Below are 96537 nucleotides of genomic sequence, written 5' to 3' on the forward strand. Positions count from 1 at the left end.
CCCCGCCCCGCGCGGCGGGGGCCGCCCCCCCGGCGGCGGGCCCCCGCCCCCCCCGCGCCCGGGGGGGGGCCTCGGCGCCCGCCCGCCCGGACTCCGGGCTGCTCGCGCACGACGCCCGGACCGCGAACCGCTCCGGCTGGGCCCGCAGCGCGGGCAGGTGAGCCCGCGCCGCCCATCCGCGGGCCGCGCTCAGCCCGACGATCCCTACTCCGATCACGTTCTCTCCCAGCATGAACGGGCCGCGCACCGCCCGACGCGGTGCGCGGCCCCGGGTCCTGCCTCAGGCCAGGCCGAACCAGGGCACCGGCCGAGCCGTCATCTCCTCGGCGTCGGCGGGGCGGAAGACGACCTCACCGTCGAGGGTGTACTGGCCCCAGTCGCCCTCGGCGTCCGGCCAGAGGCGGGCCAGGAACTGGACGTCGCCCTCCAGCTTGACGATCCCGACGGCGTAGGGGAGCTGGTCCTCGAACCCGGTCGGCGAGCCGACGCGGTGCACGGCGAAGCTGTGCAGGACCCCGGTGGTCGGGCCGGGCACGAAGTCCAGCTGGTCCTCGTAGCAGAACGGGCACAGGTGCCGCGGGTACATGATGTTCCGGTTGCACGCCTTGCAGTGCTGCACCACGAGCTCGCCGCGGCGCAGGGCCTCGCGGTAGGGCTCGGTCAGCGCGTCCATGCCGGCCTCGTTCGAGCTCGTCACGCCGAAACCCCTTCCAGCAGGAGGACCTGCGAGTCCATGTAGGTGCCGCCCGATCCGCCCAGGACCGCGCGGGTGGCGCCCTCGACCTGGCGCTCGGAGCCTGCGCGACCGAGCAGCTGTCGGACGCCCTCGGTGAGCAGCGCCGTGCCCCCGCCGACGCCGGTGTGCCCGGCGGACAGCAGCCCGCCGTTGGTGTTGACGGGCAGCCGCCCGCCCGGGGAGAACTCGCCGCGCGCGAACATCCGTGCGGCCTCGCCCTTCGGCGCCAGCCCGAGACCCTCCAGACCGCTGGTCAGGACCGCGGCGTAGGAGTCGTAGATCTCGGCGATGTCCGCGTCCTCCGGACCCCAGCCCGCCATCTCGTAGGCCGCGGGCCCCGCGAGCTCCCAGCCGAGCTTCCCGACCTCGCGCTCCTGGCCGATGCTGTAGTGCGACACCACGCCGCCCTCGCCCGCGATCCGCACAACCCTGTCCTTGCCGAGCGCGCGGGCGTTGCTCCGGCTGGTGAGCACGAGGGCGCACGCCCCGTCCGCCAGCATCGGGCACTCGAAGGCCCGGATCGGGTCGGTGATCATCTTGGAGCCGAGGACCTGCTCGACGGTGAGCTTCTTGTCCTTGTACATGGCGTTGGGGTTGAGGTTCGCCCAGTCCCGCAGCGCCACACAGACCGACGCCATGTCGGCCGGCGTGGACCCGCTCTCGAACATGTACCGCTGCTGGATGAGCGCGCCGACGGCGTTGAAGCTGACCCCGGACTGCTTCTCCCACTCGCGGGGGATCCCGTTCGCGGTGAGCATGTCGATCATCTCGGTGACCGGGGCGGAGCCCCATTTCTCGGCCTGCAGCACCAGGACGTTCTTCGCGTGCCCGCTGTCGATCAGGCCGGCCGCGGTCCGGATCGTGTTGTCACTGGTCGATCCACCGGAGTGGACCATGTACTGGCACTTGACCTTCTTGTTCAGCCCCAGCTCCTCGACGATCCGCGAGAAGACCAGATCGGCCTGGTCGGCGGGGGAGTGCAGGCAGGGGATGAGCAGGATGGTGTCGATGTCGGTCATCGTCAGCCCGGCGTCCTTGACCGCCGCGACGCCGACCCGGACGAGGTCGCCCATGAACGGGCGGTTCGGGTAACGGCCCGACGGCTGCTCGCCGATGCCGATGAACACCGGCTCGGTGTCACTCACCGTTGTCCTCCTGGATATCGCGTCGAGCGAGGAGGACCATGCGAAATCGCATGACCTGCTCGTCCTTCTGGTTGAGCACGAGATAGTCGATGTGCAACTTCCCGTATGGTTTTTTCGGGTCCTGGCTCGGCACAGCGAGCGCAACCGCCGCTCGGACGCGGATGGTGTCCCCGGGCCGAACCGGTGCGAGGGCCGTGAGGCCTTGACACTCCAGGAACGCGACGATCGCGTCGCCGAGGAACCCGGACCGAGCCACCAGGCCGACGGCGAACCCGTAGGTGAGCGGGCCGTGGGCGATCCTTCCGCCGAAAGGCGTCGATCGACAGAACTCCTCGTCGGTGTGCAAGGGATAGTGATCGCCGGTCAGTCCGGCGAACGTGGTGATGTCGCCGATGTCGACGGTCCGGCCCGCGGTCTCCACGCTGTCGTTCAACGCGAAGTCGTCGAAGGTGTGCCGCAGCCGGTTGAAGGTCTGCTCGCTCAACGTGCCGTCCTGAGTCAGAGGGGGTCAGAGGGAGAGCGCGGCCAGGGCTTCGTGGGTCAGACCCATGCCCTGCTGCTCGTGGATGAGCCGTTTGATCTCACGGGTGAGCATCACGCGGGTGTAGCGGGCGCCCAGCGGCGGCTTGGCAGCGATCCGCGCCGCGATCTCGCGGGCGCGGGGGAGGACCTGCTCGGGCGCGACGACCTCGTTGACCACGCCGAACGCCAGCGCCTGCTCGGCGTCGAGGGTCTGCTCGGTGAGCAGGAAGTAGCGGCCGCGCTGCGGGCCGAGCACGTGGGTCCAGCAGATGTGCGCGCCGTCCCCGGGGACGATTCCGTTCGCGAAGTGTGGGGAGTCGGCGAACGTCGTGGTGTTCGACGCGATGGTGATGTCCGACAGCACCGGGATCTCGGGGTGCACGGTCGCTGGGCCGTTGATGGCCGCGATGACCGGGACCTCGATGTTCATCAGGTTCTGCAGGAGCCGCTGGCCCTCGAAGATGATCTGCGACCAGTCCTTGGCGGTGCCGAGGCTGAACTTGGTGAAGTCGATCTCGGAGCAGAACGAGTCACCGACGCCGGTCAGCACCACGACCCGGTTCTCGGCGTCGCAGGCGATGTCGGTGAAGCAGTAGGCGAGCTCGTCGTGCACCTGCGGCGTCCACACCAGGCTCTTGCCGTCCGAGTGCAGGGTCACCTGCAGAACGCCGGCCTCGTCCCGCTCCAGTCGGATGGTCTCGTACTTCGTCGCGTAGTCGTCGAACGACGGAGCGATCAGCGCCATCGGAGTCGCCCTTCTGCTTGAACAATCGTTTGTTGGGAACGTATCAGCCGTCGGTCATGGCTCACAAGGACCGCACTCGCAGCCGCGTTCAGGAGCGGGCGCGCAGCCCGCCGAGCAGGGCGTCGGCCAGCTTGGCTGCGAGCTCGTCCGGGGTCGCAGGACCGTCCGGCGAGTACCACTCCGGGGTCCAGTTCAGGGCGCCGAGCAAGCCCAGAACGGCCACCTTCACGTCGACGTCGGCGGAGAACTCGCCGCTCGCCACGCCCGCCGCGACCGCGCGGGTGAAGAACTTCTCGTAGCTGCGGCGCTTCTCCCGCAGTCGGGTCCGATGTGGCTCGGTCAGGAAGCGCCACTGGTGGAAGACGATCAGCGTGCGGCCCGGGTTGTCCGCCACGATGCGCAGGTGCGCGCGGACGGCGAGCCGCAGGGCCTCGGTGGCCGGGGGGCGCTGTGCCTCGATCTCGTCCGCGGCGGCGACGAACCGGTCGACGCCGCCCTCGATGATCTCGAGCAGCACCGCGTCCTTGCTCTGGATGTGGGCGTAGAGGCTGCCCGGCAATACGCCGACGGCGGTCGCGATGTCCCGCATCGAGGTGCCGGTGTACCCGTTTTCGCCGAAGAGCTCCGTGGCGGCGCTCAGGATCGCCTCGCGCGGCGTGGCGCCCGTGGGCGCGCGCGAGCTTGTGCGTGAGGGTGGCATCGGCGCTCTTCTCGTAGGGAGGTGCTGGTCCGACTATAAACAACTGTTCGTTCGTAGGTGAAGGCATCACTCGGATCGGATGTGTGCGTACTCCAACGCCCACCACACCTCGACGAGGACGTCGGTGTCGGCGAGGTTCGCGCCCACGGTCTCGGCGAAGCGGCTCAACCGGTAACGCACGGTGTTCTCGTGCACCGAGAGTGCGCGGGCCGTTGCCTGCACCGAGCGCTGCTCCCGCAGCCACCGCGCGACCGTCTCGACCAGCGCGACGGACCCGAGCCCCCCGCTCAGGAGGTCCGCCAGGTAGCGCCGGTGCAGCTGCTCGCCGAGCTCACGCTCCTGCTCCACGGCGACGCGCACGGACAGCGACGAGCTGTCCACCACCCCGGTCCGCCCGTACCGCAGCGCCACCGTGAGCACCCGGGTGGCGTCCGCGAAGGCTCCGCCGACCTCGGCGAGCGTGACCGGTCCGGCCACCGCGATCACGCTGTCGGCCAACGGCTCGGGGAGTGTCGTGAGCAGGCCCACCACGTCCCCGTCGAGCGGGGCGATCAGCGCCCGCGCGTCCCGGTGCTCGAGGTGGCGGGCCATCCGGTGGGGGTCGAGCGGGTCGCGGGCGCGCACGACGCGGTACCGCTCCCCGGTGCGCAGCCCGTGTGCCGCCCCGACCGTGCCGAGCTCGGCGGCATCGATCCCGCCGCCCAGCAGGCGCTGCACGAATGTGATTCGCCGCCGCTCGTCCCGCCGGGCACTGTCGATCTCCACCTGCTGGCGGGCGGAGACGAGCACCCCGGAGTAGCGGTCGGTCAGGTCCCAGAGGCGCGTGGCGACCGCGAGGACGGCCCGGGGGTCGGCCCCGCTCTCGGAGGCGGCGTCGACGAACGCGTCCCGGAGCACGGCCATCACCGCGCGGTACGCCTCGACCACGGCGTCGGCGGGCACCCCCTGGCGCGCCCGTCGCTGCCCCGACTCGCGCTCGTCCTCCTCGATCCCGGACAGGGCGGGCCGGTCGGTCAGGGTCGCGACGACCCGCTGCACGTTGCGCCGGCAGGAGCGGCGCAGGTCGTCCTGGGGGACCGGGTCGTATGCGGGATGGCGGCGCAGCGCCGCGAGCTGGCGGGCGACGAGCTCGTCGGTGTCCGCGGTCAGGCGGCCCGCGACCTCGGTGAGCAACGCCTCGGTCGCGACCGGCATGGAGATCCTCCAAGAACAAGCACTCGTTTTTTCGGTTTCTCCCTATCATCCCCCGGTGGGGCGCGCCTAGCGTCCGCAGGCATGACGGACACCGCCGCCCCGACCCGCACCGCCGCGACCGCGGCCCAGATCCTGCGCGCCACCGCTCTGCGGTCCCCGCGGCTGCCGTGCCTGCACGACCTGGACACCGACGAGAGGCTGGACTACGGCGCGCTCTGGGACCGGGCTGCGGCGATCGGCGGCGGCTTCCGCGCGAGCGGGCTGGAGGCCGGTGACCGCGTCGCGCTGCTGCTGAACAACTCGCTGGCCTACGTCGAGGCCTACCTGGGCGCGATCGCGGCGGGGCTCGTCGTCGTCCCGCTGAACGTGCGGCTGGTGCGTGAGGACTACCTGCATATGCTCACCGACTCCGGCAGCCGCGTGCTGGTCACCGCGGGCGAGTTCCGGGACCGGGTCCCGGACGTCGAGGGGCTCACGGTGCTCGAGGCGGACGCCGGCGCGCTCGACGACCTCGCCGGCCTCGGCGCCCCGCTCGGCGAGCCGGTGCCGAGCGACCCGGAGGCCCCCGCCAGCCTCATGTACACGAGCGGGACGACCGGGGCGCCGAAGGCCGTCGTGCTGACCCACCGGTCGTGGGAGCGGGTGGCGGACCGGACCGAGGAGGTCCTGTCCTACGGCGACGACGAGATCACCCTGCACGTCGCGCCGCTGACCCACGGCGCCGGGTTCCTGCTGCTGCCGACGCTGCGCCGGGGCGGGCTGAACCTGTTGTGCCGCAGCTACGACGCCGCCCGCACCGTCACCCTGGTCGACGAGCACGGCGTCACCGGGATGTTCGTGGTGCCCTCGATGATCCGGATGCTTCTCGACGCGCTGCCCGCGGGCTGGGCCCCGCCGGACACCCTGCGCCGGCTGTACTACGCGGGCTCCCCAATCGACCCCGGGACCCTGCGGGAGGCCGCCGAGCGGTTCGCCGGTCGGCTGGTGCAGTCGTTCGCCCAGATGGAGTCCCCGATGTTCTTCACGGTGCTCGACGAGGCGGACCACCGGCGGGCGCTGGCCGACCCGGAGTCCTCCCTCGTCCGGTCCGCGGGCCGGGTGCTGCCCGGCGTCGAGCTCCGGGTGGTGGACGAGTTCGACCACGACCTGCCCGCGGGCGAGGCGGGGGAGATCCTGGCGCGCGCACCGCAGACCATGAGCGGCTACTGGAATCGGCCGGACGCGACCGCGGCGACGCTCGCGGGAGGTTGGCTGCACACCGGGGACGTCGGCTACCTCACCGAGGACTCCTACCTGTACATCGTGGACCGGGTGAAGGACATGATCGTCACCGGCGGGTCCAACGTGTATGCCCGCGAGGTCGAGGACGTGCTGGTCCGCCTGCCGCAGGTCCGGGAGGTCGCGGTCGTCGGTCTGCCCGACCGGATCTGGGGCGAGGCCGTGACCGCAGTGGTCGTCCCCGATGGACCGGAGCGGGACGACGCCGCGATCATCACCGGTGCCCGCACGGCCCTCGCCGGCTACCGGGTGCCGAAGCGGGTCGTCTGGGTGGACGCCCTGCCGCGCAACGCCTACGGCAAGGTGCTCAAGCGGGAGCTGCGCGAGCGGTTCGGCTGAGCGCCCGCTCGACGAGGACGAACTTCTGCACCCGGGCGGTCGCCGTCCGGGGCAGGTCCTCGGCGCTGGAGAACTGGACCGTGCGCGGGACCTTGAACCGGGCCAGGCGATCACGGCAGAAGTCGACGATCTCGGCTGCGGTGGGTGGGGCGGTGGGGTCGCGCGGCACGATCCACGCACAGCCGACCTCACCCATCCGGTCGTCCGGCAGCCCGACCACGTGGGCCTCCGCGACCCCTGGGTGCGCAGCGAGGGTCCGCTCGACCTCGCCGGGCAGCACCAGCTCGCCGCCGCACCGGTAGGACTCCTTCCGGCGGCCGGTCAGCACGAGGTAGCCCTGCTCGTCGAGCAGGCCGAGGTCGCCGGTGCGGAACCAGCCGTCGGCGGTGAAGGCCGCGGCCGTCTCGGCGGGCTTTTGGTAGTAGCCGCGGGTCACGATCGGGCCGCGGACCACGAGCTCGCCGCGGACCCCGCGGCCGAGGTGGGCGCCGGTGTCCGGGTCGATCACGGAGTACTCGGCGAGCGTGCCGCCCAGCCCCGGCTCGCCCGCCACACCGGCGGGCTTGCCGGTGCCGTTGGTGCCGGACAGCCGCTCCTCCTCGTCACCGGGGCGGGTGCAGACGGTCGACGCCGTGGTCTCGGTCTGCCCGTAGGCCGTGTAGCACTCCTCGGCGCCGAAGGCGGCGCGCAGTGCCGACCAGATGCCGGGCGGGTGGGCGCCACCGGAGCTGAACACGGTGCGCAGCGAGGTCGCGTCGTAGGCGACGTGCCGGGCGCGCTCGAGCACGACGGTGGTCATCGCGGGCACGCACATCAGCTCGTCGATCCGGTGTTCGCCGAGGTCGGCGAGCATGCGGTCGGCGTCGAACACGTCCTGCATCCGGACCGCCCCGGCCACGGCCATGACGGCCAGCAGGCCCTCGACGTAGCCGAAGACGTGGAAGAGCGGTAGCGCGAACAGCATCCGCCACCCGTCCGCGAACGCGCGGGTGTGGGCGCTGGCGTGGGCCGTGCGGAGGACGGCGTCGTGGGTGAGAAGCACGCCCTTGGCGTCGCCCGTTGTGCCGGAGGTGTAGATCAGGTCCGACGGGGCGAACGGGTCGGCGGCGGCGGTGCGCCGCCGCACCTCGGTCGCGGGGACGCCCCAGCTCTCCAACGCACCCAACGGGACGCCGCGATCAGCCGGGCCGACAACGACGACGTCCCTGAGGAGCGGGAGCGCGTCGCCCCCGGCGCGTCCGGGGCGCGTGGCCCAGCCCGGCGCGATCCGGTCCAGCTCGGACAGGTGGTCGACGTCCCGGAACCGGGCGACCGTGACGAGCAGGACCGAGTCCGACTGGTGCAGTGAGTACCGCAGCTCGGCATGGCGCAGCGCGGTGTTGAGCGGCACCGCGACCGCCCCGAGCCGGGCGACTGCGAAGCGCAGCGCGACCGCCTCAGGGCCGTTGGGCAGGTCGAGCGCGACGTGGTCGCCCGGGCAGACGCCCCGGGCGACCAGGCCGGCGGCGAGGCGGGCCGACCATCCCGCCATCGCCTCGTAGGTGACCGGGGCCCCGTCGGTGAGCAGGAGGGGCCGGTCCGGGTGCTCGGCGGCGGCCGCGTCCAGCAGCTGCGCCGTGGTCCGCGGCGTCCACCTCGGTCGCCGCCGCGCGAGGGCGGCGCGCCGCTCGGCGACGGTGGTACGGGTCAGCATGCGGTTCATCGTCGTCGACTCCCCGAGGGTGATCCTGGCGGCCGGCCCGCCCCGGGTCAGTTGTACTTGGCGAGATACCCTGCGTCCACGGGCAGCGTGACGCCCGTGACGTACTTGGACTCGTCCGACGCCAGCCAGGCCACCGCGTCGGAGATGTCGCCCGGCTCCATCCACGGGATCGGCAGCAGGTTCATCGCCGTGAACGTGTCCCCGAAGTCGTCCACCGTGGGGTTCTCGACGCCCGGGGCGAAGGCGCTCCAGATGGCCTCGTTCTGGATCATCTTCGTGTTGGTGGAGCTCGGGTGGATCGTGTTGCAGCGGATGAACTTCGGCGCCAGCTCGTTCGCCAGCGTGCGCATGAGACCCACCACCGCGTGCTTGCCCATGTTGTAGTGCACCTGGTTGGGGAACCCGCGCATCCCGGCGGTCGAGCTGATGATCACGATCGAGCCGCCCTGGTCCTGCTCGAGCAGGATCGGCACGGCGGCCTTGCAGGTGTTGTAGGGCCCGTGCATCTGCACGTCGATCATGTCGCGGTACATCTCGTCGGTCATGTCGACGAACGGGGCGGCGGACCAGATGCCCGCGTTGGCCACCACGATGTCCAGGCGGCCGAGCTCGCTCGCGCCCGCCTGGACGGCCTCGGCGACCTGGACGCGGTCCCGCACGTCCGCGGCGCGGGCGACGATCCGGCGGTCGAGCTGCTCGACCAGCTTGGCGGTCTCGTCGAGGTCGGCCTGGCTCGCGAGCTCGTAGGGCACGCTCGCGATCGGTGCGCAGATGTCCAGGGCGATGATGTCCGCACCCTCGGACGCCAGCTTCACCGCGTGTGCCCGGCCTTGGCCGCGGCCGGCGCCGGTGATCAGTGCGACCTTGCCGTCCAGCTTGCCCATGTGGCTCCTCGTGTCGACGTCGTCACGGACCCAAACAACTGTTTGTTGAACCGACCCTATGACTGGTCCGGGAGGGTGTCAACGGCCGTCATCCCTCGCCGCGGACCGTCAGGCCGCCGTCGATGGCGAGGGTCTGGCCGGTGACGTAGGAGGACTCGGGGGAGGCCAGGAACGCGATCGCGGAAGCCACCTCCTCCGGCGCGCAGAGTCGACGGAGGGGCACCCGCTCGGCGTAGACCCGGCCCCGCTCGACGCCGATCCGCTCGTCGAACCCGGCGGTCCGCACATAGCCCGGCGCGACGGCGTTGACCCGGATGCCGTACTCCGCCCACTCGACGGCGAGGACCCGGGTCAGCCCCGTGACGCCCGCCTTGGCCGCGCCGTAGCCCGCCCGGCCGGCCATGCCGATCAGTGCGGCAGCCGAGGCCATCATGACCACCGCCGGTGACTCCGACCTGCGAAGGAGGGGGAGTGCGGCGCGCGCGCAGCGCAAGGCGCTGCCCAGGTTCACGTCGAGCGCCGCCGCCCAGTCGGCGTCGGTGAGCTCGGCGACGGGGGTCGCGACGGGCCGCCCGGCGTTGTTCACGAGGGCGTCGATCCGGCCGAACCGCTCGCCGGTCGCCGACATCAGGTGCTCGACGGCCGCGGTGTCGGTGACGTCCGCGGCCACCGCGAGCGTGGACGCCCCCGCCGGGTCGAGGGCGGCGCGCCGCTCTTCGGCGCCGGCGCCGTCGAGGTCGGCGATCACCACGGCCCATCCGCGGTGGTGGAGCAGGGTCGCGGTTGCCAGGCCGATCCCGTTCGCCGCCCCGGTCACGACGGCCACCCTGGGTTGCTCGTTCATGGGGAGGGTCTAGCAAGGAATCGCCGACCCTTGCAAACAAATGTTTGCTTCCTGATCGGGGCGGTCGTAGCGTCGAGAGGGTGAGCAGCGCCGACACCTTCCGCGGGATCCGGGTCCTCGAGCTGACGACGACCATCGCGGGCCCCTACAGCGCCATGATTCTCGCCGACCTCGGGGCGGACGTGGTCAAGGTCGAGCGACCCGGGGGCGGTGACGACGCGCGGAGCATGCCCCCGCACCGCGGTGCCGAGAGCGCGGTGTTCCACGCCGTGAACCGGAACAAGCGCAGTGTCGTCCTGGACCTCAAGGACCCGGCAGGGCGGGAGGCGTTCCTGCGGCTCGCCGAGTCCGCCGACGTCGTCGTGCAGAGCTACCGGCCCGGCGCGGCGGACAAGCTCGGCCTCGGGTTCGCAGATGTCCGCGCCCGCAACCCCCGGGTGGTCTACTGCTCGGTGTCCGCCTTCGGCGCCTCCGGCGCCGCCGCCGGGCTGCCTGGCTACGACCCCCTGGTCCAGGCCTTCACCGGCATGATGAGCATGACTGGCGAGCCGGGCGGTGCCCCGGTGCGCGTCGCACCCTCGCTTACGGATCTCACCACGGGGATGTGGGCGGCGATGGCGATCATGGCCGCGCTGCGCAGGCGGGACGTCACCGGGGTGGGCGAGCACGTGGAGGCCACCCTCGTCGACAGCGGGTACGCCCTGCTCTGCCACCAGATCATCGGCATGTACGCCACCGGGGTCACTCCCGGGCCGCTGGGATCGGCCTCGCCGATCACCGCGCCCTACGAGTGCTTCGAGACCAGCGACGGCTGGGTCATGATCGCCGCGGGGAACGACGGTCTGTTCGCGCGGCTGTGCCCCGCGCTCGGGGTGCCCGAGCTGGCGTCCGACGAGCGCTTCGTCGGGTCCGCCGCGCGGGTGCGCAACCGGGACGCGCTGCACGCGGCAGTCCAGGAGCGGGTCGGCAGGCACACCACCGACCGGTGCGTCGCGATCCTGCGGGAGGCCGGGATCCCGGTGGGGCCGGTGAACGACCTGCGGGCCGCCGTCGAGCACCCGGTCGCCGTGGACCGCGGGACCGTCGTGGCGGCCGACCCGGAACCGGGGGAGGAGCCCGTACTGCCCATGGTCCGCCTCCCCCTCGACGACGCGGGGACGGCACACGCCCGCCCACCCCGCCTCGGTGAGCACTCGGTCGACGTGCTGCGCGAGGCCGGGTTCGCCGAGGAAGAGATCGCCCGACTCCTCACCCTGACCGCGGGCTGACGCCCGCCGAGAACGAAGGAGGCCGCGATGAGGCGGCAGTCGCACGTCGTCGGGTTGCTGGCGGCGACCATCCTGCTCGCGGCGTGCGGGGGCACCTCCGCCCCGCCCGCCGAGACCGTGCCGATCCCACCGGCCCTGCAGGGCGTCTACGACCAGGCTAAGTCCGAACCCGTCCTGACCTGGTACAGCTCGCAGGAGCCCGCGCTCAACGACGCCGTGGTCGCGGCGTTCACCCGGCAGTACCCGGGGGTGAAGGTGGAGTCGCTGCGGCTCGCGACCGGCCCGCTGGGCGTGCGCTACGCCCAGGAGCGGGCCGCAGGCGCCGTCACCGCGGGGCTGGTGACCCTCGCCGACCCGAACTTCGTCGACCAGGGCCTGTCCGCGGGGTGGTTCGAGCGGTTCGACAAGACGGCCCTGCCCGACCTCGCCCGGCTGCCCGACCGCTTCTTCGCCGACGGCGTCGCGACGACCGGGGTCAACGTGCTCGGCATCGGCTACAACACCTCCGAGGTGCAGGACCCGCCGCGGACCTGGGAGGACGCCCTCGCCCCCGAGTACGAGGGCAAGATCCTGCTCGGGGACCCGCGCAACGTCCCCTCCTACGTCGCGCTCGCCCGCGTGCTGAACGAGAAGGTGGCGCCGGACTTCCTCGAGCGGCTCGTGGCCCAGCAGCCCACCGTCGTGGACAGCATGGTGCCCGGAACCCAGCAGCTGGCAGCGGGCGAGGCGGCGCTGGCCTTTCCGGATGTGCTGTCGGTGACGAAGCCGTTGGCCGACAAGGGTGCCCCGATCGACTTCGTCGTGCCCGAGCCCACGACCGGGGTCGAGTTCGCCTCGATGATCTCCGCGGGGTCTGCGAGCCCGAACGCGGCCCGGCTGCTCTACGACTTCCTCTTCACCGACGCGGGCCAGCAGGCGTTCAACGCCTCGACCGGCGCCTCCCCGATCGGTGCCGTCGGGGAGACCGCCGCGCTGCCCGCCGGGTATGTCGACCCGGCGATCCGCGAGCTCCCCGCTGTCCGGGCGGACCTGCTCGCCCGGCTGGGTCTCGGATGACGGCCGTCGCGGCCCCCGCGCGCGTCGGCCACCCCCGGATCGGGATCGAGGGGGTTCGCAAGACCTTCACCCGGCGGGACGGCGTCGAGGTCCGGGCGATCGACGACATCACCCTCGACGTGGCGCCGGGGGAGTTCGTGGTGTTGCTGGGGCCGAGCGGCTGCGGCAAGACCACGCTGCTGCGGGCGATCGCGGGGCTCGAGCCGGTTCAGGCGGGCCGCATCGTGCTGGACGGGCGGACCGTCGAGGACCCGGGCGGCGGTGTCCGGGTGCCGCCGGAGCGGCGCGGCCTGTCGATGATGTTCCAGTCGTACGCCCTGTGGCCGCACCTGAGTGTCGCGGACAATGTGGCCTACCCGCTCACCACGCGCCGGGTCCCGCGCCGCGAGCGGGCGGACCGGGTCGGCCGCGCCCTGGCGGCGGTGGGGATCGGCGACCTCGGCGAGCAGTTCCCCGGCCGGCTGTCAGGCGGTCAGCAGCAGCGGGTCGCGCTGGCCAGGGCTCTGGTCGCAGGTGATGGGATCGTACTGTTCGACGAGCCTCTCTCCAATGTGGATGCCAAAGTGCGCGACCAGCTGCGCGGCGAGATCCGCAGGCTGCACGCCGAGCTCGGGTTCACGGCCGTCTACGTCACGCACGACCAGGAGGAGGCCCTCACCCTCGCCACCCGCCTCGTCGTGCTGCGGGAGGGCCGGATCGCGCAGTCCGCGCCGCCCGCGGAGGTCTACCTGCGCCCGGCGGACACGGGCGTCGCCCGGTTCATGGGCGCGGGCAACGAGCTCGCCGGGACCGTGGCCGCGGACGGCGTGCGCACGGCGGTGGGCCCGGTCGTCGCGCGCGAGCACGCGCTGCCCGCGGACACCCGGGTGCTGGCCTTCAGCCGTCCCGAGGACTGGCGGTTCGCGCCCGGCGCGGAGGTCGCGAACCGCTGGCGGGGGCGGGTGGAGACGGCGGTGTTCCTCGGACCCCTCTCGGAGTACACGGTCGCGCTCGAGGGCGGCGTCGTCGTGCGGGTGCGCACGCTCGGGACGTCGGGCCCCGAGGTCGGGGACGCGGTGGGGGTCGGGGTGCCCGCCGAGGCGGTGCGGCTGCTCGAGGACCCGTCGTGATTCGCGCCCGCTCGCCGTTCGGCCTGGTCGTCGGCCTGCTCGGGATCGTGGTTGTGGTCCTTGTCGGCTACCCCCTGCTGCGGACGGTGCTGGACATCGCCCTCGCGGGCGGCGAGTTCGCTGTAGCGACCCGTTCGGTCCTGGCCGCGCCCGGGCTGTGGTCGATGCTGGGCAACACCGCGCTGGTGCTCGCTGCGAGCACGGTGATCGCGACGGTCGTCGCCGTGCTGTTCGCCTGGCTCTCCGAGCGCACGACCGCGCGGATGGGGTGGGTGGCCGGGGTCCTGCCGGTCGTCTCGCTGCTCGTCCCCTCGATCGCCGGGGCGATCGGGTGGGTGCTGCTGGCCTCGCCGAAGGCGGGGTTCCTCAACGTCGCCGCCCGGGACCTCGGGCTGCCCGCCGTTCTGGACCTGTTCGGCTACCCCGGTCTGGTCTTCGTCTACGTGCTCTACCTCGTGCCGCAGGTCTACCTGCCCGTCGCGGCGGCCATGTCCGAGCTGGACCCGGCGCTTGAGGAGGCGGCGCGGGTGAGCGGGCGCGGGCCGTGGCGCACCTTCCTGACCGTCACCCTGCCGGTCGTGCGGCCCGCCGTGCTCTCCGGTGCCCTGCTGGCGCTGGTCTACGGGATCGCGCTGTTCAGCGTGCCCCTGATCATCGGCACGCAGGCCGGGATCGACGTCCTCAGCGTCTCGATCGTCCGGCTGCTGACGGTCGAGTTCCCGCCGCGGCTGCCCGAGGCGATCGTGCTCTCGGTCGTCGTCCTGGTCGTGCTCGGGGTGGCGTGGTGGGTCAACGGGCGGGTGCTGCGCGGGGGCCGCTACGCGACGATCGGGGGCAAGTCGGCCGGCGAGCGGCCGGTGGAGCTGGGGCGTGCGTGGACGGTGCTCGCCCGCCTCGGCATGCTCCTCTACCTGCTGGTCGCCGCCGTGCTGCCCTTCGCCGCGCTGCTCGTCGTGTCGTTCCAGGGGTTCTGGTCCGGGCGCGTGGCCGGGGTGTTCACGACCGAGAACTACGCCGACGTGCTCAGCGGCGGGACCTTCGCCGGGCTGAGCAACAGCGTGCTGCTCGGGATCGGCTGTGCGCTCGTCGGCATGGCGGTCGCGGTCCTGCTGGCCTGGCGCATCGCGGGCGGAGGCTGGTGGGCCCGGGTCCTCGACGCGACGACCAAGCTGCCGGGCGCATTGTCCCACGTCGTGATCGCCGTGGCCCTGGTCGCGGCCTTCGCCGGCCCGCCGTTCGGGCTGGCGGGGTCGCTGGTGCTGCTGGTGGTCGCCTACCTCGTGCTCTACCTGCCCCAGGCCACGCTCAGCGCGCAGTCCGCCTTCGCGGTGGTGGGGCCCGATCTCGTCGAGGCCTCCCGGATCTCCGGCGAGGGGCCCGCAGGCACCCTGCGGCGGATCTCGGTGCCGCTGATGACCCGCGGCCTGGTGGCCGGGTGGGTGTTCCTGTTCGTCCTCGTCGTCGGCGACATCACGGCATCGGCGATTCTCGCCAGCACCCGCACCCCGGTCGTCGGGTTCGTGATCCTGGGGCTGTTCCAGAACGGCACCTATCCGGCACTCGCGGCCCTGGGCACCCTGATCACGGTGGTGTCCGCAGCCGTGGTCCTCCTCGCCCTGGCGGTGCGTAGGCGGACCTGAGCTCACCGCCGCCGCAGGTCGAACTCGCGCACCTGCGGGCGGTCCAGGCCGTCCGCGGCGAGTTTGTACTTCTCCACCCGCTGGCTCGGGGTGCGGGGGAGGTCGGGGCGAGCCTCGAGGTAGCGGGGGACCATGTAGCGGGGGAGCTGTTGGCGCAGCCATGCGTGCAGGGCGTCGAGGTCGGGTTCACCGCGCAGCACCACGTCCAGCTTGACCTCGTGCTCGCCCAGCTCGGCGGGGACGGCGTAGGCCGCCGCGTCGACCACGGCCGGGTGGGTGCGGGTGACGTTCTCCAGCTCCACGGCGGAGATGTTCTCGCCGCGGCGCCGGATGGAGTCCTGGTTGCGCATGACGAAGTGGACGTGGCCCTGCTCGTCGTAGTAGCCGAGGTCCCCGGTGTGGAACATGAAGTTGCGGAAGGCGCGCGCGGTGGTCTCGGCGTCGCCGAAGTAGCCGCGGGCCATCGCGTCCGGCAGCAGCGGGCGGTACACGAGCTCGCCGAGCTCGCCCGGGCCGAGCATGCGATCGTCCGCGTCGACCACGCCGTGGTCGACCCACGCGGGCGCGGGCCCGATGGTGTCCGCGGAGACGCCCTCCAGCCGCTCGCGGAGGGGGAGGTGCGGGAAGATCTCCGTCATCCCCCAGCCCTGCCAGACGACCGTGGTGCCGTACCGGCGCTCGAACTCGACCCGGTCCGCGGGCTGCGGCAGCACGTAGACGGTGTGCAGCCGGTGCTCGGGAGCCTCCGGCACCGTGTGGAGGATCATCGCGGTCATCTGACCCATCAGCATCGCGAACGTGGCGCCGTCCTCGGCGACCTCGGTCCACCAGTTCCGCGCCGAGAACGCGCTCTTGAGGTGCGCCGTGCAGCCGACGTGCAGCGCGGAGTTCGCGAAGACCTGCAGCCCGGCGATGTGGCACATCTGCAGGGGCGTGGACAGCACGTCGTCGGGGGTGTGGCCGAGGGCGTCGGAGGCCATCGCGGAGGCGAGGTAGAGGTAGTGGTGTGGCCACATCGCGGCCTTCGACCCGCCGCCGGTGCCTGAGGTGAACATGAGCACCGCGAGATCGGACGGGCGGGGGCGCACGGGCGGTGGCTCCGCGGGCACCCCGTCGACCAGCGCGTCCAGCCCGAGGACCGGCACGCCGTGCATCGTGTCCGGCGGATCGCCTGCGCCACAGGCGATCACGAGCCGGACACCGCCCAGGTCGCGCAGCTCGGCGAGCCGGGGCAGCAGGTCCGCGCGTACGGCGAGGACCTGGGGGTCACACCGGCCGAGCAGGATCCCCAGCAGCTGTCCGCGCAGCTCCGGGTTCATCGGCGCCGCGACCCCGCACGAGGCGAGCGCGCCGAGGAACACCGGCATGAACTCGACCTGGTTGCGCAGCAGGAGCGCGACCCGGCTCCCGGCGAGTCCCCGGGCGGCCAGGGCGGCGGCCACCCGCAGACCGGCGTCCCGGGCCCCGGCGAACGTCAGCCGGTCCCGCCCGTCGAACACCAGCCAGTCCGCGTCGGGGCGCTCCGCGGCCTGCGCCTCGAGGACGTGCAGGACGGTCCGCTCCTCGCCGTGGAACCGCGTTGCCAACGGGCCGAGGTCGGGTCCGGTCCCGCGCAGCAGCCGACGTTCCATCACGGTCACCTCCGAACAAGTATTTGTTCAAAGGTTACTCCCGCGAGCGGGCCGGCGGCTGCAGACCGTCCAGGACGGTGTCGGCGAGGTCAGAGGCGATCTCCTCGGCGGAGAGGCTGCCCGCGGGTGAGTACCACCCGGTGCGCCGCAGCCGCTGCGTTGAACAAGGTCCTTGTTCGCAGACGGACGCGCGCCGGCGCAACGGTCGACTACCTGGCTTGGATCCCGCCGAGGACGTTGTCGGCGAGCTCGTTCGCGACCTCCTCGGCGCTGAGGGCGCCGGTGGGGGAGAACCACTCCGAAGCGTTGTTGAGCATCCCGATGAACGCCAGCACGGTCACCCGTGGGCTGCGAAGCTTCCGGAACTCGCCGGTGCGGACGCCGTCGCGGACGATCCTCACGAAGAGGTCCTCGTACTGCTGGCGCAAGGCGATGATGCGACCCTGCTTCGCCGGGGAGAGGTACGTCCACTGGAAGAACGCGACACGCGTCTGTTCCTTCGTGCGGCCGAGCACCTCGAAGTGGGCCAGGAACGCCGCGCGGAGACGCTGCGGCGCAGGGTCGTCGCTGTCGGCGGCGGCGCCGATCGCCTCGACGTAGTTCTGGATGCCCTTCTCCACGATGCGCAGCAGCAGGTCCTCCTTGCCGCTGATGTGCACGTAGAGGCTCCCCGGCAGAAGGCCGACGGCGTCGCCGATATCGCGCATCCCGATGACCGGGTAGGTCTTCTCGGCGAAGAGGCGGACAGCCTCCTGCTCGATCTGCTCTGCCGACACCGGCCCCGAGCCGCGAGCGCGCCGCTCGCCACGTGTCGTCGCCACTCGGCGCCCCCTTCTCGTCGTACGTACTCCATCGTCCCACGGACGTCGCGTCAGCCGCTCCAACCGGTCTGAACAATCAGTTGTTTGTTCGTGTTGAAGGGCCTAGCGTGAGGGGGACGAGCCGTCCGATGGAGGTGTGGGGTTCGTGGACTTCCGGTTCACCGACGAACAGCAGATGTGGTTCGACACGCTGACCGCGTTCATGGAGAAGGAGGTCGGTCGCGAGTACATCCGAGAGCACGACGAGTCGCGCGTCTTCCCGGAGGAGGCATACAAGAAGTTCGCCGAGCGCGGCTGGTTGGGGCTGCTGATCCCGGAGGCGGAGGGCGGCCTGGAGGCCGACGCGGTGATGTACGCGATCTTCTGCGAGGTGATCGCGAAGTACAGCCTGGACTTCGCCGCGGCGATCATGACGTCGATGTTCACCGCGACGAACATCGCGCACAACGGCACCCGGGAGCAGAAGGACACCTACCTGCCGGGCTTCCTTGCGGGCGACGTGAAATTCGCGATCTCGATCTCCGAGCCGGGTGCGGGCTCGGACGCCGCCGGCCTGGCCACCAAGGCCGTCCTCGACGGCGACGAGTGGGTGCTCAACGGCAACAAGGTGTTCTGTTCGGGCGCGCACCTGCCCGGGACCGTGATCAATCTGATGGCGCGGACGGGAGCGGACAAGCACCGCGGGATCAGCATGATCCTCGTACCGAACGACACCCCCGGGGTGGACATCCGCAAGCTCAACACGATCGTCCGGCGCAGTCTCGGGACCACGGAGATCTTCCTGACCGACGCCCGGGTGCCGCGCACCAACATCATCGGCGAGGCGGGAGAAGGCTGGACCTACGTCGGGCAGCACCTGGAGTGGGAGCGGTTGAGCCTGGCGGCGACCTACGTCGGCAACGCCCGCACCGCCCTCGACGACACGGTCGAGTACACGAAGAACCGCACCCAGTTCGGCCGCCCGCTGTCGAAGTTCCAGGTGCTCAAGCACCGGATGGCCGAGCGGGAGACCGAGGTCAACGCGGCCCGGCTGCTCGTCTACAGCGCGGCGACGAAGCTCGCCCGCGGGGAGCGCGCTCTCAAGGACGTGTCGATGGCGAAGGTGTACGCCGCCGACGTCGCCTACCGCTGCGCCTTCGACGGCATGCAGGCGCTGGGCGGATACGCGCAGCTGCCCGAGTACGACATGGAGCGCTACTTCCGCGAGGCCAAGCACGCGATGGTCGGCGGGGGCACCTCGGAGATCCAGCACAGCATCATCGCCAAGGAGATGGGTCTGTAGGACCCGGGAAGGACTGGCTCAGTGACGAGCACGGTCGAGAACGAACTCCTGGAGACCGGCGCGGAGGTCGAGTGGCTCGGCTCCGGCTACGGGGCCTTCACCGATGCGGGCGCCATGCTCGGCGTCGCGGAGGGTCCCGTCTGGTTGGCCGCCGAGCAGGCGTTGAGCTTCAACGACAGTGGCAACGACACCCGGTACTCGTGGACGGAAGCCGGGGGGATCACCGTCGCGCGGACGGGAACGAACGACGCCAACGGTTCGACCCGCGACCGACAGGGTCGGCTCGTGTCCTGCGAGCACGCGACGCGGCGGGTGACGCGGGAGGAGCCGGACGGCTCGGTCACGGTGATCGCCGACCACTACCGCGGCTTGCGGCTGAACCGCCCCAACGACGTCGTCGTACGCTCCGACGGCTCGATCTGGTTCACCGACCCACTCACCTTCCAGGTCGACACCGACCTGGACTTCGCCGGCGTCTACCGCGTCTCGCCCGACCTGAGCCGCATCAACCTCGTGGCCCGGGACTTCAACATGCCCAACGGCCTGGCGTTCTCCCCCGACGAGCAGACCCTCTACATCAACGACACCAACCGGATGCACATCCGCGCCTTCACCGTCGACTCCTGGAGCGTGGCGGGCGCGCGTCTCGACCAGGACTCCGACCGGGTGTTGATCTCCATGTCCCCGAACCGACCGGGCCACCCGGACGGGATGAAGCTCGACGCCGTGGGCAACGTCTGGTGCACGGGACCGGGCGGCATCTGGGTCGTCGCTCCGGACGGCAGGCATCTGGCGACTCTGGAACTTCCGCGGGTGCCCGTCACCAACTTCTGCTTCGGCGGGCCCGACCTGCGCACGATCTTCTTCACGACGTTCACCGAGCTCGGGCGGATCCGGGTCGGCGTCCCCGGCCTCGACCCGGACCGGAAGATCGAGCAGGTTACCGGGCCGGGGTGGACGGCCGAGGGGCGGACGGACTGACCCGCAATCGCCGGTCCCCTTGCCCTGGAGATGCGCGACGTGCCGTCAACTCGCTTCGGCCGGCGCTTGCGTTGTGACCCCGCGTCCAGGGGAGGGGCAGACTAGATCTTTGCCGGGACCGGATCATCGATCCAGTCGATTCCGGTTACGACGATCTAGTCGTTCGCTCAAATGCCGTGATCGCCGCCGCCGGCAGGCACTGCATGGGCGGGCGGCCTGCGCGAGGTCGCTTCATGACACCACTTATGACGCGGAATCTGGTTGACTGGTGCTGCCGGAGGGGCTGGAGAGGCCTCACACGCCAGCATTGTCGCTGGTAGGAGGCCTGAGAGCGAGGTACTGCACGCTTTACGCCCGAGCGGTCGCAGGTTCGATCCCTGCCGCGCCCACCCAGCTCAGCACGGCATTGCTGTTCAGTTCTGTCACGACACGCCCGTCTCATGACACCAGTTGTGACACCAACTCCTTCGGTCGCGCTCCAGTTTGAGGCGGTGGCCGGAGGACCTTGTTGCACGACACGCCGGCCCGGGGGGGACAAGGTTCAGCTCGTCTCGGCGAGTCGTGTCAGCCCGCGCTGACGAATGGGGTCGGAGCGGCGCGTATATGGATGCTGCACTGAGTACGGGGCTGCCCAGGCAGGCTGCAGGCGGACCCGCGGCAGCGTCGACCGCCTCCCCAGTGCTGATGTATCCGCGGTACATGGCATCGAGGGTGTGGTGGCCAAGCGGGTCGACCAGACCTACCGCGGGCACCCGGGGGATGGCGGAAGATCAAGACCCGGCTGACGCCGAAGCGGTCGTCGGGGGCGTGCCGGCACACTCGCCGAACCCGAGGCGCTGGCGGCATGCCAGTACGGCGCGCACGGGCGGCTGCGGGTCGCCGGCCGGACCACCCGGCTGTCCGGGCCGCCCGCGCGCACCTACGGGATGTCCTGACCCCGGTGGAAGGGGGGCACCCGTGGCCGGCGGTGATCCCCTCGGCGCGCTTCGGGCAGCGCCCGAGCGAACCGGTCGCCTACGTGCAGGTGGCGCCCAGTGTGGTGGTCGAGCTGGAGTTCGACGCCGGGTTCGAGCAGGGCCGCTGGCGTCATCCCGTGCGGGTTCGTGCGCTCCCGGCTGGACTTGCACTCCGAGCAGGCCACGCAGGCTTCGAGCCGATGAGCGGTCTATCAGCAGCTGAACACCCGCCCCGCCCTGCAGGGCTGCTTCGGGTGTCAGGTGTTCTTTGCCCACCGACATGCGTTCTCGCGTCTCCAGGTCGGCCGGCCGTCGTCGTTCTTGCCCGAGGCCGGGGTTTCAGGTGGCGATGACGACTTCCACGTCGGCGGCGGCGAGGGCGGTTCGGAGGGGCTCGGGTGGCGCTTCGTCGGTGACGAGCACGTCGATGAGGTCGAGCGGGCCCAGGACCATGGCCTTCTTGCGGTCGAACTTGGTGTGGTCGGCGGCGACGACGACGCGGTCGGCCAGGCTGGCGAGGAGGCGGCGGACCTCGACCTCGGTGGGGTCGAAGTAGGTGATGCCGCGGTCGACGGAGAGGCCGCCGCAGCCGAGGATCAGCAGATCGAGGTGGACCTGTGGCGGCTCCTGCACGATGCCGGGGTTGACCAGGCTCAGTTCGGGGGTCAGGAGGCCGCCGAGCACGATCACCCGACTTCCGCCCTCGCGCGCGGTGATCGCAGCGTGGAGTGCGTTCGTGACGACGGTGAGGTCGCTGCGATGGGCTAGTTCGGCGGCGACGGCGTGGCAGGTCGTTCCGCTGTCGATTCCCACGGCGGCACCCGGTCCGACGAGTTGGGCGGCGACGCGGGCGATGGCGGCCTTCTCGCCCGCCTGGGTCGAGGCCCGGGAGCCGTAGGCGGGGGCGCGGCGGATGATCGCCCCACCATGGACCCGGTGTAGCTGTCCGGCCTCGTCGAGCTCGGCGAGGTCGCGGCGGATGGTCATGCCGGACACGCCGAAGCGCCGCGCCAGCTCGGTGACGTCGACCTGTCGGTTTTGCTGCAGCGTCTTGAGGATGTCGCGCTGACGCGCACTTCGTGCGTCCTCCGCGGCGTTGTCCTGCGACACCCGGGTAACGCTACCGGGCCCTGCGATCGCCCTCAGGCTCATGGCCGGCACCCAGCCCGATGCCGCGGCGATCGTTTGTCCGGCTCGCCGGCCTTGACGCCCGCGCGTGCTCGGGCTCCACGGACTGGCCTCATCCCCGGCCTCCTGCCTCTGCACCTCCGGTCGGAGGTAATGTGCGATTGAACATAGCAGCGACCACGCGAGATGCGAACAGGTCGGCGGAGCAGGACAGCCGTCTCACCTGCGATGATCGAACGAAGCTGGTAGATGCCACCCCTTGACTCTCGCCGACGGTGCCCCTACTCTCCTCGCATTCAATGTTCATTCGAACATCGCTGTTCGGAGGTTGAAGTGGCGATACGCATCAAGGCGGGCATGGAGAAGGTGCCCGGCGGGTTGATGTTGATTCCCCTGCTCGTCGGGGCGGTGATCCACACGGCGGCACCGGACGCGGGGAAGTTCTTCGGCTCGTTCACCGGGGCGATGTTCACCGGCTTGGCGCCGATCCTGGGCGTGTTCTACGTGTGCCTGGGCGCGACGTTGGACCTGAAGGCCACGCCCTACATCGCCAAGAAGGGCGGGGCACTGCTCGGCAGCAAGATCCTGTTCGCGGTGGTCGTGGGCATCGTCGCGGGCCGGTTCCTGGGTGAGGCACCGATCTCCGGCGGGCTGCTCGCGGGCTTGTCGGTGCTGGCGGTGGTGGCGGCGCTGAACGACACCAACGGCGGGCTGTACATGTCGCTGATGGGGCAGTTCGGCCGCAATCGCGACGTCGGTGCCTACAGCGTGATGAGCCTGGAGTCCGGCCCGTTCCTGACGATGGTCACCCTCGGCATCGCCGGGCTGTCGGCGTTCCCGTGGCAGGCGCTGGTCGGGGCGATTCTGCCGCTGGCGCTGGGGATGGCGCTGGGCAACCTCGACCCGGCGATGCGCCGGTTCCTGGCGCCCGCGGTCCCGGCGCTCGTGCCGTTCCTCGGGCTCACCCTCGGGTTGACCATCAACCTGACCGCGGTGTGGCAGGCGGGCCTGCTCGGCATCGGGCTCGGACTGTTCGTCGTGCTCATCGGTGGCGCGGTGTTGCTGCTGGCCGACAAGCTGACCGGGGGTGACGGCATCGCCGGACTCGCCGCGGCCACCACGGCCGGCAATGCCGCGGTTGTCCCGGCGATCGTCGCGCAGGCCAATCCGGCCTACGCCCCGGCCGCGCAGAGCGCCACCGTGCTCGTCGCCGCGTCGGTCGTCGTCACCGCAATCCTCTGCCCGATCATCACGGTGCTGTGGGCCCGAGTGGTCCTCAAGCAGCCCGCCGGTGGAACCCGCGAAGCCGAAGCCGCCCTGGCGGCCGATCTGCACCCGCACCTGGACCACGTGCCCGCGGACACCGGCGAGTCCGCACCCGAGGCTGCGCACGTCTCGGTGGTCGACGACACCGTCGCGGACCGAGCGCACGACGACCGGACCAGGACGACCGACCGCAGCGACGGCACCGCGTCGACCAGTGATCCCACGAGCCGGCAGCCGGACCGCACCGTCTGCCGCGACCGGGAGGAGCGAGAAGCGGATGCGTGACCAGCGAGTGGTGCGCTGCACCTACTACCTCGAGTCGGAGATCGAGCCGGCCCGAGCCGCGGCGATCCTGGCCGGCGAGCAGTCCAGCGGGACGTTCGTGGCGGTGCCCGGCGAGTCGGCGGAGCTGCACGAACGGCACGGCGCACAGGTCGTGGACGTGCAGCACCTGGGCCGGCGTAGCCCGTCGCTACCGTCGCGGACCCAGCCGGAGAAGGTCCACGCGGCCCGCGTGGTGGTCGAGTGGCCGATGGAGAACATCGGCACCGACCTGGCGACTCTGCACACGACCATCGCCGGGAACCTGTTCGAGCTGCAGGAGCTGTTCGCCTGCCGAGTGCTGGACCTGCAGCTGCCGGCGGAGTTCGTCGCCGCGCACCCGGGCCCGGCCTTCGGTATCCCTGGGACGCGGCGGCTGATCGGCGACGTCGCGGGCGCGATGATCGGCACGATCGTCAAACCGAACGTGGGGCTGTCGGAGGAGCAGTTCCGGTCCGTGGTCCGCGAGCTCGCCCGTGCCTCGATCGACCTGATCAAGGACGACGAGCTGATGACCGACCCCAGCTACCTTCCGCTCGAGCGCCGGGTCGCCGTGGCCACCGAGGAGATCCGGGCGGCCGAGCAGATCACCGGGCACCCGACGATGTACGCGTTCAACATCACCGGAGACCTCGCAGGCCTGGGCCGACGGCACGACCTGGTCGTCGAGGCCGGCGGGCGGTGCGTGATGCTCAACGTCCCGGTGATGGGCCTGCCGGCACTGGCGTGGCTGCGCGAGTTCGCCGAGGTCCCGATCCACGGCCACCGGGCCGGCTTGGCCGGCTCGATGCGCTCGCCCGCGCTCGGGATGTCCTATCGGGTCTGGCAGCAGCTCGCCCGCCTCGCCGGCGCCGACCATATTCACGCCAGCGGGCTGGGCAGCAAGTTCTACGAGACCGACGACGAGGTCGCGGCGAACGTCGCGAGCCTGCTCGCACCGCTCGGCGACACCCTCGGCCCGGTACCTACCCTCTCGTCCGGGCAAAACGTCACCACGGCCGCGCCCACCTACGCTGCGGTGCGCTCCACCGACCTGCTCATGCTCGCCGGTGGCGGCGTCGCCGCACACCCGGACGGACCCGCTGCCGGAGTACGCAGCCTGCGCGAGGCCTGGGCCGCCGCCATCGACGGAGTTCCGCTGCAGCGGGCCGCGGAGCTCGCGGCGGACACTGGTGACCCGGCGCTGCTGCACGCGGTGCAGAAGTTCGGCGACCGCATACCGCAGGAGGAGGACTGACATGCCCGCCGTCAGCTTCGTCGCCGACGACCTCACCGGTGCCGCCGACGTCCTCGCCCAAGCCCACCGATACGACCTCGACGCCGTCCTTGTCGTCGGAGGCGGCGATGACCCACTGCCGACGGACGCGGACGTCGTCGGCATCGCCGGGCCCGCGCGCTCACTCGGCGGGGAGGCCTTTGACGAACTGGTCCGGTCACAGCTCGCTCAGATCGCGCGGACCCGCGCTGAGGTGCTGCTCTACAAGGTCTGCTCGACCTTCGACAGCCTGCCCGCCCTGGGCAGCATCGGTCGAGGCATCGAGTTGCTGCGCGAGCAGTTCGCCGGGCTGGGCCCGGTCGCCGTCGCCCCCGCCCAACCGCAGTTCGGGCGCTACACCGCCTTCAGCAACCACTTCGGGCTGTTCGCCGGGCAGGTGCACCGCCTCGACCGGCACCCGGTGATGTCCCGGCATCCCTCGACTCCCATGCACGAGGCGGACCTGCGCCAGGTGCTCGCCGAGCAGTTCACCGACCGTCAGGTCCCGGCTGCCGTGCACCTGCCGGCCTACGCCGACGGCTCGTTCACCGAGCGCTGGGCGGCCTGCCAGGCGGAGTCCGTGCCGGCGTTCGTGGTCGACGCCGTGACCGACGATCATCTCGACGAGGTTGCCCGCGCCCTGCGCGGCGCCGGCCAGAGCTCCGCGGCGCATCCGAGCGTCGTGGTCGGCTCCGGTGGGATCATGGCCGCGTTGGCCCGCACCGCCACCGGCCGCGAGGCGCGCCGGCCCGGTCGCCAGCACGCCTCCGGGCCGGTGCTGGTGGTGAGTGCCTCGGCCTCGAGCACGACCGCCGCGCAGATCGGCGACGCTGTGGCGCACGGCTGGGCCGACGTAGCGGTGCCGGTCGAGCTGCTCAAGAGCGACGACCCGGACCTGGCAGCCACGCTCGAGAAGCACACTGGCGCGGCACTGTCCGCAGGCCGCGACGTCGTCGTCCACACAACACGGGGTAGTGAGGACCCGAGATATGCGGCGGCGGGTCCGGTCGACCCACGCCATGTCGGCGGACTGCTCGGCACCCTCGCCGGGCGCATGGCCGCCGCCGGGCTCACCCGTGACGTCGCCGTACTGGGCGGTGACACCTCCAGCCACGCCCTGATGGCCATGGGCGTACGCGAACTGCGCGTGTCCGACCAGTTCGTCACAGCCGGACCGATCTGCCGCACCGACGACCACGCCACCGTGGCCGAATGCCGGCTGCTGCTCAAGGGCGGCCAGGTCGGTCCGCCCGACATCCTGCGCCGGTTCGCCGGCCAGACAGCCCACCCCTAACCACCTGCTGCGAACAACAACCTTTCAACGACGAACGGGAACGACCATGAAGGCTGTAGTCAAGACTTCCGCCGAGCGCGGTGTCGAGTACGTGACCGACCACCCGGACCCCAAGCCCGCCGACGGGCAGGTGGTCATCGAGGTGGGCGCGGCGTCGCTCTGCGGCACCGACCGCGAGGTCTACGAGTGGACGCCCTCGGCGCAGGCGTTCAACCTCGACCTGCCCGTCGCCGTCGGGCACGAGGGCGCAGGCACCGTCGTGGAGGTCGGGCCCGGCGTGACCGGACTCCGGGTCGGCGACCGCGTCGCCCTGGAGAGCCACCTGATCTGCGGGCAGTGCTTCCCTTGCCGGACCGGCGACGCGCACACCTGCGAACGCACCCGCATCATCGGCATGCACATCGACGGGGTGTTCGCTGAGTACATGGCTGCGCCGCAGGACATCTGCGTCAAGCTGCCCGACCACGCCTCCCTCGAGGTCGGCGCCCTCCTCGAAGCCGCAGGTGTCGCCGTCCACGCGATCCAGCGGTCCGGCTACGCCGTGGCCGGGCGGGCTGTGCTGGTCAGCGGCGGCGGCCCGGTCGGTCTCGTCGTCGCCCACCTCGCCCGACTGATGGGCGCCGCCCACGTGATCGTCGTCGAGCCCAACCCCTACCGCCGCGCGCAGGCCGAGAAGATCGGCGCTCTGGCGATGCCCCCCGGCGACGAGGTGGTCGAGCGGTGCCGTGAGCTGACCGGCCGGCGCGGCGGCTTCGACGTCGCCTTCGAATGCTCGGGTGCCCAAAGTGCACTGCCGTCGGTGTTCGAGGCCCTGCGCCGCGAGTCGACACTCGTGACCGTCGGGCACCCGAGCCGACCCGCAGAGATCAACATCGCGGCCTACATCAACAAGAAGGGCATCACCCTGCGCGGGATCTTCGGCCGGCGCCTCTGGGAGACCTGGGAGCAGACCATGCTGCTGCTGGACTCCGGCCGGCTCGACCTCGAGTGGCTGATCACCCACCGCATGCCGCTCAGCCAGGTCGACGAAGCAGTCGACCTCCTCACCGGGGAGGCCTGCAAAGTGCTGCTGGTGCCCAACCTGCACTGACCCACGACGGCAGACGTGGAACCACCCCTCGTAGGGCGGCAATGCCGCTGGTCTGCGCTTGGGTGATCCACCTCTCGATGGTCCGCGTTGACCACGGTCGGCGCCTCGGGGACCAGACCGTCGAGCACCTCGAGCACTTCGGGCGGGTTGGTCCACATGACCGGGATCGCATTGGCCGACGAGTACGTTTCGGGGTCGTCGACGATGGCCTTGATGTCGTTGTAGCTGACCATGTACGCGTTCAGGGCCAGCGCGAACGTCGGCGGGCTCTCCCGCGCGGGACCACGTGTGAAACAGGTGCGCCGCCGTGCGGGACGCGTCCACCATCGGGCTCGAGGCCTCAGCGGCCGTCGCGGCCCTTGCCCCACTGGCCAGCTACGCACGAGGTCCTGACCCATGCCCACGAGCACGGCTGTCATCCGCGTGCCCCGGATGTCGCCTCCTAACCCGAGCCGACTGGGCGAGCCTGCGCCTCACCGCGGTGTCTTTGACGTGTCCCTCGAGGACCGGGCTCTGTTCACGCCTCAGACACGCGCGGCTACTTGCTGGCGATGTGAGCCGCGGGGCGGCGCCTGGGCAGCTGCCTGGTGTAGTCAGACGGGCAGCTGCCCGGGCATGAGACCGTCCAGTTCCGCCTTGATCTGCACGGCGAGGAAGGTCGAGTGGAGCCGGGCGTCGATCAGCGAGCCGCCCATGACCCAGAAGCCGGGCTGGGCGGTGCGCATCCACATGTTGCGCATGGCGCCATGGTCGTCGAAGCCCCAGATCGGGCCGACGCGGTCGGCGATCTCGTCGCCGAGCAGGCGGCGGACGCCCTCCTGGAGGTTGTCGTAGCCGGTAGCGAGGACGACGAGATCGGCCTCGACGGTGGTCCCGTCGGCGAATCGGAGGCCCTCGGGCTCGAACCTGTCGATGTCACGGGCGTGGCGCAACGCGATCTCGCCGTCGGCGATGAGGTCGGAGCAGCCGACGTTGATGTAGTAGCCACCGCCCTTGCGCAGGTACTTCATGTGGAAGCCGGTGCCGTCGGGCTCGTAGTCGGTCTCGAAACCGACGGCGTGCAGCTTGTCGAGGAGATCCTTGTCCAGCTCGCAGGTTCGCTTGGTCAGCCACTGGTAGGTGTCGCGCAGGACCGGGTACGGGATCGCCGCGGTGATGAGGTCGATGTCGTCGTTGGACGGGCCCTCGGAGTAGAGGGCGTAGACCATCGTCCCGCTGGGCACGAGGCTGACCACGCAGGTGGGGCTGCGCTGGATGATCGTGACCTCGGCGGCGCCGTTGGCGTGCAGGTCCTGGGCGACGTCGTGGCCGCTGTTGCCGGTGCCGAAGACGATGGCCTTCTTCTCGGTGTAGGAGGTGCCACTGCCGAAGGCGCTGGAGTGCAGGACCTCGCCTCGGAAGTCGGCGAGCCCGGGAAGCTGCGGCATGTTGGGGACACCGCTGCTGCCACCGGTGGCGAGGACGAGGTGCGGGCAGTGGATGGTGCGCTCGGTGCCGTCGGCGCGGGTGAGCGTGGCGGTCCAGGTGCGGGTCGTCTCGTCGTAGTCGCCACTGGAGAACGAGGTGCCGGTCCAGACGTTGAGCTCCATGAACTCGGCGTACGCCTCGAGCCAGCCGGCGAGCTTGTCCTTCGGGACGAAAGTCGGCCAGTTCGGGGGGAAGGGCATGTAGGGCATGGAGTTGGCCCACACCTCGTTGTGCAGGGTGAGTGAGTGGTAGCGCTGCCGCCAGTTGTCGCCGATGCGGTCGTTGCGCTCGACGACGAGTACGTCGACGCCCATGAGCCCGAGCCGGGCGGCGAGGATCAGTCCGGACTGTCCGCCGCCGACGATGAGCACCTCGGGATCGCGGTCGGTGTAGGCCTGGCGCTTGGTTCGCTGGTCGAGCCAGTTGTCGCCGCTGAAGCTCTCGGAGAACTCGACGCCGGTCGGACGGTGTTCGCCGATCGCCTGTGGGGCGTTCGCGAGCTCCTGCAGGGTGGTGAGCAGGATCCAGGCCTTGGGGGCGCCGGGGGCGTCGGGGTCGTAGGGGAGCCGGACGAACCCGGTGCCGCGGCCGGCCTCGGTGTCGAAGTCGAAGTAGGCCTCGATGACCTTGCGGGCGGAGCGCTTCACGAGCCGCGGGGGGGTGCGGTCCTGTGCGATGCGGGCATTGCGGGGGCGCACGTCGTCCAGGGTGAGCTTGAGACCGCGCTCGATCTCGGCCGTGCCGCTGAAGGTTCGGTACGCCCACGTGAAGGCGACGATGTCCTTCCAGTAGCCGTCGGGCTCGACGAGGGCCGAGATCGCGGTCGGGTCCTGGCTCGCCCACCCGGTGTTCAGCGCGTCGAGCCACTCGGTGGCGACGGCGGCGAGCTGGTCGGGATCAGACATGAGAGGTCCTTCGGTGAGGTGAGAGGTGGGTGGGGACGGTCAGGGCCGTGCGGCTCTGCGCTCTCGGGCGCGGGTGAGCACGGGACCGTCGTCGACGAGCACGTGGCAGGCGCCGGCGAGGGTCGGGACTGCGTCGAGGCCGGCCGCGTTCCAGCGCCCGTCGCCGCGAGCGGCGGGGCCGTACGGGACGGACTCGTTGATCCGGAGGAAGAAGGTCAGCGTCGTCAGCTCGGTCAGGCTGAGCAGGAGCGACACCACGTGTGTGCAGCCCGCGGGGCCGCGCAGGCGGTCGAGGACCGCGCTGCGCCACCCGGAGGCGAGCGAGGCCCCGACGAGCTCGTCGCAGGTCGGGAGGATGAACGGACACTGGGGGTACGGGTGGGTGAGCGCCTCGACCGTCAGCCGGCTGAGCCGCAGATCAGGTGCGGTGATCTCGCCGGTCACCAGGAAGTCGTGGATGGTCGCGGTCTCGGACGGCGGCTCGTGGTTCCCACCGACCGAGGAGTCGGTCAGCCGCGCCTCGAATGCGAAGGCGCCGTCGCCCAGCGGGACGACCTCGAGTGAGCGGTCGCGCCGGGCGGTGCGCCCGCCCGTGGTCACCGGCTCCCCAGCAGGTCCGCGCCGACGGTCCGGACGAGGCCGTCCCGGGTGACTCGCCAGCCGTGCGCCTCCCGGTCCCACGTGGTCGATCCGGGACCGGCGGCGCGCAGCTTGTACTTCTCCACCTTCGCGGTGGGCGTGCGCGGGAAGTCCTGCACGATGTCGAGGTAGCGCGGCACCATGAAGTAGGGCATCTTCTCGGCGCAGTAGCGCAGGAGCTCCTCGGGCTCGACGTCCATGCCGTCCCGCAGAGTGACCAGCACCCACACGTCGTCCTCGCCGACGTCGGCCGCCGCGGCGACGGCGATCGCCTCGGACACAGCGGGATGCCCCGTCACGAGCGTCTCCACCTCGAAGGAGGAGATGTTCTCGCCGCGGCGGCGCAGGGAGTCGGTCGCGCGGTCCTCGAAGTAGAACCAGCCATCGGCGTCCATCCGGCCCCGGTCGCCGGAGTGCAGCCAGAGGTTCCGCCAGGCCTCGACGGTCCGCTCGGGCATCCCGATGTAGCCCGAGCCGACCAGGTACGGGCGTCGGGGCCGGATCACGAGTTCACCCGGCTCACCGACCGGGACCTCGTTGTCGTGTTCGTCGACGACCCGGACCTCGTAGTACGGGCTCTGCCTCCCGCACGAGCCGGGCCGGTAGTCGTCGTCGACCCCGCGGAAGATCGGCAGGCCGACCTCGGTGGAGCCGTAGACCGTGGTCATCCGACAGCCGAAGCGGCGCTCCATCTCCTCGTGGATGTCGGCCGGGTCGGGCACGGCGTAGATCGTGCGGATGCTGCTCTGCGTGTCGTCCGGGCGCGGCGGCTTCGACAGCAGCATGTTGCACACACCGCCGACGGCCACGAAGTTCGTGACGCCGTGGCGGGTGACCTCGTCGAGGAAGGTGCTGATGCTCAGGCGAGGCAGCAGGCGCATCCGGCCGCCGCAGACCAGGGTTGCGATGGTGAGGAACTTCGCTCCCACGTGGAAGAACGGCAGGAAGTTGAGCAGGACGTCGTCGGAGCGCAGGCCGTTGATGTCCGCGTACATCGTCCCGTAGGCCGCCAGGTAGTGGTGGCTGAGCAGCACACCCTTCGACGGGCCGGTGGTTCCGGAGGTGAAGATGATCCCGGCGGTGCTGTCGTGGTCTACGTCGAGACCGGGATCGGTCTCGACGTCCGCAGCCAGTAGCACGGCGAAGTCCCGGGAGGCCGCGCCGATGATCGGGGACGGGCGCCCCCGGACGTAGAGGTGCTCCAGCCGGGGGATCGAGGGGGCGATCTGCACGATCCGCTCGGCGTACGCGGCGTCCGCGACGCAGACGGTTGCAGTGCTGCTCGTCAGCTGGTGGTGGAGCATCTCCCCCAGGTAGGCGGTGTTGATCGGGATCTCGACCGCACCGACCTTGGCCAGGGCGAACCAGAGGGTCAGATAGTCCGGCGAGGTGTCCATCAGGACGGCGACGTGCGTGCCCGGGGTGACGCCCTCGTGCTGGAGTCTGCGGGCCATCCGGTTGACCGCGGCGTTGAACTCGCCGAAGGTCGTGGTGTCGTCGGCCCACGAGAAGAACGTTCCGTCGGGGCTGTCGGCCGCCCGCCGTTCGAGCAGCCGGACCACGGTGAGGTCACGGGGCGGGATCGTGTCGAGGTAGCCGTCAGGCATGGCCGCTACTCCTGGAGTTCTGAAGCGCTCGGGGGCCGAGCGTGGGATGACCGTCGCGCCAGTCACGGATCGCGATCAGGGCTTCGGGGTGGACGAGGCTCTCGCGGGCGGCGACCTCGTCCGGGTGGGCGCCGCCGAGCAGGCGCTTCACCGGTGTCTCGAGTTTCTTGCCCGAGAGGGTCCGGGGCAACGCGTCGAGCGCGACGATCTCGTCCGGGACATGCCGGGGCGACATCTGGGAGTGGAGTCGACCGGCGATCTCGGACCGCAGCTGGTCGTCGACCGTGGTGCCGGGCTGCGCCACCACGAACAGGACGAGGGTTCCTGCACCGCCCTCGGTGTCCTCGAGGTGGACGACCAGGCTGTCCGCGATGCCCGGGACGTCCTCGACGACGGTGTAGAAGTCCGAGGTCCCGAGCCGGACACCGCCGCGGTTGAGTGTCGAGTCCGACCGGCCGCTGATCACGCATCCTCCGTCGGGGTGGATGGTGATCCAGTCGCCGTGTGCCCAGACGCCGGGGAACCGTTCGAAGTAGGCGGCGCGCAGCCGCGACCCGTCTACGTCCCCCCAGAGGCCGACCGGCATCGAGGGCATCGGGACGGTCAGGACGAGCTCACCGGGCGCGTCGACGACGGGGCGCCCGGCGTCGTCGAACGCTTCGACGCGGCAGCCCAGCATGGGCCCGGGGATCTCGCCCGCCCTGACCGGGAGCAGCGGGGAGGCCCCGACGAAGGCGGAGCACACGTCGGTCCCTCCGGACGCGGAGTTCAGCAGAACGTCCGGGCCGAACCGGTCGTGCACCCAGCGGTATCCCTCGGCGGGCAACGGGGATCCGGTGGATCCGATGCCGCGCAGCGTGCTCAGGTCGTGCGCGGCCGTCGGGTCCTGCCCGGCCGCCCGGCAGCTCATGAGGAACGACGCCGACGCGCCGAAGTACGTCACCCGCTCCCGTGCCGCCATCGCCCAGAGCGCGTCGGGGCCGGGCCAGGCGGGATTGCCGTCGAAGCAGACCACCGCGGCGCCGTGCAGCAGCGCGGAGACCGCGTAGTTCCACATCATCCAGCCGGTGGTGGAGTACCAGAAGAACCGGTCTCCAGGGCCGACGTCGTTGTGCAGACCGAGTGCCTTGTGGTGTTCGAGCAGGATGCCGCCGTGCCCGTGCACGATCGCTTTCGGCAGCCCGGTGGTCCCGGAGCTGAAGAGGACGTAGAGCGGGTGCTCGAAGGGGAGCTGGGCGAACTCGAGCGGGGCGGTGGCGGCGAGTAGCTCGGTCCAGCCGGTCGTGCCCGCGGGGACGGCGTCGACGAGGTAGGGGACCGTGACCGTGGTCGCCAGCGAGGGCAGCGCCTGGCGGACGGCCGCCACCTCGGCCCGGCGGTCGATCTCCTTGGCGCCGTAGCGGTACCCGTCGACGGCGATCAGCACGACGGGTTCCACCTGGCCGAGGCGGTCGACCACGGCGCGGGTGCCGAACTCGGGTGGGCAGCTGACCCAGATGGCGCCGAGGGAGGCCGTGGCGAGGAACGCGACGATCGCCTCGGGGATGTGCGGCAGGTACCCGGCGACGCGGTCACCAGGGCCGACGCCGAGCCGGACCAGGCCGGCTCGGCACCGGGCGACCTGGTCACGCAGCTCGTCGAAGGACAGCTCCACCCGGTCCCGGGTCTGAGAGATCCCGATGAGCGCGGTACCGGTCCAGCGCTCCCGCAGGGCGTGCTGGGGGTAGGAGAGCGCGGCCTCGGGGAGCCAGCGCGTACCCGGCATGGTCGGGTCGGCGAGAATCTCGCCGGGCACGTCGACGCCGAGGTCGAAGAAGTCGATCACTGCGCGCCAGAAGGCGTCGGGGGAGTCGACCGACCAGCGCCACAGTTCGTCGTAGGTGCCCTTGCCGACGGTGCGCAGGAACGTGCCCATCCGTGAGGCCTCGGCCCCGTCGGCCGGGACCGGGCGGAGGACCTCCCGGCGGGGCATCGTGGCGGTCATGCGACGGCTCCGTCCCGGTGCATGGTGGTGATCTCGGCGTCGGTGCGGCCGAGCTCGCGCAAGATCTCGTCGGTGTGGGCGCCGAGGTCCGGCGGGGCCGCCGGGGTCGGCGCCGGGGTGCGCGAGAGGCGCGGGGCAGGCGCTGGCTGACGCACACCCGCGAGGTCGAGGTAGCCCGCGCGTTCGCACTGGTGCGGGTGCTCGGTCGCCTCGGCGAAGGTCAGTACGGGGGTCACGCAGGCGTCGCTTCCGGCGAAGACCTGCTCCCAGTGCGACCGCGCGGCGGAGGCGAAGCGTTCGGTCAGGGTGTGCGCGAGGCGCTCCCGGGTGGCAGGGTCGTCGCGCGAGTACTCGGCGGGCTCGAGGGCCAGGCGCGTCAGCAGTTCGACATAGAACTGCGGCTCGATCGCGCCCACGGCGACGTACCCGCCGTCGGCACACCGGTAGGTGCGGTACCAGGGTGTGCCGCCGTCGAGGACGTTGGTCCCGCGGTCGTGCCAGCGGTCGGTGGCGAGCATGCCCAGGGTCGCGGCGGTCAGCGAGCCGGCGCCGTCGACGATCGCGCCGTCGACGACCTGGCCCTTCCCGGACGTCACCCGCTCGAACAGCGCGGCCAGCACGCCCATGACCAGGAAGGTCCCGCCGCCCGCGTAGTCGCCGAGCAGGTTCAGCGGGACGGGCGGCGGCCGGTCCGGGTCGCCCATCGCGTGCAGTGCCCCGGTGAGCCCGATGTAGTTGATGTCGTGACCGGCCCTGCGGGCGAGCGGGCCGCTCTGGCCCCAGCCGGTCATGCGCGCGTAGACGAGGCGGGGGTTGAGCTCCAGGAGCCGCTCGGGCCCGAGGCCCAGCCGCTCGGCGGCGCCCGGCCGCATGCCCTCGATGAGGACGTCGGCGGCGGTCAGCAGCTCGTCGAGCACGGCGCGGGAGTCGGGGCGCTTGAGGTCGAGTCGGATGCTGCGCTGGCCGCGGCGCCGCGGGTCGCGGTCGGCAGGGACGGAGGTCGTCATGTCCGCGGTGCGGTCGACCACCACCACGTCCGCGCCGAGGTCGGCGAGCAGCATCGCCGCGTAGGGGCCGGGGCCGAGCGAAGCGAGGTGCACCACCCGGACGCCCGCCAACGGGCCGCTCACGAGGTCGCCCGACCTTCGGTGAACGCTCGAAAGCCCGCCAGCGCGTCGGCCGACCGGTAACCCTCCGCAGCGACCTCGTCCTCCCACGCGAAGGCCTCGGCGAGGGGGAGGTGCTGGCCCTCGTAGACGAGCTGCTTGGTGCGCTGGACCGCCCACGGGCTGTACCCGGCGATCGTCCGCGCCCAGTCCAGGGCGGTGTCCAGCACGGCGGCATCGTCGACGACGGCCTGCGCGAGGCCGAAGCTCGCGGCCTCCTCGCCGCTGACGTACTTGGACAGCAGCAGCAGCTCGAGGGCCTTGCTCGTGCCGATCAGCCGGCTGAGCCGCTGGCTCTGCTGGGCACCCTGGACCGCGCCGCGGCGCAGGCCGGACGGGCCGATCACGGCGCCGCGTCCGACCACGCGCAGGTCGCAGGCCAGGGCGAGGGCGAAACCGCCGCCCACCGCGTAGCCGGTGATCGCGGCGATGAACGGCTTCCAGATCGGCCAGGGCCTCGGGATGGGGGGTACGCCGCCGCCCTCCGGGCCGAAGGCGTCCACCTTGTGGTAACCGTCGATGTCGCCGCCCGAGGAGAAGGCCTTGTCCCCGGCGCCGCGGATCACGGCGACGCGGATGTCGTCGTCCTGCTCCACGCGCTCGTACGCCGCCCGGAGCCCGTCGCGCATGGGGGCGTCGACGGCGTTGCGCTTGGCGGGGTTGTCCAGGGTGATCGTCGCGATGTGGTCCGCGACCTGCAGATCGATGCGACCCACGGTGGTCTCCTTGTATCTGTGGTCAACCGGGCACGGGTCAGACCGGCACGGGGCCGGCGCGCTGGACGCGGCTGAGCAGGGGCCGGCCGAGCAGCTCTTCGGCGAGGGCACCCGCCGCGAGCAACCCGGACAGGTCGATGCCGGTCCGCACCCCCATCCGTTCCAGCACGGCGGCCAGGTCCTCGGTGGTCACGTTGCCGCTCTCGCCCACGAACCCCTGCTCGACGGCGGCGGGCTCGCCCCCGATCCCGCCGAGGCTGGCGTCGACGGTCGCGGCGCCGGCGTCGATCGCGGCGAGGGTGTTGGCGATCCCGCAGCCGCGGTTGTCGTGGAAGTGCGCCACGAACTCGACGTCGGGGAAGGCCCGGACGGCCTCGGTGAACAGCTCGTGGACTGTGCGCGGGTCGGCCATCCCGGTGGTGTCGCCGAACATGATCGACCGGATGCCCAGCGAGTGGCCCCACTCGACCAGGGCCAGGACGTCCTCGCGCTCGACGCGGCCCTGGATCGGGCAGCCGTAGGCCGTGGCCACCCCGAGCAGCGGCGCGATCCCGGCGTCGCCCAGAACGTCGACCATCTCGGCGACGGCCCGCTTGTGGGTGGGGTGGTCGCGGCGCAGGTTGGCGAGGTTGTGCGGTTCGCTCGCGGAGATCGGGAACCCGCAGCGGTCGATCGGCCGCCCGAGCCGGTGGGCCTCGACGACCCGGTGGGCGCCCTTGACGTTGACCGTGAGCACCCGGACGGTGACGTCCGCCGGGACGGCCCCGAGCACCTGCTCGGCGTCCGCGAACTGCGGGACCACGTGCGCGGGGACGAACGAGGTCACGTCGATCTCGGGGATCCCGGCGGCGGCGACCGCCTGCAGCATGCGGATCTTGTCGGCCGTCTCGAGCACGGTCGGCCAGCCCTGGATCCCGTCGCGCAGCCAGGCCTCGCACACCGCGACGTCGCGCGCGGTCACAGGACGGCCACCGGGTTGACCGGGCTGCCGACCCCGCCGACCAGCGGCAGCGGCGCGATCACCAGCAGGAACTCGGACCGCCCGGTCGCTGCGAGGGCCTCGAGGTCCACGAGCTCCATCAGGTGGATGCCACGGTTGCGGATCAGCTCGACGTGCAGCGGGGCGGCGTCGGCGGGATCGGCGGAGGGTCCCGCCTCGACGGCGATGTTGTCCGCCCCGACCAGCACGAACCCCTGCTCGTCGATCCACTCCGCGCACTCGGGATCCAGCCCGGCCCAGCGGGCCTCGGTGGCCTCCCCGCTGCGCCACCGGGCGAGCCAGCCGCTGCGGACGAGCAGTGCGTCGCCCTCCTCCGGGCGGCAGCCGGTGGCGGCGACTGCGGAGGTGAGCTCGGCCAGGCTGATGGCGTGCCCGTCGTGGTCCGACGGCCCTCCGGGCCCGGCGAGGTCGACGAGGATCCCTCGGGTGACGATCGGGCCCACTCGGTCGATGGCGCAGCGTCGCGCACCATGGCTGGTGACGTGGTCCGCCGAGTGGCCGTTCCACATGCGGTGGTCCTGCCAGACGTGGGCGAGCGCGTCGAGGTGGGTGTTGCCGTGGGTGGAGAGCACGACGCAGTCGTCGGCGAAGCCGAAGCCCTTCTCGGTGAGCCCGGCGGCGTAGTCGCCGCCGTCCCGGACCATGAAGTGCTGCAACGGCTGCCGCCGCCCGGCGATCGGTCCCTTCCCCGCCTGCAGCGGGACCGCCAGCGGGATGGACCGGCCCTCGCGGACCGTCGCGATCCCGCGCATGGCCGCGGCCGGACTGAGCCGGTTGAGCGCGCCGCGCTCGTCCTCGGCGCCCCAGCGGCCCCAGGCCGCAGGTCGGTGTTCGGCGAGGGTCACGACTCCACCTGCCAGGCCGGGCGTCGCTTCTCGACGAAGGCGGCCATGCCCTCGCGGGCGTCGCCGAGGCCGAGGTTGACGGTCAGCGACGCCTCCAGCATGCGCAGCCGGGCGTCGACGTCGTTGTTCAGCACGGAGTAGAACGTGGTCCGGCCCAGCGACACGGCCTGCGGGGCGGCGAGCGCGAGCTCGTCCACCAGCTCGGCGACGGCCTTGTCCAGGGTGTCGTGCGGGACGACGTCGCTCACCACGCCGAGCCGCCGACCCTCGGCGGCGTCGATCCGCCTGCCGGTCAGCATGAGCCGCAGCGCATCCTTGGGCGGCATCGACTGCAGCAGCGGGACGGTGATCATGTAGGGCCACAGGCCGACCCCGGCTTCGGGAACACCGAAGACCGCGTTCTCACTCGCCACGAGGAAATCACAGGCCGCGGCCAGGCCGAAGCCGCCCGCGAGCGCGTAGCCCTGCACCCGCGCGATGGTCGGCTTGCCCAACTCCCACAGGTCCCGGAGGACGCCGGCCAGGCCTGCGCGGCCGCGGTGGGCGGCGAGCTCGTCGCCGTCCTCGCCCATCTGCCGCAGGTCGCCGCCGGCGCAGAAGGCCTTGTCGCCTGCGCCCGCCAGGACGACGGCGCGCACGGCCGGATCAGTCCTCGCCTCGGACAGGCCGGCGCGCAGCTGGACGAACACCTCGTTCGACAGGGCGTTGCGCTGCTCGGGCCGGTTGATCGTCAAGCGGAGGGCCCTGCCCTCGCGCTCCCGTGTGACGACGCTCTCGCTCATCTCGTCCTTCCCGGGTCGGTGGCCGCCGTGGGTCCGACCGCGTCCCCGCACAGTATTAACGACCCTGTTTACGCACAACCCTTCGGCGCGAAATCGCTGATCGACTACCGTGTGAGGTGTCTCGCCGCTCGCTCGAAGAAGTTCGGGGTGGACGAGATTAACGAACCCGTTTACGCTCGCTCCCGCCTGCTAGCGTCGGCCGGCGACGAAGGGACCGTGATGAGCGACATAGGCCGACGACGGGCCGCCAGGGCTGCGGCGGACGATCCCGCCTACACCCGGCGCCTCGCGGACATCCGTGAGGCGGCGGTCCGGGTCTTCCGGGCGAAGGGCCTGCGGGTCGCATCGCTGAACGACGTCGCCGAGGAGCTGGGCACGTCTCGCGCGTCCTTGTACTACTACGTGGGCAGCAAGGAGGAACTCTTCCGAGACGTCGTCTCGGAGGCGGTCACGGCCAACATCGAGGCCGCCGAGAAGGTCCTCGCTCAGCCCCTGCCCGCCAGTCGCAAGCTGGCCCGCCTGATCGAGCTGCTCATGGCCTCGTTCGAGCGCCACTACCCCTATCTCTACGTCTTCGTGCAGGAGGACTTCAGCAAGCTCGGCGGGGACGCCGAGACCGCGAGCGAACCGTGGGACGCCACGATCCGCGAGTGGAACCAACGCTACTTCGACCTGGTCAAACAGGTCGTCTCCGAGGGAATCGCCGCCGGTGACCTGCGCACGTCACTGCCCGCCGGCGTCGTCGCCAACTGCGTGATCGGGATGATGAACTCGTCGCACGTGTGGTTCCGGCCCAACGGCCTGATGGACGCCACCGAGCTCGGCGAGGGCATGGCCCGGATGCTGCTGGCCGGGCTCGAGCCCGCGACCGGCGACTGAGCGCAGCGCGTCCCTCTCCATCGCACCCGGCCGCGTCCGCGGCCCGATCTTCGAGGGACCACCGTGTTCGAGCTCGACCTGTCCGACACCCAACGCGACCTTGTCGGCGCGATCCGCTCCGTCTGCGCCGGCTACGACGACGACTACTGGTCGCGCCACGACCAGGAGCACCTCTTCCCGGACGACTTCTTCGACGCGATGGTCAAGGTCGGTGTGGTCGGGATGATGGCCGAACCCGAATACGGCGGCGGGGGGTCGACGGTCGAGGACGCCGCGCTCGCACTCCAGGAGATCGCCGCGAGCGGCGCGGGCATCAACGGTTGCTCCACTGTGCACCTGTCGATGTTCGGCTTCCACCCCGTCACCAAGTGGGGCAGCCCGGAGCTGCGCGAGAAGTACCTGCCGCGCATCTCCTCCGGCGAGATCCACGTGTCGTTCAGCGTCACCGAGCCCGACGCGGGCTCGGACACCACGCGCATCACCACCAAGGCCGTGCCGACGGACGACGGCTGGCTGCTGCGCGGGCGCAAGGTGTGGATGACGAAGGGCCTCCAGTCCTCCGCCGCGCTCGTGCTCGCCCGCACGAAGGCGATCGGGGAAACCGCGCGACCGGTCGACGGGCTGTCGCTGTTCGTGGCCGACCTCGATCCGTCCTACGTCGACATCAAGGCGATCTCCAAGATGGGTCGCAACGCCGTCGCCAGCTGTGAGGTCGTCTTCGACGATCTGCCGATCCCTCGCGAGAACCTGGTCGGGGAGGAGGGGCGCGGGTTCTACAACCTGCTCGACGGGCTCAACCCCGAGCGCATCCTGGTCGCCGCCGAGGCGGTCGGGTTGGGCATCGCGGCGCTGCGCCGGGGGACCGACTACGCGCGGGAGCGGGTGGTGTTCGGCAGGCCGATCGGTCAGAACCAGGGAATCGCCCACCCCCTCGCCGACGCCTACATGCAGCTGCAGGCCGCGGCGAACATGGTGCGGGTCGCCGCCCGGCTCTACGACAGTGGAAAGCCCTGCGGGACGGAGGCCAACACCGCGAAGTTCCTCGCCGCCCGCGCCGCCTTCTTCGCCGCGGATCGGGCGCTGCAGAACCACGGTGGGATGGGTTACGCGACCGAGTACCACGTCGAGCGCTACTTCCGGGAGGCCCGGATGCTCCGGATCACCCCGGTCACGGAGGAACAGATCTTCAACTACGTAGCCGAGCGTGCGCTGAAGCTGCCCAAGTCGTACTGACAAGCCGACACCCCCGCCACCCCGAACCCACACTGGAGGAAACAACGATGTCGAGCTCCGAAGGCCGCCTGTTCATCGGCGGGGACTGGGTCCCCTCCGGCGGGGACCAGTGGATCACCGCCTTCAACCCGCACACGGAGGAGGAGTCGGGCAGGGTCACGGCCGCGGTGCGGTCGGACATCGACGCGGCCGTGGCTGCCGCGCGCACCGCATTCGACTCCGGTCCCTGGCCGCGGATGAGCGTCGGAGAGCGCGCGGCGGTGCTGCATGGGGCTGCCGAGTACCTGCGTGCCGGGACCGACGAGATCGCCGGGATCATCACGTCGGAGATGGGGTCGCCGATCGCCCAGTCGATCGGTGTCCAGGTGCCCCGGGCGTACCAGATCTGGGAGTACTTCGCAGCCCTTGCCGAGGACTACCCCTGGCGGCTGCGGCGCCCCTCCTACGACGCCGTCAACGCCTCCCTCGAGCTGCTCATCGAGCGCGAGCCGGTCGGTGTCGTCGCGGCGATCGTGCCCTGGAACGGTCCGCAGATCGTGGCCGCGATGAAGCTCGCGCCCGCCCTGATCGCCGGATGCACCGCGGTGCTCAAGCCTTCCGAAGAGGCCTGCCTGAGCTTCGAGTACCTGGCAGAGGCCTTCCGGAAGGCCGGCCTGCCGGAGGGTGTGCTCAACATCGTCCCGGCGGACCGCGAGGTCAGCGAGTACCTCGTCTCCCACCCCGGCGTGGACAAGGTGTCGCTGACCGGAAGCACCGCAGCGGGCAAGCGCGTCGGCGCGATCTGCGCCGAGGCCGTCAAGCGCTGCACCCTTGAGCTCGGCGGCAAGGGCGCTGCGATCCTCCTGGAGGACGTCGTGCTCGCGGACGCGATGCCCGCCCTGACCCCGCCCATGGCCTTCATCAACGGGCAGGCCTGCAACGCCCCGTCCCGGCTGCTCGTCCCCGCCTCCCGCTACGACGAGGCCACGGAGGCGATCGTCGAGACGCTGCGGTCGTTGCCCTTCGGCGACCCCAACGACCCGAACACCTTCATCGGGCCGCTCGCTTCACGCCGCCAGCGCGACCGGGTCGCGTCCTACTTGGAGCTCGGCAAGTCGGAGGGGGCGAAGGCCGCGATCGGCGGCGGACGCCCCGCCGACCGGCCCACGGGCTGGTACATCGAGCCGACCATCTTCACCAACGTCGACAACTCGATGCGGATCGCGCAGGAAGAGATCTTCGGCCCGGTCTACTGCGTCATCCCCTACACCGACGTCGACGACGCGATCCGCATCGCGAACGACTCGCCGTACGGGCTCGAGGGCAGCGTCTGGACCGCCGACCCGGACCGGGGCGTCGAGGTCGCGCGCCGGATGCTGTCCGGCACCGTCGGCGTGAACTCCCACAACATGGACATGGCCGGGCCCTTCGGCGGCTTCCGGCAGTCCGGCCTGGGGCGTGAGTGCGGTCCCGAGGGCATCTCGGACTACACCGAGCTCAAGTGCATCATGCCGCCCATCGGCGCCGGCCGGTCCTGACCCACGAGAACGAAGGAGACCACCATGCCAGGACGGGTTGAGGGCAAGATCGCGCTGATCACCGGCGCGGCCCGCGGGCAGGGCCGCAGCCATGCGGTCCGGCTCGCCGAGGAGGGCGCGGACATCATCGCGATCGACGCGCTCGTCGACTACGACAGCGTCGGCTATGCCATGGCGACAGAGGCCGACCTCGCCCAGACCGTGAAGGACGTCGAGGCGCTCGACCGCCGGATCGTCTCGCGCGTTGCCGACGTCCGTGACCGCGAGGCGTTGGCCGCGGCGGTGAGCGCAGGCGTCGACGAGCTCGGCGGACTCGACGTCGTGAGTGTCAACGCGGGCATCTGCACCGTGCAGTCCTGGGACAACGTCACGCCCGCCATCTGGCAGGACACCATCGACGTCTGTCTCACCGGTGCCTGGAACACCGTCGTCGCCGCACTCCCGCACCTGATCGCCCGGGGCTCCGGCTCGATCGTCCTCACGAGCTCCACGGCCGGGATCAAGGGGCAGCCGTTCCTCACGCCCTACGTCGCCGCCAAGCACGGTGTCGTCGGCATCATGAAGTCGCTCGCCAACGAGCTGGCACAGAAGAGTATCCGCGTCAACACGGTGCACCCCACCGGCGTCAACACCCCGTTGCTGGAAGGACTCGGCGGGATGGACGAGCTCATCGGGCTCGACCCGTCGACCGGTGGCATCTTCGTCAACTCGCTGCCGATCGAGTTCGTCGAGCCGCGCGACATCAGCAACGCGGTCCTGTTCCTCGCCTCGGACGAGGCGCAGTACGTGACCGGGCTGGAGATGACCGTCGATGCCGGGTGCACCAACCGCTGACCCACCGCACGTGAACGACCCGCGGCCCCTGCGCTCCGCAGCGGCCGCGGCCCCATCAGGCAGGCCGAATGCACGGAGAGGTGCAAGGGACGATGACGTCGAACGGCACACCACACACCCGGAACTCACTGTCGAGGATCGTGATCGCGAGCACCGCGGGCTCGGCGATCGAGTGGTACGACTTCTTCATCTACGGGACCGCGGCAGCACTGGTCTTCAACACCCTGTTCTTCCCGTCGGCCGATCCGCTGACGGGCACGCTGCTCGCCTTCGCCACCTTCGGCGTCGGGTTCGTGGCGCGCCCGGTCGGCGGGATGATCTTCGGGCACTTCGGGGACCGGGTCGGGCGGAAGAAGGCGCTGGTCGTCGGCCTGTTCCTGATGGGGACCGCCACGACGCTCATCGGCCTGCTGCCGACCTACGGCGCCATCGGCGCCGCAGCGCCGGTGCTGCTCGTCCTGCTGCGGCTGCTCCAGGGCATCGCGGTGGGCGGACAGTTCGGGGGAGCGGTCCTGGTCGGCACCGAGAACGCGGCGCACGGACGCCGGGGGCTCTACGGCAGCTTCGCGCAGCTCGGCGTCCCGCTGGGGCTGATCCTCTCCAGCGCGGTCTTCCTGGTCGCCACCTCGGCCACCACGCCCGAGCAGTTCGCCGCGTGGGGCTGGCGAATCCCGTTCCTGCTGAGCTTCACCCTCATCGGCGTCGCGATGTTCGCGCAACTGCGGCTGGAGGAGACCGCGGCGATGCAGCAGGCAGAGCGCACCACCGCGCCGGTGCCGACCCGCTCCCCGGTCCTCGAGGTGCTCCGCAGACACCCGAAGAACGTACTGCTCGGGGCCGGCACGCTCATCCTGCTGGCCGTCGGCTTCTACATCTTCGGCACCTACGTCCTGTCCTACGGCACCACCGTCCTGGGAATGAGCCGCAACTCGGTCCTGGCCGCCGTGATCGCCGGTGCCGTCCTGCAGGCGATCGCCATCCCGCTCTTCGCGATCCTGTCCGACCGGATCGGACGCAAGAAGGTCTACCTCGGCGGCGTCGCGGGCCTCGCGGTATGGGTGTTCCCGGCCTTCCTGCTGATCAACACGACCGACGTCCTTCTCGTGGGGCTGGCGGTCGTGGTCGCCCAGGTCCTGGTCGCCGCGCTGCAAGGGCCGCTGCCGGCCTTCATGCACGAGCTCTTCCCGCTGCAGGTCCGCTACTCGGGCGTCTCGCTGGGCTACCAGCTGGGATCCCTGATCGGCGGAGGCTTCACCCCCATCGTCGCCACCGCGCTGTACGCAGAGTTCGGCTCCTTCGTGCCGGTCGCGGTGCTGGTGGTGGTCGCGGCGGTGCTGACGGGCGCCAGCATCCTGGTGCTGACCGAGAACCGGGCCGGATCGGACGGCCCGGCGCCGTCCCTGGCCCCCGAGGCCGACGCCGGTCCGGTCGTCGCCTGATCGGGTCCGGGAACCGAAGGGAGGCATCGTGTCGGGATGGGTCGAGGGTCGCGTCGTCGTCGTGACGGGCGCCGGGAGCGGGCTCGGGCGCAGCCACGCCCTCGCCCTGGCGGAGGCGGGAGCGACGGTCGTGGTCAACGACGTGGTCCCCGCCCCTGACGGGACCTCCCGGGCCGAGGTGGTGGCCGCCGAGATCCGTGACCGCGGGGGAGCGGCCACGGCGTTCACCACGTCGGTGAACTCGTGGGCGGGAGCCGAGGACCTGGTCGAGCACGCGGTCACCGAGCACGGCCGGGTCGACGCGGTGGTGGCCAACGCGGGCGTCCTGCTCGACGCCATGGTCGGCAACATGTCCGAGGAGATCTGGCGGGAGGTCGTGGACGTCAACCTCACCGGCACCTTCACCGTCGCCCGGGCGGCCTGGCCGCACATGGTGCGTCAGGGCTTCGGCAGGCTGGTCCTCACGACGTCGGCGTCGGGGATGTTCGGGAACCGGGGCCACGCCAACTACGGCGCCTCGAAGGCCGGGGTGTTCGGGCTGGCCCGGATGCTCGCGGTCGAGGGCGCCGAGCACGGGATCGCGGCCAACGCGGTGGCGCCCCTGGCTCTGACCCCCATGAGCGGGGACACGTCGGGGAGCCGCACCAGTGCGGCGAGCCAGCTCGGCGACCTGTTCGCGCAGATGGCACCCGGGGACGTGTCGCCGCTGGTCGTCTGGCTGTGCAGCCCGGAGTGCGAGACGACCGGGCAGGCGTTCTCCGCGGGCGGCGGCCGGATCGCGCGGATCTTCGTCGGCGAGTCGCGCGGCTGGGTCGGCGGCCGGGCCCCGGACGTCGAGCGGATCCGCCACAACTGGGCCGCCGTCTGCGCCACGGAGGGATTCCACGAACCCGTCGGGATGGTCGACGAGCTGGCGATCTACGCACGGGAGCTGCGGGCCGGGAAGTCCTGACCGCCGTTTACGTCAGCGTTGATGATTGACGCTTGCGTTGATAGCTTCGGACGGCATCACCTCGTCGATGAGGAGGAACCGTGGGAGTGCTCGAAGGCAAGGTCGCGCTGGTCACCGGGGCTGCGCGGGGCCAAGGACGCAGTCATGCGATACGGCTGGCCGAGGAGGGCGCGGACATCATCGCCCTCGACATCTGCGCGCAGATCCCGTCGGTGGAGATCCCGATGGCGACCGAGGAGGACCTCGACGAAACGGTCCGGTTGGTCGAGGCGCTGGACCGGCGGATCGTGGCCCGTGTGGCGGACGTCCGGGACGGCGTCGCGGTGCGGGAGGTCGTTCAGGCCGGGGTCGCCGAGCTGGGGCGGCTGGACATCGTGTGTGCCAACGCCGGCGTGTACGCGTTGACGCTCGACGAGCCGACCGATCCGATCGAGCGGCGGCAGTTCTGGCAGGACACCATCGACGTCAACCTGACCGGGGTGTGGAACACCGTCGACGCCGCGGCGCCGGTCATGATCGAGGCGGGCAACGGCGGGGCGATCGTAGTGACCGCCTCCACGGCGGCGTCGAAGTCGGCGGCGAACCGCAGCCTGGCGATGGACGCCTACACCGCGGCCAAGCACGGGGTGGTCGGCCTGATGCGCAACTTCGCGGTCGACCTCGCGCCGCACAGCATCCGGGTGAACACGGTGCACCCGACCGGCGTGCACACCCCGATGGTGGAGAACGCGGTGGTCGAGCGGTACATGGCGGAGAACTCGGGATTTGCGAAGCTGGTGCTGAACTCGCTGCCGGTCGACGCCGTCGACCCGGTCGACATCAGCAACGCCATCGTCTACCTGGCCTCGGACGCCGGGCGCTACGTGACCGGTGTCCAGCTGCCGGTCGACGCGGGCTTCCTGGTCAAGTGAGGAGGACCGGGTGCGGGCGGATCGCCCGCACCCGGTCGTCTCACTCCGCTGCGGGCACTCCCGGATGGGAGGGGGCGGCGGCGGCGATGTCGAGTGCGCGGAGGACGGCGACGCGTCCCGCGCCGAGGCGGACGGCGTTGGCGAGGTGCAGTCGGACGCCGGGCAGGTACCGGTGGGTCGGCGTGGCGTCGCAGGCCATCGCGATCAGCTCCTTGAGCCGGCTGCGAACGGTCCCGCTGCGCCAGGGTAGGGCGCAGTAGGCGAAGAACGCCTGGTAGGCGTCGGGAGAATGCTCGAGCAGGGCGTCCAGGAAGCCCGGGACCTCGCGGTCGAAGTCCGCCCAGTAGGGGTCCTCGCCCTGCAGGCGGGATCGCAGCCCGGCCCGATCCTCGTCGACAGGAGCAGCCGGCGTCCCGCGCTCGCGCAGGATCGCCGAGAGGCGCCGGGTTCCTTCCATCAGGGTGTGGACTCCGAGGGCTGACACCAGGACGAGGGTCTCCTGGACCTGCTCGGGTGCCGCGCCCTCGTCGAGCGCTCGGCGGGTGGCGTCCTCGATGCCGGCGGGGTCGAGAGTGCAGACCGAGGCGTGCACGGCCAGTCGGATCAGTGCAGCCGAGAGGCCGTCGAGGTCGGGTCCGTCGGGAGCCGGTTCCAGGAGCGTCTCCGCGGCCTCGCGCACCTCGGCGACGGTGACGAGCGTGGGCCGCGGCAGTCGAGTCGTCACGAGGTGCTCCCCACTTTGGCCGGCGGTGCCGCCGGCGCCGCGACGCGGGCCCGGAGCTCGTTCTTGTTGATCTTGGTGGCGGATCGGGGCCACTCGTCCGTGGTCAGGAAGTGGAAGGCCCGGGGCACCTTGTAGCGGGCGATGCGGCCCGTGCAGAAGTCCAGGAGCTCGGCCTCGGTGACCGTGTGCCCGGCCTTCACCTCGATGAACGCCACCGGTACCTCGTCGAGCCGGGGGTCCGGGCGGCCCACCACCTCCACCCACTCCACGGCGGGGTGCCGCGCGACGAAGGACTCGATCTCGACGGCGGCGACGTTCTCCCCGCCGACCTTGAGCATGTCCTTGAGCCTGCCGTGGAAGGCGACCTGGCCCTCGGGGGTGAAGCTGTAGAGGTCGCCGGTGTGCAGCCAGCCGTCCGCGTCGAGCGCCTCGACGGTCTTCTCCGGGGCGCGGTAGTACCCCTCCATCACGGAGTAGCCGCGCAGCAGGATCTCGCCGATCACCCCGGGTCCGACGTCGGCCCCGGACTCCACGTCGATGATCCGGATCTCCATGCCGGGGCAGGCCTTGCCCTGCGCGCGGGACCTCAGGTCGACGTCGTCCTCCCGGTCGCTGACCGCGTAGATCCCGGCGGCCTCGGTCATCCCGCAGGCGGCCACGAGCTCGCAGCCGGGCAGCAGCGCCTGCACGCGCTCGAGCAGCACGCTGGGGCCGATCAGCAGCAGTGAGCGCAGTGCCGACAGTGCTGCCGGGTCGAACTCCGGGTGGTCGAGCAGCGGCTGGACGAGTGCCGGGAACCAGGGGAACGCGACCGTCACCCGCTCGCGGACGAGCAGCTCGAGCGCGCGGGGGGGGTCGAAATGGACGTCGGTCACGAAGGTGCCGGCGGACCCGATGACCCCGAGGAACGGGGAGAGGGTGCCGATGTGGAACAGCGGGCCGGGGGACCAGGTCACGTCGTGGTCGCCGATGCCGAAGCGGTGGCGCGCCCGTTCGACGGGGCCGCGGGTCATGGCCTCGTGGGTGAGCACGCAGCCCTTGGGGTTGGCGGTGGTGCCCGAGGTGTACATGATCGCGCCGACGTCGCGGAGCCGGACCCGGGCGCGCAGCACGTCCACCTGCGCGGGATCCGCGTCCTCGGCGAAGGCGTCGAACCGCGAGCGGGGGAGGAAGCCGGGGCTGGACTCGCCGGCGAGCAGCGCGGCGGCGCGCAGCCGTGGCGCCTCCGGCAGGTCGAGGGCGGTGGGATCGACGGCGTCGGCCAGCGAGGGCAACCCCTCGCGCAGGGCCCCGGCAAGGTCGCTGTGTTGGCCCTCGGCCGCCGTGGTCAGCAGCACGACGACGTCCCCGTCGTCGATCACATGGCCGAGCTCCGCGGCCCGGTGGCGGGCGTTGAGCGGCACGACCACCGCGCCGATCAGACTCACCCCGAAGAACGCCTCGACGTACTCGACCCCGTTGGGGGCCAGCAGCGCCACGTGCTCACCAGGCCGGACCCCGAGACCGAGCAGACCACGGGCGACGCGGTGCGCCCCGGCCAGCAGGTCGGCGTAGCTGACCCGCGCGGTCGGGAACACGAGCGCGGCCCGGTCGGGGTGTTCGGTGGCGGCGCGGACGAGCAGGTCGGCGATGGGGGAAGCCTCCGTCCACCGCGCGGTGCGGTCGGCCGACGCTCTCATGGGTCCTCCTGAACAGTCACACGCCGTCGTACGGCTGCACGAATTGTGGTCATTCTTCCATTAGCGCGGCGGCCGGGGAACATTTCCGGCAAACGCGGTGGTATCGTCCGCGACATGGCTTCTCCCACCCGGCGTCCACCGGAGTCCGCGGCGGGCAGCGGGTTGTCGAAGCGCCGGCGCAGCGCGCAGATCGAGGGCAGCGCCACCTACCAGGCCAAGCGCAACGAGCTGTTGCAGATCGCCGGGGACGTCTTCAAGGAGAAGGGGTTCGAGGCGGCCACCCTCAACGACATCGCCGCCCGCTTCGGCACCGACCGCGCCGCGATCTACTACTACTTCGCGGGCAAGGACGAGATCTTCCAGGAGGTCTTCCAGGCCACGGCCAAGAAGGTCCTCGACGAGAACCTCGCCGAGGCCGTCCGGATCTCCGGGCTGGACATCAGCGCGCACGACAAGCTCCGCATGTTGATCAGGCTGCAGATCACGTCGTACGAGGCGAACTACCCGTACGTCTACGTCTACATCCAGGAGGACATGGGCAAGGTCGCCTATCAGTCCACGCCGTGGGCGAAGGAGATGGTCCGCAAGACCCGACGTTTCGAGGGAATCGTCACGGACATCATCGCGGAGGGCATCAAGAATGGCGAGTTCCGGTCGGACCTGTCCGTTCCTCTGGTGGCTCGCACCCTTTTCGGAATGGTGAACTGGACGCACCGCTGGTTCAAGCCGGGGGACCGGAAGTACACCGCCGAGCAGACCGTCGACACGTTCTCGGCGATCTTCTTCGACGGGCTGCGCCACCAGGACTGAGCGGCGCAGCCCGGCCGAGGTCATCGCGGACTCACCGCCCGGTCCACATCGGCTTGCGCTTCTCGGCGAACGCGGCGAGGCCTTCGAGCTGGTCCTTCGTGCCCGCGTAGGCCTCGATGGGCTCGTAGCGGGTGCCGAGCGCCTGCTCCAACGACATGTCGAGGCCCCGCAGCGCCGCGTCCTTCGCGGCCTGAACGGCCAGCGGCGCGCAGGCCATGATCTTCGCGGCCCAGCGGTCCGCCGCGGCGGCGAGCTCGTCGACCGGGACGACCTCGTTGACCAGGCCGTACTGCTCGGCCTTGGGGGCGGGGAGCCGGTCGCCGGTGAGGATCATGCCCATCGCGACGTGGTGGGGCAGCCTGCGTACGGCGCGGTGCAGGATCCCGGACTCGCCGATGATCCCGGCCTTGACCTCCGGGATGAAGAACTGGGCGTCGTCGGCCGCGACGATCACGTCCGCGCACATCGCCAGCTCGAAGCCGCCGCCGATGACGTAGCCGTGCACGGCGGCGATCAGGGGCTTGCGCAGGACGTAGCGGGGCCCGCCGACACCGGTCAGGCCGCCGCCCAGGGCCATCCGCCCGTCGCGGTCGGTGCCGCCGGAGACGTCCGCGCCCGCGCAGAACGCCTTGCCGGGGGTGGCGTCGAGAACGGCCACCCAGACGTCGGGGTCCGCGTCGATCTCGGTCCAGGCGGCGAGCAACGCGTCGTCCATGGCGGGGGAGATGGCGTTGAGCGCCTTGGGGTTGTCGAGCGTGACCCGGGCGACGTGGCCGTCCTTGGTGAACCCGATGCTCATGTGCGTTCCTCCGGTGTTGTGCGGAACTCGGCGATGGCCGTCTTGAAGCCGACCTCGCCGATCCATTCGCGCAGCTGCAGCACCGACGGGGACAAGTGCAGCAGCGCGTCCATCTCGGGCACCTGGGCGGCGGCGGTGCGCACGCCCATGGCGTCCATCGTGCGGTTGATCGAGAGCTTCTTGATGCGCAGGACATCGGACGGGATCTTCGCCATCCGCGCGGCCAGTCCCTCGACGGTGGCCTGGACCCGATCTGCGGGTACCGCCTGGTTCGCCCAGCCCCACTCGACGGCGGTGCGGCCGTCGATCGCGTTCCCCGGCAGGAAGGCGAGCTCCTTGGCGCGCTTCGGCCCGACCAGCGGGGCCCACAGCGGGGCGATGTAGCCGCCGCCGAGGGGAAGTGCGGGTTCGCCGATGCGGGCGTCCTCGGCGACGATCGTGAGGTCGCAGAACACGCACAGCTGCGTCGCGCCGGCGATGCAGTACCCGTGCACGGCCGCGATCACCGGCTTCGGGTGGTCCCAGATCGCCAGGTAGCGGTTCACGTTGCGCGCCAGGCGCTCCCGGTCGGCGACGGGGTCGGCGGCCTTCGGCTTGCCGACCTGGTCGACGTCGTAGCCGGCGCAGAACCCCCTGCCCTCGCCGCGGATCCCGACCACGGGCCCGCCGGCGTCGGCCAGCCGGGCCAGTGCGTCGGAGAACTCGTCGAGCATGGCGTCGGACAGGGCGTTGGCCTTGTCCGGCCGGGCGAGCACGATCCAGGAGATCGGGCCCGCATGCTCGACGCGGATGTCGCGGTACGTGGGCAGGTCGCGCTGAGCCGACGGTTCGCTCGCGAGCTCGCTCACGCGCGGCCGATCGGGATCTGCTGCTTGACGTGAAAGTCCACGACTCCGGAGGCGCGCAGCTCGCGACGGGCGAACCGCCACTCGCCGTCGACCTTGACCAGCTCGTCGTGGTACTGGCCGAAGAAGTGTCCGTCCGGGCGGTCCTTCGTGTACTTGTGCCAGGCGTAGAGCACCGAACGCACAGTGGCCGTGCTCAAGTCGGCGCCGAAGTCCACGACGATGTTCGAGACGTGGTGGCTGGTGGCGGCGAAGAAGCTGCCGATGCCCGAGAGCGTCTCTCGATAGGCGGCTCGCCCTTCGGCGCCGAAGTTCGGCCCGTACGCCACGTAGCAGTCCTCGGTGAACAGCGCCGCGATCTCGTCGGGGTGGTTCATGTCGAGGTGGAATGCGTAGTCGAACAGCAGGCGGTGGACCTTCTCGGTCTCGACCAGTTCGGCGACGAGCGCGTCGCCCGACTTCTGGGCGGTCGGCTTCTGCGTGGTCGTCATAGGGGACCCTCCGGATCTCGTGCGGGAGGGGCGACGGGTCGTCCGGGGGACGCCGCGTGGCCGCACCTCCCTGTGCGCGGTCGGCAGCCACCGTATCTACAGCAATGTAAACGCGCAATCGTCGGCGGGCGCCGGACCTCGTGCCCTCGACCGCCTGGGTGATCACCGGTTACGAAGGCGTTGACAGTTTACGTCGGTGTAGATACCTTCCGTCCTGTCGCCGAGCGACGAGGCAGAACCTCGAAGGGGAGGAGCCGCATGATCGAGCTCGAGACGGTGACCGGGGACCACGGTCGGCTCCGGCAGGTCTACGGGTGCTTCCCCAGCGGTGTCACCGCCGTCTGTGCGTTGGACGACGGCGTGCCCGTGGGCATGGCCGCCAGCAGCTTCACGTGCGTGTCGTTGGAGCCGGCCCTGGTGTCGGTCTGCGTCCAGAACACCTCGACCACCTGGCCGCGGCTGCGCGGTCTCCCGCGTATGGGGATCAGCGTGCTGAGCCAGGACCAGCACGGTGCCGCCGGGCAGCTCGCGGCCAAGGACGGAGACCGCTTCGCCGGCCTCGAGTGGACCGAGGCCCCGCAGGGGGGCCTGCTGATCCATGGTGCGATCGCCTGGCTGGACTGTTCCGTGCACGCGGAGGTTCCGGCGGGCGACCACGCCGTGGTGCTGCTGGCCGTGCACGGGATGCGTGCCGAGCCGGGTGCGGCTCCGCTGGTGTTCCACGGCAGCCGGTTCCGACAGCTCGTGGAGGTCTGACGGATGGACACCGTCGAGCAGGCTCTGGCCGAGATCGCCGCTGGCCGCCCGGTCGTCGTTGTGGACGGCGAGGACCGGGAGAACGAGGGCGACCTGATCGTCGCCGCGGACCTCGTCGACACCGTGACCATGGCCTTCGTGGTGCGCCACACCTCCGGGTTCGTGTGTGTCGCCCTGCCCGAGCAGGACTGCGAGCGGCTGGACCTACCACCCCTGCACCACACCAACGCCGACGGTTTCGGCACCGCGTACCGGGTCACGGTCGACGCGGCGGACGGGGTCTCGACCGGGATCTCGGCGCGCGACCGGGCCCGCACCGCTCGGGTGCTCGCCTCGCGGAGCGCGACGCCCGGCGACCTCGTCCGGCCGGGGCACGTCGTACCCCTCGCAGCGCGGCCGGGCGGGGTGCTCGAGCGGAGCGGGCACACCGAGGCCGCCGTGGACCTCGCCCGCCTCGCCGGGCTGCGACCCGCGGGCGTGCTCTGCGAGATCGTCAGCACCCGGGAACCGGATCGAATGGCGCGCCGTCCCGAGCTGCTGGACTTCGCCGCCGAGCACGGCCTCGTCATGATCGCGATCGAGGACCTCGTGGCGTACCGCAGACGCCGGGAAACCCGGGTCGAGCGGGTCACCGCGGCTCGCCTGCCGACCATGAGCGGGATGGTCCGCGCCGTGGGGTACCGCGGCGTCCCGGACGGTGGCGAGCATGTCGCGCTCGTCGCAGGGGACGTCGCCGCGGCGACGGACGTCCCCGTGCACGTCCACGTCGAATGCCTGCCGGGCGACGTGTTCGGGTCGCTGCGCTGCGGCTGTGCCCGCAGGCTCGACGCGGCGATGCGCGAGGTGGCGGTGACCCGCTGCGGAGTGATCGTCTACCTGCGCTCCGGTGCGGACCCGCACCGCGCGCTGCGTGAACAGGGCGCCTGCATCGGCAGGTTGGAGGCGCTCTGCGGCCCCCTGGACCCCGCCCTCGTGGCAGCGGTCCTCGACGACCTGGGTGTCCGGTCGATCCGGCACCTGCACAACCCCGCCCCGGTTCGGACAGCCCTCGGCCTGCTCGACGAGACGGTCCGGATCACCCGTCCGGGCTCGCCGTCCGGCGAGGTCGCCTGACACCGCACCGGAGAAGACCACCAAGGAGACGGCTCTTGTGAGATTCAGTCTGATGCAGACCGGCGTGATCGGACGCCGGCACGAGCTCGAGGCCGGCATGGCCGGTCAGCGCGGTGACCTCTACCAGCGGTTCCTCGAGGAGATGGTGGGCTACATCAAGCTCGCCGACGAACTGGGCTACGACGCCTACTGCTCGCCCGAACACCACCTCCAGATCGAGGGCTTCGAGATCACCAACCACCCGGGCATCCTGGCCGCATACGTCGGGCTGCACGCCCAGCGGCTCAAGGCGGGAATCCTCGGCTACGTCCTCCCGACACACAACCCGGTCCGGGTCGCCGAGGAGATCGCGACGCTGGACCACATGCTGCAGGGCAGGCTGATCGTCGGGTTCACCCGCGGCTACCACGCCCGCTGGGTCGACGCCTACGCCGCGGTCCGCGGCATCGGGGCCACCAACGTCACCCACGCCAAGGCCAAGAACGAGCAGGACGCGATCAACCGCGAGATCTTCGAGGAGTCCGTCCAGATCGTGAAGAAGGCCTGGGAGAACTCGATGTTCTCGCACAAGGGCAAGTACTGGGAGTACCCGCCCGAGGGCGGCTCGGCCGGACACCCCGGCTACGCGGAGTTCGGCGCCGGGCAGGACGAGAACGGCGTCGTCCGGGAGATCGGCATCGCGCCGCGCCCGTACACCAACCCGCACCCCAAGCTCTACGGCGCGTTCGCCTACTCCATGCGCACGGTGGACATGTGGGCCCGCGAGGGCGGCAAGCAGATCGTGTTCGCCAACGACCTCGACTTCTGCGACGCGCTGTGGAACCGCTACACCGAGACCGCCAAGAAGGCGGGGCGTGACGTGAAGCGGGAGGACGTCGGTGCCTGGGGCGGATTCCTGATCCTGACCGACTCGAAGGAGGAGGCGCAGGCGCTCGAGGCCGAGCACCGCTGGTTCTGGGACAAGTGGTTCATCCCCCACGGCCAGCAGTTCCCCAACGTCCTGATCGGGACCCCGGACGACATCTCCCGGCAGATCGAGCAGGCCCACGACCGGCTCGGCTTCGACGAGTGCTTCCTCATGTTCGGGCAGGGCCACCTCGAGCCGGAGCGGCAGAACGCCGAGCTGATCCGGTTCGCCGAGGAGGTCGCTCCCCGTTTCTCCAGCAAGGCCCCAGACGGAACCCTCGTCTGACACCCGTCCCGCTCATCCGAGGAGGCAACGATGCCGAGCACCGAGGACAACAAGGCCGCCGTCACCCGATTCCTCGAGATCTTCTCCGAAGGGAACCCCGAGAAGACCCTCGCCGCCCTCACCGACGACGTCACCTGGTGGGTCTCGGGGAAGCTCGAGGGCATGTCCGGCGCCTACGACAAGGCCGGGTTCGGGCAGCTGATCGGTGGCGTCGCCGACGTCTACAAGGCTCCGCTGCGCATCACCCCGCGCTCGATTGTCGCCGAGGGCGACAAGGTGGCCGTCGAGGCCGACTCGTACGCGGAGCTGAAGGACGGTCGGGTCTACGACCCGCGCTGCCACTTCCTGTTCCGCGTCGCGACCGACGGGCGAATCGCCGAGGTGCACGAGTACCTCGACACCCAACACGCCAAGGACATCTTCTTCGGCGGCTGAATCGCACCGCCGTCCCACGTATCTGACCCCCGCACCTGAACGACGAAGTCCAGCAACGAGGAGAACAGAGAACCGATGGAATCCGGACTCATCCACATCCCCTACATGCGCCCGGAGCGCAGCTCGCGCGACACCTTCGACTGGGCCCTCGCCAACGCCCGGGAGGCCGATAAGGCCGGCTTCACCGAGTTCATGGTCGCCGAGCACGCGACCCAGAAGTGGGAGTGCATCCCCACCCCCGAGCTGGTCATCGCCGCGGCCGCGCCGCAGACCGAGCGCATCAAGTTCGCCCCGATGGCGCACCTGCTCCCGCACCATCATCCCGCGGACCTCGCCATCCAGGTCGGGTGGTTGTCCCAGATCCTCGAGGGGCGCTACTTCCTCGGCGTCGGGGCGGGGGCCTACCCCCAGGCGTCGTACCTGCACGGCATCACCGACCTGCAGAACAACCCGAAGCGCGTGCGTGAGTCGCTCGAGATCATGGAGAAGATCTGGAAGCGCGAACCGTTCTTCCACGAGGGCGAGTACTGGAACGCGGGCTACCCGGAGGAGGTCGACGACGGCCTCGGCCACGACGACCACAAGCTCGCCGACTTCAGCCCCTGGGGCGGCAAGCTCGACATCGCCGTCACCGGCCTGTCCGTCAACTCGCCGTCGATCCGGTTCGCCGGTGAGCGCGGCTTCATGCCGGTGTCGATCTACTCCGGGTCGTCGATCCTGAAGACGCACTGGGAGACCTACGAGAAGGCCGCCCTGGAGAACGGGCACACTCCGGACCGCTCGAAGTATCACGTCTCGCAGACGGTGTTCGTCGCCGACACCGACAAGGAGGCCAAGAAGCTCGCCATGGAGGGCGGCATCGGCTACGCCTTCGAGCGCTACCTGTGGCCGATCTGGGAGCGCTTCGGGATGCTCGAGGGCTACATGAACGACGTCGGAGCCACCAAGGCCGACGTCGACCTCGAGTGGATCTGTGACAACGTCTGGGTCGTCGGCTCCCCGGAGACGGTGATCGACAAGCTCAACAAGCTCTACGAGTTCACCGGTGGCTGGGGCGTGTTGCAGGTCGAGACCCACGACTACATGGACGACCCGTCTCCGTGGTTCCAGTCCCTGCAGCTCATCGCCCAAGAGGTCGCCCCGAAGATCCAGCTGCCGTTCACCTCGGTCGGCAGCCGCTGACCGAGCGCCGAGAGTCACGGTCGCGGGGCGGGGCCCTTTCGGAGCCCCCCCCCACCCCACCCCCCCACGACGAAGGAGTCGTTTCCTGTGAAGACCAGAGGTGCGATCCTGCGCGAGATCCCAGGTCGCTTCGAGGTCGTGGAACTCGACCTGGAAGGGCCACGGCCCGGAGAGATTCTCGTCCGCGTGGCGGCGTCCGGGATGTGCCATTCCGACGACCACGTGGCCACTGGCGACCTGCCGTCGGAGACCTTGCCGACCTGCGGCGGGCACGAAGGCGCGGGTGTGGTCGTCGAGGTCGGGCCCGGGACCCCGGGCTGGGCCGTGGGCGACCACGTGGTGCTGTCCTGCCTACCGAGCTGCGGCCGGTGCCGCTGGTGCGCAGTAGGGATGGGCAACCTGTGCGACCTCGGCGCGAGCCTGCTCCGCGGCGCCCGGTTCGAGGACCCGGACAGCTTCCGGATGTCCCTCGACGGCCGGCCGGTCGGCCAGTGGTGCGGTATCTCGACCTTCTCCGAGTACACGACCGTGGGCGTCAGCTCGGCGATCAAGATCGACCCTTCGATTCCGCTGGACGCGGCCTGCCTGGTCGGCTGCGGGGTCAACACCGGCTGGGGCTCCGCGGTGAACGTCGCGCAGGTGCAGCCCAATGACACCGTGATCGTGATGGGCATCGGCGGGATCGGCTCGTTCGCCGTGCAGGGGGCCGTGCACGCCGGTGCCTCGAACATCATCGCGGTGGACCCGGTGCCGTTCAAGCGGGAGATGGCCCAGCAGATCGGCGCGACGCACGTCGCGGAGGACATCGAGGAAGCGGCCGAGCTGGCCCGCTCGATGACGAACGGGCAGGGAGCCGACAGCGCGATCATCACCGTCGGCGTGCTCGACCCGGAATACGTGCGTCAGGCCTTCGCCGCGATCCGTAAGGCCGGATCCTGCGTGGTGACCTCGCTCGGCCCCTCCACGGACTTCGGGGCACCGATCTCGCTGTTCGAGCTGACGCTCTACCAGAAGCGCCTGCTCGGCTCGATGTTCGGCGGGGTGGCGCCACTGCGCGACATCACGAAGATGCTCGAGCTGTACACCTCGGGGCGGCTCAAGCTCGACGAGATCATCACCACCCGGTACACGCTTGACCAGGTCAACCAGGGCTACGCCGACATGCACGCCGGGACCAACGTCCGGGGCGTCATCACCTTCGACACCGCCGCATGAGCCGGAGGACACCATGACCGAGCTGTCGACCGTGGGGACGGATGATCGGATCATCGACGTGCGCGCGTCCCGCCGTGCGCTCGTCGCAGGCTCCATCGGCAACCTCGTCGAGTGGTACGAGTACGCGCTCTACGGCTACATGGCGCCCGTCATCGCCGGGCTCTTCTTCCCGACCGGCGACGGCGTCGCGGGCCTGCTGGCCACCTTCTCGCTGTTCGCCCTGGCGTTCTTCCTCAGGCCCGTCGGGGCGGCGGTGTTCGGCCGCTTCGCCGACCGGAGGGGACGTCGTCCGGTGCTGGTCCTGATCATCACGCTGATGTCGGGGGCGACTGCGTTGATCGGTGTCCTGCCCACCTACGCGACGATCGGCGTCTGGGCACCGCTGCTGCTCACTGTGCTGCGGGTGGTGCAGGGACTCGCGGCGGGCGGCGAGTTCGGCGGGGCGGTGTCGCTGATGGCCGAGTACGCGCCGCCAGGGCGACGGGGGCTCTACGGCTCGTGGTCGTTCTTCACCACGGTGATCGGGTTCGTGTTCGGCGCCGGGATGGCGACCGTGCTGATCGCCGTCCTCCCCGACGACGCCCTGGCCTCCTGGGGGTGGCGCATCGGCTTCCTCGTCGCCGCTCCCATGGGTCTCATCGCGCTCTACCTGCGAATGCGGGTCGACGAGACACCGGCTTTCCGGGCCGCGACCGCGGCGGCGCCCGCTGGGCCGAAACACGAGGCGGCGGCCGTGCGGCAACCGGGACTGCTGCGGCAGGTGCTGACCACCGTCGGGATCGTCGTGGTCTACTCCTGCACCGGCTACACCTTCATGGTCCTGATGCCGACCTACCTGTCGAAGACGCTGGGGATGTCGCTGGAGCAGTCCTACGTGCTCACCCTGATCAACGGCGCGGTCGCGGGTCTGGTCGTCCCCTTCGCGGGTGCGTGGTCGGACCGCGTCGGTCGTCGCGCCGTGATGCTCGTCGGCACCATCGGCACCCTCGTGCTGTCCTACCCGCTGTTCCTCATGCTCCGCGGGGGCTTCGGCGCCGCTCTGGTCGCCCTCGTCCTGGCCGGCGTGCTGATCGGGCTCGTCGGCGGACCACTACCGGCGCTGCTGTCCGAGCGGTTCCCGACGCGCACCCGGGTCACCGGAGTCTCCCTGGCCTACGCGGTGTCGGTGGCGCTGTTCGGCGGGACGGCCCCGTTCATCATCACCGCCCTCGTCTCGGCGACGGGCAACTCGCTGGCCGCGGCCTGGTACACGATCGCCTGCAGCCTCATCACGCTCGCGACCCTGCTGGCGCTGCGGCAGACAGCAGCCCACCGAGAGGCCCTGCGGGACTGAGAATGGCCGGACACGACGTCAGCTCGGACCGCACCCTGTACGGGTTGCTCGACCAGTGGGCGGGCCTGCGGCCGGGAGAGCCCGCCCTGGTCCACCTCCGCGACCCGGCCGGCTCTGTAGCACCGGGCACCGTGACCTGGGAACGCCTTGCCACCGACGTCCACGACCTGCGGCTCAGGCTCGCCGGAATCGGTGTGCAGGACGGACGCAGCGTCGTCCTGGCCCTGCCCAACAGCCCGCTCACCGTGGCGTTGTGGCTCGCGATCCCGGCCAACGGCGCAGTCGTGCAGGTGATCGACCCGGACTCGGGGCTGCTCACCGTCGAGCGGGCCGTGCGGGCCACCTGGCCGGTCGCCGTGGTGGCCGCCGCGTCCAACGCCGGGCTCGTGGCCGAGGCCATCGCCCGGGCCGACATGTCGACCCGGCTGCTGGTCCCGACGGACGCCGAACTGTGGACCACCACCTGCCCCGCCGGCGACCTGGGGGCAGTGGGTGGCGAGCCGCCCTCCGCCGCAGCCGACCTCGTCGCCGGACTCCTGCCGACCTCCGGCACCAGCGGCGCCCCGAAGCTCGTGCAGCTCACCCACCGCAACTACGTCATGTCCGCCGAGCGACTCGCGCGCAACGGCGGCTACCTCGCCACCGACCGGCACTACCTCTGCTCGCCGTTCTTCCACACCAACGCCCAGCTCTACCTCTGCGCACCGCCGTTCGTCACGGGCGGCTCGATCGCGATCGTGCCCCGCTTCAGCGCGAGCACCTGGTTCGACGCCGCCCGCAGGACCGGGGCCACGATCGCCTCGATGGTCGCACCGCCCATGCGCATGGCGCTGCACCGCGCCGTGGACTCCGGGCGACCGGTCGACCCGGGGCCGCTCCGGGCCGTCCACTACGGGATGACGCTCAGCAGCGCGGACTGGCGGGAGTGGGACCGCCTGGTTCCGCAGATCCACATGCGTCAGATCTACGGACAGACCGAGTCGGTGACGGGCGTACTCGGCGGCGCGCCGTGGGAGACCGACGACCGGGCGACGATCGGCCGGCCGTTCCTCGGGGTCGACGAGGTGCGACTGGTACGGGACGACGGCTCCGACGCTCCGGACGGCGAACCGGGGGAGTTGTGGGTCCGCGGGAGTCCGGGCAACACGCTCATGCTCGGCTACCGCGACGCCCCCGACGCCACGGCCCGGACCCTCGTCGACGGCGAGTGGCTGCGGACGGGCGACATCATGATCCGGCACCCGAACGGCCGCTTCGAGTTCCGCGGGCGAGGCATGCACATCATCCGGCGCGGCGGCGAGAACCTGTCGACATACGCGCTGGAGATCGACCTGCAGGCGTGTCCGCTGGTGCACGACGTCGCCGTAGCAGCGCGTCCGGACGAGACCCTCGACGCCGTCGTCGTCGCGCACGTGATCCCGGCCGCGGGCTACGAGGAGAGGCGCTTCCGGGCCTGGTGTCGCGAGCACCTCGGCCGTCGTGGCGTCCCGGACGAGATCCGGGAGCATGCGTCGTTCCCGAGGACAGGGAGCGGGCGTGTGATCGTGCGAGATCTGTGAACCACGTCCGGTGGATGGTCGCGAGGCCAGGCTGAAGCGCGCTTCTTCGCGCTCGCCCGAGCCGACGGCGTGACACCACCGATGACACGAGATCTCGTTCAGGGGTGCTGCGGGAGGGGCAATAGAGGGATCAGGCGGGAGCGTTGCCGCTGGTAGGGGGCCTGAGGAGGAGGTGGTGTCCGGTGGCGTGCCCGGGTCGCGCGTCGTGGCGTGACGTGCCCGAACGCTATGGGCACTGGCAGTCGATCTACTTGCTGTTCCGCCGTAGGCAGCGCCAGAACGTGTGCGCCCTGGTGTGGTCCACGCTGCAGCACGTCGGCGCGCGCGGCCAGGACACGTCCGCCCGCTGGCCTGGGCCGACGCGGGGGTTGATCCGCTGGGACGCCTCGGTCGACTCCACGATCAACCAGTTCTGGACTCGCTGCGGGTGCCCAGGACCGGGCCGGGACGTCCTCGGACCCGTCCAGACCGGGTGCTCGCGGACAAGGCCTACTCCTCGCGGGCCAACCGCGCCTACCTGCGCGACCGCAAGATCGCCGTAACGATCCCGGTCAAGGTCGAGCAGCAGGCCCATCGGCGCAGACGTGGCTCGGCCGGCGCGCGTCCACCGGTCTTCGACGAGCAGCTCTACCGGCAGCGTCACGCCGTCGAGTGCAGCATCAACCTGCTCACACAGCACCGCGCACTGGCCACCCGGTACGACAAGCTCGCCCTGCGTCACGAGGCCACCATGCACATCGCGACGATCAACATCTGGCTATGTGCCCTCGCCGCCCAGGGTTTCTCAACACGGCTGCGGCGCTCGCCTGCGGCTTCGGGGCCGGGGCGGGCCGCTCCGGCCTTCCAGTACCTCTCCATCCTCGAGCTCGACGACCGGGTCGAGACGATGAGCGCGCGCACGTTCGTCGACACGCCGATGTGGACCGGGAGTCCGCCGAGCTCACCTGGGACGCCTATCTCGGCGAGGGGCGCAGGGGTGGCACCGACGTGGCCGCCCACGCCTCGCCCGCCCGGGCCACGGACCTGTCGGGCCTTCCGCCCGCCGACATCTCGGTCATGGCGCTCGACCGGCTGTGGGACGAGGGATCGCCTACGCGCTCCGGCTGCAGGAGGCGGGGTTCCGGTCGAGCTGCACCTGTTCCCCGGCACCTTCCACGGCTCCGGTCTGCTCCCCGCGGCGGTGTCCCGCCGCGAGGCCCGGGAACGGGTCGCGGTGCTGGTGCGAGCGCTGTCTCTGACCGGCCCGGGTGATCCTCCGGTCGGGTGACCCCGCGAGACGTTGTTGCAGGTCGGGTGCAGCCTTCCGGAGAATCTCGGCCGCATCCGTACCCTGCGTCCATACACGTCGTTTAGTCACCTGTAGGGCGGCTCGGAAGGGGGCCGCCCCGACGAGGACGTCGAGGTCGGGAGGCGCGGGTGCATCGGGTGTGTTCACCGCAGGACGGGTGGGGCTGCTGATGGCGACTCCCGTGCTGAGCAAGGCGATCAAGCCGGTGGGCGGGTTCTTCGCGTTCACGCTGGACACGTTCGTGGCGATGTTCCGCCCGCCCTTCCAGTGGCGCGAGTTCCTGCAGCAGACGTGGTTCGTCGCGAGCGTCTCGCTCGGCCCGACGATCCTGCTGGGCATCCCCTTCGTGGCGCTGGTGACCTTCCAGTTCAACATCGTGCTGGTCGAGCTGGGCGCCATCGACCTCTCGGGGGCGGGCTCGGGCTTCGCGACCATCACCCAGATCGGCCCGGTGGCGACGACCTTCATCATCGCGGGTGCGAGCTCGACGGCGATCTGCGCGGACATCGGCGCGCGCAAGATCCGCGAGGAGCTCGACGCCATGGAGGTCCTGGGCATCGACCCCGTGCAGCGGCTGGTCGCCCCGCGGGTGCTGGCCACCGCCCTGAACGCCGCGATGCTCAACGGCGTCATGATCCTCATCGGGCTGGCGGGCGGCTACGTCTTCGGCGTGTACCTGCAGGAGGCGAGCCCGGGTCAGTACGTCGACTCCCTCGACCTGCTGGTCAGCTTCAAGGACCTGGTGCACGGCGAGGTTCGGGCCGTGTGCTTCGGCGTCGTCGGGGCGCTGATCGGCTGTTACCGGGGGATGACCTGCGGCGCGGGCCCCCGCGGCGTCGGGAACGCGGTGAACGAGACGGTGGTCTACACGTTCCTCGCGCTGTTCCCGCTCAACATCATGTTGACCCAGATCCCGTACTCGCTCGGGATCGTGTGAGGGGAAGGGCGATGGAGTCGAAGTTCCTCGACGGGGTCAAGAAGGTGGTCGGCGCCCCGCTGCGGCTGCTCGACGACCTCGGCAAGCAGGCCGAGTTCTACGGCAAGTCGATCGCGTGGACCCCCAAGGCGGTCAAGAGCTACAAGGGCGAGCAGGTCCGGCTGATCGCCGAGGTCGGCATGAGTACCGGCGCGCTCGCCGTGATCGGCGGCTCGTCGATCATCACGCTGTTCATCACGCTGTTCGCCGGCGTCACCGGCGGGCTGCAGTCCTTCAGCGCGCTCAAGGACCTGCAGCTGGAGGCCCTGGGCGGGTTCACCTCGGCCATCATCAACCCGCGGCTGTTGGTACCGATCGTCGCCGGCGCGGCGCTCGCCGCCACGGTGGGCAGCGGCTTCACGGCCCAGCTCGGCGCAATGCGGGTGGCCGAGGAGATCGACGCCCTCGAGGTCATCGGCGTCCGCTCACTGCCCTACCTGGTCACGACCCGCCTGGTCGCGGGCATGATCACGATCATCCCCATCTTCGCGATGGCGATGGTGGGCGCCTGGGTGGGGTGGAAGGTCACGCAGGTGAACTTCTTCGGGCTGTCCGAAGGCACCTACAACCACTACCTCGACACCTTCCTGCAATGGCAGGACATCCTCTTCTCGTTCGCCCAGGCACTCGGGGTCGCAGTGGTGGTGATCCTGATCCACACCTACTACGGCTACACCGCGAAGGGTGGGCCCGCGGGCGTGGGCCAGGCGGTCGGTAAGGCCGTGCGGACCTCGCTGATCGCCGTGCTGGCCATGGAGCTGGTCATCTCGATGGCGCTGTACACGAACTCCGACGTCTTCCGGATCTCGGGGTGACGGCGTGAAGCACAAGATGTACGCGCTCGTCCTGATCGGCATCGTCGGCGGGTTCGTCGCCCTGTGCGTCGGCGCCGCCAACGAGGCCTTCACCCCGTACGCCCGGGTGATGCTCAGCGCCGACCGCGCCGGCCTGCAGATGTTCTCCGGGAACCGGGTCCAGATGCGCGGCGTGGACGTCGGCAAGGTCGAGTCGGTCTCGCTCGCCGAGGACGGCGAGTCCGTGGACATCGCCCTCGACATCGACCCGTCCCTGCTGGGGATGATCCCCGCCAACGTGGGCGTCACCCTCAACCAGCTGACGGCGTTCGGCCAGAAGTCGGTCGCCCTCGTGGAGCCGACACAGCCCGCCGTCCGCACGCTCGCCGCGGGCGACCTGCTCAGCACCGGCCGGGTCAGCGTCGAGGTGGACAACCTCTTCGAGAACCTCACGACCGTGCTCGACACCGCGCAGCCGGCGAAGGTCAACGCGGTGCTCGGGTCGATGGCCCAAGCGCTCGACGGCCGCGGCGAGGAGCTGGGCGACACCGCCGTGCGGCTCGCGGACTACCTGCGGAAGTTCAACGAGACGCTCCCGACGCTCGAGCGGGACTTCGCGAAGGGCGCGGACACCGCGAACGTCTACGCCGACATCGCGCCGGACCTGGGCGAGGTGCTGAGCAACTTCTCCACCACCAGCCGCACGATCGTCGAGCAGCAGGCCCAGGTGGACGGCTTCCTCTACCAGGTCACCCGCGCCGCGCGGATCGGTCAGGACTTCTTCGCGGTCAACGGCGACGGGCTGATCGAGACCGTCCGCACGGCGCTGCCGACGACGGACCTGCTCCAGGAGTACTCCCCGATGTTCGCCTGCTTCCTCCAGGGCGTCGACCACAGCAACCGCCGGGCCGAGAAGTTCTTCGGCGGCGAGGGCCAGGTCGCGGCGATCAGCGGGAACGTCGCCTTCGAGCCCGGCGAGGAGGTCTACCGCAACCCCACGGACCTGCCGGAGATCGACAACGCCCGCGGCCCGGACTGCTACGGGCTGCCGGACCTCGACGGCCGCGCGGTGCCGAACTCCGCGGTCGACGCCCAGACCCCGCCCGCCGGGACGAACGAGCAGCGCGAGTCCCTGCGCGTCGGTGACCCGCCGCTGGTCGTGCAGCTGTTCGGTCCGCTCGCGGGCGCGCCGCTGACCACCGACCCGGGTGCGAGCGGCCCGCTCACCACGCCCGGCTCGGCCACGGGACCGCTGCCGCTGCCCGGCGCGGGGGGCCCGCGATGAGCTCGAACTCCCAGGCGGTGCTCAAGCCCGCCGTGAAGAGCGCCGTGTTCGTGGCCTTCTCTCTCGTGGTCCTGCTGGTCATCTCCCTGGAGCTCGGCGCGAACGTGGCCGGGCTGCACGACCGGGTGGAGTACTCCGCGCAGTTCACCGACACCTCCGACCTGCAGGTCGGCGACTCGGTGCGAGTCGCGGGCGTGGACGTCGGCGAGGTGACCGAGGTCGAGCTGGTGGACGCCACCAACGCCACGGTCGGCTTCAACGTGGACCGCACCCGTCCGCTGCCCGCGGACGCGCAGCTCACCATCCGCTACCTCAACCTCACCGGCGACCGCTACCTCGAGGTCAGCCGCGGCGGTGGGGCGGGCACGCTGGAGGAAGGGGCGGTGATCCCCGTCGCCCACACCACCCCGGCGCTTGACCTGGACGTGCTGCTCGCTGGCTTCGACCCGCTCTTCGAGGGCCTCGCACCGGACGAGATCAACGGCCTGACCAGCGACCTCATCTCCGTGCTGCAGGGCCAGGGCGGCACCTTCGAGTCGATCCTGTCCCGGATCGGCTCGCTGACCAACACCCTCGCCGACCGGGACGCCGTGATCGGGCAGGTCGTCACGAACCTCAACACCGTGCTCGGCACCCTGCAGGAGAAGGGCCCGGAGCTGGATCGCACGCTGGACCGGCTCCAGGTGCTCGTGTCCGGGCTCGCGAGCGACCGGGAGCGGATCGGCGAGGGACTGGAATCCTCGCAGCGGCTGGTCACCAGTGTGGACGACTTCCTCGGTAAGGCACGTGGCCCGCTCGTCGGGACCGTTGACCAGGTGCAGCGGGTCGCGGACCTGGCCAACGAGGGCGAGCAGAAGATCGACGAGGTGCTCTCGATGCTGCCCGGCGCGTACCTGCGGGTCAGCCGGGTCGCCTCCCGGGGGGCGATGTACCAGCTGTTCATCTGCTCGGTGCGGGTGAAGGTGACCGGCCCGGACGGCCAGCCGCTCTACTCGCCGATGGTCGGGCCGAGCGACAACGTCGAGCGGTGCCGCCCGGACGACGTCGCGCCGCTGGAGACCCCCGAGCAGCGCGAGGCGAAGGAGGCAGGCGGACGATGAGCAAGCTCAGCTTCCGGGAGAAGAACCCGATCACGATCGCGCTGGTCGGCGTCGGGTCGATCCTGGTGATCATCTTCGGCTCCTTCCAGATCGCGGCCATGCCCTTCATCGCGGGCAGCAGCTACGAGGCGGTGTTCAGCGAGGCCGGCGGGCTCAACGTCGGGGACAAGGTGAAGCTCGCCGGCACGGAGGCCGGTCAGGTCACCGACGTGACGCTGGAGGACGGGGACGTCGTCGTCACCTTCACCGTGAAGGGCGTGTCCCTCGGGGACGAGTCGGTGGCCACCATCGGCACCCAGACCCTGCTCGGGGAGCGCAACCTCGAGGTCACCTCGCGCGGCGGCGGCGAGCTGTCGGCGAGCGGCCGTATCCCGCTGGAGCGCACGACCCCGCCCTACAGCATCACCGAGGGCATCGAGGACGTGACCCGGCGGACCGGGGAGATCGACACCCGGCGCGTCGGCGACGCGATGGACGTCTTCGCCGAGACCTTCAGGGACACCCCGGACGACCTCTCCGCGGCGTTCGGCGGGATCAGCCGGATCTCCCGGACCATCGCCTCCCGGGACGACGCCCTCCGGGCACTGCTCGACAAGGCGAACGGGGTGAGCGGGATCCTCAGCGAGCGCAGCGCCCAGCTGTCCACGCTGCTGGTGGATGGCAACTCGCTGCTCGGCGAGCTGCAGGGCCGCCGCGAGGTCATCGCGAGCCTGCTGCGGGACACCACCCGGGTGACCGAGCAGATCGTCGCGCTGAACGACGAGCAGCGGAACCGGCTGCAGCCGGCGCTCGCCGACCTCAACCACACGATCGACATCCTGCAGCGCAACGAGGGCAACATCGGCGCCGCGATAAAACGGGTCTCCACCTTCATCACCGGCCTCGGTGAGGGCCTGCAGCACGGCACCTCGTTCACCGGCTACGGCGAGCTCGGTGGCCTCGGCGTGTTCCCGACCGCGCAGTTCGTCCCGTCCCTGACCCTGCCCGGAGGTGGGCGATGAAGCTCACGGTGCGGTTCGTGCTGGTCGGCGTGGTGCTGGCGCTCGTGGCCGGCGCGGTGGTGCTGTTCGTGCAGAGCGGCACCAAGACCGGCACGGCCTACTTCGTCACGGTCAAGAACGTGTACCCGAAGGACCGGGTACGCATCCAGGGCGTCGACGTGGGGCGGATCGAGTCGATCACGCCAGAGCCCGGCCGCGTCCGCGTCGAGTTCAGCTACGACTCGCAGTACGACATCCCCGCCGACGCGGAGGCCGCCGTCGTCACCCCGACGCTGGTGGCGACGCGCTTCCTGCAGATCGCCCCCGCGTACAAGGGCGGCCCGGTCCTGGAGGACGGGGGCGAGATCCCGCTGGAACGGACGATCTCCCCGCTCGAGTTCGACGACCTCAAGGCCGAGCTCTCCCGGGTCGCCACCCAGATCGGGCCGGACGGTGCGGACCCGCGGGGCGCGCTCAACCACTTCCTCGAGGTCTCGGCGCAGAACGCCGACGGCCGCGGCCAGCAGTTCCGGACGATGATCCAGGACGCCTCGGCCGCGCTGCAGACGCTCGCGGACGGCCGGGAGGACCTGTTCGGCACGGTGCGGAACCTGCAGGTGCTGGTCACGTCCCTGTCCGGGATGGGCGACCAGATCACCGAGTTCAACGACCGGCTGGCGGACGTCTCGGGCATCTTCGACGAGAACCGGGACCAGCTCGCGCAGGCCATCGCCGGCATCGACCGCGCCGGCCAGGCCATCGACGAGTTCGTCCGGGTCAACGGCGACGAGCTCACCGCGACCGTCGACAAGCTCGGCCGCTTCAACGGCGAGCTCGCCGAGCAGCGGGACGACCTCGCCCAGATCCTGCACGTCGGGCCGAACACGCTGCAGAACTTCATGAACGTGTTCTCGCCGACCGGCCACGCGGTGACCGGCACGTTGACGGTGAACAACCTCGACACCCCGGCGGACTTCGTCTGCTCGGCGTTCGCCTCGGCCGCGGCGAGCAGCGCCAAGGAGGGCACGGACATGTGCGTCACCTACCTCGGGCCGCTGCTGAACCTGCTGCGGGTGCAGCAGCCGCCGATCGGGGTCAACCCGATCTCGCGGCCCGGCGGCGGTGTCTCCTCCGAGCGCCCGGGCGTCGTCGAGACCCCGTCGGGGGCCGCACCGGTGAACGACAAGCTCGTGCCGTCGACCGACATCCCGGGCCTGGGTGGCCTGCTGACGGGAGGACGCTAGAGATGCGCAGGATCGTCGGCGCGCTGGTAGCCTGCTCCGTGCTCGCGCTGTCGGGCTGCGGGTACGGCGGCGTCAACTCCTTCCACCTGCCCGGGACGCAGGGCTCCGGCGACGGGGCCTACTCCATCGACATCCAGATGGAGGACGTCGGCAACCTCGTGGCGAACAACCCCGTCCGTCTCCGGGACGTGAACGTCGGGTCCATCACCGGGATCCGGCTCGACGACTGGAACGCCGTCGTCACGGTCAGCCTCGACGAGGGCGTGAAGCTGCCGCGGGACACCCGGGCCAAGATCGGCCAGGGCAGCCTCCTCGGGGCCAAGTTCGTGCAGCTCGACGCGCCGGACGAGCCCTCCGCCGAGCTGCTCCGGGACGGAGACGTGATCCCGCTCGCCCGGACGGGCCGCTACCCGGAGACGGAGGACGTGCTCGCCTCGGTGGCCGCGCTGCTCAACGGCGGCGGGCTGCAGCACATCAAGACCATCACCGGCGAGCTGGACCGGGCGCTGTCCGGCCGCACCCCGCAGATCCGGGACCTGCTGACCCAGCTGGACAGGTTCGTGACCGGGCTGGACGAGCAGCGGGGCGAGATCGTCCGCGCGATCGACGGGCTCGACCGGATGGGCGCGGCCTTCGCCGAGCAGGACCCCGCGCTGCGCGAGGCGCTGCGGGACGTGCCGCCCGCGTTGCAGGAGCTGGAGGCCCAGCGGGCCGACCTCGTCGGCACCCTGGACGCCCTCGGCGGCTTCGGCGCCGAGACCGACCGGGTGCTCGGCGCGGCGGGGGACGACCTCGCGCAGAACCTCGCCGACCTCGAGCCCGCGCTCAAGGGCCTGGCCGATGCGGGCCCCTCCATGGTGGACTCTCTCTACCTGCTGGGCACCGTGGCCTTCCCGCTGCGCACGTTCGACAAGTACGTCCGCGGTGACTTCATCAACTTCTCCATCACCGTGGACCTCACGCTGGGCACCCTCGACCACAACTTCCTCACCAACACCCCGTTCGCCGGAGCGCTGGGCCAGGTCGAGACGATTCTGGCCAACGGCGGCACGGTCACCCAGGCCGTCGACCCGCTGCTGCCCGCGCCGCTGCCGGACGAGAACCGGCTGCCCGCGATCCCGCCGCTCCCGATGGTCTCCCCACCGGACGGACAACCCGCGCCCAACCCGGCGCCGGACGCGAACACGCAGCCGCCGGACCCGGACGCCCCCCGGGCCCCGGCTCCGGGCCCGCTGGGCGGGCTGCTCGATCCCCTCACCGGAGGGAACCGATGACCTCGTTCGTCAAGAAGCAGCTGATCATCTTCACTGTGCTGTCGGTGGCGGCGTTCGCGATCATCGCGTTCGGCTACGTGCGGCTGCCCACGCTGCTGGGCGCCGGGCAGATGGGCGTCACGGCGCGCATCCCGGTGGCGGGCGGGATCTACCCGAACGCCAACGTCACCTACCGCGGCGCCACGATCGGCAAGGTCACCGACGTGCGGTTGGTCGCGGACGGCGGGGTGGACGTCGTGATGTCGATCGACGAGTCGCAGGCCCCGCCCGAGGACAGCCGGGCCGAGGTGCACTCGGTCTCCGCCATCGGCGAGCAGTTCGTGGACTTCGTGCCCTCGGACAGCCCGTCGAGCACGGTGCTGGCCGACGGTGCGTTCGTCCCGGAGGAGCGCACCTCGGTGCCGCTGCCGACGGCCGCTGTGCTCGACGACGTCGACACGCTGCTCAAGACCGTCGACCCGGACGACCTCTCGGTCGTGCTGCGGGAGTTCGACGCCGCCTTCCGCGGGATCGGCCCTGACCTGGCGGCCATCGTCGACAACACGAAGCTCCTGCTGGACACCGCGGACGCGAACTTCGGCCGGACCGAGCAGCTGATCCGGGACGCCGAGCCGTTCCTGGACAGCCAGGTCGCCTCCGCCGACGACGCCCGTGCGTGGTCGCAGCGGCTGGCCCGGGTCACCGCGCAGCTGGAGCAGAGCGACGGCGACCTACGCGGGATGCTGCGCAGCGGCGAGCAGGCGGGGATCCAGGCGGGGAACCTGCTGGACCAGTTGCGCGGCCCGACACCGACCCTGCTGGACAACACGCTGGTGCTGACGAAGCTCGCCGAGGCCTACCACGCCCCGATCGAGCAGGTGCTGGTCACCTACCCGGCCTTCGCGGCGTTCTACCAGTCCGCGCTCGGGCCCAACGGGCGCCAGATGATCAACTTCAACATCAAGCTCAACCCGAACCGTCCCGCGTGCTACGAGGGCTGGGTCGGCCCGGGTGCCCCACTCGGCCCGCGGGACGCCTTCGAGCTGTCGGACATGGAGTTCCCGGCCGACCAGTACTGCAAGCTGGCCCAGGACGACGACCGGCTGGTCCGTGGCTCGCGCAACCTGCCCTGCTTCGAGCCGGGGTCCCCGGTGGGCCGCCGCGCGGCCACGATCGAGCAGTGCCGGGGCGCCGGGTTCACCCCGGTGGTCGGGCCGGGGACGCAGCTGCAGATCGGCGGTCCGCTGAACGACGCACCGCTCACCACGACGCCCACCCCGGCCGACCTGCTGGTGGACGGCGGGGGCGGGCCGCGCGGTGCGGCCCCGTCGGATCTGAGGGGGTTGCTGCTGCCGGCGTCACCCTCGGCCGCCCCCGGTCGTTGAACGCACTGTATGGACAGCTTGACCGACCCACTCGACGACGAGACGAGGTGACACCTCCATGCTGACCGACGAAAAGGACGCCCCCTCCACGGAGACGGCTACGGCGGGGGAGGAATCCGAGACCGGATCCGTACCGAGCGAGCGGCGGGCCCCACGCCGGAGGCGGCCGCGGCCTGCCCTCCTGGTGGCCGGGGTGCTCGTCGTACTACTGGTGGCGGGCGCTGTGGGCGCCGGCTTCTGGTGGAACGCGGGTCGGGAGTCCGTCGAGCGGCGAGAGGCGGCGGTCTCCGCCGCGCAGGACATGGCCGTCGCTCTCGTGTCGGTGAGTTCGGAGACCGCCGACGCGGACGTCCGCCGGATCATGGACGGCGCGGTCGGAGACTTCGGGAAGATCTTCGCCGAGAACCTCGACTCCTACGTCGACATCGTCCGCAAGGGCGGCGTGCAGGCCCGGGGCGAGGTCGCCTCCGCGGGCCTCGAGCGCATCGACGACTCCACCGCCCGGGTCCTGGTGGCCATGCGGGCGTCGGTCGTGAACCAGCAGGCGCCCCAGGGCGAGGACCGCACCTACCGGATGGCCGTGGAGATGACCGAGCAGCCCGACGGGCGCTGGCTCGCCGACCAGGTGGAGTTCGTGCCGTGAGCGTCGAGACGAGGACCAACCGGGACGCGGACGCCGAGGTGGCCGAGGTGGCCGAGGTGGCCGAGGCCACCCAGGCCTCTGAGGTGTGGCCGTCGCTGTGGCGGAGCGGGCCCGTCCTGGTGTGCGCCGTCGTCGCGGTGGTCGCGCTGGTGGTCGGCGGGATCCTGGCCGGGATGGGCGTGCAGCAGCACCGCACCGAGACCGCGCGGGCGGAGGCCCTGCAGGCGGGTGTCGCGGCGGCCCAGGAGCTGCTGTCCTATGACCACACATCGCTGGACAGAGCCGTCGACCAGCGCATGGACCTGCTGACCGGCGACTTCCGTGACCGGTACCGCGCGATGGTGCAGGACTCCGTCGCGCCCGTGGCGAAGGCGCGCCAGGTTGTCACCACCTCGACGGTCGTCGGATCGTCCGTGGTGGGCGACGACGGGCCCGACGAGGTGACCCTCCTGCTGTTCCTCAACCAGAGCTCCGAGGCGCCCGCGCTGGCGCAGCCGCTGCTGACCGGCAGCCGGGTCGTGATGACCCTGCAGCACGTCGACGGCCGGTGGCTGACCGCCGGAGTGGACCCCGTCTGATGCCCCGATCCGAAGGAGGCCGCGGATGACCGCGTCCCACCGACTCCACACGGAGGACGAGCCCGATCTCGACCCGGACACCGCCGTCCCCGGGGACGGCACGGTGGCCGAGCAGGCGGCGCGGCCGTCGTCCGGCCGCCGGGGCGTGATCGGCCTCGTCGTGCTCCTGGTCCTGCTCGGCACGACCGTCGCGACCCTGGTGCTCTGGCTCGTCGACCGCGCCGGAGAGGCCGACCGGGCCGCGGCGCTCGACGCCGCCCGCGCCGCCGCCGTCGCGCTGTCGTCCATCTCGGCCGAGACGGCGGACGCGGACGTGCAGCGGGTCATCGACTCGGGCACCGGCGAGTTCGGCGACCTGTTCCGCCAGAACCTGGACTCCTACGTGCAGATGGTGCGGGACTCGAAGGTCGGGTCGACCGGCGAGATCACCGAGGCCGGCCTCGTGAGCGCGGACGCAAACTCCGCCGAGGCGCTGGTCGCCGTGCGCAGCGAGGTCCGCAACGCGCAGTCCCCGGACGCCGAGCCGCGGCTCTACCGGATGAAGCTCGACCTGGTGAAGGAGGGTGACCGATGGCTCGTCGGAACCTTGAACTTCGTGAGCTGACCGGCAGGCTCACCGTCGTGCCCCGCGTGCTCGCGGGCAGGCCGCTCGTGGCCGGTGCCGTCGCCCTGGTGCTGCTCGCCGCGACCGTGACGTTCGGGCTGCTGCACCTGCGGGAGTCCGCGGTCGCCCAGGCCCGGACGGACGCCGTCGCGGCCGCCCGACAGGCCGTACCCCAGCTGCTGTCCTATGACCACACCACGCTGGAGGCGGAGATCCCACGGCGCCTCGACCTGCTGACCGGCACGTTCCGGGACGACTACGGGCAGTTGCTCCACGACGTCGTGCTCCCCGCGGCGGCGCAGAGCGCCCTGGTCACCTCGGCCGAGCCGAAGGAGTCCGCGGTCGTGTCCGAGGACGGCCCCGACCTCGTGACGGTGCTGATGTTCCTCAACCAGACGACCACCGCGCAGGGCGCCCCGCCGGACGCCGTCGGCAGCCGGGTCCGCGTGACGATGGAACGCCCCGAGGACCGCTGGCTCGTCTCCGAGCTCACCCCCGTCTGAGCCCCCACCGAGAGAAACGAGGAGGACCCGTGCCCGGTGTCGAGGTGGAGGTCAAGGGACTCTCGAAGTCCTTCGGCCGCGCCAACATCTGGTCCGACGTGACCCTGACCCTGCCCCCGGGGGAGGTGTCGGTGCTGCTGGGCCCGTCCGGCACCGGGAAGTCGGTGTTCCTGAAGTCCCTGATCGGGTTGCTCAAGCCGGAGAAGGGCTCGATCGTCATCCACGACACGGACCTCGTGCGCTGCACCGAGTCCCGGCTGTACGAGATCCGGAAGCTGTTCGGGGTGCTGTTCCAGGACGGCGCGCTGTTCGGGTCGATGAACCTCTACGACAACATCGCCTTCCCGCTGCGCGAGCACACGAAGAAGTCCGAGTCGCAGATCCGCGACATCGTCATGGAGAAGATGGACATGGTCGGCCTGAAGGGCGACGAGTCCAAGCTCCCCGGTGAGATCTCCGGCGGTATGCGCAAGCGGGCCGGGCTGGCCCGCGCGCTGGTGCTGGACCCGGAGATCATCCTGTTCGACGAGCCGGACTCCGGCCTCGACCCGGTGCGCACGGCGTACCTGAACCAGCTGATCCTGGACCTCAACGCGCAGACGGACTCCACGTTCCTGATCGTCACCCACGACATCAACACCGCGCAGACCGTCCCGGACAACATCGGGATGCTCTACCGCAAGCACCTGGCGATGTTCGGCCCGCGCGAGGTGCTGCTGACCAGCGAGGACCCCGTGGTATCGCAGTTCCTCAACGGGCGCCGCCAGGGTCCGATCGGGATGAGCGAGGAGAAGGACACCGCGCAGGCGGCCAGAGAGCTGGCCGAGGTCGGCGAGCTCGACGGGCTGCCCCCGATCAAGCCGCAGCTGGTCGCCACGGCCGGGTTGCCCGAGCGCAAGGCGGTGGCCCGGCGGCAGAAGCGGGTGCGGGACATGCTGCACACGCTCCCGCCGGCCGCGCAGGAGGCCATCCGAACGTCGCTGGCGGAGACCGACGAGGCCCCCGCGGCTCGCGCGCGCGCCGTCGGCGCGGCCCCGTACGGCAGGCCGGACGACCCCACCCGGGTCCTCCCGCGGGTCGACTCCGACCCGGGCGCGCCCACCACCGAGTTCCGCCGCTTCACCTGAGCAGGGAGCACCCATGTCCGCCTATCGCACCGTCGTCGTCGGGACCGACGGGTCCGACACGTCGTACGCCGCGGTCGACCGCGCCGCCGCCGTCGCCGCGGCCACGGACGCCACCCTCGTCATCGGCTCCGCCTACCACCCGGACGACCGGAACATCGAGGCCGCGGACGACGTGCTGAAGGGCGAGTCGTACCTGGTCCACGGCTGGACACCGGCCGAGGACAGCCTGCGGGTCGCCCGGGATCGTGCCGGGGTGACCTTGCCCGCCGACCGCATCGAGACCGAGGCCGTCGACGGCGCACCGGTCGAGGTCCTGCTGGGGCTCGTCGAGAAGCACGGAGCGGACCTGCTGGTCGTCGGCAACCGTGGACTCGGCACGCTGACCGACCGCGTCCTGGGCAGCGTCCCCTCGGACGCGGCCCGGCGGTCGGCCGTGGACGTCCTGATCGTCCACACCTCCTGAACGGACACCGGAGGGGGCATCACACCCGTGGTGCCCCCTCCGGCGTGTCCGACCCGGTCAGGAGCGCGCGGCGGTGTACCGGCCCGTCTTCGTCCGCCGCCACACCCGACCGGCCGAGCCGGGGGCGGGCAGCGCCGCGGGATCGGGGCGGAACCAGTCCGTCAGCGGGATGCGGTCGACGAGGTGGATCACCTCCGGGCGCGCCGGCGTCGGCAGGCCGTCGAGCGCGTGACCGAGTGCCCGTGGCGTCAGCGACGCACCGGGCGCACAGACGACCGCGGCGACCACGCGCCCGCGGGCGTCCGGGTGGCAGACCACGAGGTCGATCTCCGGGAGCTCGCCGAGCGCGTCCTCGACCTCGCGGGGGTGCAGCGGTCCTGCCGCGGTGTCCAGGTGGCCGCCGTGGCGCCCGACGGGCCACAGGTCGCCGTCCTGGTCGCGCCGGAAGAGCTCGCCGGACACCAGCCACGTGTCGTCCCGCCGAAACACCCCACGCCGTGGGACGGCGTCCCACAGCGGCTGGTCGTCGTCCACCTCGGCGAGGAGCATCCCGAGCTCGCCGGGGGCCGCGGGCACGGCGTGCCCCTCGGCGTCGAGCACGAGGTCACCGTCGGGGCCGAGTGCGGCCAGCTCCGTACGGGCCGTCCCCGGCAGGGAGCGTCCCGCCGCGCCGACCTTGCGGCCCGACACGTTGGCGAGGATCGCGTTCGTCCGCCCGACGGCGAAGAGCTCCAGGACCTGGACCGGTGCGAACCGACGCAGCACCTGGTGCCACACCGACCGCGGGATGCCGGACCCGACGAAGAGCCGGACGGGGTGGTGCCGCTCCTCCGGGACCACCTCGCGGCCCAACAGGGTCGTGAGCATCGCCCACGTGTAGGGCACGACCGTGGCCCCGTACCGCCGCACGTCCGGCCAGAAGCGGCCCGGGTCGAAGGTCGGGGCGAGGGCGAGCCGGGAGCCCGCGACGACGGCGGCGGCCGTGCTCAGCAACAGCCCCGAGGCGTGGTGCAGGGGGCTCGCCGAGTAGACGGTGTCGCCCGGCGTCAGCGCCGCCGCGGAGGCGGCACCGAAGGCGGACAGCGCCCAGCGCCGGTTGGTCACCGGCATCGGCCGGGTTCCCTCGCCCGCCCCGGTGAACAGCACGAACGCCAGGTCCGCACCCCGGCCCGGGTTGGGCTCGAACCACTCCGGCAGCGGAGGCCGCGGGGTGTCGAGGTCCAGCTCGCCGCACCCGACGACGAGGACGGGCAGAGCGGTGTCCGGTCGGGACGCCCGATCGGTGACCAGCCGCTCGACCCGACCGAGGGCGACCTCCCGGTCCACGTCACCGTCGGGCCGCAGCAGCACGGCGACGGCGCCGATGCGGCTCAGGGCCGCGACCGCGGTGAGCTGGTGGATGCTCGAGCCGAACCGGACCCCGACGTGCTCGCCGCGGCGGATCCCGACGGCCAGAAGCCGGTGGACCAGGTCGTCGACGCGCTCCTTGACCTGCCCGTGGGTGTAGGCCTGGTCGCCGAGCAGGAGCGCGGTCGCCGTGGGCCGTGCGGCGGCCGCCTCGTCGAGCAGCATCCCGTAGGACATGCGGGTGTGCGGCCCGACCCGTTCGAGCCGGGCCAGCCGCGGGAGCTGCTCCGCCGCCAAGTGGGCGATCTCCTGCAGGGAGTCCGTGAGCTGGGCCGACAGCGCGGAGGCGGCTCCGGGCACCGCCCGGCCCGCCTCGAGGGCGAGCTTCGCCGCGGACCAGAGGGTGTGCGTGACCCCGGTGCCAGGCGATCCGCTCGCCATCGGCTCCACGTCTCCGACCGGACCGACGGCCTCCGGGAGCTCCGCCGCCCCCTCCTGCCAGCGCGCCCACGCACCCACGGTCGGCCAGGTGACCCGCCGGGCCTGGGAGCCCACGCCGAGTCCGAAGTGACCGGTGGGCAGCGAGCACTCGTAGACCTCCGCCCGCGGCGCGGCCTGCGCGATCTCCCGGACGTGGGGTGCGGGTGCGAACCCGTCCTTCGTCCCCGTGAAGATCAGGATGGGGCAGGTGAGGTCGGCGAGTGTGACGGTGCGGTCGCCGAAGACCAGCCCTCCGCGGCGGAAGCGTTCGTGGGTCATGCTGTCCATGACCTCGGTGATCGCCGGGCCGGGGAAGGTGATCCAGCCGTCGCCCGCGAGGAAGCGCCGCTGACGCTCGCGGGGCAGGAGAGCGTCCCGGTCGCGCAGGGCGGACAGGTACTGGATCTGGCCCTGGATCGCGCTGACCGGACTCGTCCACTTGAAGAGATTGGCCGCGGCCCAGCCCGGGAGCCCGGTCCGGCCGAGCACCCACGTCCACAGGTCCTGCAGCTCGGCGACCAGATCCTCCGGGAGATCGACGCCCGGGATCTCCAGTGGGTGCAGCGGGCTGCCCAGCGCCACGATGCTCGCCACGTCCCGGCAGCCGCGCAGCGCCGCCGCCTGGTAGCAGAACAGCCCGCCCTGCGAGTAGCCGCCGATGTGCACGGCCCGGCCGGTCCGGTCCGCGACCTGGTCGATCGCCGCGGAGAGCGCGAGGACATGGTCGGTCACGGTGCGCTTCCCGCCGCCCGCCTCGCGGCCGGGGTCGCCGAAGTCGAGCACCCAGGGCTCGAGGCCCGAGTCGTGCAGCAGCGCGACCGCGCTCGTGGCGGGGGAGACGTCCCAGACCTCGGCGGTGAGCATCAGCGGCGGCACGAGCAGCACTGGCGCCCGGCCTGTCGGCGTGCCGGGGAAGTACCGCCGCAGCCGGTGCACCGGGCCGCGGCCCGCGATGTCGAACGGGGCCGGTTCCTCACCGGTGTCGAGCCCGCCGAAGCGGGCGTACTCCACGACGTTCGCCGCCGTGGAGAGCAGTCCCCGGGCCCACGACGGCAGGGCGGGACTCATCGCGTGCATCCTCCCGCGGGTCGGGGCAGGACGCGCAGCGGCGGCGCGTCGGCGAGGCTCTCGACCAGCTCCTCCATGAGGTCTGCAACCCGGTCGGGACGCTGGATCTGGGCGCTGTGCCCGCAGTTCTCGAGGAGCTCGAGGCGAGCGTTCGGCAGGTCCGCGATGGCGGCGGCCACCGGCCGGGAGTCGCAGATGTGATCCTCGGCTCCCCAGATCATCAGGAGTGGCTCGGTCAGCCGCCGCACGTCGAGCGGGTTCGCCTTGATCTCGGCGCTGAGCTGCCTGCCGATCGCGCCGTAGCGGCGAAAGTCCGCCATCCCGCCGAAGTGGGAGCCGTAGCGCAGGGCGAGCGTCGGGTCGGCCGCGCCCTTCGCGAGCCGGAAGCGGTAGAACGCCGCGGCGTAGGCCCTCACGATCGGCGCCGGGACCGGAGCGCGGTAGGCGACCCGGAGGACGGGGAGCAGCCGGGTCAGCAGGTCGTCGACCCGGTCGAAGGAGGGCAGGAAGCCGAAGCCAGCGGGGGACACCGCGACGCGGGCGGCGATCGGTAGCCCGGCGCTGCGCAGCACCGTCAGCCCACCCATCGAGTTGCCGACCGGCACGACCGGTCCCGGCTCGCGCTCCACGAGCGCAGCCAGGAACGCGTCGAGCTGGGGGAGCACGGGCCCTCGGCCGAGCGGACCGGCCCGGCCGAAGCCGGGCAGGTCCACCGCCACCGCGCGGCGTCGCCGCCGCGCCAGCTCACCCAACAGCGGCCGCCAGGTGTCGGCCGAGTCGGAGAACCCGTGCAGCAGCAGGAACGTCGGCCCCTCGCCGTCGACCGTCAACAGCCGGGTCCGGACTCCGCCGACGATCGCGGCGCGGGCGGGCACCAGGGTCATCGTGGCTGTCCGTACAGGTCCTCGATCGTCGTGGCGTACTTGTCGGCGATGCCGCGTCGGCGCATCTTCATCGTCGGGGTGAGCTCGTCGCCGTCCGGCAGCCACTCCGTAGGGAGCAGCTCCCAGCGCTTGACCTGTTCGATCCGCGACAGCCGCTCGTTGGCTCGGGCCACGGCGTCGGCCACTTCGGCGCGCACCCCCGGATCGGTGGCGACCGCTGCCGGGGAGGGGTCCGCCAGGCCGTTCGAGGCTGCCCACGAGGCGGCGGCCTCCGGGTCGAGGACGAGCAGCGCCACGTTGTACGGCCTGCGGTCGCCGATGGCGCACGCCTGCCCGATGAGCGGTGAGGCGTCCTTGAGCGCGCTCTCGATGTTCACCGGCGACATGTTCTTGCCCGCGGCGTTGATGATCAGTTCCTTCTTGCGGTCGACGATCCGGTACCAGCCCGCGTCGTCCACCGTCGCGACGTCCCCGGTGTGCAGCCAGCCGTCCGCGTCGATCGCCTCGGCCGTCTTCTCGGGGTCCTTGCGATAGCCGCGCATGATGTGCAGGCCGCGCAGCAGCAGCTCGCCGTCCTCGGCGATCCGGGACTCGGTGCCGGGCATCGGGAGCCCGATCCGGCCCACCCGGATCTCGTCTGCGAGGTTGGTCATGCCGAGCGCTCCGGTCTCGGACATGCCGAAGCCCTCCATCAGGGGCAGGCCGAGGGCGAGGTAGAACTCGTGGACGGCGGGGGCGATCGGGGCCGCTCCGGTCATCATCAGCACGATGTCGTCGAACCCGAGCTTGGCCCGGATCGCTGCGAGGGCAGGCGGGACCTCGGCCAGCGGGCCCGGCACGCCGTCTCCGGCCTGCCGGTTCCGCACCTCTGTCAGCGCCTCGTCGAGCGCCTTCTCCACGGCGGTGCGCTGCTCCTCGGGGAGCGCGGACACCCCGCGAAGCAGCGCCTGCCGCAGCTTCTCCCAGATCCGCGGGACGCCGAGGAACCAGCTGGGCCGGGTCGCCGCGACGGCCGCGAACACCTGCGACGCGTCCGCGACGGTCGTCAGCGTCCAGCCCGTCACCATATGCAGGTAGTGCGAGAAGATCCGGTCCGCCATGTGAGCGGTCGGCAGGTAGGACAGACACGCCCCGTCCCGCGCGAAGGGGAACCGCCGGTCGCAGGTGTCCAACACGAACATGACGTTCGCGTGGGTCAGTTCGACGCCCTTGGGCGGCCCGGTGGTGCCGGAGGTGTAGATCAGGGTCGCGACGTCGCCGGGCTCCACCGCCTGCCATGCGGCGGCGAAGTCGAAGTCCGGCTCCGCGGGCGGGAACTCGTCCGGCCCGATCAGGTGCTCGAGGTGCGGGGTCGCCGCCGCCTCCACGCGCTCGCGGAACTGCGGCTCGCAGACCAGCACCCGATTCTCGGCGTGCCCGAGCAGATACTCGATCTGGTCGGGGGAGGACGTGTTGTAGATCGAGAACGGGATGGCGCCGAGGTGCAGTGCGGCCGTGTCGACGAGGTGGAACTCGGGACGGTTGGTCAGCATGATGCCGACCGGGTCGCCCCGGCGGACGCCGAGTGCGGCGAGGCCGCCCGCGACCCGCTCGACCTCCGCCGCGTACTCGGCCCTGCTCAGGACGATGTCGGAACCGTGGGCCCGCAGCGCAGGTGCGCTCGGGTCGGCCGCGACGGCGCGTTGGAACGCCGCGCACAGGGTGCCGGCGCCCACTCCGGGTGCAGTGCTCATACTCCCAATGACCTTCCGATGATCTCGCGCATGATCTCCGACGTCCCGCCGTAGATCCGGCCGATCCGCGCGTCGGCGAAGGCCCGGCCGATGGGGTACTCGGTCATGTAGCCGTAGCCGCCGAACAGCTGCAGGCAGCGGTCGACGGCGGAGAACTGCAGCTCGCTCGCGGCGAGCTTGGCCATGGCCGCCCGCTCCGGCGTGAGCGTGCCCGCGACCAGCTCGTGCAGGCACGAGTCCACGAACGCGCGGGCCATCTCGACCTTGGTGTGCACGTCCGCCAGCTCGAAGCGGGTGTTCTGGTAGCTCGAGACCGGCTTGCCGAACACGGTGCGGCTCCTCGTGTACTCGAGGGCCTGGCGCAGCGCCGCGGCCGCGGAGGCGACGCTCGCGACCGCGATCGTCATCCGCTCCTGGGCGAGGTTGCCGACGAGGGCCTTGAACCCGCCGCCCTCCTCGCCGAGCAGATTGGTCACCGGGACCCGGGCGCCGTCGAAGAACAGCTCCGCGGTGTCCTGCGCGTGCATCCCGATCTTGTCGAGGTTGCGGCCACGGGCGAAGCCGGGGGTGTCGCGCTCGACCACGAACAGCGACAGCCCGCAGTGCCGGTCCTCCGACGTTCGCGCGGCCACGATGACCACATCGGCGTTCATCCCGTTGGAGATGAACGTCTTGGCCCCGTCGAGGACGTAGTGGTCGCCGTCGCGACGGGCGGTGGTGCGGATGCCTGCCAGGTCCGAGCCGGTGCCCGGCTCTGTCATGGCGATGGCGGCGATGAGGTCGCCCGAGGCGAGTCCCGGCATCCACCTGGCCCGCTGCTCGGCGTCGGCCAGCCCGAGGAAGTAGGGCAGGCAGATGTCGTTGTGCAGGTTGATGCCGAAGGAGACGCAGCCGGTGTCCGCGACCTCCTCGGCGATGACGGCGTTGAAGCGGAAGTCGTCCACACCGCCGCCGCCGCCGTGCTCCTCCGGCAGCGCCATGCCCAGGAAGCCGGACTTGCCCGCGGCGGCGAAGACCTCGCGAGGGACGATCCCCTCCCGCTCCCAGTCGGCGTAGGCCGGGACGACCTCGGCCTCCAGAAAGGAACGGAAGCTCTGACGGAAGTCCTCGTGCTCCGGCTCGAACAAACCGAGCCGGGGCCGAGGGGCGGCGACGGTGCTCATGACGTCGACTATACAGAGCGGCTGAACACTATGTATAGATCACGCGACCTTCGGCATCTTGCCGAGGTTCTTCGCCACGTCCGCACCCACCTCGTCCGGGTTGGCGACCTCCTTCGAACGGTCCCCGCCCTCCACGGCGATGGCGGAATTGAACGTGGCCAGGAGCTTGCGAGTGGTCTCCTCGTCGTCGTGCGGGAGGAGGCGTGAGATCCGGTTGTAGGCGCGCAGCAGCGGCCTGATGACCGGCACGGTGTGGCGCCACGGGGTGGGCTCGATGTCGAGCATGTCGATGATGTACTTCGGCTGCCAGCCGGTGAGCATGCCGTAGGCGAGCTTCAGGCGACGTTCCGTCGTCATGAACCTCGCGACCGGGCCGGGGAGGACCTCGACGTCACCGGGCGGGTTCTCCACGCTGAACCGCATGATCGAGTGCACGGTCTTGCGGCAGTAGTCGTCCGCGGGCTGCTCGATGAGCTTGTGGAAGGTGGCCTTGCGGCGCGCGTCGTCGTAGTCGGTGTGCAGGATGTCCGCCGGCACGCCGATGACCCAGCCGACGTAGCGGGACAGCGCGATGATGTCCTCGATCTCCCGGTCGCTGAACCGCACGCCGGACTTCTGCACGGGGTCGATGAAGCCGACGCCGAACTGGCCGGCCTGCGTGTGCATCGAGTCGAGGTTGTTGATCGGCACGCCCCAGTTCGCCCAGTCCCACGAGTCCGACCGCGACAGTCCGTAACGGACCGCGGCGTGGATCAGGCGGACCTTGGCGGTGAGTCGGAAGCCGTCGGCGAAGCGACTCATCCCGCCGGGGGTGTAGGCCGCGACGATGTAGCGGAAGCTCTCGATCAGTCTTCCGCCGACCCGCTCGGAGTCCTGCAGACGGCCACTGAAGAGGACGGGCCGGGTGGAGGAGTACATCGAGAAACCCGTCGCGATGGACGACCAGGCGAGGATAGGCGGCACGATCGGCCCGGCCCGCCAGAAGGCGACGGCGCCGCGGTGCAGCTGGTCGAAGTCCACCCAGTCCGGGATGTGGTCCAGCTCGGCGAACAAGCCCGCCAAGCCGGGAGAGGGCGCGTCCACGGAGTCGATACCGCGTTCGAGTGCCTGGTTGAAGTTCCGCATCCCCGCGCCCGGGGTCGAGTTGCGGCACTCCAGCATGAAGCGGTACGCGGGGTCGTCGCCGAGCAACGCGTGCTCGGTGAGCTCCTCGACGTAGCGCCGCCCGAACATCGCGATCGCCTTGTCGCGGTTGTTGATCCGTCCCAGGTCGATGCCCCTCGGCAGGCCTTCGGGCACGTCCAGGCTGCCCTCCCGGCGCTGCTCGCGGTCCGTGATGGTGCCGGTCATGAGCCCTCCTCCTCGTCGATGAGCCAGGTGTCGTCACTCGGTGTGACATCGCCGACACGAGCCTAAGCGCTTTTGAACACTGTGTCTACATGCGGTGTATGTTCACGGAGTCCGACGACCGTACAACGAGGAGGACCGATGACCGTTCCGACCGTCGGCGACCGGATCGAGGCGGACGTGCTCGACCGGGTGCTCGCCGAGCGCTGGAGCTGCCGAGGCTTCCGCAAGGAGCCCGTCGATCCGGCTGTGGTCGAGGAGGTCCTCGACGCGGCCCGACATGCACCCTCGTGGTGCAACACGCAACCGTGGCGCGTGCATGTCCTCTCCGGGGCAGCACTCGGGCGGTTCCGCGCAGGCCTGGTCCAGCGGGTGGAGGCCGGTCCGCGTGAGGAGCCCGACTTCGACTTCCCGCAGGCCTACACCGGCGTCCATGCCGATCGGCGGCGTGCCTCGGGATGGCAGCTCTACGAGGCAGTGGGCATCGAACGCGGCGACCGTGCGGCCTCGGCCCGGGAGATGCTGCGCAACTTCGACTGCTTCGGTGCGCCGCACGTCGCAATCGTGACGACCGCGACGGAGCTCGGCGTCTACGGCGCCGTCGACTGCGGAGTGTTCGTGCAGAGCTTCCTGTTGGCCGCGCACGTGCGAGGACTCGGCGCCATCCCGCAGGCCGCACTGGCGAGTCAGGCGCCCTTCATCCGGGAGTTCCTGAGCCTCGGCGAGGACCGGAGGGTCCTGCTCGGGATCTCGTTCGGTCGGCCCGACGCCGATCACCCGACCAACTCGTACCGGACCGGACGACAGTCCGTATCCGAGTTCGCGACCATCGTCGACGCGTGAGGACGACATCATGACTCTGCGCCACATCGAGGTCGAGCGAGGGGTTGCGGTCAGCGTTCGGGACCTGGGCGAAGGTGACCCGGTCCTGCTGCTGCACGGTTGGACGCTCAGCCACCAGGCCTGGGACCGACAGATGCGGGTCCTCGCCGACGACGGCCATCGCGTCCTGGGCATGGACCTGCGCGGGCACGGTTGGTCGGACGCCCCGCTACGGGGCTACGGAGTCGACCGCCTCGCGGCGGATGCCGCCACGGTCCTGCGTGCGCTGAAGGTGGAGCGGGCCTCTGTGGTCGGGTGGTCCCTCGGCGGAATGACGGCGCTCCGGCTGGTCGCGGATTTCCCCGAGCTCGTCGCACGGCTCGTGCTGGTCGGGTCCGCCGGCGTCGCCGGCGCTCGGCAGCCGGGGTTTCCCTACGGTCCGCCCCCAGGAATCATCGAGAACGCGATGCACGGCGGCGAGCACGGAGACCGGGTCGGCTTCCGCCGGCAGGCGCTGGTCGACACCTTCGCCTCGCCTCCCGCTCCGCACCTCGTGGACTGGCTTCACGGCATCTCGCTGCAGACGCCGAGCTGGGTCGCCAACGAGTGCATGACGACCTTGTTGCGTGCCGAGCAGTTGCGGGCGCTCGATGAACTCACGGTGCCGTTGACCCAGATCACCGGGCTGCGGGATCCGTTCACCCCGATCGAGGGGGCCCGATGGGTCCACGAGCAGACCGGGAGCACCCTGGTCGAGCTCGACTGCGGGCATTATCCGATGTTCGAGTGCCCGGACGACTTCGACGCGGCGTTGCAGAAGGCGCTCGCGGCGTGACCGAGTGCTACCAAGCGTTGTCCAGTCATAGTGTTCAGACATGGGATACGATCACGGGGTGAGCGTGAACCCCGTGACGCGGCAGCGACCTCGAGCACACGACGGTCGCTCCGCGTCGGAGCAGGCCGTCTTCGCCGCCACGGAGGAGTTGCTGGCGGAGGTCTCGCTACAGGACATCACCGTAGCGAAGATCATCAAACGGGCCGGGGTGTCGCGGGCGAACTTCTACCACTACTTCGCCTCCAAGGCGGACGTGCTGGCCGCCCTGCTGGCCCGCCTGCTCCAGGAGACCTACGAGGTCGCGGAGTCGCCGTGGCAGGCCCAGCCCGGTAAGGATCGAGCCCGGTCGCTCGACGCGAGCCTGCGCGAGACCGTCGGGATGTGGGCGGACCGGGGCGCGGTCAGCTGCGCCGCGATCGAGAACATCTTCTCCGTCCCGCAGGTCACCGCCGCCTGGCTGACCATGCGGGAGCGCTTCATCGCCGCGGTCTCCGAGCAGATTGCCCATGAGCGGGAGCAGGGGAGGGCGCCGGCGGGACCCTCCCCGGAGCTCCTCGCCGCCGTGCTGGTCTGCGGTGTCGAACGCACCTTCTACGTCGGCGCGCGGGGCTTCGACCCGGCCCTCGTCTCCGGGGGCGCACGGTTCGAGGCGTTCACCGAGCTGACCTACGCCGCGATCTACGGCGTGCTCCGCGCGGTCGAGCCGTTCGGCGACGACGATCCCGAGGCCGTGCCCACCGCGGCGCTCCCCTCCGCTGGCCCGGGGGTGACCGGGAACCGCGACGCCGCGAACCCCACGGCCGAGCAGATCCTGCGCCGGGTCGCCGAGCTGCTGGAGGACGTGTCGCTGGAGGACCTGAGTGTCGAGCGGATCATCGGGGACGGCACCGTCTCCCGGGCGACCTTCTACGCTTACTTCAGCAGCAAGGACGATGCCTTCGCCGCTCTGTTCCGCCGCGCCTCCGAGCAGCAGGCGGAGGCGTTCGTCGCCGCGGTGCGGAACCACCAGGCGGACCCGCAGGCCGTCCGCACCGCCCTGCGGGATTGGGTCGACAGCTGGGAGAGCCCGGCCGTGATGCGCAACGCCCTTCACGAATGGCCGCGCCGGCCCGAGCTCCGGGAGCCCTACCTGGCCGGGCAGCGTCGCTGCGCCGAGGCCCTCGCCGCCCAGATCGAGGCGGACCGGCGGGAGACCGGCGTGACCGGCCCGACGGTCGCCCCCCTGGCGGCGGGTCTCGTGTGGACGATCGAACGCAGCATCGCAGGAAGCCTTGCGGGAGAACCGCACCTGGGCGACCTGCACCAGGTCGCGGACGTGCTGGGAGAGCTGCTCCTGGTCGTTCTCGACGCCCCGTGGGTGACGCGCCCCGCGAATTGACGTTCCGTCTGAACACACTGTATGGTCATGTCATGCAGTCGCTTACGCCGCCGGTGTCGGCGGACTTCACCGACGAAGACCTGCGCGACGCACTGGGGTCCGCGAACCTTCCGACGCTCCTGGCCGCGCTCGCCCAGCTGACCGGCGAGGACCGGTGGATCACCGAGCCGTTCCGGCCGACGCCGCCACCGGACCTCGGCGACCACGACTCCGGCGGCCTCGACGAGCAGACCCGCTCGGCCGTCCTCGCGTCCGCGTTCGCCGTGCTCCGGAACTGGCGGGACGGCGCGCTCACCCCGGCACAGGCGCCGTCTCCCGCGCGGCTGGTCGAGATCCTGGCGGCCACGGTCGGCGACCGGATCCCCGACGACTACGGGCTGCTGCTCGGCGAGGAGATCGGGGTCTACCCGCGCGCCTCGGTGCCCGCGCGGCAGGACCCCGAGCGACCGGTCACGGTCGCGATCATCGGTGCCGGTGCCTCCGGCCTCTGCCTGGCGATCCGGCTGCAACAGGCGGGCATCCCCTACGTCGTGCTCGAGAAGGGGGCGGACGTCGGCGGCACCTGGAACGACAACGTCTACCCGGGCTGCGGCGTCGACACCCCGAGCCACCTGTATTCGCTGTCCTTCGCGCCCAACCCGAGCTGGTCGCGCTACTTCGCCCGCCGTGACGAGCTCGCCGAGTACTGGCGCGGCCTCGCGGACCGGTTCGGCATCCGCCCGCACATCCGGTTCGGCACCGAGGTCACCCGGGCGGAGTGGGACGACGGGGCCGCGTCCTGGACCGTGCACCTGCGCACCGCCCACGGCACGGCCGAGACCCTGCGGACCACCGCGCTGGTCAGCGCGGTCGGCCTGCTGAACGTGCCGAGCGTCCCGGCCATCGCCGGTCTCGACTCGTTCGAAGGCCCGAGCCTGCACACCGCCCGGTGGGACCCCGACCTCGACCTCGCGGGCAAGCGGGTCGCGGTGATCGGGACCGGCGCCAGCGCGATGCAGTTCGTCCCGGCGACCGCGGGAATCGCGGCCGAGGTGCGGGTCTTCCAGCGCTCACCGCAGTGGGCGATGCCACACCCGCTCCAGGCAGCCGAGGTCCCCACCGGGGTGCACTTCCTCAACCGGCACGTGCCCTGGTATCAGGGCTGGTACCGGGCGCGGCTGTTCTGGCGAATGGGTGACAAGCTGCACGGCCTGCTGCAGATCGACCCGGAGTTCCCGCACCCGGATCGCGCGATCAACCGCGGCAACGACGGCCTGCGCAAGTTGCTCACGGGCTTCGTCCAGGCCTCGCTGAAGGACCGGCCCGACCTGGTCGAGAAGTCGCTGCCGAGCTACCCGCCCTACGGCAAGCGGCTGCTCGTCGACCACGGGTGGTACGAGGCGATCAAGCGCGACGACGTCGACCTGGTCACCACGCCGATCGCCGAGGTCACCCCCCGCGGCGTCCGCAGCGCCGACGGAACCGAGTACGAGGCGGACGTCCTCGTCCTGGCCACGGGGTTCAACGCGGTGAAGGTGCTGGAGACCATCGAGGTGGTCGGCCGGGACGGCCGTTCGCTGCACGAGGTCTGGGGGGATGACGACGGGCGCGCCCACCTCGGCATCTCGGTGCCGGGCTTCCCGAACTTCTTCTGCCTCTACGGGCCCAACACCAACACCGGGCACGGCGGCACCGTCATCGCGGGGACAGAGATCCAGGTCCAGCACGTGACCGCGCTCCTCGCCGAGATGGTCGACCGCGGGCTGGCCGCCGTCGAGGTCCGGCAGGAGGTCTTCGACGCGTACGACGCCGACCTCGCGGCCGCGCTGGAACGCACCATCTGGAATCACCCCGGCATGACCACCTATTACCGCAACAGCCGCGGCCGGATCGTCACCAACAGCCCGTGGAAGTACCTCGACTACTGGAAGAGGGCGCATGAGCCGAGCCTCGGGGACTTCCACCTGCGTGCGGTCGACGAGCGTTCAGAGGTAACGGCATGACCGCCACCCTGAACGGCCCGACCGCAATCGGCGCCACCGTCTCCCGGCTCCGGACCACCTTCGACTCCGGCCGGACCCGCTCGTTGACCTGGCGCCGTGACCAGCTCGAAGGTCTGTTACGCCTGCTCACCGAGCGGGAGGCCGATGTCGCCGCCGCGCTGGAGGCGGACCTGGGCCGCAACGCGATGGGGACGTTCATGGGGGACGTCGCCCCGGTGACCGCGGAGATCCGGCACACCCTCGCGGAGCTGAAGGCCTGGGCGGCTCCGCGCAAGGTCACCCTCCCCCTGGGGCAGCAGCCGGGCAAGGCCAGGGTGGTCCCCACGCCCAAGGGCGTCGTGCTCGTCATCGGGGCGTGGAACTTCCCGCTGCTGCTCACGCTGCAGCCGGCGGTCAGCGCCCTCGCCGCGGGCAACGCGGTGGTGATCAAGCCGTCCGAGCTCGCCCCCGCCAGCGCGGCGCTGCTGGCGGACCTGCTGCCGCGCTACGTCGACCCGGCCGCGGTCGCCGTGGTCACCGGGGATGCCACCATCAGCACCGCGCTGCTGGCCGAGCGCTTCGACCACGTGTTCTTCACCGGGTCCGGCCGGGTGGGCCGGATCGTGCTGGAGGCCTGCGCGAAGGACCTGACGCCGGCGACCCTCGAGCTGGGCGGGAAGAGCCCGGTGATCGTCGCACGGGACGCGGACCTCGACGTCGCCGCGAGGCGGATCGCCTGGGCCAAGACCGTCAACGCCGGCCAGGCCTGCATCGCACCGGACTACGTGCTCGTGGAGGACGCGGTCCGGCCCGCCCTCGTCGAGCGCCTTCTCGAGCACCTGGAGTGGGCGGGCAAGGCCGAGCCGACGCGGATCGTCTCCGAAGCACACTTCGACCGGCTCGACGGGCTGCTGTCCGGGCATGGGGGCGAGGTGTTCGGTGGCGCCCGCGAACGGGCGGCGCGCCGGTTCGCTCCGGCCCTCGTGACGGACCCCGACCCGGACTCCGCTCTGATGCAGGAGGAGATCTTCGGGCCGATCCTGCCGGTCCTGTCGGTGCCGGACCTGGCGAGCGCGGTGCGGTTCGTGGTCGCCCGGCCCGATCCTCTGGCGCTGTACCTGTTCAGCGCCTCGCAAGCCACGGCCGATCGGGTCATGGAGCTGACGAACTCGGGTTCGTACTGCGTGAACCACCTGCTCTACCAGCTCTTGGTTCCGGACCTGCCGTTCGGCGGGACCGGGCCGTCCGGGCTCGGGGCCTACCACGGCCGGTACGGCTTCGACACGTTCAGCCACCTGCGCGCAGTGCTGCACAAGCCGACCGCGATCGACCCGTCCTTCGCCTACCCGCCCTACGGGCCCGGCGCGCAGAAGCTGCTGCGCCGGGTCATGGGCTGACCCGGAGGTCCAGTCATGGCCGTCAGCGTCGACGCCTCACCCCTGCACCCCCACGCTCCGCCCGGAGCGGGGGCGGGCACCCTGTGCGCCGCCTTCCAGCGGACGCTGGCCGCCGACCCGGGCGCGCCCGCGTTGCGCGCCCACGGCGGCGGGCGAGCGTTGAGCCGGACGGAGTACGGGCGTGCGGTCGAGGAACTCGCGGGTGGGTTGGCCGGGCTCGGGCTCGGCCGCGGGGACACGATGGCCCTGCTGCTCACCAACCGCCCCGAGTTCCACCTCGTCGACACCGCCGCGTTGCACCTCGGCGCAGTGCCGTTCTCGCTCGACCCCGGAGCCTCGGCGGAGTGGCTCGAGGACGCCCTGCGGCACGCGCAGAGCAGGGTGGTGGTGTGCGAGCGGCGGTTCCTCGAGGTGGTGTTCACCGCACGGGCGCCGCGGGTCGAGCACGTGGTCCTGATCGACGGACCACCGACGATCGGCACCGTGAGCCTGGACCAGCTGCGCTGCCGTGCCGCCCCCGGTTTCGACTTCCGGCGGGTGTGGCAGGGCGTCCATCCGGACGACGTCGCCACGCTGGTGTACGGGACCGCGCCGGACGGTCGGACTCTGGCGGTGGAGCTCACCCACGCGAACCTCACCTACGTGATGGACGCCTGCCACCGGAACCTGCCGTTGCGCGTCCGGGGCGCGTGCCTGTCGCACCTCCCGCCGGCCGAGCCCGTCGGCCGGCTCTTTGCGCACTACCTGCACATGACCGCGGGGCACACGATCACCACGGTCCGCGACCCCGAGGACGTCCCCGCGGCGGTGGCCGAGACCCGACCGAGTTGGTTCGCCGCGGGCCCGCACACCTGGGAGCGCCTGCGCGCCGACCTGCAGGGGCGGTTCGCGGCGCGGCCCGATGCCACCGACGTGGCCGCCGCGCTCGACGCCGCCACCCGCCGCGTCGCGCTCGGTCAGCGCGGAGAATGGGTGGGAGCGTCGCTGCGCCGGCTCTGCGACGCCGCGGAGTCCGAGGTGCTCGGCGCCGCACGGTCCGAGCTGGGCCTGAGCGAGTGCGACCTCATGGTGAGCACCGCGGGTCTCGCACTGGACACACAGGAGTTCTTCCTGGCCCTGGGGCTGCCCCTGGCCGAGGTCTACGGCTCGGCGGAGGCCGGGGTGCTGACGACCCTGCCGCCGCCCGGTGGCATCCGGATCGGCAGCGTCGGCGTGGCCCTGCCCGGCACGGAGGCACGCATCGCCGCGGACGGCGAGCTGCTGGTGCGGGGGCCCCACGTGATGCGTGGCTACCGCGCCGACCCGGGGCGGACGCGGGCGATCATCGATCCCGAGGGCTGGTTGCACACCGGAGAGCTCGCGGCCATGGACGAGGCCGGGTACGTCCGCGCGCCCGGTGGACCGCGAGCAGGTCTCCCCGTCCCCGGCGCCGTCCCTGACCCGAACACACGACAGAGGAGAAGAAGCACGTGCAGATCGAGAACGCCGTAGGGCTGGTCACCGGTGGCGCGTCCGGCCTCGGGGGCGGAACCGCTCGCATGCTGACCGAGCGCGGCGGCAAGGTCGGCATCATCGACCTTCCCTCGTCGGCGGGCGAGGAGTTCGCCGCGTCGCTTGGCGAGAACGCCGTGTTCGTCCCGTGCGACGTCGCGGACGAGGCGGGCGTCGAGAAGGCCGTCGCGACGGTGGCGGACCACTTCGGGCGCATCGACCTCTGCGTCAACGCCGCGGGCATCAGCCCGGCGGCCAGGGTGCTGTCCCGCAAGGGCGACCTGCACCCCCTCGACGTGTTCAGGAAGACGCTCGACATCAACCTCGCCGGCGCGTTCGACGTGCTCCGTCGCTGCGTGGAGGTCATGTCCCGCAACGAGCCGGGCGAGCACGGTGAGCGCGGACTGGTCGTCAACGTGGCGTCGGCCGCGGCGCTCGAGGGACAGGTCGGACAAGCCGCTTACGCGGCGTCCAAGGGCGGTCTGGTCTCGTTGACCTTGCCGCTCGCGCGCGACCTGGCGATCTGGGGCATCCGGGTCATGACCGTCTGCCCGGGGATCATGGACACGGGCATGCTCGCCGGTGCCGACGACAAGCGTCGCGAGGCGCTGCTGAACCTGCACGTCTTCCCGAAGCGCCTCGGCACGCCCGCGGACTTCGCCCAGTTGGTCGGCTCGTTCATGGAGAACGAGCTGATCAACGGTGAGGTCGTGCGGCTGGACGCTGCCACGAGGCTCTGATCCATGACCGCGGACCCGTTGCTGGGCGCCCTGCTCGCGCCGCTTCCGGCGCGAACCTGGACCCCGGCCGTTGCACTCTACGAACTCGGTCGCGGTCTGGCTGCGGACGGTTGCGCCGAGCGGGCGGCGGTCGCGTTCGCTGATGCCGTCCGTGTCGAGCTCACGAGCCCGGCCCCGGAGGTCCTGAGCCCCGCCGTCGAGGCCGCCGTGCTGCTCCTGTTGGAAAGCGCCCTGTTCGCCGAGGGCGGCGTCGCCGCAGCGACGGCGGCCACCCTGGCCACCGTCGCGGACGGACCCTGGCCGACGCGAACCAGGTTGGTCGCGAATCTCGGGATGGTGCTTCAGCACGCGGGCAGACGGCCCGGCGCGGCGGCGTGGCATCTCGGCGAGGTGGCTCGCCTGCGCGGCGATGCAGAGCCGACCGTGGGCGAGCGGCTGGTCCACGCCGCTGCACGGCGGTGTGTCGACATGCCTGTTCCCGACATCCAGGTGCTCGCGCGCGACCTTCGCCGGGAGAACCGACCTGCCGAGCTGACCTGGGTGCTCATCACCCTGGCCGACAACCGTTTGGCCGAGGGGAACCTCACCCGAGCCCTCAACGCCGCCAACGAGGCGGTCGGAGCGGCGACGGCCGTGTCCGGGCCCCGACGTGCACCACTGCTCGCCCTGGCCCGCCAGCGCCTGAGCCTCGTGCTCGGGGCTCTCGGCCGACACGGCGAGTCCGTGGTCGCGGACGTCGAAGGAATGCTCGCGCTCTACGCAGGGGACGTCGCATCGAACGGAGGTGTCCGAGGTGCAGGGACTCCAGGTGAAGCGTGAAGGCGCCGACGGGGCGGTCCTGCGCGTCGTCCTCGACTCGCCCGAGACCCTCAACTCGGTCGACGAGGAGGTGCTCCGCACCGCGGCCGAGGCGATCGAGGGCGCGGTTGCCGGAGGGGCCAGGGTCGTCGTGCTCACCGGCGCGGGGCGCGCGTTCTGTTCGGGGGCGAACATCAGCGGAGGGGCGTCGGCGGCGACCGGTTCGGCCGTCGACACCTCGGTCATCGAGGCGGCGAACCGGCTCGTCACCGCCATCACGGCGACCCCCGTCCCGGTGGTCTGCGGGCTCAACGGTCTCGCCGCGGGCGTCGGGGTGTCGATCGCGCTCGCGTGCGACCTGGTGGTGGCCGACGAGGCGGCCTACTACCTGCTGGCCTTCAGCAAGATCGGCTTGATGCCGGACGGCGGCGCGACCGCACTCGTCGCGGCCTCGCTGGGGCGCCACCGCGCCCTGCGGCTCGCCCTTCTGGCCGAGCGCCTCGACGTGCGGACGGCCGAGGCGGTCGGTCTCGTCTCGACCATCGTCCCGACGGACCGATTCGAAGACGAGCTGGCCGCCACCGCCTGGCGGTTGGCGGCGGCCCCCACGGCGGCGTTGGCGCAGACCAAGGCCGCCGTCAACGCGGCGTCCCTCCCGGGCCTTGCCGACGCGTTGGAGCGTGAGCTGGTCGGACAGCAGGCGCTCCTCGCCGGTCCGGACTTCGCGGAGGGCATCGCCGCCTTTGCCGCGAAACGGCCACCGGCCTTCACCGGCCGGTAGCCCGCTCGGCCCTGACGGCGTGGTCCGCGTCCAGCGGCCGCGCCCCTTCGCGCATGACATCGATCAGCAGGAGGCTCGACGGTGAGTGACTTCGACGGCAAGAGTGTGATCGTCACCGGCGCGGCGACCGGGTTGGGGCGAGCTGCGGCGGAGCGTTTCGCCCGTCTCGGCGCCCGCGTTCTCGTCGCCGACATCGACGAGGCGGGGGCGAAGGCGACCGCGGACGCGATCGGCGACGCCGCCCACGCGACCGCGCTCGACGTGCGCGACCGGGAGGCGATGGAGCGGACGGTCGACCTGGCCGTGTCGTTGTTCGGGGGCCTGGACGTGATGGTCAACAACGCTGGGGTCGCGAGCCTGCTGCCCTTCGCCGCGCTCACCCACGAGGAGTTCGACCGGCTCCTCACGACGAACCTGTGGGGCACCTTCAACGGGATGAAGGCGGCCGTGCCCGCCCTCACCGGACGCGGTGGCGGCGCGATCGTCAACGTGGCCTCCACGGCGGGGCTCAACGGCATCCCGATGCTGGCCGGGTACGGCGCGACCAAGGCCGCGGTCATCAACCTGTCCAAGACCGCGGCGGTCGAGCTGCGACCGCAGCGGATCCGGGTGAACTGCGTCTGCCCGGCGTTCGTGCAGACGGCCTTGTCCGACGACCTGTTGGAGACGTTCCAGCGGATGACCGGCTCGGTCGCGGGGGACTTCTTCACCTCCAAGCAGGGCCGGTTGGGGCAGCCCGAGGACGTGGCGCGGGCGATCACCCATCTCGCGGAGGACGCCGGGGACTGGGTGACGGGCACCACCTACGTCCTCGACGGCGGGCTGACGTCGTCGCAGTTCTGAGCGGGACCACAGTCCGCAGCACGGCGGGTCGAACGGAGACACACATGGTTCAGCGGCTGGCCGGCCGGACTGCGCTGGTCACGGGGGGATCACGAGGGGTCGGCCGGGCGGTCGCGCTGCGGTTGGCGGCGGAGGGCGCGGTCGTCGCGGTGCACTACCGCCGGGACGAGCAGGCCGCCGCCGAGGTGGTCGCCGCGATCGAGGAGGGCGGCGGCAAGGCACGGGCCTATGCCGCCCCGCTGGACGATCCCGCCGCTTCCTCGCCACCTCCGACGCCGGCTACGTGACCGGCCAGCGGATCGAGGTGGACGGCGGAGGCCCGGACGGCAGCATCGCCTGAGGGACGCGTCGGCCGCCCGTCAGAGCCTTCCGAGCAGGTCGCCGAGGGCCGTGAAGAGCTCGTCGGGACGGTCGAGCATGGCGTGGTGGCCGGCCCCCGCGACCTCGCCCAGGTGGACAGGCACGGTGAGCTCATCGACCAGCCGGGCCACGACCTCAGCCTCGACGAGGCCGTGCTCGGAGCGGAGGTAGCCGACGGGGCAGCGCAGGCGGCGCAGCCACGGCCAGGCGAGGTGGGCGACGTCGTCGTCGAACTGGCTGAGGATGCGTCGGTCGAAGCTCCAGACCCAGCGACCGCCTTCCGCGCGCAACGAGTGCGGGACGACGTGGTCCAGGACGTAGCCCGCGCAGTCGGACTGGGCCGGGATGGTGCGGAAGCGGCCGCGGGCCTCGGCGACGGAGGCGAAGGACGGGATCGGCTTCCCCGGGGTCGGGGGGCGGCTGACCGGCAAGGACGGGGCGGTGTCGGGTGCGCGGAGCAGGGTGTCGCAGGCGACGACCGCCGAGACGAGCGACGGGTGCTCGGCACCGAGTGCCATGCAGGCCAGCCCGCCGATGCTGTGGCCCACGAACACCGCGGGTGTGCCCTCCAGGGCCGCCGCGGAGACGGTCGCGAGCTCGTCCGCCCAGCCGTCGAAGGAGTAGTGCTCGCGGCGGTCGCTCGTGCCGTGTCCGGACAGGTCCGGCAGGATCAGTCGGTGGGTGGCGGCGAAGCGGGCGGACACGGGCCACCACCAGTGTGCGTGGGCGGTGCCGCCGTGCACGAACACCAGCGGGGGAGCGTCCCGCGGCCCCGCGTCGAGGTAGCAGATCGCAGCCCCGTCGGAGTGCACCTCGGCGGTGTCGTAGGGCGTGGCGAGTGCGTCGGCGAACCAGGTCGGGACGGTCATCGGCCCGTGAACTCCGGTGTGCGGCGCTGCAGGAAGGCCGAGACCCCCTCCGCGAAGTCCGCGGTGCGGTTGAGCGTTCCGACCCACTGTCGTTCCCGATCGAGCTGTCCCGCCAGGTCGCTGGTCGAGGCGGCGGCCATCAGCTCCCGCAGCCCGACGATGGCCAAGGGCGGTGTGCGCGGACCCAGCTCGGCGGCCAACCGGTGGGCCTCCGCCAGCGCGGTTCCGTCGTCGACGATGGCGTCGGCGAGCCCGACGGAGGCGAGGAGCTCCGCGGTCATCGGGGCGTTGCGGATCATCAGGTTGGTGGCCCTGGCGGGGCCGAGCGCGCGAGCGAGGTACCAGGACACGCCGGCGTCGGGCGTCATGCCCAGCGGGAACGTGCTGCCGTGCAGCGTCGCCGACCGGCCGAGGACGCGCAGGTCGGCCGCGAGCGCGAGGCCCGCGCCACCACCGGCCGCGGCCCCCTCGACAGCGGCGACCACCGGCATGGGCAGGGTGCGCAGGGCCAGGAGGAACGCCTCGCACGCGGCGAGCATCCGCGTGGTGGTGTCGTCGCCACCCGCGCGGTCCTCCCCGTCGACGACGTCGAGGTCGGCGCCCACACAGAAGTGCTTGCCGACGCCGCCGACCACCAGGGCGCGGGCGTCGCTCCCGCGGACCGTCTCGATCGCCGCGACGAGGCCCTCCTGCAGGGCCAGGTCCATCGCGTTGCGCCGGTCCGGGCGGTTGAGCAGGATCTCGGCGACGCCGTCGGCGATCGTCAGCGCGATCGGGCCGGTGTCCGTTCCGGTCATCTCTTCTCCTCGAGCCAGGTCGTGCGCACCTCGCCGGGAGGTACGCGTCGGGGCGGCGGGGCCGCCGTCCCGGGGGTGGCCGACAGCTGCGGGCCGACGTCCGGCTGGACCCGCCCGCCCCGCTCGACGAACACGTCGACCGTTCGCGGGTGGGTGGGGGCCTCGGCCAGGTCCAGGACGGGGGACACACAGGCGGGTGCCGCACCGGGGTCGGCGCACCACTCGTCGCGCGTGCGTGTGGCGAAGACCCGTTCCAACTCGGCACAGCGCTCGGGCCACCCCGCCGCGGCGTACTGAGCGTCCCACTCCGCTCCGGCGAGCCCGCACAGCGCACGCAGCGCGGTGTAGAACGTCGACTCCACCGCACCGACGGCGACGTACCGGTCGTCCGCGCACCGGTAGGCCCGGTAGAACGGGGCCTCGCCCGCGCCGGTTGCGACGGCGACCGCTCCCTGTGCGGCGAGCTCGTGGGCGGCCGCGGTGAGCGTGGCGGTCGACCGGAGGATGCTGCAGTCGACCACCTGCCCGCGCCCGGTCCGCTCGGCGGACACCAGCGCGGCGAGCACACCCTGCACGAGGGTCATCCCCGCTCCACCGAAGTCGCCGATCAACCCGGGCGTCACGACGGGGCGGCCGTCGGTGCCGCGGGCGAGGTGCAGCGCGCCCGCGACGGCGGCATAGTTGATGTCGTGACCCGGGGCGTCGGTGCCCGGACCGGACCGGCCCCATCCGGACATGCGGCCGTACACACACGACGGGTTCGCCGCGAGCACCGCGTCCGGGCCGAGGCCGAGCCGCTCGGCGACCCCGGGCCGGAACCCCTCGAGCACGACGTCCGCCACGCCGGCCAACACCGCGGCCTCGGTAGGGTCCGCACGCACGTCGAGCTCGACGATCCGTCGGCCCCGCAACAGGATCGAATGCACCTCGGGTTCGCCCGGCCGCGCGAGCCGGACGACGTCCGCGCCCAGGTCCGCCAGCGCCGTCCCGGCGAAGGCGACCGGCCCGACCCCGCCGAGCTCCA

At 71.4% G+C, this 96537-nt stretch carries 86 protein-coding genes and 2 pseudogenes; 53 read left to right on the forward strand and 35 right to left on the reverse strand.

The genetic code is table 11. The features are described from left to right. From AB0B41_RS06170 to AB0B41_RS06200, 7 genes and pseudogenes are all read right to left on the reverse strand, one after another. Positions 1 to 232: pseudogene (locus AB0B41_RS06170) on the reverse strand (hypothetical protein); the annotation flags it as partial. 48 nt (positions 233 to 280) lie between these two features. Next, a complete protein-coding gene (locus AB0B41_RS06175) occupies positions 281 to 697 on the reverse strand; it encodes a zinc ribbon domain-containing protein (protein ID WP_358199550.1) in 417 nt (138 codons plus the stop codon). After that, complete coding sequence (locus AB0B41_RS06180; protein WP_358199551.1) at positions 694 to 1881, reverse strand: thiolase family protein; 1188 nt, start codon at positions 1879 to 1881, stop codon at positions 694 to 696. The genes AB0B41_RS06175 and AB0B41_RS06180 overlap by 4 nt, the downstream gene beginning before the upstream one ends. Next, positions 1874 to 2365: a MaoC/PaaZ C-terminal domain-containing protein gene (locus tag AB0B41_RS06185; RefSeq protein ID WP_358199553.1), complete on the reverse strand. Its 492-nt coding sequence runs from the start codon at positions 2363 to 2365 to the stop codon at positions 1874 to 1876. The genes AB0B41_RS06180 and AB0B41_RS06185 overlap by 8 nt, the downstream gene beginning before the upstream one ends. Before the next feature lie 24 nt (positions 2366 to 2389). Then, complete coding sequence (locus tag AB0B41_RS06190) at positions 2390 to 3148, reverse strand: enoyl-CoA hydratase/isomerase family protein (RefSeq protein WP_358199555.1); 759 nt, start codon at positions 3146 to 3148, stop codon at positions 2390 to 2392. Between the two features lie 88 nt (positions 3149 to 3236). After that, positions 3237 to 3848, reverse strand: a complete 612-nt coding sequence (locus tag AB0B41_RS06195; RefSeq protein ID WP_358199557.1) for a TetR/AcrR family transcriptional regulator — start codon at positions 3846 to 3848, stop codon at positions 3237 to 3239. Positions 3849 to 3914: 66 nt separating this feature from the next. Continuing rightward, positions 3915 to 5042, reverse strand: a complete 1128-nt coding sequence (locus tag AB0B41_RS06200; protein WP_358199559.1) for a helix-turn-helix domain-containing protein — start codon at positions 5040 to 5042, stop codon at positions 3915 to 3917. 81 nt (positions 5043 to 5123) lie between these two features. Between AB0B41_RS06200 and AB0B41_RS06205 the strand changes: the two genes are divergently transcribed. After that, on the forward strand, positions 5124 to 6659 hold the full coding sequence (locus AB0B41_RS06205) for an AMP-binding protein (RefSeq protein ID WP_358199560.1): 1536 nt from the start codon (positions 5124 to 5126) through the stop codon (positions 6657 to 6659). Here AB0B41_RS06205 and AB0B41_RS06210 read toward each other — a convergent pair. From AB0B41_RS06210 to AB0B41_RS06220, 3 genes are all read right to left on the reverse strand, one after another. Then, positions 6628 to 8352 carry a class I adenylate-forming enzyme family protein gene (locus AB0B41_RS06210; protein WP_358199562.1) on the reverse strand — a complete coding sequence of 575 codons (1725 nt, stop codon included), beginning with the start codon at positions 8350 to 8352 and terminating at the stop codon, positions 6628 to 6630. The genes AB0B41_RS06205 and AB0B41_RS06210 overlap by 32 nt on opposite strands. A gap of 56 nt (positions 8353 to 8408) precedes the next feature. Next, the gene (locus AB0B41_RS06215; RefSeq protein ID WP_358199565.1) at positions 8409 to 9245 is read right to left on the reverse strand and encodes a mycofactocin-coupled SDR family oxidoreductase; all 837 of its coding nucleotides are present in this window, start codon (positions 9243 to 9245) and stop codon (positions 8409 to 8411) included. Positions 9246 to 9333: 88 nt separating this feature from the next. Beyond that, entirely contained in the window at positions 9334 to 10089 is a 756-nt protein-coding gene (locus AB0B41_RS06220) for an SDR family NAD(P)-dependent oxidoreductase (protein WP_358199567.1), read from the reverse strand. An 80-nt stretch (positions 10090 to 10169) separates the two neighbouring features. On the opposite strand from AB0B41_RS06220, the gene AB0B41_RS06225 reads away from it, so the two are divergent. From AB0B41_RS06225 to AB0B41_RS06240, 4 genes are read left to right on the forward strand one after another with little or no spacing between them, the layout of a single operon-like run. Then, on the forward strand, positions 10170 to 11357 hold the full coding sequence (locus AB0B41_RS06225) for a CoA transferase (protein WP_358199569.1): 1188 nt from the start codon (positions 10170 to 10172) through the stop codon (positions 11355 to 11357). 27 nt (positions 11358 to 11384) lie between these two features. After that, a complete protein-coding gene (locus tag AB0B41_RS06230) occupies positions 11385 to 12413 on the forward strand; it encodes an extracellular solute-binding protein (RefSeq protein ID WP_358199571.1) in 1029 nt (342 codons plus the stop codon). Then, a complete protein-coding gene (locus tag AB0B41_RS06235) occupies positions 12410 to 13522 on the forward strand; it encodes an ABC transporter ATP-binding protein (protein WP_358199573.1) in 1113 nt (370 codons plus the stop codon). Before AB0B41_RS06230 ends, AB0B41_RS06235 begins: the two co-directional genes overlap by 4 nt. Continuing rightward, complete coding sequence (locus AB0B41_RS06240; protein ID WP_358199575.1) at positions 13519 to 15162, forward strand: ABC transporter permease subunit; 1644 nt, start codon at positions 13519 to 13521, stop codon at positions 15160 to 15162. Before AB0B41_RS06235 ends, AB0B41_RS06240 begins: the two co-directional genes overlap by 4 nt. 2 nt (positions 15163 to 15164) lie before the next feature. On the opposite strand, the gene AB0B41_RS06245 is transcribed toward AB0B41_RS06240, so the two are convergent. Both AB0B41_RS06245 and AB0B41_RS06250 read right to left on the reverse strand, forming a co-directional pair. Further along, on the reverse strand, positions 15165 to 16793 hold the full coding sequence (locus AB0B41_RS06245; RefSeq protein ID WP_358199577.1) for an AMP-binding protein: 1629 nt from the start codon (positions 16791 to 16793) through the stop codon (positions 15165 to 15167). Between the two features lie 209 nt (positions 16794 to 17002). Next, positions 17003 to 17614: a TetR/AcrR family transcriptional regulator gene (locus tag AB0B41_RS06250; protein ID WP_358199579.1), complete on the reverse strand. Its 612-nt coding sequence runs from the start codon at positions 17612 to 17614 to the stop codon at positions 17003 to 17005. 145 nt (positions 17615 to 17759) lie between these two features. Between AB0B41_RS06250 and AB0B41_RS06255 the strand changes: the two genes are divergently transcribed. Then, entirely contained in the window at positions 17760 to 18896 is a 1137-nt protein-coding gene (locus AB0B41_RS06255; RefSeq protein WP_358199581.1) for an acyl-CoA dehydrogenase family protein, read from the forward strand. Between the two features lie 21 nt (positions 18897 to 18917). Then, entirely contained in the window at positions 18918 to 19877 is a 960-nt protein-coding gene (locus AB0B41_RS06260) for an SMP-30/gluconolactonase/LRE family protein (RefSeq protein WP_358199583.1), read from the forward strand. A gap of 1295 nt (positions 19878 to 21172) precedes the next feature. On the opposite strand, the gene AB0B41_RS06265 is transcribed toward AB0B41_RS06260, so the two are convergent. After that, complete coding sequence (locus tag AB0B41_RS06265; RefSeq protein WP_358199585.1) at positions 21173 to 21943, reverse strand: DeoR/GlpR family DNA-binding transcription regulator; 771 nt, start codon at positions 21941 to 21943, stop codon at positions 21173 to 21175. Between the two features lie 351 nt (positions 21944 to 22294). On the opposite strand from AB0B41_RS06265, the gene AB0B41_RS06270 reads away from it, so the two are divergent. Genes AB0B41_RS06270 through AB0B41_RS06285 form a run of 4 tightly spaced genes read left to right on the forward strand, consistent with a single transcriptional unit; the run spans position 22295 to position 27187 of the window. Beyond that, on the forward strand, positions 22295 to 23512 hold the full coding sequence (locus tag AB0B41_RS06270) for a 2-keto-3-deoxygluconate permease (RefSeq protein WP_358199587.1): 1218 nt from the start codon (positions 22295 to 22297) through the stop codon (positions 23510 to 23512). After that, complete coding sequence (locus tag AB0B41_RS06275; RefSeq protein ID WP_358199589.1) at positions 23505 to 24785, forward strand: RuBisCO large subunit C-terminal-like domain-containing protein; 1281 nt, start codon at positions 23505 to 23507, stop codon at positions 24783 to 24785. The genes AB0B41_RS06270 and AB0B41_RS06275 overlap by 8 nt, the downstream gene beginning before the upstream one ends. Before the next feature lies 1 nt (position 24786). Continuing rightward, positions 24787 to 26097 (forward strand): four-carbon acid sugar kinase family protein, encoded by a 1311-nt coding sequence (locus tag AB0B41_RS06280; RefSeq protein WP_358199591.1) that lies wholly within the window; start codon positions 24787 to 24789, stop codon positions 26095 to 26097. A 46-nt stretch (positions 26098 to 26143) separates the two neighbouring features. Continuing rightward, the gene (locus AB0B41_RS06285) at positions 26144 to 27187 is read left to right on the forward strand and encodes an alcohol dehydrogenase catalytic domain-containing protein (protein ID WP_358199593.1); all 1044 of its coding nucleotides are present in this window, start codon (positions 26144 to 26146) and stop codon (positions 27185 to 27187) included. 593 nt (positions 27188 to 27780) lie between these two features. On the opposite strand, the gene AB0B41_RS06290 is transcribed toward AB0B41_RS06285, so the two are convergent. From AB0B41_RS06290 to AB0B41_RS06330, 9 genes are read right to left on the reverse strand one after another with little or no spacing between them, the layout of a single operon-like run. Beyond that, positions 27781 to 29559, reverse strand: a complete 1779-nt coding sequence (locus AB0B41_RS06290) for an NAD(P)/FAD-dependent oxidoreductase (RefSeq protein WP_358199595.1) — start codon at positions 29557 to 29559, stop codon at positions 27781 to 27783. Positions 29560 to 29598: 39 nt separating this feature from the next. Continuing rightward, positions 29599 to 30159, reverse strand: coding sequence for a DUF2889 domain-containing protein (locus AB0B41_RS06295; RefSeq protein ID WP_358199597.1), 561 nt, complete (start codon positions 30157 to 30159; stop codon positions 29599 to 29601). Further along, the gene (locus tag AB0B41_RS06300) at positions 30156 to 31805 is read right to left on the reverse strand and encodes an AMP-binding protein (RefSeq protein ID WP_358199599.1); all 1650 of its coding nucleotides are present in this window, start codon (positions 31803 to 31805) and stop codon (positions 30156 to 30158) included. The genes AB0B41_RS06295 and AB0B41_RS06300 overlap by 4 nt, the downstream gene beginning before the upstream one ends. Next, a complete protein-coding gene (locus tag AB0B41_RS06305; RefSeq protein ID WP_358199602.1) occupies positions 31798 to 33789 on the reverse strand; it encodes an acetoacetate--CoA ligase in 1992 nt (663 codons plus the stop codon). Before AB0B41_RS06305 ends, AB0B41_RS06300 begins: the two co-directional genes overlap by 8 nt. Next, positions 33786 to 34919, reverse strand: coding sequence for a CaiB/BaiF CoA-transferase family protein (locus tag AB0B41_RS06310; protein ID WP_358199604.1), 1134 nt, complete (start codon positions 34917 to 34919; stop codon positions 33786 to 33788). The genes AB0B41_RS06305 and AB0B41_RS06310 overlap by 4 nt, the downstream gene beginning before the upstream one ends. Beyond that, positions 34916 to 35671 carry an enoyl-CoA hydratase/isomerase family protein gene (locus AB0B41_RS06315; RefSeq protein WP_358199606.1) on the reverse strand — a complete coding sequence of 252 codons (756 nt, stop codon included), beginning with the start codon at positions 35669 to 35671 and terminating at the stop codon, positions 34916 to 34918. The genes AB0B41_RS06310 and AB0B41_RS06315 overlap by 4 nt, the downstream gene beginning before the upstream one ends. A 37-nt stretch (positions 35672 to 35708) precedes the next feature. Then, entirely contained in the window at positions 35709 to 36632 is a 924-nt protein-coding gene (locus AB0B41_RS06320) for a hydroxymethylglutaryl-CoA lyase (RefSeq protein ID WP_358199608.1), read from the reverse strand. Beyond that, positions 36629 to 37516, reverse strand: coding sequence for a cyclase family protein (locus AB0B41_RS06325; protein ID WP_358199610.1), 888 nt, complete (start codon positions 37514 to 37516; stop codon positions 36629 to 36631). Before AB0B41_RS06325 ends, AB0B41_RS06320 begins: the two co-directional genes overlap by 4 nt. Continuing rightward, positions 37513 to 38298: an enoyl-CoA hydratase-related protein gene (locus tag AB0B41_RS06330; protein WP_358199611.1), complete on the reverse strand. Its 786-nt coding sequence runs from the start codon at positions 38296 to 38298 to the stop codon at positions 37513 to 37515. The genes AB0B41_RS06325 and AB0B41_RS06330 overlap by 4 nt, the downstream gene beginning before the upstream one ends. Before the next feature lie 219 nt (positions 38299 to 38517). On the opposite strand from AB0B41_RS06330, the gene AB0B41_RS06335 reads away from it, so the two are divergent. From AB0B41_RS06335 to AB0B41_RS06365, 7 genes are all read left to right on the forward strand, one after another. Then, positions 38518 to 39177: a TetR/AcrR family transcriptional regulator gene (locus AB0B41_RS06335; RefSeq protein ID WP_358199613.1), complete on the forward strand. Its 660-nt coding sequence runs from the start codon at positions 38518 to 38520 to the stop codon at positions 39175 to 39177. Between the two features lie 63 nt (positions 39178 to 39240). Next, positions 39241 to 40410, forward strand: coding sequence for an acyl-CoA dehydrogenase family protein (locus AB0B41_RS06340; RefSeq protein WP_358199615.1), 1170 nt, complete (start codon positions 39241 to 39243; stop codon positions 40408 to 40410). Between the two features lie 47 nt (positions 40411 to 40457). Next, positions 40458 to 41927, forward strand: a complete 1470-nt coding sequence (locus AB0B41_RS06345; RefSeq protein WP_358199617.1) for an aldehyde dehydrogenase — start codon at positions 40458 to 40460, stop codon at positions 41925 to 41927. Positions 41928 to 41951: 24 nt separating this feature from the next. Then, positions 41952 to 42761 carry a mycofactocin-coupled SDR family oxidoreductase gene (locus AB0B41_RS06350; RefSeq protein WP_358199619.1) on the forward strand — a complete coding sequence of 270 codons (810 nt, stop codon included), beginning with the start codon at positions 41952 to 41954 and terminating at the stop codon, positions 42759 to 42761. A gap of 140 nt (positions 42762 to 42901) precedes the next feature. Next, a complete protein-coding gene (locus AB0B41_RS06355; protein WP_358199620.1) occupies positions 42902 to 44200 on the forward strand; it encodes an MFS transporter in 1299 nt (432 codons plus the stop codon). Between the two features lie 28 nt (positions 44201 to 44228). Next, entirely contained in the window at positions 44229 to 45152 is a 924-nt protein-coding gene (locus tag AB0B41_RS06360; protein WP_358199622.1) for an SDR family NAD(P)-dependent oxidoreductase, read from the forward strand. Positions 45153 to 45232: 80 nt separating this feature from the next. Further along, a complete protein-coding gene (locus tag AB0B41_RS06365; RefSeq protein ID WP_358199625.1) occupies positions 45233 to 46063 on the forward strand; it encodes a mycofactocin-coupled SDR family oxidoreductase in 831 nt (276 codons plus the stop codon). 40 nt (positions 46064 to 46103) lie between these two features. Here AB0B41_RS06365 and AB0B41_RS06370 read toward each other — a convergent pair whose 3' ends face one another. Both AB0B41_RS06370 and AB0B41_RS06375 read right to left on the reverse strand, forming a co-directional pair. Further along, entirely contained in the window at positions 46104 to 46787 is a 684-nt protein-coding gene (locus AB0B41_RS06370) for a carboxymuconolactone decarboxylase family protein (RefSeq protein ID WP_358199627.1), read from the reverse strand. Beyond that, complete coding sequence (locus AB0B41_RS06375) at positions 46784 to 48466, reverse strand: class I adenylate-forming enzyme family protein (protein WP_358199629.1); 1683 nt, start codon at positions 48464 to 48466, stop codon at positions 46784 to 46786. The genes AB0B41_RS06370 and AB0B41_RS06375 overlap by 4 nt, the downstream gene beginning before the upstream one ends. Positions 48467 to 48580: 114 nt before the next feature. On the opposite strand from AB0B41_RS06375, the gene AB0B41_RS06380 reads away from it, so the two are divergent. Continuing rightward, the gene (locus AB0B41_RS06380; protein WP_358199631.1) at positions 48581 to 49276 is read left to right on the forward strand and encodes a TetR/AcrR family transcriptional regulator; all 696 of its coding nucleotides are present in this window, start codon (positions 48581 to 48583) and stop codon (positions 49274 to 49276) included. 31 nt (positions 49277 to 49307) lie between these two features. Here AB0B41_RS06380 and AB0B41_RS06385 read toward each other — a convergent pair whose 3' ends face one another. The 3 genes from AB0B41_RS06385 to AB0B41_RS06395 are packed head-to-tail and all read right to left on the reverse strand — an operon-like array spanning position 49308 to position 51411. Continuing rightward, positions 49308 to 50075 carry an enoyl-CoA hydratase-related protein gene (locus AB0B41_RS06385; RefSeq protein WP_358199633.1) on the reverse strand — a complete coding sequence of 256 codons (768 nt, stop codon included), beginning with the start codon at positions 50073 to 50075 and terminating at the stop codon, positions 49308 to 49310. Continuing rightward, positions 50072 to 50923, reverse strand: coding sequence for an enoyl-CoA hydratase-related protein (locus AB0B41_RS06390; protein ID WP_358199635.1), 852 nt, complete (start codon positions 50921 to 50923; stop codon positions 50072 to 50074). Before AB0B41_RS06390 ends, AB0B41_RS06385 begins: the two co-directional genes overlap by 4 nt. Next, complete coding sequence (locus AB0B41_RS06395; RefSeq protein ID WP_358199638.1) at positions 50920 to 51411, reverse strand: nuclear transport factor 2 family protein; 492 nt, start codon at positions 51409 to 51411, stop codon at positions 50920 to 50922. Before AB0B41_RS06395 ends, AB0B41_RS06390 begins: the two co-directional genes overlap by 4 nt. Positions 51412 to 51669: 258 nt before the next feature. On the opposite strand from AB0B41_RS06395, the gene AB0B41_RS06400 reads away from it, so the two are divergent. The 23 genes and pseudogenes from AB0B41_RS06400 (at position 51670) to AB0B41_RS06510 (ending at position 74419) form a co-directional block, all read left to right on the forward strand. Continuing rightward, positions 51670 to 52167 carry a flavin reductase family protein gene (locus AB0B41_RS06400; protein ID WP_358199640.1) on the forward strand — a complete coding sequence of 166 codons (498 nt, stop codon included), beginning with the start codon at positions 51670 to 51672 and terminating at the stop codon, positions 52165 to 52167. A gap of 3 nt (positions 52168 to 52170) precedes the next feature. Further along, on the forward strand, positions 52171 to 53280 hold the full coding sequence (ribB, locus tag AB0B41_RS06405) for a 3,4-dihydroxy-2-butanone-4-phosphate synthase (protein WP_358199641.1): 1110 nt from the start codon (positions 52171 to 52173) through the stop codon (positions 53278 to 53280). A 37-nt stretch (positions 53281 to 53317) separates the two neighbouring features. After that, positions 53318 to 54472 carry an LLM class flavin-dependent oxidoreductase gene (locus tag AB0B41_RS06410; RefSeq protein WP_358199644.1) on the forward strand — a complete coding sequence of 385 codons (1155 nt, stop codon included), beginning with the start codon at positions 53318 to 53320 and terminating at the stop codon, positions 54470 to 54472. A 30-nt stretch (positions 54473 to 54502) separates the two neighbouring features. After that, entirely contained in the window at positions 54503 to 54907 is a 405-nt protein-coding gene (locus tag AB0B41_RS06415; protein ID WP_358199646.1) for a nuclear transport factor 2 family protein, read from the forward strand. A 75-nt stretch (positions 54908 to 54982) separates the two neighbouring features. Further along, positions 54983 to 56089 (forward strand): LLM class flavin-dependent oxidoreductase, encoded by a 1107-nt coding sequence (locus AB0B41_RS06420; RefSeq protein WP_358199648.1) that lies wholly within the window; start codon positions 54983 to 54985, stop codon positions 56087 to 56089. A gap of 87 nt (positions 56090 to 56176) precedes the next feature. Further along, positions 56177 to 57304: an NDMA-dependent alcohol dehydrogenase gene (locus tag AB0B41_RS06425; protein WP_358199650.1), complete on the forward strand. Its 1128-nt coding sequence runs from the start codon at positions 56177 to 56179 to the stop codon at positions 57302 to 57304. 13 nt (positions 57305 to 57317) lie between these two features. Continuing rightward, positions 57318 to 58637 carry an MFS transporter gene (locus AB0B41_RS06430; protein ID WP_358199652.1) on the forward strand — a complete coding sequence of 440 codons (1320 nt, stop codon included), beginning with the start codon at positions 57318 to 57320 and terminating at the stop codon, positions 58635 to 58637. A 2-nt stretch (positions 58638 to 58639) separates the two neighbouring features. Next, a complete protein-coding gene (locus AB0B41_RS06435) occupies positions 58640 to 60196 on the forward strand; it encodes a class I adenylate-forming enzyme family protein (RefSeq protein ID WP_358199654.1) in 1557 nt (518 codons plus the stop codon). 409 nt (positions 60197 to 60605) lie between these two features. Next, positions 60606 to 60908 (forward strand): annotated as a pseudogene (locus AB0B41_RS06440) (transposase); the annotation flags it as partial. A gap of 745 nt (positions 60909 to 61653) precedes the next feature. Continuing rightward, positions 61654 to 62421 carry an ABC transporter permease gene (locus tag AB0B41_RS06445; RefSeq protein ID WP_358199656.1) on the forward strand — a complete coding sequence of 256 codons (768 nt, stop codon included), beginning with the start codon at positions 61654 to 61656 and terminating at the stop codon, positions 62419 to 62421. Positions 62422 to 62432: 11 nt separating this feature from the next. After that, positions 62433 to 63275: an ABC transporter permease gene (locus AB0B41_RS06450; RefSeq protein ID WP_358199658.1), complete on the forward strand. Its 843-nt coding sequence runs from the start codon at positions 62433 to 62435 to the stop codon at positions 63273 to 63275. A gap of 4 nt (positions 63276 to 63279) precedes the next feature. Beyond that, on the forward strand, positions 63280 to 64539 hold the full coding sequence (locus tag AB0B41_RS06455; RefSeq protein WP_358199660.1) for an MCE family protein: 1260 nt from the start codon (positions 63280 to 63282) through the stop codon (positions 64537 to 64539). Further along, the gene (locus AB0B41_RS06460; protein WP_358199662.1) at positions 64536 to 65639 is read left to right on the forward strand and encodes an MCE family protein; all 1104 of its coding nucleotides are present in this window, start codon (positions 64536 to 64538) and stop codon (positions 65637 to 65639) included. The genes AB0B41_RS06455 and AB0B41_RS06460 overlap by 4 nt, the downstream gene beginning before the upstream one ends. Beyond that, positions 65636 to 66640: an MCE family protein gene (locus AB0B41_RS06465; protein WP_358199663.1), complete on the forward strand. Its 1005-nt coding sequence runs from the start codon at positions 65636 to 65638 to the stop codon at positions 66638 to 66640. The genes AB0B41_RS06460 and AB0B41_RS06465 overlap by 4 nt, the downstream gene beginning before the upstream one ends. Next, a complete protein-coding gene (locus AB0B41_RS06470) occupies positions 66637 to 67863 on the forward strand; it encodes an MCE family protein (RefSeq protein WP_358199666.1) in 1227 nt (408 codons plus the stop codon). The genes AB0B41_RS06465 and AB0B41_RS06470 overlap by 4 nt, the downstream gene beginning before the upstream one ends. 2 nt (positions 67864 to 67865) lie before the next feature. After that, complete coding sequence (locus AB0B41_RS06475; protein WP_358199668.1) at positions 67866 to 69137, forward strand: MCE family protein; 1272 nt, start codon at positions 67866 to 67868, stop codon at positions 69135 to 69137. Then, the gene (locus AB0B41_RS06480; protein WP_358199670.1) at positions 69134 to 70501 is read left to right on the forward strand and encodes an MCE family protein; all 1368 of its coding nucleotides are present in this window, start codon (positions 69134 to 69136) and stop codon (positions 70499 to 70501) included. Before AB0B41_RS06475 ends, AB0B41_RS06480 begins: the two co-directional genes overlap by 4 nt. 58 nt (positions 70502 to 70559) lie before the next feature. Continuing rightward, a complete protein-coding gene (locus tag AB0B41_RS06485) occupies positions 70560 to 71144 on the forward strand; it encodes a hypothetical protein (RefSeq protein WP_358199672.1) in 585 nt (194 codons plus the stop codon). Continuing rightward, entirely contained in the window at positions 71141 to 71722 is a 582-nt protein-coding gene (locus tag AB0B41_RS06490; RefSeq protein ID WP_358199674.1) for a hypothetical protein, read from the forward strand. The genes AB0B41_RS06485 and AB0B41_RS06490 overlap by 4 nt, the downstream gene beginning before the upstream one ends. Before the next feature lie 25 nt (positions 71723 to 71747). Continuing rightward, the gene (locus AB0B41_RS06495) at positions 71748 to 72326 is read left to right on the forward strand and encodes a hypothetical protein (RefSeq protein WP_358199677.1); all 579 of its coding nucleotides are present in this window, start codon (positions 71748 to 71750) and stop codon (positions 72324 to 72326) included. Next, positions 72293 to 72829 carry a hypothetical protein gene (locus AB0B41_RS06500; RefSeq protein WP_358199679.1) on the forward strand — a complete coding sequence of 179 codons (537 nt, stop codon included), beginning with the start codon at positions 72293 to 72295 and terminating at the stop codon, positions 72827 to 72829. Before AB0B41_RS06495 ends, AB0B41_RS06500 begins: the two co-directional genes overlap by 34 nt. Positions 72830 to 72858: 29 nt before the next feature. Next, a complete protein-coding gene (locus tag AB0B41_RS06505) occupies positions 72859 to 73956 on the forward strand; it encodes an ATP-binding cassette domain-containing protein (protein WP_358199681.1) in 1098 nt (365 codons plus the stop codon). A gap of 13 nt (positions 73957 to 73969) precedes the next feature. After that, complete coding sequence (locus AB0B41_RS06510) at positions 73970 to 74419, forward strand: universal stress protein (protein WP_358199683.1); 450 nt, start codon at positions 73970 to 73972, stop codon at positions 74417 to 74419. A gap of 57 nt (positions 74420 to 74476) precedes the next feature. On the opposite strand, the gene AB0B41_RS06515 is transcribed toward AB0B41_RS06510, so the two are convergent. Genes AB0B41_RS06515 through AB0B41_RS06535 form a run of 5 tightly spaced genes read right to left on the reverse strand, consistent with a single transcriptional unit; the run spans position 74477 to position 82444 of the window. Further along, positions 74477 to 77314 carry an AMP-binding protein gene (locus AB0B41_RS06515; RefSeq protein ID WP_358199686.1) on the reverse strand — a complete coding sequence of 946 codons (2838 nt, stop codon included), beginning with the start codon at positions 77312 to 77314 and terminating at the stop codon, positions 74477 to 74479. After that, entirely contained in the window at positions 77311 to 78198 is an 888-nt protein-coding gene (locus tag AB0B41_RS06520; RefSeq protein ID WP_358199688.1) for an alpha/beta hydrolase, read from the reverse strand. Before AB0B41_RS06520 ends, AB0B41_RS06515 begins: the two co-directional genes overlap by 4 nt. Beyond that, positions 78195 to 79931 (reverse strand): AMP-dependent synthetase/ligase, encoded by a 1737-nt coding sequence (locus tag AB0B41_RS06525; protein ID WP_358199690.1) that lies wholly within the window; start codon positions 79929 to 79931, stop codon positions 78195 to 78197. The genes AB0B41_RS06520 and AB0B41_RS06525 overlap by 4 nt, the downstream gene beginning before the upstream one ends. After that, positions 79928 to 81094, reverse strand: a complete 1167-nt coding sequence (locus AB0B41_RS06530) for an acyl-CoA dehydrogenase family protein (RefSeq protein ID WP_358199692.1) — start codon at positions 81092 to 81094, stop codon at positions 79928 to 79930. Before AB0B41_RS06530 ends, AB0B41_RS06525 begins: the two co-directional genes overlap by 4 nt. 39 nt (positions 81095 to 81133) lie before the next feature. Beyond that, positions 81134 to 82444, reverse strand: coding sequence for an oxygenase MpaB family protein (locus AB0B41_RS06535; protein WP_358199694.1), 1311 nt, complete (start codon positions 82442 to 82444; stop codon positions 81134 to 81136). A gap of 138 nt (positions 82445 to 82582) precedes the next feature. Here AB0B41_RS06535 and AB0B41_RS06540 point away from each other — a divergent pair, with 138 nt between their 5' ends. The 11 genes from AB0B41_RS06540 to AB0B41_RS06590 all read left to right on the forward strand — a co-directional run bounded on the left by AB0B41_RS06540 (position 82583) and on the right by AB0B41_RS06590 (position 93774). Further along, positions 82583 to 83284 (forward strand): nitroreductase, encoded by a 702-nt coding sequence (locus AB0B41_RS06540; protein ID WP_358199696.1) that lies wholly within the window; start codon positions 82583 to 82585, stop codon positions 83282 to 83284. A 10-nt stretch (positions 83285 to 83294) separates the two neighbouring features. Then, on the forward strand, positions 83295 to 84098 hold the full coding sequence (locus tag AB0B41_RS06545) for an alpha/beta hydrolase (protein WP_358199698.1): 804 nt from the start codon (positions 83295 to 83297) through the stop codon (positions 84096 to 84098). A gap of 58 nt (positions 84099 to 84156) precedes the next feature. Further along, positions 84157 to 85476, forward strand: a complete 1320-nt coding sequence (locus AB0B41_RS06550) for a TetR/AcrR family transcriptional regulator (protein WP_358199700.1) — start codon at positions 84157 to 84159, stop codon at positions 85474 to 85476. A 32-nt stretch (positions 85477 to 85508) separates the two neighbouring features. After that, entirely contained in the window at positions 85509 to 87458 is a 1950-nt protein-coding gene (locus AB0B41_RS06555) for an NAD(P)/FAD-dependent oxidoreductase (protein ID WP_358199702.1), read from the forward strand. Further along, positions 87455 to 88834: an aldehyde dehydrogenase family protein gene (locus AB0B41_RS06560; protein ID WP_358199704.1), complete on the forward strand. Its 1380-nt coding sequence runs from the start codon at positions 87455 to 87457 to the stop codon at positions 88832 to 88834. Before AB0B41_RS06555 ends, AB0B41_RS06560 begins: the two co-directional genes overlap by 4 nt. A 15-nt stretch (positions 88835 to 88849) precedes the next feature. Continuing rightward, positions 88850 to 90325 (forward strand): AMP-binding protein, encoded by a 1476-nt coding sequence (locus AB0B41_RS06565; protein WP_358199706.1) that lies wholly within the window; start codon positions 88850 to 88852, stop codon positions 90323 to 90325. Next, positions 90304 to 91065, forward strand: a complete 762-nt coding sequence (locus AB0B41_RS06570; protein WP_358199709.1) for an SDR family NAD(P)-dependent oxidoreductase — start codon at positions 90304 to 90306, stop codon at positions 91063 to 91065. The genes AB0B41_RS06565 and AB0B41_RS06570 overlap by 22 nt, the downstream gene beginning before the upstream one ends. 3 nt (positions 91066 to 91068) lie before the next feature. Beyond that, positions 91069 to 91884, forward strand: a complete 816-nt coding sequence (locus tag AB0B41_RS06575) for a hypothetical protein (RefSeq protein ID WP_358199711.1) — start codon at positions 91069 to 91071, stop codon at positions 91882 to 91884. Further along, positions 91859 to 92644: an enoyl-CoA hydratase-related protein gene (locus AB0B41_RS06580; protein ID WP_358199713.1), complete on the forward strand. Its 786-nt coding sequence runs from the start codon at positions 91859 to 91861 to the stop codon at positions 92642 to 92644. Before AB0B41_RS06575 ends, AB0B41_RS06580 begins: the two co-directional genes overlap by 26 nt. Positions 92645 to 92725: 81 nt before the next feature. After that, positions 92726 to 93487, forward strand: a complete 762-nt coding sequence (locus AB0B41_RS06585) for an SDR family oxidoreductase (protein WP_358199715.1) — start codon at positions 92726 to 92728, stop codon at positions 93485 to 93487. A gap of 44 nt (positions 93488 to 93531) precedes the next feature. After that, a complete protein-coding gene (locus AB0B41_RS06590; RefSeq protein ID WP_358199717.1) occupies positions 93532 to 93774 on the forward strand; it encodes an SDR family NAD(P)-dependent oxidoreductase in 243 nt (80 codons plus the stop codon). 72 nt (positions 93775 to 93846) lie between these two features. On the opposite strand, the gene AB0B41_RS06595 is transcribed toward AB0B41_RS06590, so the two are convergent. From AB0B41_RS06595 to AB0B41_RS06605, 3 genes are all read right to left on the reverse strand, one after another. After that, positions 93847 to 94716, reverse strand: a complete 870-nt coding sequence (locus AB0B41_RS06595; protein WP_358199719.1) for an alpha/beta hydrolase — start codon at positions 94714 to 94716, stop codon at positions 93847 to 93849. Continuing rightward, positions 94713 to 95513, reverse strand: coding sequence for an enoyl-CoA hydratase-related protein (locus AB0B41_RS06600; RefSeq protein ID WP_358199721.1), 801 nt, complete (start codon positions 95511 to 95513; stop codon positions 94713 to 94715). Before AB0B41_RS06600 ends, AB0B41_RS06595 begins: the two co-directional genes overlap by 4 nt. Then, on the reverse strand, positions 95510 to 96537 hold a 1028-nt coding region (locus AB0B41_RS06605; RefSeq protein WP_358199723.1), incomplete at its 5' end, for a CaiB/BaiF CoA-transferase family protein. The genes AB0B41_RS06600 and AB0B41_RS06605, both read right to left, overlap by 4 nt.

This window comes from Pseudonocardia sp. NPDC049154, from assembly GCF_040648315.1.
Classification (GTDB): domain Bacteria; phylum Actinomycetota; class Actinomycetes; order Mycobacteriales; family Pseudonocardiaceae; genus Pseudonocardia.

Bases quoted from the DNA above. Each gene is read 5' to 3' on its own strand.
- AB0B41_RS06190 (WP_358199555.1), bottom strand. From the start codon at position 3,148: ATGGCGCTGATCGCTCCGTCGTTCGACGACTACGCGACGAAGTACGAG.
- AB0B41_RS06195 (WP_358199557.1), bottom strand. From the start codon at position 3,848: ATGCCACCCTCACGCACAAGCTCGCGCGCGCCCACGGGCGCCACGCCG.
- AB0B41_RS06200 (WP_358199559.1), bottom strand. From the start codon at position 5,042: ATGCCGGTCGCGACCGAGGCGTTGCTCACCGAGGTCGCGGGCCGCCTG.
- AB0B41_RS06205 (WP_358199560.1), top strand. From the start codon at position 5,124: ATGACGGACACCGCCGCCCCGACCCGCACCGCCGCGACCGCGGCCCAG.
- AB0B41_RS06210 (WP_358199562.1), bottom strand. From the start codon at position 8,352: ATGCTGACCCGTACCACCGTCGCCGAGCGGCGCGCCGCCCTCGCGCGG.
- AB0B41_RS06215 (WP_358199565.1), bottom strand. From the start codon at position 9,245: ATGGGCAAGCTGGACGGCAAGGTCGCACTGATCACCGGCGCCGGCCGC.
- AB0B41_RS06220 (WP_358199567.1), bottom strand. From the start codon at position 10,089: ATGAACGAGCAACCCAGGGTGGCCGTCGTGACCGGGGCGGCGAACGGG.
- AB0B41_RS06230 (WP_358199571.1), top strand. From the start codon at position 11,385: ATGAGGCGGCAGTCGCACGTCGTCGGGTTGCTGGCGGCGACCATCCTG.
- AB0B41_RS06235 (WP_358199573.1), top strand. From the start codon at position 12,410: ATGACGGCCGTCGCGGCCCCCGCGCGCGTCGGCCACCCCCGGATCGGG.
- AB0B41_RS06245 (WP_358199577.1), bottom strand. From the start codon at position 16,793: ATGGAACGTCGGCTGCTGCGCGGGACCGGACCCGACCTCGGCCCGTTG.
- AB0B41_RS06275 (WP_358199589.1), top strand. From the start codon at position 23,505: ATGCGTGACCAGCGAGTGGTGCGCTGCACCTACTACCTCGAGTCGGAG.
- AB0B41_RS06280 (WP_358199591.1), top strand. From the start codon at position 24,787: ATGCCCGCCGTCAGCTTCGTCGCCGACGACCTCACCGGTGCCGCCGAC.
- AB0B41_RS06285 (WP_358199593.1), top strand. From the start codon at position 26,144: ATGAAGGCTGTAGTCAAGACTTCCGCCGAGCGCGGTGTCGAGTACGTG.
- AB0B41_RS06290 (WP_358199595.1), bottom strand. From the start codon at position 29,559: ATGTCTGATCCCGACCAGCTCGCCGCCGTCGCCACCGAGTGGCTCGAC.
- AB0B41_RS06300 (WP_358199599.1), bottom strand. From the start codon at position 31,805: ATGCCTGACGGCTACCTCGACACGATCCCGCCCCGTGACCTCACCGTG.
- AB0B41_RS06305 (WP_358199602.1), bottom strand. From the start codon at position 33,789: ATGACCGCCACGATGCCCCGCCGGGAGGTCCTCCGCCCGGTCCCGGCC.
- AB0B41_RS06330 (WP_358199611.1), bottom strand. From the start codon at position 38,298: ATGAGCGAGAGCGTCGTCACACGGGAGCGCGAGGGCAGGGCCCTCCGC.
- AB0B41_RS06335 (WP_358199613.1), top strand. From the start codon at position 38,518: ATGAGCGACATAGGCCGACGACGGGCCGCCAGGGCTGCGGCGGACGAT.
- AB0B41_RS06345 (WP_358199617.1), top strand. From the start codon at position 40,458: ATGTCGAGCTCCGAAGGCCGCCTGTTCATCGGCGGGGACTGGGTCCCC.
- AB0B41_RS06350 (WP_358199619.1), top strand. From the start codon at position 41,952: ATGCCAGGACGGGTTGAGGGCAAGATCGCGCTGATCACCGGCGCGGCC.
- AB0B41_RS06375 (WP_358199629.1), bottom strand. From the start codon at position 48,466: ATGAGAGCGTCGGCCGACCGCACCGCGCGGTGGACGGAGGCTTCCCCC.
- AB0B41_RS06380 (WP_358199631.1), top strand. From the start codon at position 48,581: ATGGCTTCTCCCACCCGGCGTCCACCGGAGTCCGCGGCGGGCAGCGGG.
- AB0B41_RS06385 (WP_358199633.1), bottom strand. From the start codon at position 50,075: ATGAGCATCGGGTTCACCAAGGACGGCCACGTCGCCCGGGTCACGCTC.
- AB0B41_RS06395 (WP_358199638.1), bottom strand. From the start codon at position 51,411: ATGACGACCACGCAGAAGCCGACCGCCCAGAAGTCGGGCGACGCGCTC.
- AB0B41_RS06400 (WP_358199640.1), top strand. From the start codon at position 51,670: ATGATCGAGCTCGAGACGGTGACCGGGGACCACGGTCGGCTCCGGCAG.
- ribB (WP_358199641.1), top strand. From the start codon at position 52,171: ATGGACACCGTCGAGCAGGCTCTGGCCGAGATCGCCGCTGGCCGCCCG.
- AB0B41_RS06415 (WP_358199646.1), top strand. From the start codon at position 54,503: ATGCCGAGCACCGAGGACAACAAGGCCGCCGTCACCCGATTCCTCGAG.
- AB0B41_RS06420 (WP_358199648.1), top strand. From the start codon at position 54,983: ATGGAATCCGGACTCATCCACATCCCCTACATGCGCCCGGAGCGCAGC.
- AB0B41_RS06430 (WP_358199652.1), top strand. From the start codon at position 57,318: ATGACCGAGCTGTCGACCGTGGGGACGGATGATCGGATCATCGACGTG.
- AB0B41_RS06435 (WP_358199654.1), top strand. From the start codon at position 58,640: ATGGCCGGACACGACGTCAGCTCGGACCGCACCCTGTACGGGTTGCTC.
- AB0B41_RS06445 (WP_358199656.1), top strand. From the start codon at position 61,654: ATGGCGACTCCCGTGCTGAGCAAGGCGATCAAGCCGGTGGGCGGGTTC.
- AB0B41_RS06450 (WP_358199658.1), top strand. From the start codon at position 62,433: ATGGAGTCGAAGTTCCTCGACGGGGTCAAGAAGGTGGTCGGCGCCCCG.
- AB0B41_RS06460 (WP_358199662.1), top strand. From the start codon at position 64,536: ATGAGCTCGAACTCCCAGGCGGTGCTCAAGCCCGCCGTGAAGAGCGCC.
- AB0B41_RS06465 (WP_358199663.1), top strand. From the start codon at position 65,636: ATGAGCAAGCTCAGCTTCCGGGAGAAGAACCCGATCACGATCGCGCTG.
- AB0B41_RS06470 (WP_358199666.1), top strand. From the start codon at position 66,637: ATGAAGCTCACGGTGCGGTTCGTGCTGGTCGGCGTGGTGCTGGCGCTC.
- AB0B41_RS06475 (WP_358199668.1), top strand. From the start codon at position 67,866: ATGCGCAGGATCGTCGGCGCGCTGGTAGCCTGCTCCGTGCTCGCGCTG.
- AB0B41_RS06480 (WP_358199670.1), top strand. From the start codon at position 69,134: ATGACCTCGTTCGTCAAGAAGCAGCTGATCATCTTCACTGTGCTGTCG.
- AB0B41_RS06485 (WP_358199672.1), top strand. From the start codon at position 70,560: ATGCTGACCGACGAAAAGGACGCCCCCTCCACGGAGACGGCTACGGCG.
- AB0B41_RS06495 (WP_358199677.1), top strand. From the start codon at position 71,748: ATGACCGCGTCCCACCGACTCCACACGGAGGACGAGCCCGATCTCGAC.
- AB0B41_RS06500 (WP_358199679.1), top strand. From the start codon at position 72,293: ATGGCTCGTCGGAACCTTGAACTTCGTGAGCTGACCGGCAGGCTCACC.
- AB0B41_RS06510 (WP_358199683.1), top strand. From the start codon at position 73,970: ATGTCCGCCTATCGCACCGTCGTCGTCGGGACCGACGGGTCCGACACG.
- AB0B41_RS06515 (WP_358199686.1), bottom strand. From the start codon at position 77,314: ATGAGTCCCGCCCTGCCGTCGTGGGCCCGGGGACTGCTCTCCACGGCG.
- AB0B41_RS06520 (WP_358199688.1), bottom strand. From the start codon at position 78,198: ATGACCCTGGTGCCCGCCCGCGCCGCGATCGTCGGCGGAGTCCGGACC.
- AB0B41_RS06525 (WP_358199690.1), bottom strand. From the start codon at position 79,931: ATGAGCACTGCACCCGGAGTGGGCGCCGGCACCCTGTGCGCGGCGTTC.
- AB0B41_RS06530 (WP_358199692.1), bottom strand. From the start codon at position 81,094: ATGAGCACCGTCGCCGCCCCTCGGCCCCGGCTCGGTTTGTTCGAGCCG.
- AB0B41_RS06535 (WP_358199694.1), bottom strand. From the start codon at position 82,444: ATGACCGGCACCATCACGGACCGCGAGCAGCGCCGGGAGGGCAGCCTG.
- AB0B41_RS06540 (WP_358199696.1), top strand. From the start codon at position 82,583: ATGACCGTTCCGACCGTCGGCGACCGGATCGAGGCGGACGTGCTCGAC.
- AB0B41_RS06545 (WP_358199698.1), top strand. From the start codon at position 83,295: ATGACTCTGCGCCACATCGAGGTCGAGCGAGGGGTTGCGGTCAGCGTT.
- AB0B41_RS06555 (WP_358199702.1), top strand. From the start codon at position 85,509: ATGCAGTCGCTTACGCCGCCGGTGTCGGCGGACTTCACCGACGAAGAC.
- AB0B41_RS06560 (WP_358199704.1), top strand. From the start codon at position 87,455: ATGACCGCCACCCTGAACGGCCCGACCGCAATCGGCGCCACCGTCTCC.
- AB0B41_RS06565 (WP_358199706.1), top strand. From the start codon at position 88,850: ATGGCCGTCAGCGTCGACGCCTCACCCCTGCACCCCCACGCTCCGCCC.
- AB0B41_RS06575 (WP_358199711.1), top strand. From the start codon at position 91,069: ATGACCGCGGACCCGTTGCTGGGCGCCCTGCTCGCGCCGCTTCCGGCG.
- AB0B41_RS06590 (WP_358199717.1), top strand. From the start codon at position 93,532: ATGGTTCAGCGGCTGGCCGGCCGGACTGCGCTGGTCACGGGGGGATCA.
- AB0B41_RS06595 (WP_358199719.1), bottom strand. From the start codon at position 94,716: ATGACCGTCCCGACCTGGTTCGCCGACGCACTCGCCACGCCCTACGAC.
- AB0B41_RS06600 (WP_358199721.1), bottom strand. From the start codon at position 95,513: ATGACCGGAACGGACACCGGCCCGATCGCGCTGACGATCGCCGACGGC.